This is a genomic window from Bartonella sp. AP65SXKL, from assembly GCF_042195725.1.
Lineage (GTDB): Bacteria > Pseudomonadota > Alphaproteobacteria > Rhizobiales > Rhizobiaceae > Bartonella.
Genome location: NZ_JBHIOW010000001.1, coordinates 1 through 115,343 on the forward strand (window position 1 = coordinate 1; position 115,343 = coordinate 115,343).

Consider the following 115,343-nt stretch of genomic DNA (forward strand, 5'->3'; position numbering starts at 1 on the left):
TCTTCCCATGATCAACGTGACCAATCGTACCAATATTAACATGCGGTTTTGTTCGTTCAAACTTGCTCTTCGCCATTGCTATTAATCTCTTGTTTTATTCCCTATTTTTATTAGCACCTAGGGACAGTTCTGCAAAACTTAAGTCTGACCAGACTGTAAACAGCCCAATCACCACAACTCTTAGACGGAAAACCCCACCAAATCTATAAATGGAATATCCTCCATCATACCTATTTGCCCAATCATCAACAACCATTTGGAGCGGGTAGCGGGAATCGAACCCGCATATTCAGCTTGGAAGGCTGCTGCTCTACCATTGAGCTATACCCGCATGACCCACGTACTAACTCTCCTTCGATGAATGGTGGAGGGGGTTGGATTCGAACCAACGTAGCATACGCAACGGATTTACAGTCCGCCCCCTTTAACCACTCGGGCACCCCTCCATTACACCGATAAAGTCGCGCAATGAGACATCACGACAACCATCTTGAATACCCATTCAATTCAATCTGATTGCGAAGTGGTTATGACGATTACTATTGTATCTGTCAACAGAATAAATACAATTCTGTACAAATTTCCTGCTCATAATTTTAAATCATAGATTTTTTCTCTCTATTTTTCTTATTAACACGTTATAAAGAAGCTATGAAAGAAAAAACATCACAAAATTCTCATTATGCTCGTTTGCGTCGCCGATATCGCGATACAAAAGGCTCTCCTTCTCGATCTTTTACACACCCAAAGAAGAAAGCTGCTTCTTTACAGCAAGAGATCATCCATCTTTATGGCATTCATTCTGTTCAGGCTGCTTTAGAAAACCCAAAAAGAATTTTAAAATGTCTTTACGTTACACAAAATGCCTTAAAACGATTAAATATATCCGAATCAGATTATCCTTGCTCTGTTACATTATGCACCCCCAAATATCTTGATTCGCTTGTTGGAAGTGAGGCTGTTCATCAAGGTATTGTTTTGGAAACTCTCCCCCTCAAACCATGCAAACTGTCGGAACTAACCAATACTGATCTGGTCATTGTCATGGATCAAATTACCGATCCACATAATGTTGGCGCTATTATGCGCTCTGCAGTTGCATTGAAAGCTAAAGCACTTATTACAACTTGCCGTCACTCTCCCCACGAAAGCGGTGTTCTTGCGAAAGCGGCATCTGGAGCTCTGGAAATGATTCATTATATTACCGTACGAAACCTTGCTGAAGCTCTTCAAGAACTTCATCAAACAGGTTTTACAAGCTTTGGTCTCGATTCAGAAGGTGACCAACCTCTAGAAACAGCATTAACAGGGAATAAAATTGCTCTTGTTTTAGGAGCAGAAGGTAAAGGTTTACGTAAAAAAACACGCGAAACCGTTTGCGCTTTAACACGCCTTGACATGCCTGGAAATATTAAATCATTAAATGTTTCAAATGCAGCAACAATAGCTCTTTATGTGGCACATCAATATCTTAGATTCTAGTTTTTAATTTTTTGTGAAACATCAAAAAAACCAACCAACAAAAAACCCGCAAAAAACCCGCCAATATGAGCTTCCCATGCTATTGAGATGCCATTTTCTTCAAACAAAATAGAAGAAATACCTATGATCAAATCAGTCGTCAGCCATACACTCATATAAACAAGAACCCCCTTAGAACACAGAGCTTTTTTGACAGATAATAAAGGTCCTAAAAGTTTTTCGTTCTGCGCATTGACAGCTAGATTACCACTAGGAAAACCATAACGTGCAATAGCACCCATCATTCCAGATACGGCACCTGACGCCCCAATAAGTGATATGGTACTTTCTTGATGAAATGTAAAATAAGTCAAAACAGAAATAACTGCCGTTAACACCCAAAAAATTAAAAAACGTAAAACACCAAAATGCCTTGCTAAAGGAGAGCCGAAAACCAAAAGCCAAACCATATTAAGAGCAACATGTTTAAAACTACTATGCATAAATGAATAACTCACCATGGTATAACAAAATGCTACAGGATCCCTCTTAAACAATGCTGGTATAAATGAAAAAAGCTCAAGGCTTTCAACATAAACCTGATGAGAAAAAAAATACTGAGAAATGCAATAAAGACAAAAACAAAATGCTATCAAAACAACTATAATAAATGGAACATTCAATAAGGGTTCTTTAGGTTGTTTTGGCAATCGGGAAACATCATTATGTTGGTGACTAGAAACTTTCATTGTATAAAATCTCGTATTTTTTAGAAAATGGGTTATACTTTATACAAAATAAATATACCATTCCCAGTGATGCAGAATCTTCTCAACGCCTCTTCGAAACCCCTTTTTAAATTTTCAATAGCTCTATATGAAAACACGTGTATTTTATACAAAAGATTTTAAAAAGCATGGATATCAAGAATATGATTTACAAACTTAGTGGTATCCTACTTACTTAAATGTGAAGTTACCATGCAATATACAAGAACTTACGAATAGACAAACTCACTTATGAGGTGGTGTATAATAAAAATATATAAACATTATTTTCTTACTAGAAATATATTGATTATTGCATTTTTTAACCAAGCTATACTTCGATTGATAAACTTTAAAGAATCTTAAATCTCAATTTTTCCATTAATATGGCCTGCATTGCTTCTACGCTTTGAACGAAAAACGACATCTCTATGAGAAAAAATACCAATACAGCGTTCTCTAGATATAATAATTAGTGTTTCATGATAAATTACTTACTTGATAATCTGTTTCCCTCATACATGCAAAAGCGTCAGTTCATCTCTTTAACAAATATAAACAAGCCTTTCATTTCAACCTTTAACAGATATAATTCAAGAACTGTCTCTTATGAAACACTTAAAAAATATGTTGATTCTAATGATGCATCTTTGAATTTAAACAGTTCATGACGGAATTTTTTATTCCTTTTTTAGACAGTGTTATTGACACATCCGCCACTTGTAACGCGCAAGAGAATAGTTTGGATTATTCAATATAAAAAAATTAAATGAGGTAATCATAGGAATTTGCTATTAAGTTGTAAAATGATAAAGGACCATTATAAATCAATGTATTATAAATAGATAACACACTAATTATTGAAGAGGAAGATCTTGAGCATTCTGCTTGCAATCCTTTAACCACACATCATAAATAGGATGCTCAACAGCGTTCAAACCAGGACTATCTGCAAACATCCATCCTGTAAAAATACGCCGTACTTTTTTATCTAATGTTACTTCATTGACTTCAACAAAACCAGTTGTACGCGTGGGTTCATCTTTAGAGCTCGTATAACACGCACGTGGTGTTACCTGTAATGCGCCGTACTGATAAATTTTACCAAGAGTAACTTCAAAACGTGTTGTCCGTCCCGTGATTTTGTCAAGACCTGCAAAAACAGCAATTCCATTGCTAATACGCTCAGCCCGCACCCCATTATTTAAGGATAAAAACACTAAAATTTCCATAAAAAAAATATAAAAAAAATGCCTCGCCCCTAACAATAAAAAAAATCTCATCATATCAAAATCAATCGCACCTTAAAAAATAATTCTTTTCATAACATAGAGTCAAATAAGACAAAAATACACACGCACATTAAAACATGTTATTTTTTAGGTGACCACGCATCATAATCTTCATGCACACAAGAACGCTCTCCATTGGAGGTGATAGCCCCCTTTGGTCGATAGTTCTCATTTGTTCCTGTCATATTGGCAACATGAGGCTTTTCCCATTCATAAGGATGATAATCCTCTTGTGTTGGTGGACACTCACAGCGATGATGAATCCAGCCATGCCAACCTGGTGGAATAGTAGAGGCCTCAGAATAGTCTTTATAGATAACCCAACGGTGCGGATAACCATCCTTATGAAGTCCTCCTTCATAATATATATTTCCAAATTGATCTTCCCCTATCCGCTTACCTTTGCGCCATGTGAAAAAACGCGTACCAATGGTATTGCCATTCCACCATGTGAAGATTTGCTTAAAAAAACGAGCCATCTGCTATTCCATTCATTTAGTGCGTTCATGAAATTAATCGTTGGAATAAAATTATTAACGATTGAAATTATCGAAAAAGTTACTAGTAAATTCAACTACAATTCCAATTGATAGGTTAACGTGCTATCCTTTAATTTCAAGAAGATATCATATGTATGGCTTCTTCTCCACCCCATAAAATTTAATCTATGCCAAGTTTCATCTTAACCAATTCATTAACAGCTTGGGGATTTGCCTTACCACCTGTTACTTTCATTACCTGTCCAACAAACCAACCAGCTAAAGCAGGTTTGTGCTTTGCTTGCGCAACTTTATCAGAATTATTGGCAACGATCTCATCAACAGCTCTTTCAATAGCCTTTGTATCCGTTACCTGCTTCATATTTCGTTCTTCTACAATTTGGCGTGCATCTCCCCCCTCATTCCAAATAATCTCAAAAAGATCTTTGGCAATTTTTCCAGAAATAACTCCTTCTTTTATAAGATCAATAATGCTTCCCAATTGATTTGGCGATACTGGTGACTCTTCAATCTCACGATTATCTTTATTTAAAGCCCCTAAAAGGTCGTTAATCACCCAATTGGCAACTATTTTTCCATCACGCCCACGCGCTACCTCTTCAAAATAATCAGCAATAGCCTTTTCTGTCACAAGAATGGAAGCATCATACACTGTCAATCCCATTTCCTTAACAAAACGTGCTTTTATAGCGTCAGGCAACTCTGGTAAGTCTGCTGCCAAAGCATCCACAAATGCTTGATCAAATTCTAACGGTAAAAGATCAGGATCAGGAAAATAACGATAGTCATGCGCTTCTTCCTTTGAGCGCATAGAGCGCGTTTCACCTTTAGCGGCATCAAAAAGCCGAGTCTCTTGATCTATGACGCCTCCATCTTCTAAAATTGCGATCTGACGACGCGCTTCATATTCAATTGCTTGACCAATAAAGCGAATAGAATTCACATTTTTAATTTCACAGCGCGTTCCAAAATTTTCACCAGGACGACGAACAGATACATTGACATCTGCACGCATAGAACCTTCATCCATATTGCCATCGCAAGTGCCCAAATAACGAACAATCGTACGCAATTTTGTCATATAGGCTTTGGCTTCATCTGATGAGCGCATATCAGGCTTGGAAACAATTTCCATAAGAGCAACACCAGAACGATTAAGATCTACAAAAGACATCGTTGGATGTTGATCGTGCATCGATTTTCCAGCATCCTGTTCAAGATGCAACCTCTCAATTCCCACTTCAATATCCTCAAATTGGCCATTCGAATCTGGACCAACAGATATAATAATCTTTCCCTCTCCCACAATCGGATAGCGAAATTGAGAAATCTGATACCCCTGCGGTAAATCTGGATAAAAATAGTTTTTGCGATCAAAAACAGATCTTAAATTAATATGCGCCTTTAATCCTAACCCCGTTCGAACCGCTTGACGAACACATTCTTGATTAAGAACAGGTAACATACCTGGCATGGCTGCATCAATAAGTGATACATGACTGTTCGGCTCTGCACCAAATTTTGTTGATGCTCCTGAAAAAAGTTTTGAATTTGATATGATTTGCGCATGAACTTCCATGCCAATGATGACTTCCCAATCACCTGTAACTCCAGAAATAAAACGCTTAGAATCAGGAGTACGCGTATCAATGATGCTCATTGCCAATCCACTACCAATATTTTAAAATTTACTCATGGCTTATCTAAAACCATTCTCTCAGTGTAACCCCAGGACATAAATCTTACAACACAAGCCCGTTTCTATCGGGCTTGTTCTGTTTGCATAAATATTAAGCTTTTTTAGGAGCCTTTTTCTTAGCTGGTTTTTTCTCTGTAGACGTTTCTTTCACTGCAGACTTTTTCTTTGCCGGCTTTTCTTCAGGGATATCTGATTCGTCATATTCTTTCATCAACTCTTCAACCGTCACTTCTTTATCTGTGACTTTTATCTGTGCTAATAAATGATCAATGACCTTTTCTTCAAAAATCGGAGCACGTAGATTTTCAACAGCTTCCGGAGTCTTACGGAAAAAATCCATAATCTCTTTCTCTTGTCCAGGATACTGGCGAACCTGATCAAAAACTGCTGCTTTTAGCTCATCCTCACTAACTTTAACACCAACCTTCATTCCAATTTCAGAAAGCACCAAACCAAGACGAACACGACGCTGCGCAAGGACACGATATTCCTCCCGTGCCTTTTCTTCTGTAATACCTTCATCTTCAAAACTGCGCCCAGCCTTTTTCAAATCATCATTAACCTGAGCCCATATATTGTTAAACTCAACCTCTAAAAGTTCTTCAGGAATCTCAAAATTATAATCAGCATCTAAAGCATCAAGAATTTGACGCTTAACTTTTTGACGTGTCACTGAACCATATTGGCTTTCAATCTGCCCACGAACGACCTCACGTAAGCGATCTAGAGACTCTAAACCAACTTTTTGCGCTGCTTCATCATCAATTTTTAATTCATCTGGTTTAAAGACAGCTTTGACAGTAATGTCAAACTCTGCTTCCCGTCCCGCCAAATGTGCCGCACTGTAATTATCAGGAAATTTAACAAAAATCGTTTTTACATCCCCAGCTTTCACACCAACCAATTGCTCTTCAAAACCAGGAATAAATTGTTTTGCCCCAAGAATCAGTTGTGCATCACTATCTGCCCCACCTTCAAATGGAACGCCTTCAAGCTTACCTTGATAATCTATGGTAATGCGATCACCTTCTTCAGAATTCCCCTCTTTTAGAGAATAATTACGCGTAGAAGAAAGGACGCGATTGACTTGATCATCAATATCCTGTTCAGGAATAATTGCAATTTCACGGATAACCTTAATATGTTCAAAATCTTTAATGTCAATTTTTGGTAAAACTTCATACTTTAAACTAAAAGTAAAATCAGCTTTGCCATCTAGAATTTTTTCATCTTCATCTATATCAATTTTTGGCTGCATCGCTGCACGTTCATTGCGGTCCGCTAAAATAGAACGGGGTGCATCACTGAGTATCTCATTGAGAATCTCCGCCATAAAGGATTTACCATACATTTTTCGCAAATGCCCACTAGGCACTTTACCGGGACGAAAACCATTAAGCTTGATTTTTCCCTTGGTATCATCCAATCGTTCATTCAACTTTTCTTCTAAATCTTTCGCTGGAACCACGATCTTAATTTCGCGCTTCAGTCCTTCATTAAGCGTCTCGGTAACCTGCATTAAACACCTTCATTTTTCTAAGGAGAGGGATCAACCCACTCTAATAATCATTACATTCTAACACTTCGAGTGTTACATTTACCATGAAGCGGAATTTCAGACACGTAGAAATCCGTAGCACTTAAGGGATTGCTTTGGTGCGGATGGAGGGACTCGAACCCCCACGGTCTCCCGCCAGAACCTAAATCTGGTGCGTCTACCAATTTCGCCACATCCGCTCAAACTTACAAGCTAATAACCTTATACAAGCGGCGTTTCTATACCATTAATTACAGAAAAAAAGCAAACAAATATATTAAAAAAAACAAAATCTATGCTTTTCATACATAACTGCTTACGCTAAAAGTCAATTATGTTAAAGACATTTGATATCCCAATTCATATCATCGGTGGCGGTCTTGCGGGGTGTGAAGCAAGCTGGCAAATCGCTCAGTCAGGAATTTCTGTTGTTTTGCATGAAATGCGACCCGAAAAAAAATCAGATGCCCATAAAACCGATAAATTGGCAGAACTGGTTTGTTCAAATTCGTTTCGTTGCGATGATTCATTAACAAATGCCGTAGGACTTTTACATGCTGAAATGCGATTAGCAAAATCGTTAATTATGAAAGCTGCTGATGCCAACAAAGTTCCCGCAGGTAGTGCTCTTGCTGTTGACCGTGATCGATTTTCAAAAACCGTTACGACAGCACTTGAAAACCACCCTCTTATAACAATCAAACGTGAAGAAGTTCAAGAAATTCCTAAAGCTTGGAAACATGTTGTCATTGCAACAGGCCCCCTTACATCGCCTGCACTTGCTCAAAAATTACAAGCAATAACCGGTATAAAAGCTCTTTCTTTTTTTGATGCAATTGCACCTATTATCCATACCGACAGTATTGATATCAACATTTGTTGGTATCAGTCTCGCTATGATAAAATTGGTCCTGAGGGAACAGGAAAAGATTATCTTAATTGTCCCCTCAACAAAGAACAATATGAAACATTCGTTGAAGCGTTAAAAAATGCTGAAAAAACAGAGTTTCGTGACTTTGAAAAAACGCCCTATTTTGATGGATGCCTCCCCATTGAAATTATGGCTGAGCGCGGACTTGAAACGTTAAGACATGGTCCTATGAAACCTATGGGCTTAACTAATGCCCATAACCCTACAGTTAAACCCTATGCTGTCGTTCAATTACGCCAAGATAATAAACTTGGAACGCTTTATAATATGGTCGGCTTTCAGACAAAATTGAAATATGGTGAACAAATTCGCATTTTTAGAATGATTCCCGGTCTTGAAAAAGCAGAGTTTGCGCGTCTTGGTGGTCTTCACCGCAATACCTACCTCAACTCGCCAATTATTCTTGATCAAACCCTTCGTTTAAAACAAAAAAAACAACTACGCTTTGCAGGGCAAATTACCGGATGTGAAGGTTATGTAGAATCAGCGGCAATAGGGCTTCTTGCTGGACGTTTTGCTGCTGCCGAATATCATCATATTTCCCCTTGCCTACCCCCACAAACTACAGCATTCGGAGCCCTTTTGAATCATATTACAGGGGGACACATCATAGATGAAAAAGCAGAAACACAATCTTTTCAGCCAATGAATATCAATTTCGGACTCTTTCCGCCTATTGCTTCTATTAAACATTCAGGAAAACGCTTACCAAGTAAAGAAAAAAAATTAGTAAAAAAACAAGCCATAACAGCGAGAGCTCTCAATGATTGTACTCAGTGGTTAGCAAATAAAGAATCAAAGAGCTCCTGTTTATAAAAAACACACGATTCGCCTCTCTCCTACTGAATAGATCTTTATAACTCTCGTGAAAAAATCATTCTAAAGCCTTTTAAAGACTGTCTCCCCCAATCAATAAATACTACCCTACGTTTCATCATTTATTCAATTATGTAGATGCTGTAAAATAACTTTTGGCTATAAAAAAACTTTACCGCTATCAATAATTTAATATGATTTAATGACTAAAAACAAAATAATTATATAAACATATTATGAATAATCAAAATAAATAAATGGAGATACACAAGTAATACTGTACTATCTTTATTAATATTTTTTATATTACGTAATGTATATTATTTTATAAGAGTAATTTTTCTGTTTTTTAACTTCCTCCCTCAAAATTTGTGATGTTCTCTCATTTTAACTCTTGTATGATGAAGGAAAAATACTCGCTTGCATATCACAAGTGAAATAAAGATATGGAAAAAATATTTGTAGGATAGAGCTGGAGCTATCTCTCCCCTCTCAAATGCCAAGAAAAATCCCAATATTAAAAACCAAATCTGAATATCAAAAGATTTTTTTTATTTCAGGATCTTATAATAAATCAATAAAATTATCCTCTTGGTGCGTCACAAGAAAGGTTGGCGTATAAGAGTAAAAGAATAAAACTATCCCTTATGCACTCGTCTCAGATATCTGGGGCTAGTCGCAACATTATAGGAACTGAGAAAATAGATAGCAAGGTGGCACCAACATGCACTTTTATTAAGCGTAAATGGTGATATATAATAACTTTTATGGACTTTACAGAGTTTTCCGCTTCATATTATTTACGGATCTTGTTTTGAAATAAATACCGTAACACTTCAGCGTAATAAAAGTTAATATTACATTTTATAAGCCATACCCGCGCTCAATTAATACAGTACAATATTTCATTGAAAAGACTAAAAACAATATATTTCAGCAATACATGAAAATAAAAAATATCGCAAGGATCTCAAAGTTTTATGTGAAAAACAAGCATAACACATGTGTTAAAAAAACCCGTTTATAAATAAATCGGGTTTTTTTAATGTAGCTTAAATTATTTTTTATTAACTGCTTCTTTAAGGCTTTTTCCTGCAGAAAATTTGGGTACAGAACGTGCTGGAATATCGATTTCAGCACCAGTTGAAGGATTACGCCCCTTTGTTGCAGCACGATGAGAAACTTCAAAAGTGCCAAAACCTGGAAGACGAACATCTCCCCCTGAAGCCAAAGCTTCTGTTACAGAAGCCATAAAAGCATCAACAACAGCACCAGCTTGCGCTTTCGAAACACCTGCCTTTTCAGCAACGGAGCTAACGAATTCACTTTTATTCATAAAATATTTCCTTTCCCTATATTACCTGAACATGACTTAATCATGTTATTGGTCAGTTTATTGAAAAGTACAGCAAACAGAAGTCTTATTTTTATCCAAAACATTGTTTTTTTAGCAATAATCACAGTTATTCACGGAATTTTTCACTTTTTCCAACAAAAAACAGAATAATAACCTCAACAACACCTTCTACCACCTAAAAAATGCCGTTATAAATGAGATAAGTGAATCAGTGCGCAATCTGTATCCCTTCACTATCACTGCTCTCTGACCGGATTGGCACAGCCCCTGTAGAGGGTTCTTTCCATTCAATAGTGTCTGGAAAACGAACCAAAGCGTGTTTCAAAACTTCACTCACATGATTTACCGGAATAATTTCCATATTATTTTTGACATCATCAGGAATATCAACCAAATCTTTTGCATTTTCTTCAGGAATAAGTACTTTTTTTATCCCTCCTCGAAGAGCTGCTAAGAGTTTTTCTTTTAATCCACCAATGGGTAAAACGCGTCCACGTAAAGTAATTTCACCAGTCATTGCAATATCTTTATGCACAGCTACTCCTGTAAGGACCGAAACAATTGCTGTCACCATTGCAATCCCAGCCGATGGGCCATCTTTTGGTGTCGCACCCTCTGGAACATGAACATGGATATCGCGTTTTTCAAAAAGTGGAGGTTCAATACCAAAATCAACAGCACGAGAACGTACATAAGATGCTGCCGCTGAAATGGACTCTTTCATAATATCACGTAAATTTCCAGTTACAGTCATCTTCCCTTTGCCGGGCATCATAACTCCTTCAATAGTCAATAACTCTCCACCGACTTCTGTCCACGCAAGACCTGTTACAACACCAACTTGATTTTCTCCTTCAATCTGATTGTAATGATAACGTTTAACACCCAAGAAATCATGAATATTACTTTCTGTAACTTTTACAGATTTTTGATGTGTTTTGAGAATTTTTGTAACGGATTTGCGGGAAATTTTCATGAGTTCACGTTCAAGGTTACGAACGCCTGCCTCACGTGTATAAAACTGAATAATTGACCTTAGTGCTCCATCAGAAATACTGAGTTCTTTTTTAGACAAACAGTGATCTTTTAGTGCCTTTGGTAAAAGATGCTGTTTAACAATTTCCATTTTCTCACATTCAGTATAACCAGCGATACGAATAATTTCCATACGATCCATTAACGGACCTGGAATATTAAGCGTATTGGCAGTTGTGATAAACATGACATCAGAAAGATCATATTCAACTTCCAAATAGTGATCAATGAATGTACCATTTTGTTCAGGATCAAGAACTTCTAATAAAGCGGATGAAGGATCGCCACGAAAATCTTGGCCCATTTTATCAATTTCATCAAGCAAGAAAAGCGGATTAGATTTTTTTGCTTTTTTCATAGACTGGATAATTTTTCCAGGCATCGATCCAATATATGTTCGGCGATGTCCACGAATTTCTGCTTCATCTCGGACACCTCCCAATGAGATACGAACATACTCACGTCCCGTTGCCTTTGCAATAGAGCGCGCTAATGATGTTTTCCCTACACCTGGAGGACCTAATAAACAAATAATGGGACCTTTTATCTTTGACGCGCGACTTTGTACGGCCAAATATTCAATAATTCGCTCCTTAACTTTTTCAAGACCAAAATGTTCATTATTCATGACCTTTTCAGCAAAATCTAAATTGTTTTTAATCTTAGATTTTTTACCCCAAGGCATTGCTAATAACCAATCAAGATAGTTACGTACAACTGTCGCTTCTGCAGACATCGGAGACATATTCCGTAATTTTCTCAATTCTGCTCCAGCTTTTTCCTGCGCTTCCTTGGATAGTTTTGTATTTTTGATACGTTCTTCTAATTCAGAGAGTTCATCTCGGCTATCATCACCTGCTCCTAACTCTTTTTGAATAGCCTTCATCTGCTCATTGAGATAATATTCTCGTTGGTTTTTTTCCATTTGCCGTTTAACATGCGAACGAATACGTTTTTCAACCTGCAAAACAGAAATTTCTCCTTCCATGAAGGACAAAACACGTTCAAGACGGGCCCGCACAGGTAAGAGCTCTAATATTTCCTGTTTTTCTGCCAGTTTAATCATCAAATGAGAAGCAATCGTATCGGCAAGCTTAGAAGGATTATCAAGCTGGCCAATCGCATTCACAACTTCAGGAGAGATTTTTTTATTAAGCTTTACATAGTTTTCAAAATAAGTAATCACTGACCTTGAAAGAGCTTCAATCTCAACATCACTCTCTCTAGGTTCTTCTGTAACAGTTGCAAAAGCCTGATGATAACCTTCACTTAAAGCAAATTGACTAATTTTTGCACGTGCAGTTCCTTCAACCAAAACCTTTACAGTACCATCAGGAAGCTTTAAAAGTTGAAGAATATTAGCAAATGTACCAATATGATAAATATCCTCTGATTTTGGATCGTCATCAGAAGCATTTTTTTGTGTCACCAATAGTATTTGCTTATCAACCGCCATCGTTTCTTCAAGAGCACGAATTGATTTTTCGCGGCCCACAAAAAGTGGAACAATCATATGGGGGAAGACAACAATATCACGAAGAGGTAAAACAGCATAAACCCCATCTCTTACTTCATCTGTCTTTTCATCAATATATTGCATAACTCTCCTTTCTGGAGCCTATGAGCTATCTACAACAATTAGCCCACCTTTAGAAAATCTCAGCTCTTCACTGTACATGAAGTGGTAATTACTCATACATAAATCAAGCATTATAATGATATTATTAGAAACACCTATCAAATACCGTTCACTACCACCTTTTATATTGTGCATCGCACAGTGTCATGCTGATACATTTTCTTTATCTTCTGCACGTTCTGAGTAAATATAAAGAGGACGCGCTTTACCATCAACGACATCACTCGAAATAACCACTTTTTGAACGCCTTCAAGAGCCGGTAGCTCAAACATCGTCTCAAGAAGGATCTTCTCCATAATAGAACGTAAACCACGAGCACCAGTTTTACGTTCAATTGCTTTCTTTGCAATAACACGTAAAGCATCTTCATGAAATGCTAACTCAACATTCTCCATTTCAAAAAGACGCTGATATTGCTTTACTAACGCATTTTTAGGTTGGGATAAAATTTGCATGAGGGCGTTAACATCTAAATCCTCTAAGGTAGCGACTATAGGAAGCCGCCCAATAAATTCTGGTATTAAACCAAATTTAATAAGATCTTCAGGCTCTAAATCACGAAAAATTTCACCGACACAACGCTCATCCGGAGCCTTAACAGTCGCAGAAAAACCAATAGAAGTTTTTTCACCACGCCCTGAAATGATCCGTTCTAAACCTGCAAAAGCTCCCCCACAAATGAATAAGATGTTTGTGGTGTCAACCTGAAGAAACTCTTGTTGCGGATGCTTACGTCCACCTTGAGGAGGAACAGAAGCAATCGTTCCTTCCATAATTTTTAATAATGCTTGCTGAACTCCTTCCCCCGAAACATCTCTTGTAATAGAAGGATTGTCTGCTTTACGAGAAATCTTATCAACCTCATCAATATAAACAATACCACGCTGCGCACGTTCAACATTATAATCTGCTGCTTGAAGAAGCTTCAAAATAATATTTTCAACATCTTCTCCCACATAACCCGCTTCAGTCAAAGTGGTCGCATCCGCCATCGTAAAAGGCACATCAATAATACGTGCTAATGTTTGTGCAAGATAAGTTTTACCACAACCCGTTGGACCAACAAGAAGAATATTTGATTTAGCCAACTCAATATCATTGCTTTTAGACTGATGCGCCAACCGTTTATAATGATTATGAACAGCAACAGAAAGAACACGCTTTGCATGCTGCTGACCAATAACATAGTCATCAAGAACTGTTATAATTTCCTGTGGCGTAGGAACACCATCACGCACCTTAACCCCAGAAGACTTATTTTCTTCCCGAATAATATCCATGCAAAGCTCTACACATTCATCACAGATAAATACAGTAGGCCCCGCAATGAGCTTACGCACCTCATGCTGACTCTTGCCGCAGAACGAGCAATAGAGAGTATTTTTTGATTCGTTCCCGCTATTGCTAATTTTGCTCATTTTTCTTTCCTTTCACCACAATATATGAACACTTTGCCTTTTCAAAGGAAGCCTTTCATCATGAAAACTAAAAGACATATAGAAAACCATGCATGTCTCAATACTTTTAGGTGTTTCTCTTATTTTGCGATATTTTTTATAAAACTCTTGATTTAAAGTAGCTGTTTTTTCTATAAAAATTCTTAATCTTTTTCTTCTTTTTCAGTTTCTGCACGGTATTGTATAACATCATCAACTAAGCCAAACGCTTTGGCTTCTTCTGCTGTCATAAAATGATCGCGATCGAGAGTTCTCTCTATAACCTCATAATCTTGACTCGTATGTTGAACATAAATTTCATTTAAACGCCGTTTCATCTTTATAATATCTTGCGCATGTCGCTCAATATCTGAAGCTTGACCTTGAAAACCACCAGATGGTTGATGCACCATAATACGTGCGTTTGGCAATGTAAAACGATGACCTTTTGCTCCAGCCGTTAATAATAAAGACCCCATAGATGCCGCTTGCCCCATGCAAAGCGTAGAAACAGGAGGGCGAATAAACTGCATAGTATCATAAATAGCCATACCAGATGTTACGACACCACCTGGAGAATTAATATAAAGACTAATTTCTTTTTTAGGATTTTCCGCTTCCAAAAAAAGCAATTGTGCACAAACAAGCATTGCCATACCATCTTCAACAGGTCCATTAATAAAAATAATCCGTTCCTTTAAAAGACGGGAAAAAATATCATAGGCCCGTTCACCACGATTTGTTTGTTCAATAACCATAGGAACAAGGCTTAATGCTGTTTTCATTGGATCACTCATATTTTTACTTTCCGTTCATATAACAACCGCTCTTTACACATTCAATGTTTTTGTCCATATGTTAACATTACTCTCTTGTGCAAGCTACAATCAAGAGATTGTATAAGATAGATTAAAATCTCAATAGTTAAAATAGCAATAATAACTCTACCTAAACAAATGATGAACATCCGGAATGCGAGATACCGCCCAATGGTAAAAACTTCCTTCCTGAGGTCTTTTCGTGGTCTTTGTCTTTCTGTGAATATGAAAGCCTATCAAGCGTGAATCTGTAAGCGGCTTTACGCCAAAAGCTGGTTCAAAAATACGTTCAGTTTTTCGCCCAGTCCAATAATAAAAAGTTTCCTTTTCCTTTGCTTCATGAAAAAAACCATATCGTTTTGCTAATCGTGAAATACCATCATTGCCAAATATTGTAACGCCAAGATTTCCCGGTAAAATCGGCATTTTTTTCCTCTTTAACCAGAACGGTCTCCAAACACGACGCTTAAACCCAAGCCAATGAGGAATAATTTCTGTGCCAGCCCAATAATCCTCAAATATTTTTATAATAGGGTTATTGGGCGGAAAATAAAGTGCAGAAACGCCTACTCTTGTATTATTTTCTCTTGCCAACCAAACCTTATCCGCATCTGGATGAAATTGTTTAACAAGGTAAACATCTGTATCTAACCAAACACCTTGTTGATATTTCATCAGCATAACACGAAAAAAATCCGAGAACTGAACAATTGTACACCCTAATTTATCATCAGAAAAATCGGGATCAAGGCGATAAATTGCTGAGCGTGGTAAAATTGATTCGGCTTCATGCAGCTCAACACCAGCAGGGAGATTATCTATTTTTTATCATAACTAAAAAGCTTAACGCGCTGTCCAGTTTTAACCATTGAAGACAAACAAAGCCTATCCACCAATCTTAATTGTCCACTATACCAAAAAGTACAAATATCCATAGATAATATATCAAAAATATTCTAAACTTACGCGAAAGAGTTGTTCAACATCACGAACCCTATCAGCAAGAGCAAAAATCACTATTCTATCACCAGACAAAATACGCGTATCTGCCGAAAGCTGTATTATTGTCTTATTGCGATAAATTGCACCAATTCTCAAACCATCTGATAAATTGAGCTCTGATAATGACTTACCAACCAATGAAGATGTTTGCATCACTTCAGCTTCAATAATTTCTGCTCGGCCATTAAAAACTGAATGAACAGAACGAATACGCCCACGGCGCATTTGTTGCAAAATTCTCGATATTGTAACACTATGGGGATTAAGATATGCATCCACACCAACAGCACGACTAAATTCTTGATAGGCAACATTATTAATCAATACCATATTGGCTTTGCAGCCCAATCTTTTAGCAATAATAGCGCTTAAGAGATTAACCTGATCTTGATTGGTCAATGTAATCATTAAATCGGACTGATCAATTCCCGCATCTTGAAGAATCACTGGATCTAACACGTTACCGTATAAAACTGTTGTTTTTTCAAGCTGATCAGCAATTGTGAGGGCTCTTTCTCTATGCGCTTCTATGATCTTCAATTTTAATTTATGGAAACGCTTTTCAATAGCCTGTGCAACATAAAGGCCAATGTGGCCACCCCCTGCAATAATCATGCGGTGGGCATCTTGTTCTTTATGACCAAAAAGCCCAACAGCACGACGCATCTGTTCACGAGAAACAACAAGATAGGTTATATCACCAACGCGTAGTTGCGTTTCTGAATGTGCAACCAATAATTCCGCGCCACGTTTAATAGCAGTAACCGTCGTATGAAGATCTGGAAAAAGCTCTGTTAATTGACGCAAAGGTGTATTAATAACGGGACAATCTTCCATGCATTCCAAAGCTAGTGCCACAATATCATCATTACAAAAATAAAGAACATCTATTGCACCAGGTAAAGCAATACGGCGCAAAACCATTTCCCCAACTTCAACTTCTGGCGAAATAACCACATCAATGGGAATATTCTCTCTGGAAAAAAGCGTCTTATAACGTGGTTCTAAATAAGATTGTGAGCGAATACGAGCAATTTTTGTGGGCACATTAAATAATGAATGTGCTACTTGGCAAGCTACCATATTAACTTCATCAAACAAAGTGACAGCAATCAACATATCAGCTTTGTCTGCATCTGCAGCCAAAAGAACTTCAGGCCGTGAACCGTGACCAACAAAACCTCTCACATCCAATGTATCGCGAATCTTTTCAATTAATCTCGTTTCAATATCAATAACAGTAACATCGTGATTTTCAGCAGCAAGACGCTCTGCTATCCCATAACCAACCTGTCCTGCTCCACAAATAATAATACGCATCGCTTTAAGAAACTCCAAGCGCTTTAAGTTTACGGTGCAAAGCTGAACGCTCCATGCCTATAAATTCAGCAGTACGTGATATATTTCCACCCAAACGCCCAATCTGCGCCACTAAATATCTCTTTTCAAATAATTCTCGAGCTTCACGTAACGGCAAATCCATTATACTTTCATCTGAATCCATTTGAAGACGTGGCAAAGAATCACTTACTTCACTGGGAAGAAAGTCCGCTGTTATAGGACCATCACCATCCCGCACAAGAATAAGAAGACGCTCAATATTATTACGTAATTGCCGCACATTACCCGGCCAAGCGTGCGTTTGCAAAATAGCAATCACATCATCACTGATTGCACGCGGTTTAATCCCAACCTGCTGTGATATTGTTTTTACAAAATGATGTACAAGTTCTGGAATATCTTCACGACGCGCTGAAAGGGGCGGAACAACAATAGGAACAACGGAAAGACGGTGAAAAAGATCCTCCCTAAAGCGCCCATCAGAAATGAGGTTTTCAAGATTTTGCGCTGTCGAAGAAATGATACGGACATCCACCTTAACACGTTTTGTGCCGCCAATTCTCTCAAATGTTTGCCCCGTTAAAACCCGAAGAATCTTCCCTTGAGTCTCACGCGGCATATCAGCAATTTCATCAAGATATAAGATACCGCCATGAGCTTCCTCTAAGGCACCAATTTTACGCTCTCTTCCCTCCATTTCGCTGCCAAACAGCTCTATTTCCATTCTTTCCGGAGTAATCGTTGCAGCATTTATTGTAACAAATGGCCCATTCGAACGCGTTGAGAGCGCATGAATAGCTCGTGCAACAGTCTCTTTTCCTGCCCCTGAAGGACCTGTTATCATGATGCGACTATTGGTTGGTGCTACTTTTTCTATGATTTGACGCAAATTTTTTATAACTGTCGATTTTCCGAGCAACTCTAATGTCTCGTTCGAACGCTTTCGCAATTCTAAAAGCTCACGTTTTAAATTTGAATTTTCAAGTGTTCTCTCTGCAACCAATACAAGTCTATCAGCTTTAAAAGGTTTTTCAATGAAATCATATGCCCCTCGCTTTATAGCGGAAACAGCCGTCTCAATATTACCATGACCAGAGATCATAACGACCGGAAGAGCCGGATATTGTGTTTTAATTTCATCAAGCAGTGCTAAACCATCGAGACGACTACCCTGTAGCCAAATATCCAAAAAAATGAGCTTTGGAATACGCTCACTAATTTGAGCCAATGCTTCATCAGAGTTACAAGCAACACGCGTTTCATAACCTTCATCATCTAAAATACCAGCAACAAGCTCACGAATATCTGCTTCATCATCAACAATCAAGATATCTGATACCATACTATTCCCCTATCTTATGATTTATGGCTTGTATAATATTACCCTGCTTACCCCCATCCGCTGGAAATATCAAACGGATCATCGCACCACGACCTTCATAAAAACTCTCCGGTGCATCATGAAGCTCCATGAAACCACCGTGATCTTCAATAACTTTGCGCACAATAGCTAACCCCAGCCCTGTTCCTTTTTCCCGCGTTGTTATATAGGGTTCTAATAACTTTTGTCTTTGCTCTTTAGGAAGTCCTTTCCCGTTATCAACAACATCCACAACCACCCATTCTTCCTGACGATAAGAACGGATAAGAATATGACCGTGAATATTTTCCTCTCGCATAACTGAATCTATGGATTCGCTCGCGTTTTTGATAACATTGCAAAAAGCCTGTACAATGAGACGGTTATCAAATGCACCCATAAGTGGTAGAGTTCCTAAATCTTGCTCAAAATGAATATCATGTCGCGTCACCTCTATCAAGAAACATGCTTCGCGCAACAATTCTCGTATATCTAAAATATGCATTTTGGGTTTGGGCATACGTGCAAAAGAGGAAAACTCATCAACCATACGCCCAATATCTCCAACCTGCCGAATAATTGTGTCAATACACCGCTCAAAGACCTCTCTATCTTGTGTAATAGCTTTGTTATAACGTTTACGAATGCGTTCAGCGGATAACTGAATAGGTGTAAGAGGATTTTTAATTTCGTGTGCAATACGCCGCGCAATATCCGCCCACGCCGCTGTACGTTGCGCTGCAACAAGGTCTGTAATATCATCAATTGTTAGAACCCAAGATTGCCCTTGTCCATCATCCTCCTCCATCGTAACTTGGACATTACAGACACGCTCTTTTCCTGCAACGTTTAAAGTGACCTGCTCACGATGGTTTTTACGATCCAATGAACGCACAAACTGAAAAACCTGCCAAATTTCAGCGCTTAAAGATAAAAGACTTTTTCCAACAACGCGCTCTGAGCGAATATCAAACATCGCTTCAATAGACCGATTGATAATGGTGATATCACCATTATCATCTATACCTGCTACTCCCGCTGTTACACCCGATAACACAGCTTCAGAAAAACGCCGTCTTTCATCAATTTGATCACGCACTGCAATCAATTCATTACGCCGACTTTTCAATTCACTGACCATGTAATTAAAAGTTTTGGATAATTGCCCAATATCTCCATCTTTTGCTCGTACTGGCACGAAAATTTCCATATTTCCAGAAGCAACATCATCGGCAGCACTAATGAGAAGACGAATAGGACGTACTAAGCGATCAGCAACAGCAATAGCAGCCCAAATGGCTGATAAGAATAAACTAAAAAAAAGACACAAATAAAGCATACCAAATGCAATCTGTGTCAGCAGGCGATTCTCATTTAAATCACGATAACGATCTGTATTAACTTCTGTCAAACGCAAAGCAGATAAAACACCTTTATCAACGTCACGCACCAAATATAAAAATGTGTTTGGAATATTGGTAAATTTTAAAATAATACCAAAATAATCATGAACGCCTGGTTGAAAAGAAAAAGGTCTCGCACTGGTTGCACGTTCAATAAGATGAGAAGGAGGAATTGGCAGTTTATCTTCATCACCAAGAGCACTCGATACAAAAATAGCTCCACTAGAACTTAACAAAAATGCACCACGCAAATTGCGTCCTAGAGCATGACGCGTCAATTGCATCCTATATTCAGCTGGATTACGTTCTAAGAGTTTTTTGTTATCAAGTGCAAATGCCATCGCGTAGGATAAATTTTTTAAATTTTGGAGCATTTCATCTGCATAAGCATTTGCTAAATCAATAGAAGAGCCCACAATTTGCCGCGTTGTTGTATCAAACCATCGATCAAGTCCCAAATTTAGTGCTGGACCCGATACAAGAGCTACAGCAACAGCTGGCATTGTCGCAACAAGTGCAAACAATGAAATAAGGCGCACATGAAGACGCGATCCTGCACGCCTTGAACGCCAAGCACGAATGATCGGTATCATCTCATAAAAAACGATGACAATAAGCCCTAAAACCCAAAAACTATTAATTCCTATAAGAATAAGGGTTACTGTTCTACTGGGAACAACAGGAGTTAATCCAATAAGAATAATAAATGAAACAGAGGCCGTAAGTAAAGCCAATACAATAATTGTAATCCCTAAAAAAATATATACCTTACTTAAACGATACAACTCATCGTTATAAGTATTTTTATCTATGTCTTGAAGATTCGTCACAGATGTTATATTCGTCATGAGCTTACATACCCTTATCCCATTATTCTCATATAACCTTTTGTAGCAAAAATTGACAATACTAATACTACATTTAAAATAGGCAAATATAGTCAACGAGAAAAAACTTCTACATTTTGCAAAATATCTTTAAAATAGACTGTGTTCGACGATACTTTACGAAGGAAATGAGATGCGATTAACAAAACAAACAAATTATGCTCTTCGAATGCTTATGTATTGTGCAGATAATCAGGGAACTCTCAGTCGTGTTCCAGAAATTGCTAAAGCATATGCCGTTTCAGAGCTTTTTTTATTTAAAATCCTTCAGCTGCTTGTTCAAGCAGGTTTTATACAAACAGTGCGTGGACGCAATGGTGGAGTTAGATTGGCTAAACCCGCAGCAGAAATTTCAGTCGCGGATGTTGTGAAAGTAACAGAAGACAACTTTTCCCTCGCAGAATGTTTCGATACTGCAGAACCAACTTGCCCCTTGTTTGATTTTTGTGGTTTAAATACCGCACTTCAAAAAGCATTAAATGCTTTTTTTGAGGTGTTATCCGTGATATCCCTTGCTGATCTACAACAACCATCCTTTCAAAATCATTTTAAAATTAATGACAAAAAAGCAAACTAAGATTATAATACAAGGAGATTAAGTATTTCTATTGCAGCAATAATATTAGCCGCTGGACGGGGTGAAAGAGCAGGATCTCCCCATAAAATTCCAAAACAATATCGGCTTCTAGGACAAAAGCCAATTATTTATCATACCGTGCATTGTTTTTTGCGGCATCCAGCTATCACAACAATTATTCTTGTTATTCATCCAGAAGATCGTCAAATCTGTGAACAAGCTATTGACGATTTTAAAGAGCGCCTTATTATCGTTGAAGGAGGCAATACACGTCAAATCTCTACCTTATATGGACTTCAGGCACTCAAAAAATTTGCCCCCCAATATGTGCATATTCATGATGGTGCACGCCCTTTTATCGAAAACAAGCTTCTTAATAACATTCACAACACTATCACGCCTCAAGAAGGTGTTCTTCCTGTTCTGCCCATCTCTGATACCCTTAAACGTATAAATAATCAGCATGTTTTAGAAACAATTCCCCGTACCCATCTTTATAGTGCACAAACTCCACAGTGTTTTCCCTTTGAACATATCTTAGCGGCCCATAAACAAGCAAAACAAGCTTGCAAACAAGAATTCACTGACGATTGCGCAATTGCCGAATGGTTTGGAATTCCTATGCGTACCGTTCCTGGAGATCCTAACAACATAAAAATTACATGGCATGAAGATTTTAATACTGCACATTTATATCTCCAAAAGAAAATGCAAATATTTCCTGATATTCGTACCGGCAATGGTTATGATGTTCACTCTTTTGAGGATGGTGATTTTCTTATATTATGTGGTATAAAAATCCCTTTTCATAAAAAATTAAATGGACACTCCGATGCGGATGTTGCTCTTCATGCATTAACAGATGCCCTTCTTGCAACTCAAGGTGCTGGAGATATCGGTACACATTTTCCTCCCTCTGATCCTCAATGGAAAAATGTATCATCAGAAATTTTTCTCCGTCATGCTCTTGATATTATAAAACAAGCAGGTGGTCGTATCGCCAATGTTGATATCACAATTATCGCTGAAAATCCTAAAATTAGTCCATATCGTCATGCCATGACAGAAAATCTTATAACAATACTTGCAATAACACCTGATCGTATCTCTATCAAAGCAACAACAAATGAAAGGCTTGGATTTATTGGTCGTGGTGAGGGAATTGCTGCTCTTGCAACAGTGAGCGTCCTTTATTCAGGAGAAATTCCCCAATGACATATCTTTGTGAAAAACAAGCACATGAAGTTCTTAATACCTTTCGCCAAAAAGGTTTGCTGTTAACAACTGTAGAGTCTTGTACAGGGGGACTCATTGCTGCATGCCTCACAAATATAGCAGGATCGTCAGATGTTCTCGATTGTGGATTTGTTGTTTATTCAAATGAATCTAAAACACGCCTTGTTGGCGTTTGTGCTGAACTTATAAAAACCTATGGTGCCGTTTCAAAAGAAGTTGCTCTTGCAATGGCTGAGGGTGGATTAAAACATTCACAAGCTGACATTGCAGTTTCTGTAACAGGAATTGCTGGTCCAGGAGGTGCAAGTCTTGATAAACCTGTAGGACTTGTGCATTGCGCAGTAGCTTATAAAAACCACCCCCCCCTGCACAAAGAAATGCACTTTGCTCATCTTAATCGCAATGCTATCCGCCATGCAACTGTTGAAAATGCTTTTAAAATGATTCTGGAATTGCTTCACTGAATTCCCCATACTAATTTCAAAATTCTTTATTCCCCATCGAGTCTATAATCGTCAACATCTTGAAAAAATTTTATTGTATCACAACTTGAAAATGAACGATCTGACTAGCGTAAAATTATCTCACTTTAGTCCTGTGTAGGTTGAATTAATCAAATTTATTCACTTACACGCCACAAGAGAAAAAACTGTATAAATAAAATGATTAATGAAAGGGAAACTTGTACCTCTCTCTCAAGTGCTAAGAGCTGGTACAACATCTTGAGAGATGGCAAATAAATGATACAGGAGAACTTCTTCATAAGTGTACAGATGTAGATTTTATATACTTTTACGAGAATCTATACTATTTATTATGAGCACTATTATGAAATGGGTATGACGCAAGCATGTTCTATTTGGGCGTTTTGTTTAACGAGTGTGCATCCATTAAAAAAGAGAGAAACAAAAGCATGAAACTGTGCATCATCTTCATCATTTAAAATGATATTCCCTCAATATGCTTTTGAAAGCTGAATTAAAAACAAATAGTAAAGATGGAAACCGGTTTTCACCTTCACGCTGTTTAAGCAATACGTATTGTTAAAAAATAACAGAATAGACTATGTTACCGTAGAGCCATAAATCTGATGCGCACGCTTCTCAAAAGCCTCGGTAAATTTACGAAACGCAATATCAAACATTGAGCCCATCACTAATCCAAGCGTTTTACTTTTAAATTCATAATCAATAAAAAACTCTACATTACATGCATTGGTATTTTCAATATCATGAAAGGCCCAACGATTTTCAAGATATTTGAATGGACCATCAATATATTTAACTTCTATAAGACTTTTTTCCGGCTGAAGAAATACTTGAGTCGTAAAAGTTTCACGAATAATCTTATAGCCAACGGTCATATCCGCAAGAAGCAATATTTTTTTTCCATATTCTTTTCGAGAACGTATTATTAAAGACTCACACATTGGTAAAAATTCAGGATAACGCTCAATATCTGAAACCAGATCAAACATTTCACTGGCACTATGGGTGATCTGCCGATGTATTGTAAAAATCGGCATAATTATCTCTGTAAGGAAAATTTTTCATCACGCGCTTTTTGCAAAATGGCAAAATCATCTCCAGCATGATGAGATGAACGCGTTAGAGGATTGGAGGCCATATGTAAAAATCCTTTTACTTTACCAATCTTGGCAAAAGACTCAAATTCTTCAGGAGGCACAAAACGAACAACTGGATGATGTTTTCGTGTAGGCTGCAAATATTGTCCAATTGTCATAAAGTCAACATCAGCAGCGCGCAAATCATCCATCAATTGCAAAACTTCATTTCGCTCCTCCCCAAGGCCAACCATAATTCCCGATTTTGTAAAAATTGTTGGATCAAGTTCTTTAACACGTTGTAATAAACGAATTGAATGAAAATAACGTGCCCCTGGACGGACCTTCAAATATTTAGAAGGAACTGTTTCTAAGTTATGATTAAAAACATCAGGCTTAGCAGCAACAACAACTTCTAAAGCGCCATCCTTATGACGAAAATCAGGTGTAAGAACTTCAATTGTTGTTTTAGGAGTTTTTTGACGAATCGCATAAATAACTTTTGCAAAATGCTCAGCACCACCATCAGCAAGATCATCACGATCAACAGATGTAATGACAACATGTTTTAATTCCATCCGTGCAACAGCATCAGCGACACGTTCTGGCTCATTATCATCAACGGCAAGTGGAATACCTGTTGCAACGTTACAAAAAGCACAAGCACGCGTACATATTTCACCTAAAATCATAAAGCTAGCATGCCTCTGGCTCCAACATTCGCCAATATTAGGACAACCAGCTTCTTCACATACAGTCACTAACTTATGCGTACGTACAATACTATGTGTTTCCTTATAAATTGGTGATGTTGGCGCTTTTACACGAATCCAATCTGGCTTTTTTTGAACGCTTGTATCAGGACGATGTGCCTTTTCAGGATGACGCAATCGTCTATTTGCAACTCTATCAACAACCGTAACCATTTAAGCCTTTGCCTTATAAATACGAAGTAACAATCAAAAATATAAAATTTTTCATACAATCCAGTCATCAAGCGTTTAAAACTTGACCATAAGCATCTAATACACTTTCTTTCATCATTTCCGATAAGGTCGGATGTGGAAAGACAGTATGCATTAATTCTTCTTCTGTTGTTTCAAGATTCATAGCAATAACAAAACCCTGTATCAATTCTGTTACCTCAGCCCCTACCATATGGGCCCCGAGAAGCTGTCCTGTTTTTTTATCAAAAATCGTTTTTACTAACCCCTGATCTTCACCCAAAGCAATCGCCTTACCATTCGCAGCAAAAGAATAACGACCAATACGTATATCATAACCTGCTTCTTTTGCTGCCGCTTCTGAAAGCCCTACAGAGGCAACCTGTGGTGTACAATATGTACACCCTGGAATTTTTCTTTTATCAAGTGGATGAGCGCTTTTCAAACCTGCAAGATGCTCAATACATATCACACCTTCTTCTTCTGCTTTATGGGCCAACATAGGAGGACCTGCTACATCACCAATAGCATAAATGCCTTCCACCCCCGTCCAACTCCATTCATCAGTTACAATGCAGCCGCGATCGTTTTTTATTCCCAAAGCTTCTAAACCAAGATTCTCAATATTACCTTGCACCCCAACAGCGGAAATCAACCGGTCAACAGTCATTGACTCTATTTTACCTTGAACATCAATATGTACACTTACAGAATCGGAAGATTTTTCAACCTTTGTTACTTTTGCTTGACGAAGAATGCGTAAACCTTTTTTCTCTAACTGTTTACGAGCAAACGTTGAAATTTCAATATCTTCAGCAGGCATGATATGGGGCATCATTTCAACAACAGTTACTGTCGCCCCCATATCATGATAAAAAGAAGCAAATTCAATGCCAATAGCCCCAGACCCTATAACCAAAAGCGATTTTGGCATTGCTGGCGGTATCATAGCTTCAAAATAAGTCCAAATGAGTTTTCCATCTGGCTCAATACCAGGAAGGACACGAGGACGTGCGCCCGTTGCAATAATGATATGCTTTGCTTGATAAGTTCCCTCCCCTAACGTCCCTTTAGGGACTGGATTTTGCGGTTGCATAATCGGTTTGGAGGATGAAGAAACCATAATTTCCGCAGGAAGGCTTCCCTTTGCTTCTTTAGTAAGCTTTGCTTCACCCCAGATAATATCAATTTTGTTTTTTTTCATTAAAAAACCAACACCAGCATTTAAACGTGCTGAAACACCCCGTGAACGTGCCACAACATCTTTGATGTTTGCCTCAATTGAACCATTAATTTTTAGTCCATAATTTATCGCATGTTCAGCAAAATGTTTCATTTCCGCTGAACGTAGAAGGGCCTTTGTGGGAATACATCCCCAATTTAAACAGATCCCTCCCAAATGTTCACGTTCAACAATCGCAGTCTTAAAGCCACATTGTGCTGCACGAATTGCGGTTACATATCCGCCTGGACCTGATCCAATCACAATTACATCATAAAGATTTGCCACAGTAATTCCTCCATGGATATATAAAAAACGGATATGCATTTTTTGAACTTAAGACTGTAAAATAACATGAGAGAATTATCTTATGTCTTTGCTTTAAGCTTCATGTAAATGCTTTACCCAAACCAGAAATAGCAATAACATTGCTCTTTAAACTCTTTAAATTTGTTTCTATTCTCTTAACACGCTTTCTCACAATTTACGTGAAGAACTGTTAAACAGTTCAAACCAACATTGCTAATGGATTTTCAATCATCTTCTTAAAAGTCCGCGCGAGCTCTGCTGCTAAAGCACCATCGACAGCACGATGATCCGCAGAAAGCGTAACTGACATAACTGTCGCAACAACTAATGCACCATTTTTAACAACGGCGCGTTGCTCCCCTGCACCAATCGCAAAAATCGTCGCATGCGGTGGATTAAGAATAGCCGAAAAACTTTTTATACCATACATCCCCATATTTGATACAGCTGTTGTTCCACCCTGATATTCTTCCATTTTTAACTTGCCCTCGCGCGCACGCTTTGCAAAATCCTTCATCTCTTTGGAAATAAGTGATAACGGCTTTTCCTCTGCATGGCGAATAATCGGTGTAATTAATCCATTGGGAATAGAAACAGCAACCCCAACATCACAATGTTTATGATGAAGCATCCCGCCTTCAAGCCAAGAAACATTCGCATCAGGAACCGCTTTCAAAGAAAGTGCAACAGCTTTGATCACCATATCATTAACAGAAAGCTTATAAGTAGGCTGAGTTTCTTCCTGCCCCTTAACCATTGGAGCAGCAGCATTTAGTTGTGTACGCAGTGCTAATAGCGCATCAAGTTCACAATCTACCGTTACATAGAAATGTGGGACTCTCTGTTTTGATTCCACCAAACGTGTCGCGATTGTTTTACGCATATTATTATGGGGAGCGAAGCTATATTCATCCTCTTTGAAGAGTTTCAATATCTGTTTGTCCGAAGCACCTGTAGCTATTAGCTCCCCTATCGGTGATGAATAAGACACTTTAGACATATCGCTGCTCACAGCTTTTTCTACATCGCGCTTAATAATACGCCCATGCGGACCACTTCCAGAAATAAGGGATAAATCAAGACCTGCCTGAGATGCTAATCGCCGCGCTAAGGGAGAGGCAAAAAGACGAGCTTCCTTTTTATCTTGCTGTATTAATTGCCCAGTTGATGATTCATGAGACATTTTTATTCCCTTTGAGTCCGTCTGTTTCAGAGAATCTGTCTGTTTGATGCCCCCTGGTTTTTGTCTTGTAGAAGAAGAGATTTCTTCTGTAACTTTTGCAGCTTCAGCTAAATCTTCACCTTCTTCTGCTAAAACAACAATTAAAGCATTTACTTTAACGCCTTGTGTTCCAGCAGGAACAACAATTTTAGCAACCCTACCTTCATCAACGGCTTCGACTTCCATTGTCGCTTTATCCGTCTCAATCTCAGCAATAACATCACCAGAGGAAACCTTATCTCCCTCCTTAATATTCCATTTTGTTAAATTTCCCTCTTCCATCGTAGGGGAAAGCGCTGGCATTGTAATTTTAATGGGCATTATGCTTTCCTCCGTTATGCTCTGTATGTCACAGCCTTAACGGCCTCAATAATTTCAGCAGTATTAGGCAAAGCCAACTTCTCAAGATTAGCGGCATAAGGCATCGGAACATCTTTGCCAGAAATCGTAGCAATTGGCGCATCAAGATAGTCAAAAGCCCGCTGCATAACACGCGTTGCTATTTCAGTTCCCACAGATGACTGAGGAAATCCCTCTTCAATTGTAACCAAACGACCTGTTTTTTTAACTGACGAAAGAATTGTTGGAAGATCCATCGGGCGAATGGTTCGTAAATCAATCAATTCAACATCAATACCAAGTTTTTCAATTTCTGGTAACGCTTGAACAGCATAATGCATCCCAATTCCACATGCAACAATCGTCACATCTTGTCCAGACTTATGAATACGCGCCTTACCAATAGGCAAAAGAAAATCATCCAGTTGAGGAACATCAAATTGATACCCATACAAAATCTCATTTTCAAGGAAAATAACAGGATTATCATCACGAATAGCAGCTTTCAGCAAACCTTTTGCATCTGCAGCACTATAAGGCATGACAACTTTCAGACCTGGTACATGACTATACCATGCAGCATAGCATTGAGAATGTTGAGCACCAACACGGGCAGCCGCACCATTGGGACCTCGGAAAACCATAGGAGCGGTCATTTGTCCACCAGACATATAACGTGTTTTGGCTGCTGAGTTAATAATTTGGTCCATCGCCTGCATCGCAAAATTAAAGGTCATAAACTCGACAATAGGACGTAACCCACCAAAAGCAGCCCCAACAGCCAGCCCAGCAAAGCCGTGCTCTGTAATTGGGGTATCAATAACTCGGCGTTCCCCGAACTCTTCCAACAAACCCTGACTAACCTTATAGGCACCTTGATATTGCGCGACTTCTTCCCCCATAAGAAAAACTGTTTCATCACGCCGCATTTCTTCAGCCAAAGCCTGATTAAGCGCTTCACGAACTGTCATTGTAACCATTTGTGTTCCCGCTGGAATATCAAAATTAAGAGATGTATCAAAAGTAGGAGCAGCCTGCGGAACTGACAAAGGTAGAGAAAGAGCAGATTCCTTAGGTTTTTGTGCTGTATCCGTAGGCTGCGAAATATCCTCAGCACGCTCACCTTCTTCTAACAAAATTGCAATAACAGTGTTAACCCTTACGCCTTCTGAACCTTCAGGCACAAAAATTTTACCAAGAGTACCTTCATCAACGGCCTCTACTTCCATTGTAGCCTTATCCGTTTCAATTTCAGCAATAACATCGCCAGAGCTAACCTTATCACCTTCTTTCTTGAGCCATTTAGACAGTTTACCTTCTTCCATAGTTGGTGAAAGCGCCGGCATCAAAATATCAATAGACATACTTGCTTCCCTCGCATCAAACTAAAATATCAGTATAGAGCTCAGAAGCATCTGGCTCTTGATCACTTTGTGCAAAATCTACCGCATCAGCAACAATTGCACGGACCTCTTTCTCAATAGATTTTAAATCGTCTTCGCTCGCCCAATTTTTTTTAAGAATCCGACTTTTTACTTGATCAATCGGATCGTGCTCCTCTTTTATTTTTTGGACTTCTTCCTTTGAACGATATTTTGCTGGGTCAGACATGGAATGACCACGATAGCGATAGGTCTGCATATCAAGAATGATCGGTCCTTTACCTGAGCGTGCCCAAGAAATTGCTTCATCAGCAGCTCCTTTTACTGATCGAACATCCATACCGTCAACAACAATACCTGGAATTTCAAAAGAAAGACCACGTCGGGAAAAATCAGTTTCTGCAGATGCACGTGAAACTGACGTTCCCATAGCATACTGATTGTTTTCAATAATATAAACAACGGGAAGCTTCCAAAGTGAAGCCATATTAAAACTCTCGTAAACCTGCCCCTGATTTGCAGCACCATCACCAAAATAAACCAATGTCACATTATCTTTACCAAGGTACTGATTCGAAAATGCCAAACCTGAACCAATTGGAACCTGCGCACCAACAATACCATGTCCTCCATAAAAGTTCTTTTCTTTAGAGAACATATGCATCGAGCCACCTTTCCCTTTGGAAAAGCCACCTTGGCGCCCCGTTAATTCTGCCATGACACCACGCGGACTCATCCCAACCGCTAACATATGACCATGATCACGGTAAGACGTAATAACCTGATCACCTTCTTTTGCCGCTTTCAATGTTCCTATAACAACGGCTTCCTGACCAATATAAAGGTGACAAAATCCCCCAATAAGCCCCATACCATAAAGTTGTCCTGCTTTTTCTTCAAAACGGCGAATTAAAAGCATTTCACGATAAGCATCAATTTCTTCTTCTTTTGTAAAATCTGCTATTGGTGCTTTCTTTGTGGTGCTTGATAATGCAGTGCGCGCCGCCGACGCAGAATTTTTTTTAAGTCGTTCTGCCATATTAAACTCCCTTTTATGATTATTTAGGAATAACCTTTACGAACAAAAGTTACAAGCCTTATCAATCGGCTTAAACAATATCATTGCTGATTGTTGTTTAAATTAAGCGATTTTTCATTTACCTTTGGTATCATTTCAAGGTATTAAGATTGTCAATTCATTTGGCTTAGAAAAGTTCAAATTCTTTCGGACATACTCATCCAACATATCTTTTTCTATATGCCCATTGCGTAAAAGAGAAATACGCTTTTCCATGAATATCCGCTCAGCTTCTATTTTATGAAGCTCCTTTTCTAATTCGCTAATATGCTGATTAACTTCACTGCGTGAATACAATCCATACTCACCATGATAAATGTGATAACTGAAATAGCTTAAGACTCCCACCGTCATAAGAGGTAGTACAAAGCGTACTTTGATTGATCGACGTTTCTGCTTTGTCCACATAAAATAGCACAGTCTTTACAGCACAAATTTCTTGATATTTTGCCCAACTATGCATGATTTTGATTAATACCTCATTACCAAATCTACACCAAAATAATTTGTTATCATCAAAGTCCCCCCCCTTAATACAATTAAAGTAAGCTGAATAACCCACTTTTTATATTATAAATATTGGATATCCTCTAAGTTGTGATTTTACACCCATCTTTGTCCTTAAAACTTCCTGTTAAAATGACTATAAAATCAATCAATACCCAAGGTGTAATTATCAAAAAAATTCCTATAAGCCCTACCGGCATAAGTATTACACTTATTATAAGTATTACACTTATTATATTTATAAGAAGCATTGCAATGCCCGTTCCAACTTTACCAACCATAAAACGATGAAGTCCTAGTCCACCTAGAAAAAAACAAACGACCGCTAACGTCACTTTTGATTGCTGTGACTGACCTTCAGTCAAGATAGGGAAAATAGATTTAATGGTATCCCCTTCACACACAAAATCAACGACGTCACCAACTTTCGGCGGCGTTTTTCCTGACCAATCCCAATTCGCAAACTGATAGCGCTTACCATCAGCCCCTGAAATGAAATAATCTCCTTGATCATGACCAATAATCTTACCTTTCATCTTCACCACCTATAAAATTGTTATTCATAAAGAAGCTTTTCTTCTAATATGATAATATGTTGAATAAACCTCACAGCATGAATACAGTCTGTATTCACCGTGATATATGACAATTTAAAAAGCTAAAAATTCCCCAACAACTTAAAATTCCCGCAATTACAAGTGGTAATACAAAGCACGCTGTTCGATTTGCACCTTTGCTTTTTTCATATGAAATAGTACAGTCTTTTTCAATAGTTTTATTTAAATATTCATAATTTTCTTTAATATTTCACATTTAAAGACATATATTAAAATAATTTACATTATTAAATTAATATATTGACAACATTAAAAGTAAAGAAAGTGCCTCACTCTTTACTTTTTATATTATTCTAAAATTTCTACCAATTTATAATTTTATCCCCATTTTCATCCCTAAAATATCCGGATAAAATAACTATAAAATCAATGAATGACCACGGTATAGTAACTAACAGCCCTATACCTGTTATCGTTATAAGAAGCATTACAATACCCGTTCCAACTTTACCAGCCATAAAGCGATGAATTCCCAATAAACCAAAAAACCAACAAACAAGTGCTATCGCCAATCTTGATTTTTCTGACTGAGTTTTACTCAAAAGAGGGAGAACAGATTTAACAACATTATCTTCATATACAAAGTCAACGGTATCACCCACTTTTGGTAATTTTTTTCCTAACCAATCGAAACTTGAAAATTGATAACGCTTACCATCAGCCCCTGAAACAAAATAATCTCCTTGATCCTGACCAATAATCTTACCTTTCATTCTTGCCCACCTATAAAGCTGCTTCTCATGTGTTATTCATAAAGAGATTATTTCTAATTCGATAATATGCGGATTAACCTCACGGTGTAAATACAATTCGTACTCACCATGATAAACATGAAATTAAAATAGTTCGTAACTCCCCAATAATCTAATATTTCCCCCTGCTATAAGCAGTAACAAAAAACATGCTTTAGTTGATTTATATCTTTGCTTTACCCATATAAAATAGCATTGTCTTTTTCAATACGTTTACTTAGCTGTACATGTTTTTTAATATCTCATATTAAATAAATGTAGTACAATAATTTTGCATGATGCAACTTAATATATTTATAAAAATAAAAAGCGAGCTAAATCACCTTTTTTTATTATAAGATTTTCACAAATCTGTAATCTGATTTCCATCTTTATCCGTAAATCTTCCACCAAGAATGACTATAAAATCAACAATTGCCCAAATGCCGGTAATTATCAATCCAAACAATGATAAAGATAGAACTAGCATTAAAGCACCAGTCCTAACTTTACCAACCATAAAGCGATGGACACCAAAGATACCTGCAACCCAACAAAGCAGTGCGAACATTATCTTTGTGTTCTCTGTACCTGATCTCAACAATGGAAAAACAGAACTGACAACCCCCCCTTCACAGACAAAATCAACAGCATTACCAATCCTTGGTGGATTCTTTCCCAACCAATCCCAAGTCGCAAACTGATAACGTTTACCATCATCACCAGCAACGAGATAAGTTCCTTGATCTTGACTAATAATTATACCTCTCATCTTAATCCCTATAAATTTAAACACTTAAAAATTATTGCGTATATGCCTTTGATAAGAAATCTCAATTTCATAATCTAAATGATCTTATACTTTCATATTTTGTGCTCAGAACTATACACTAAATCACCAGCATAACGCGCTTGGGCTCCTAGCATTTCTTCAATACGAATAAGTTGATTGTATTTGGCTAATCTATCCGAACGTGCAAGAGAACCTGTTTTAATTTGTCCACAATTCGTTGCAACCGCAAGATCTGCAATGAAAGAATCCTCTGTTTCGCCTGAACGATGAGATATAATGGCACGATAACCTGCTTTATGTGCTACTTCTACAGCATCAAGTGTTTCACTCAATGTACCAATTTGATTAACTTTTATGAGAATAGAATTGCCTACCCCCATTTTGATACCATCACGCAAACGTGCTGAATTCGTTACAAACAAATCATCGCCAACAAGCTGACATTTTTCTCCAATTGTGTCAGTAAGTAGCTTCCAACCTTCCCAATCATCCTCTGCCATTCCATCTTCAATTGTAATAATAGGATAATTTTTCACAAGATGTGCTAAATAATCTACCTGCTCTTGGATGTCACGGCATTTCCCCTCACCTTTATAAAAATACGAACCATTTTTATAAAATTCGGTTGAAGCACAGTCTAAACCAATGGCAATTTGTTCACCTGGTTTATAGCCACATATCATGATAGATTCCATAATAAAATCAATTGCTTGATCAGCACTTTTAAATTGAGGTGCAAAACCACCTTCATCACCAACATTGGTATTATAACCCGCATCTTTTAAACGCTTTTTCAATGCATGGAAAATCTCAGCGCCATAACGGATAGCTTCTCTTACAGTAGGAGCTCCTATAGGGATAATCATAAACTCTTGAAAATCAATCAAATTATCAGCATGAACGCCACCATTAATAATATTCATCATGGGGGTTGGAAGAATATGCGCTTGTGTACCACCAATATAACGATACAAAGGTAAATTTAATGAATCCGCAGCTGCTTTTGCAACAGCTAATGAAACACCAAGAAGTGCATTGGCACCAAGACGGGCTTTGTTTGGCGTTCCATCCAAAGCAATCATTGCTTGATCAATAGCAATTTGATTTGTTGCATCCCGCCCACCAAGTTCTTCAAGAATTTCGCCATTAACTGCAGCAACCGCTTTTTCAACACCTTTCCCTTGATAGCGCAAACCACCATCACGAAGCTCTATAGCCTCGTGTGCTCCTGTTGAAGCTCCCGAAGGAACCAGAGCGCGACCAAAAGCTCCATTCTCCAAATGAACATCAACTTCTACCGTTGGATTACCACGGCTATCAAGAACTTCACGCCCAATGATATCGACAATTATAGTCATATGTGTTTCCTTATCCAATAAAAGTCTCGATTCATTTATAATGCCCTATTAATGAAATATTTTTTCTCTTCTCAACTCAACTTTTTTGACAGATAATCAAATTCCATTAAAGTCTCAAGCAATCTTTGTAAATCATCAACTTTAACCATATTGGGTCCATCAGAAGGTGCATTATCTGGATCTTGATGTGTTTCTAAAAAAATACCAGCTACCCCAACAGAGACAGCTGCACGCGCTAAAATTTCAACAAATTGACGCTGCCCACCAGATGAAGCCCCCTGCCCCCCAGGTTCTTGAACAGAATGCGTTGCATCAAAAATAACAGGAGCACCAAATGAACGTAAAATAGGCAACGAACGCATATCAGAAATAAGTCGGTTGTAACCAAATGACGTGCCTCGCTCACAAAGCATAACATTCGGATTACCACTGTAAACAACCTTTTTTAAAACATTCTCCATGTCCCACGGCGCTAAAAACTGACCTTTTTTAATGTTAATAACACATTCTGTTTTGGCGGCTGCTACCAAAAGATCTGTTTGACGACATAAAAAAGCCGGTATTTGTAAAATATCAACTGTAGAAGAAACAATTGTACATTGCTCTTCTGTATGCACATCAGTTAATATGGGACAATTAAACTCTTTTTTTAAATCAGAAAAAATGGACATTGCTTTTTCAAGACCAATACCACGTGCCGCCCCCAAAGAGGTTCTGTTGGCTTTATCGTAACTTGATTTATAAACAAACCCGATACCAAGCTGATCGGTAATTGTTTTAATACGACCAGCCATTTCAAAAGCATGATCACGACTTTCCATCTGACACGGCCCTGCAATTAATGAAAGAGGCATTTCATTTGAAAAAATCATATTTCCAACTTTCACACGGGCATTTGGTTTAGTCATTTTATCCCTCAAAAGCAAAGTAATCCAATTTACGCATTAAACCAATCGACTTTGTTCTACAGCGGCTTCAATAAAAGAAGAAAAAAGAGGATGTGGATCAAAAGGACGTGATTTTAATTCTGGATGATATTGAACAGCAATAAACCATGGATGATCTACATATTCTATCGTTTCTGGTAAAATACCATCAGGAGACATCCCTGAAAAAATCAAACCACACTGTTCTAACTTATCCTTATAATCAATATTGACCTCATAACGATGACGATGTCGCTCGACAATCTTGGTCATCCCATAAATTTGAGCAATATGACTCTCTTCTTTTAATTCAGCAGCAAAAGCACCAAGGCGCATTGAACCGCCGAGATCACCATTTCTTGTACGTTTTTCAAGAACATCTCCTTTAAGCCATTCTGTCATTAAACCTACAATTGGATTGTCTGTTTCGCAAAACTCACTTGATGAAGCATTCTCAATCTGTGCAATATTGCGCGCAGCTTCTATACAAGCTAATTGCATCCCAAAACAAATCCCTAAAAATGGAACTTTACGCTCTCGCGCAAATTGAATTGCTCGAATCTTCCCTTCTGCCCCTCGTGCCCCAAAAGCACCTGGAACTAAAATTCCATGGGCTTTTTGTAAAGCTGAAACAGAATCTTCTTTTTCAAAAAGCTCCGAATCAATCCACTCAATATTAACTTTCACTCTATTCGCTAAACCACCATGCGCAATCGCTTCAATAAGAGATTTATAAGCATCCTTTAAGCCCGTATATTTTCCCACAACAGCAATCGTAACTTCTCCTTCAGGATGATGAATACGATGCGTAATATCTTCCCAACGATCCATCTTGGGGGAAGGTGCCGAATCGATTCCAAAAGCGCAAAGAACTTCAGAGTCCAAACCCTCCTTATGGTATGCCATAGGAACATCATAAATTGTTGGCATATCTAATGCCTGAATGACTGCATTGGAGCGAACATTGCAAAAAAGTGATAATTTGCACCGTTCTGTTTCTGGAATAGATCGATCTGCACGTACAAGCAAAATATCAGGAGAAATACCAACTGCTTGCAATTCTTTGACAGAATGTTGTGTTGGTTTCGTTTTTAATTCACCTGCTGAAGGAATATAAGGCATTAATGTGAGATGGACATAAACGACATTTTGTCTCGGTAGCTCATTGCGAAGCTGACGAATCGCTTCTAGAAAAGGCATTGCTTCAATATCACCAACCGTTCCACCTATCTCACACAAAACAAAATCAAATTCTTCATTTCCCATCGTAATGAATCTCTTAATTTCATCTGTAACATGAGGAATAACTTGGACTGTTGCCCCCAAATAATCACCACGCCGCTCTCGTTCAATGATATTGCGATAAATACGCCCTGTTGTAATATTATCTTGGCTATTTGCAGAACGCCCAGTAAAACGCTCATAATGACCAAGATCAAGATCCGTTTCTGCACCATCATCGGTCACAAATACTTCACCATGTTGATAAGGCGACATCGTACCTGGATCAACATTTAAATAAGGATCAAGTTTGCGAAGACGTACGCGATAGCCACGAGCCTGTAATAACGCTGCTAACGCCGCCGCTGCGATGCCTTTTCCAAGGGAAGAAACCACACCACCAGTAATAAAAACATAACGTGCCATGGGCTTATGGTGATAAGCAATTTATAATGATTTTTCCAGCAAAAAATGCAAAAAGAAACAATTTTTCTTCTAAAATAAAAAAGGCGAAAAAAATCACCTTTTTTAAAAAGTCTATGTTTTCTTAAAAAACTATTTTGTACTGTTATCGGGAACTGTATTTTCAAGAACCTGAGGAACTGGACTTTCTGCTTCAGGATTTGTGGACTGTTTCTGTTCCTGCGAAGAATTCGAAGTGCCTCCTAGCTGTTCAAGAATAGAAGGGGAAGACTCACCATCTGACGATGGGACTGATCCTGAGTCTTTATTGGTAGAATTCTGTTCTGAATTAACCGGTATACGCTTTAAGATATCAGAACTAGAATTTGATATATTACTCACCACGGTAAGTCCAATAGACACAACAAAAAAACAACAGGCTAAAATAGCAGTCAAACGTGTTAAAGGGTTTCGAGATCCACGAGTTTTCATCAACCCTGAGCTATTACTCACACCTAGCCCACCACCTTCTGAAGGTTGAATTAATATAACACCAACCAAAGTAATCACAATCAAAAAATGAATAACTATAAGTACTGTTTGCATAAACCCTGCTCTTCAAATAACTCTTTAATAGCTATTTACACATAAATAACGCACAATCCAAGGGGAAACTCAAATTTCTCTGCTATAGTTTACGACAAACATCGCAAATAGTTAAAAAATCAATCGCTTTTAAGCTTGCTCCACCTATCAAAGCACCATTAACATGAGCAATGCTTAAAAGCTCAAATGCATTGGATGGTTTTACGGATCCACCATAAAGCAAACGTATCTTATTGCCTTCATCACCAAAACGAGAGCGCACCCTATCACGAATGAAATGATGTACTTTTGCAATATCTTCTGGAGTCGCTGTATTGCCGGTGCCTATCGCCCAAACTGGTTCATAAGCGATAATGGTATTCTCTGCTGTTGCATCATCTGGGAGAGATTCTTCAAGCTGCTGCGTGAGAATATCCAGTACTTTATTATTATTACGCTCCTCCAATGTTTCACCAATACATACAAGAGCCACAAGACCTGCTCGCCACGCAGCTTGCACTTTGGCACAGACAATCGCATCATTTTCCTGGTACACTGTACGACGTTCTGAATGCCCAATAATAACATGACTTGCTCCCGCTTCTTTAAGCATAAAAGCTGAAATATCTCCAGTATAAGGACCATGATCATCAAAGTGACAATTTTGTCCTCCTAAAAGGAGATTTTCACCATTCAGCGTATTAGAAGCACGCGATAAAAGCGTTGCTGGAACACAAATTAGGGCTTCAAATAGATGACCTAGATCAGAGCTAACGCCTGTAGCAATAGCACGCAACTCTCCAAGCGATTCACTCGTTCCATTCATTTTCCAATTTCCAGCAAGAAAAGGCCGAATATTTTGAGACATATTTTCACCTCAAGAGCTTTTACAATACATTGTTTATCTGTAGTTACCAAATTATAAAATGAAAGCAAGTCTTTAAAGCTTGCATCTTTCATCTCTTTATTGCAAATTCCATTACAGCTTTGATAATAACTCACATTAAAAATGGACTTGAACAATGCTTGACATCATAAGAAATGCTACAAATTCTTGGATTTTTAGAATTTTCCTTGCTATTTTACTCTTATGCTTCATTCTTTTATGGGGGGTACCGCAGTTACACAAAAAAAGTGAAAGAGATCTTATTACTTCTGGAAAGTCCACAGTAACTGTCGATGATTATCGTCTTGCACTCGCCGATCAAAGCGCACGTTTAGCATATGCTGCTCATCTTGGACGAATGTTTACAACAAATGAAATGCAGCAATACCAAATTCCTGCTTTTGTATTTAATCAATTACAACAAAATGTACTGCTTGATGAACAAGCACGTAAAATGAAAATAAGTCTTTCAAAAGATACAATAGCTCATACGATTGGTTCTGATAAGATGTTCCAGGTAAATGGCACTTTTGATAAAAACTTGTTTTATAACTATCTTCAGCATTTACGTATTAGTGAAAGTGCTTTTCTTAATTATTACACCAAACAAGAAAAGCGTAATCAGCTTATTGCTGCTTTACTTTCTGATATGAAGGCACCAAATCTCTTTTATAAAGCACTTGCTCTTTATCAAGGAGAAATGCGTATTGCTGATTATCTCGTTATTGATCTAAAAGAAAAGAAAACAATTGCTGATCCTGATTACGAAACATTACAAAAATGGTTTGAAACACATCAAAGTCAATTTCGTGCTCCAGAATACCGTACTGTCTCTTTGCTATCTATGGAACTTAATGATTTTGTAAAACCTAAAGATATCTCAACAGATGAGGCGAAAGCCTATTATACACAAAATGCTTCACGTTTTGTAACGCCTGAAAAGCGTACATTCGAAGAACTGCGATTCCCCTCACGCGAAGAAGCCGATAATGCAGCAAAAAAAATAGCTGATGGATTGAGTTTTGATGAACTGGTAAAAGCTGAAAAAAAGACTCTTAATGACATAAAAAAAGGTCCTCTCGCAGAAAACGAACTTCCTAATCATCTGACATCTGAAATTTTTGAACTTCAACAAGGCCAAGTCAGTCCTGTGATAAATGACTTACAGGGACCTGTTCTCATTCGCGTTACGCATATTGAACCTTCAAGCTCTCTTCCTTTTGAAAGTGTAGAAGAAAATATTCGCCAAATACTTGCCAAAAATCGTGCTACTGATGATATCCGTAACAATTATGCTGCCATTGAAAATGCTCGTTTTGAGGGTGCTTCTCTCAAAGAGTTAGCTGACCAATACAAGTTATCTTTGCGCACAATTACTATTGATAAAACGGGAAAAACGCTTGAAGGTGCAATACTCACGGATTTACCTCAAAAAGATATTTTACTGAATGCCATCTATCAATCAAACGAAGGAGTCGATCTTGATCCTCTCTCTTTTCAAAATGGTGGATATCTCTGGTACAAGGTCGATAAAATTATTCCTTCCCGTGATAAGACACTTGAAGAGGCTAAGCTAGATGTTCTTTCTCAATGGAAAGATGAGGAAATCCAACGTCTTCTTGATGAAAAAGCCCAAAATGCTCTCAAACAGCTCACGGAAGGAAAAAGTCTTGTTGCTCTTGCTCATACCCTTGGTGTTACAAAACAAACAACACCAACCCTCCGGCGTCAAGACTCATCTGAAACCCTTGGCGTTGAAGGCATTAAAGCATTATTTTCCGCTCCCAAAGGTCATTATGGCATCATAAAAGGTCCGGTTGCAACAAACCGTATCATTTATCAAATAAAGACTGTAACCATGCCTAAAGATATCACGTCTCATAATCTTTCAACTGAGGTCCGCGCCAATATAGATATGATGATAAGAGAAGATCTCAAGCTAGAAATGCTACAAGTTGCCAATAAAGAACATCCTTTGGAAATTAATAGCACAAATTATAATCAGATCTTTAACGCTCTCCAATAAAAAGATTGTGCATAATTTTAAGAACTTATTGATAAAGTTTTCATCAGCTCTTCGTCTATAGTTGAAGAGGTAAGACGGGTTTCTTGTCTGCATATCTTAGGATCAGCGTTTGTATAATGATTCATTTTCTCGCAAAACAGTGCATGTATGGATTTGCGAGAAAATAGTCAATGGAATGTAGAATCGTTTTTGCAATGCATTAAAAAACATTATCCATCCAAAGGTCGTAAAGGTTGCCGCCCATTAAGCTATAAACATCATCCCTATCGTCATTCATTCATAGCTCATTATATTGCTACTCTTAATATTCATTCATAGGGAGCGTATTGCTTCTTCCTTAAATGATTTCATTTACACATCCAACTTATAATAGATAAAAAAACTATTTTTAAAATTCATTATAAAAATGGAGAAATCTTTTTCTATTCAAGACTCTCATTCAATATAAGAAAAAACGTATTATCATTATAAATCAATATATTCATCAATCATAACAGTCATCAATTATGATGTTATAATTTCTCAAAAATAAGAGTTTTTTATAGACTTATAGACTGCTAAGATAACTTCTCTCATAAAATAGAAATTTTATTTCATTTGCAAATGAGCTACAATCAATACATTCAGAGTACTTAAAAGTTCTTCATCAAACAAACCAATGTATTAAGATTTATCTTATGTTTTTCTTTCTCTGCATCTCACCCATCCAATACACTGAATAAAACATATTACTGATGAAGAAATACAGCGTATTTTCAAGATCATAAAATTTCTTATTCTTCTGTGTTCATAACAACCAAAACATCAACATTTTTTATAACAAAAAAATGGTTTGGAATCACAATAGCTCCTTTTATCTTCATATGAAAAAATCAGTCTACATGTTACGCATTCCAACGTAGTAATATTTTTTTACAATATCTTTGGAAAATTGCCGCTTATTGCTGCCCTTGTTATCAACCAATAGCGATACATCAATGGCAAAGTTGCGCTCTCTTGAAAAATTGCTGCCCCCAGCTGTATAGCTTTTTGAAGAGAAGCCGGTACAATGACCAATGGAAGAAAAGCTGGCTTAAGAACTCTCGGTAAAATACAAGAATACTCGTAAAATTGGGTATAATGATCGCGCGATAATGCTACCATAGCTTCAACAATACAACCCTTTTGTTGATCACTGAGACGATGAGATTCCAAATCTTCCCTATTCACTCCTACAGCCTTTAATATATCAGTGGGTAAATAATATTGATATCGTGATTGCATGAATGATAAAAGACGCAATACACCGCTTAATCCTTGAGAAATCCCTCCGTGTTCATAGATATCTGTAAACTCTTGTGCAGTTTCAGGATCTAATATCTGACAAGAAAGCTGTAAAATTATGCCTGCTGTCTCACCACAATAATGCTCTAGATCATGAAGTGTTTCTATTGGATTGTGATAAAGATCTAAAATTTGCGCATCACAATAACGTAAAAAAGCTGCCTTAGGTAAATTAAAAAGAGTGATTGCTTTTAATAAATCATTCAAAATCGGATTGTTTCCACTCGTTTGCATTTCACCATGAGCAATAGCATCATACCACCAACGTAACCGTATTTCTCCTATGAGTGGATCATGTACACTTTCGCGGATACGAGAAACTTCAGCATTAAATACATAAAGAGCAGCCAATGCTTGGCGCTTTTTTTTAGGTGCAAATAAAACCGATATATAGCGATCACGATCTATGGTACGTAAAATATCAAGACAATAAGGAAGAGAGCCTATCATTCTATGAACCTATTAACGTCCCTTTTTTAGCAATTAAATTAATACCCTCTTTTTATTCATATTAAAAAATGAAGGATAAGCAAATACAGTTCAGAAAATAAGATTTTTAAATGTGTCTCTTAACTGTATTATGAATTAAAATTTCTTTTCTAGTCCCTTTTCGTTTTAGAAAGAAAAAAATTAAATAAATAATTTTTCTGATAAAACTTATCTTATCGGACTTCAAGTTTTCATTTGCAATAAAAAAGCTAAAAACCAATCGTAACATGCATAGTAAAACTTGAACAACAAACAATGCAAGACACTTTTTCAGTGGATAGATGACAATGTTATTTTATAAAAAATGCACTGATCACAAAAACTTCATCAAATCATTGACCTCCTCCCCATCCTAAAAGACAAAGGTTCTTACCAACACCAATTTCTAAAAAATCCAATTGCTCTCGGTACGTTTCTGTTACTATAAACGCATTGATTTATAATGATAATTTTGTGTTTTGTATGTTAAATTAGAATCCCAAATATCGTAGATATGCTTTCATTTCAAACCAATTCCATGTTACATCAATAAAAACTATTCCCTTGCACGTCACAAGCGGAACTGGCTTGTAGGTAAAACTGTATAAGAAAGAATTAAAATGCCTCTTATGAACCGTCTTAAGTGCCAAGAGCTGATCACTCATGTGATTCATTAGGAACTATGAGCAAACTTTGTCCTGAATACTTGCTGCTGTATTTAAAAACACTTAATGTGTTAAGTTATGTATATTCTATACCCTTATATCACCGCCTTAAACGACAGTATTTTACAGCGCAGAAAATAATCACACAAGTCTTTCATGCTAGACCAGAGCCTTTGTTTTATTAAACAATACTCTATTCTACCGCAAATAATAACGCTGCAACAGCGCGATCTTCAGCCAATAAAACATTAAATGTACGCACCGCCGCTCCCGTACTCATTGTATCTGATGAAATACGTTTTTCCCATAAAAGCACCCGTAACTCTTCAGGTAATCGTAATAATTCAATTCCAGTACCTATTAATAAAACTTCGATTTCAGAAGCTTCTTCTAAAATACGAGATATATCCCCTTGAGTGGGAACAGGCCCTGCCATCTCAATGCCATAAATACCTGATGGTACACAAATAATAGAACCTCTATGAGACATATCAGCAAAACGAAACCCACCATTTCCATAAGCATCAATAGGTGCGCGACTTGGAAAATGTGCTTCACGAATTTGAATTGCATCGAACATGAATATGCACCTTTTATTTTTGAATAATCCAATTGTCTTTGCTTCTTCTCACCATAAAAATTAAAGTAAGGCTGATATAAACATTGATATGTTAAACATAGCCTAGTATTGAAGTGAAAATTTTTATATAATGCCCTAATCTTCTCATACAACAAATATATGAAAATTTGGGAATAAACCGCTGTAAAATGCTATACCTGCTTAAATAAATCTATCTTTTAAAAAGTTTCCTCAGCTTATTTACTCACAAATTGCTTTTTATAAAAACAATGATCTTGTTTAAAAAACAGAAAAAAATTGCGTAATATTCTATAAATAAAACAACTATTTTAATAATCTAAAGAAAACAAAAACTCCATTTTCTGTAGCCACTATAAAAGCCTCTTTTTCAATGAAATTGTCTTGATCTTGCCAAGCTTTTTATAAAAATGCTTAAAAAATGTAATAAACTGCCATTACACCTTAAGATGCATTTTCCTTTGATATAGCTTTTTTCTCTTTAGAGATACTCATATCTTCTTTCGTTGTCGTTTTAGATTTAGACTTTTGTGGTCTTTTTGCTTTAGCATTAAGTTTTGATTTTTTTTCTGCAACCGGCTCACCTTTAACGCGCACATCAGCTAATGTTGAGCGAATAACACGAATATTCATACTCTCACCAATTTCAACCTCTAATTCACCACTCTCGTCGTGAACCTTCGTAACCTTGCCGATAATACCACCACCCGTTATAACTGTATCACCACGACGTACTGCATTAAGCATTTCTTGGCGTTTTTTCATTTGGGCACGCTGTGGACGAATGATAAAAAAATACATAATTGCAAAAATTAAAATGAATGGGACAGCGCTAGCAAATGAAATTCCACCGGAAACATCGCCTGCAACTTGAGCATAAGCGTTCGTAATAAACATTTTTATCTCCTATAGTTAAACCTCAGGTATTTCCCACTCTATTAAAATGAAATTCCGATACAGAAAAAATTCCTAAAGAATTTATCATAAAAAGCAATAACGACATAATCTAATCACAGCTTTACAAAAATACAATAAATCCTTAAGAGGCAGAATACCAAAATACAATGAGAAAAATCTTAAAAAATAGATTCACTTTCCCCTATTGTATATCCTACAATACAAATCTTTTCACTAACTCAATAAATTATACAAGATAATTTTTCTAATGAACAAACTTAATTTATATAGATAATTTATCGTTTTTGATATCAAATGACAGATCTAAATACAATAAAACGCTCTCATTTCAAACCTTCTGAATTAATCAAAACGATTTTCTTGCACGTCACACATATTAAATGAGCCTGTAGATAAAAACTTTTTAAGAAAGGCGTGAAAATATCTTTTTCATGCTTCTCTCAAATGCAAGAGCAATTGGAACACTCAAAGCTGACAAATAGTATGATACTATTGTCTTACACTTTCATAAATACAAAAATGGTAATATTTACCGACCCCAACGAACTACTTTTCTAAAACCAATGATTTTTTGCTGTAATGTCATTGATTTAAGAAAATCAATTATTTTTCATGAATTTTCTATAAACTGTAAGACTATTCAAATGTAAAAGTCATCAATAAATTAGTTTTCTAAATATTTAAGGGGATCAACAGGTAATGAATTCTTACGCATCTCAAAATAGACACGTGGCGTTTTAACATTTCCTGAAACACCAGATTTAGCAATCTCATCACCGCGCCTTATCCTTTGTCCTTTGTTAACAACAAGCTTACTATTACATCCATAAATAGTGATAATATCATTTTCATGTCGAATCATCACAACATTACCAAGCTCTTTTAATCCATCTCCCGCGTAAATAACCACACCATTTTCTGCCGCCTTTACCGAAGACCCTTCAGGCACTGCAATATCTATTCCTCGATTCATTACTGTTCCCTTTTTTTGACCGAACTGGCTTAATAAACGCCCTCGTACTGGCCAACGCATCTTAGAAATTCCTGTGGCTTGCGGAGTCGTCATATTATCTGTATTCGTAACAGTACTTGACAAACCAGTCTCATGTTTCAATTGCGTCATCTGTTTAGAAAAATTTTTCTCAGAACTTGATTTGTTCATCTTTGCAGAGGGTGGCGTTGTTACAGGAGCTTTATATATAGGAGAGGACTTCTTGTTTTTTATAGAGGACATCACTTGAGATTGGGATGCAGATTCTGTTGTTGACACTGCCCAATCGTTATTATTGTGTGCATTTGAAGCTGCTAATGTACGCCTGCTTGGAACAACAAGGACCTGACCGATATAAATGGAATTGCTGTTTATACCATTTGCTAATTTTAATGCCTCAACACTAACCCCTACTTGTCGTGCAATACTGAGCAGTGTATCTCCACTCTGGACAATATAAGAATTCCGCCGAAAAATAGGAGATTTATCCATTTGTGAACGAGAAAGTGTTCCAAGATTACGTGGAGGGGAGCCCATAACGCGACCATCAGAAGAAGTTATCCTATCTTGATGTGGAAAATTATAGGGGGAATTATCATCTCCCCACGAATCATCGCTTGATTCCACAGGTGGCAATTCAGTGCTTTGTATCATACCACTACCGTATGATAGCATTCGCGGGTCTGTATACATAGTGCTTGATATATTTGATTGAGATGATACCGTACGATGAGAGAACGTATTGGAAAAACGCTGTGTACCAGAACTACAACCAGCAACAATAGTTACCACCGCTAACAAAGTTATTCTCTGAAAATTATGCTGGAAAATATTATCCAAAGCTTTTAGACACATCGTTTTGCTCACTCATCAATAATCAACTCACTCCATTAAAGCTTTTTTAAATTACCGAAGAGTTAAAATGAGATGTTTTATTCATAAATATCTTTATATAAGATCAAAATGAATTTAACGTAGACAATTCGCAGAAACTTCTTAGCTTTTAAAAATTAAAGTATCTCCGCAATGCCTTTAATAAAAGGTTGGTAACGCACTTGGAACAGTTCTAAACACTCAAATCGACTACCAATTTTTGTATAGCGCGTCACCGTTTGTACCCCTTCGTCAGGTCCTATCGCCTGAATGAGAATTCCATTTTCAGCTAAAAGTTCTAAAAATTCCTTTGGTTCATCAAAACGTGATGGCCAAATAAGAATGCGATCAAATGATCCTAAGCCTGTCACGCTATGACTTCCATCAATCTGCCTTATAACAATATTTTCAATTCCTAAAGTTTGAAATTTTTGGCGTGCTAAATCAACAAGCGTTTTATAACGATCAATCGTTGTCACACGGTCACTCAGACATGCCATAAGAGCAGTACAAAAACCAGATCCTGTACCAATTTCTAAGACACGATGCCTTTTTTTCAACGATAATGCCGAAAGAATTAAGAGTTGTTCTTCCAAACGTTCCATATATTCACCACACTCAAGGGGAATAACTTTATTATCATAAGCACTATTGAACCAAGGAGCAGCAACAAACTGTTGACGCGGAATTTTCTCTAATGCCGAAAAAAATCGCACGTCATCAATGCCTTTGCTACGCATTTTCAGTACAAGAGCGGCTAACTCCTCACGAAATTGTAAAATACCCTTTTGCCCCATAGTATCATTCAATCTCCAATGGAGGTGCACTTTTATCATACTGACAAACTGCTTCTTTTAAAATGGCAAAAACTTGCGTCTGTGTATCATCACCTCTTGGCAATAAACGCATATTGTCTCTCCTTTCGTAAAATTAAGCAGTAATACAGCGCATGCCTCCCATATAAGGTTGTAAAACATCTGGAATAATAATTGATCCATCAGCCTGTTGATAATTTTCAAGTACGGCAATAAGACAACGTCCAACAGCCGTACCAGAACCATTAAGGCTATGAACAAAATGCAATTTTTTATCGCCTTCTTTACGATAGCGCGCATTCATACGGCGACCTTGAAAATCTCCACAAACTGAACAGCTAGAAATTTCACGATAACATTCTTGACCAGGAAGCCAAACCTCGATGTCATAGGTTTTACGCGCTGCAAACCCCATATCACCCGTAGAAAGAACCACTGTGCGAAAAGGCAAACCAAGCCGCTTTAATATATCTTCTGCACATTCCGTCATACGTTCTAATTCAATTAAAGACTGCTCTTCACTGGTAATCGAGACCATTTCAACTTTCCAAAATTGATGCTGACGCAACATACCGCGCGTATCACGACCGGCTGCTCCCGCCTCTGAACGAAAACAGGGAGATAAAGAAGAAAATCGTAGTGGTAAATCTGATATTTCAAGAATTTCATCGTTGACCAAATTGGTTAATGGCACTTCTGCTGTGGAAATAAGCCATCGACCATCTGTTGTACGAAAAAGGTCTTCAGCAAATTTCGGTAATTGTGCTGCTCCGTAAACAATCTCATCACGAACAAGAAGAGGTATTGAGACTTCTGTGTAACCATTCTCATTGACATGCACATCAAGCATAAACTGGCCTAATGCTCGTTCTAGCCGTGCTAATGCCCCTGAAAGTACTGTAAAACGTGTTCCAGACAAACGACTAGCTCGTTCAAAATTCATCTGTTTGAGATCTTGACCAAGATCAAAATGTTCCTTTGGTGTAAAATTAAATGTTGGAGGTGTACCAAAATGTCGAATGACGACATTATCACTTTCATCTTTACCTTCTGGAACATCATCTAATGGAATATTTGGAAGTGCTGAAAGAAGTTTCTCAAGACTCTCCGTCAGCTGTTTTTCTTCCACTGTTGCAGAGGAAAGAAAAGCTTTAATCTCTTCAACTTCAGCCCTAAGACGTTCAGCCATTTGCTGATCCGATACCGCTAAAGCCTGTCCTATTTCCTTTGAAACAGCATTGCGACGTTCCTGCGCCAATTGCACCTTAGCAATATACGACCGACGTGCAAGATCAAGTTGTATTAACCTTTCAGCTTGTGGCTCAAGACCTCTACTTACGAGTGCTTTATCTAATTTCTCAGGATTGTCACGAATCCACTTAATATCAAGCATAAAAATTCCTCATTTATATTGTTTTTATTCATTCCTTATCGCATAAGATTATACACTTTTCTTAAGCGGATTTTCTTCTCTTTTCTATACTGTAAGCAATTAAAATTGAAATCTCGTAAAGTGCTATCGTTGGTAAAGCCACTGCAAACATCGTAAAAAAATCCGACGGCGTTATGATTGCCGCTATGATAAAAGAGAGCAAAATAGCCCATTTTCGTTTAGACGCCAAGTCATGAGATGTTACAAATCCAATTTTTGTTAAAAGACTGATGACAAGAGGTAATTGAAAAATCAAACCAAAAATTAGGATAAACGATGTCATAAAGCCCAAATAATCAGAAATACGCACTATAAACTCTATTTTTAAATGAACATCTGGAAGAAATTGTTGAGAAAGGCTAAACCATAGTATTATTGGCGCTAATAGACCATAAACAAACGCTCCCCCAATACAAAATAAAATAGGCCCCCCAATGAGAAATGGTAAAAAAGCCATACGCTCATTTTTATAAAGCCCTGGTGCAATAAAACTATAAAACTGAAAAGCCGTATAGGGAAAAGATAAAATAATTCCCCCAAAAACAGAAAGCTTCATCTTCGTTAAAAAAGTTTCCCATACTTGCGTTGATTGTAAACGAATCCCCTCAGGATTACCCTCTGCTATTTTCATTGCCCACTGATATGGCCATAGTAAAAAATTTAAAATATAATCTTTAACAAGAAAACACATCATAAAAGCGATCATAAATGCAACCAAGGCAGAAATAATTCGCTGACGAAGTTCAATTAAATGTTCTAAAAGTGGAGCCATATTAGCATCAACTTCATCTTTCTTAACATTCATGACATATCTTCTTTATCTTTAGAAGCAATAGATACTGTCGTATCTTTATTGGTTACGTTTTGATCGCATTCCAAAATTTCTTTATCTTTTTTTGATTTATGGTGTGTTGCCTTAACATCCAAATTATCGTGGATATCTTCTAATGTATTTTGAATGGGATCAAAAGTCTCTGTCAACTTCTTGCTTGAATCGCTAATATCCGAACATACTTTTTGCAAATTATCGCGCTCGATTTGTTTTATTACATCATCAAACTGATGACGAAGTTCATTTGCTGTTGAATACACATACGCTCTTATCTTTGCTACTGTCTTTAATATTTTAGGTAAATCTTTTGGTCCAACGACAATGATGAGAACAAGTAAGATTACGATAAACTCTGGTCCGTCAATCCCAAACATCTCTTAATTCGACTTTCTCATCAAAAAATATTGCACAATGATGATTGCGTTTTTGTTACTGTTTTTTAGCAACAGATGTTTTGCTTTTTTTAGAAGCAGAAGAAACCTTTCTGCGCGCTGTTGCATGTTTTACCGATAACGGCTGAGATTGTTGAGATTCTACATCAATCATTTGGGAAGTAGGAGCCATTTCAACTTTATCCTCAATGCTATCATCTTCTTCTTTCATATTTTTTTTGAAGGCTTTAATTCCTTTAGCAACATCGCCCATTAATTCAGAAATTTTACCGCGACCGAAAAGCACAAAGATAATCAATAAAATTATAATTAAATGCGTTGGTGAAAAAATATTACCCATTATTCTCTCTAACTTTATGCTTTTAAATTTGATTTCATTTATTCATGCTTCCTCTGAAGGAGGTATCAAATATAATATCTTACTTATATATTTTCTTCTTAACTTAAAAGCAATTACACGCTTTTATTGCAAAAAGAACTTTTTATCCTCTCATCCTTTTTTAGCGTATTATAACACAAACCATTCAAAAATGATAAACCACTTCATACAAAGTTCAAAACACTTAAAAACTTTTCTAAAATAACTTCATCTGATCTCTTAGGTTACTCATCTTCCTGTAAATACTATAGCCAATGTCTTTCCTTTTAAACAATGTTGTACGTATCATTACAAACATTTCCGCCAAATTATCCTTTACTGATAAAAATCATAACATGCTGTAAAACATTTTACGTATTCAATTAAAAAAATCAGAAAGAAAAATCTCTAAAAAACTTTCTTAACACATCATCAGTCTCTTCAAAAACGATCATCTTACGCACAACATTTACTCTTTGCGTTGGGGTGGGAATTTTATCATCCATTATTCCATATACAATACGAAATATGAGCCATCATCGTATTCAATTAAATATCTGTCGTGTAAATAAAACTATTAGCGGAAAGAGTAAAAATGTACTTTATGAACCAACTCAAGTGCCAAGAGGTATGGCAATACTGCTAAAAAATAAAAAAGGTACCAGCTTGTGCCTTTATTCAGTAAAATACCTCCATATAACCAGCTCTCTAAGCCACTGTATGCTCTAACTATTACAAGTCTCCGGATTCTGGGCATGCGTTCTCATAATATCATGTGTTTAACCTATCTCAGTATTGAAAACAGAATGGGCATGAATAGAAAATTACATTCAATCAAAAGCATGGTATAGAAGCATAATCCATATAAAAAGAATTTCTTATCCTAGCCTTTTTTATAAGATTACCTCATAAAGCCGCTCGATAATACAGTGTTAGAGATAGATAAACCTATTTACTTTAGTTTAAAATTCCTCATTTTGATTGAGATAGCTTGCAGAGCACATATCAATTTTCAAAAGTTTTATTTTAGCATCATACACAATAACCTAGCTATTTAGCGTGTATAATGTAAAGCTTCGGCTCCGCTTAAAACAATGAAATTCATTCACACTTTTACAAAAATCTATCACTATAACACCAGCACTTTATTGCTCTATCCATAATTTTACGCTTGCTAAAAAACTTATAAATGTAACAATGTTTTTATCAAGCATTTGAAATTCTTTAATCTTTAAACAAAATGAATTTGAAAGATACCCTTCAATTTTTCAACAAACTTCACTAATATTCTCGTTAATTGAGTTTTTTTATAGTTTTCCTGAAAGAGTCCGCGGTCATAAAAAAATTCTCTTACAACATAAATATCTCTATTGAAATGTTTGATCTCTTCTTGTCTATCTTTCATATAAAAAAATTAAAATTTTAACGATTAATCTCATTATATAAAAATAGCTCTGTGAATAAATGCTCTGATGACATTAATATTTTTTCTGTAGTGTATAATGTGGGAGTGAGGGTATTGTTTGATTTCTACAAGAGTATTTTTATGGATATCAATTCTATTATTCTATGCTAATAATCCGGTACAGTTATACATATGATAGAGTTTACTCCATGAATTATCGGCATATTTATCATGCTGGCAATTTTGCTGATGTTTTTAAACACATTATTGTCACTCGCATTGTAGAATATCTCAAACGCAAAGAAAAAGCTTTTCGCGTTATAGATACGCATGCTGGAATCGGTATTTATGACCTTTCTTCTTTAGAAGCACATAAAACAGGAGAGTGTCGCGAAGGTGTCCAACGACTTTTTTCAACTCCTATCCCAGAAGATTTAAGAACACTCCTTTGTCCATGGTGTGATATCATTGATGCCCTCAATAAAGGGGAAAAAGAAATTGTATTTTATCCTGGATCTCCTGTTCTTATTCGTCAATTATTACGGAAACAAGATCGCCTCACCGCAATAGAATTGCACAATGAAGATTATCATATTTTAGCAAAAAACTTTGCAGGAGATTATCAAACAAAAGTTCTGCATTTAGATGGTTGGCTTTCCTTAAATGCTCATGTACCACCAAAAGAAAAACGTGGGTTTATCCTTGTTGACCCTCCCTTTGAAAAAACTGGAGAGTTTTCCCGCCTTATTGATGGATTAACGAAAGCCTATCGTCGCTTTTCTGGAGGAATCTACGCTTTATGGTATCCTGTTAAATATGACAAAGAAATTGAAAGTTTTCTTCACGCGCTTTATCAAACCGGAATTCCTAAGATTCTACAGCTTGAAATGCGTATCCGAAAAAGTTCAAGTCCACCGACAATGAATGGAAGTGGTATGATTATTATTAACCCTCCCTACCTTTTGGAAGAAGAAATGAAAAAACTCAGCCCCTTTCTTATCAACCGTCTGGGACAAGATGAAAATGCCCAAATAACGCATAAGTGGCTTCAAAAAGAACATCTGTTATGTTAGATCTTTCTCTGATATTTTTTCTAAATCAAATATCATGTTGTAAAATACAAAGGCATTAAATGATAAAGTTCTTTGATTCTTTGGATAATACCAACATATTATAATGGTAAGCTAATAACGATCAGCGTGAATTAATTTTTTTCCTTTTAGAAAGTCTATCCTCTTAATCATCATGGATTTCTTATTTCAATCATTTTAATGGATAAATTGGGCAAATTCATAAAGCTGTCTTAGAATAACAACTCTCATATTTTTTTATGAAAGATCGGCTCTCTAAAATCATACTCTTATGTTATAAGATATTATTTATAGAAAAAAATTATAAAGACATAAATAATCATTATTTAATAAAAAAGAATATTTCATATATTAAACAAACAACATATTCGTAACAAACGGAATGGTCCTGAAAAATAATACAAATTGTCCGCAAAATGAACGGGAAAAACTTTCTTTTCTCTCTAATGTTACATGGCATAATGCCAATCAAAGCAATGAGAAAAATCAGTTCCAAGGTATCAAATTCATACAAGAGTTTGTTAGACACCTTCCGCATAAGCCAGGGGTTTACCGGATGATTGATGAAAATGGTGATATTCTTTATGTTGGCAAAGCCCGTAATCTCAAAAAACGTGTTTCAAACTATACACGTGAACAAGGACACAATAATCGTATTACCCGCATGATTCGTGCAACATATCATATGGAATTTATCGTCACCCATACAGAAACAGAAGCACTCCTTTTAGAAGCCAATCTCATCAAAAGATTGCATCCACATTTTAATGTACTCCTGCGTGATGATAAAAGTTTCCCTTATATTATGATTACAGATGATCATCGAGTGCCTGCACTTTACAAACATCGTGGTGCTCGAACACGAAAAGCTCACTATTTTGGTCCTTTTGCTTCTGCTGGTGCAGTGACACAAACAGTTCATGTTTTACAACGCGCCTTTTTATTACGAACCTGTACTGATTCAGTTTTTGAAAACCGTACACGCCCCTGTTTGCTTTATCAAATTAAGCGATGTTCTGCACCTTGTACTCATGAAATTAGTGACAGTGATTATAAAGAACTGGTGAAAGGAGCAAAAGCGTTCCTTTCGGGAAAAGATCAATCTATTAAAAGCGATATGGTTCAAGCTATGCATAAAGCCGCAGAAAATCTTGATTTTGAACAAGCAGCTTCCTATCGTGACCGCTTATCAGCCCTTTCTCACATACAAAGCCATCAAGGTATTAATCCTCAAACGATAAAAGAAGCGGATGTATTTGCAATTGCGCAAAAAGAAGGAATGACCTGTATTCAAGTGTTCTTTTTTCGCATGGGGCAAAATTGGGGAAACCGTGCCTATTTTCCTAAAGCAGATCCCTCTTTTTCCCGTACTGAAATTTTAGCGAGTTTTCTTGCCCAATTTTACGATGATAAACCACTTCCCAAAAGCATCCTTTTATCTGAAGAAATTGAAGAAAAGGCACTTCTTACAGAAGCATTTAGTCTCAAAGCAAACCACAAAGTATCCCTCTCTTTACCTAAACAAGGTGAACGAAAAACTCTTGTTAATCGTGCCTATCTCAATGCTCATGAAGCACTTGAACATAAGCTTTCTGAAACAGCCACCCATACAAAATTGCTTCAAGGTCTTGCTAAAACATTCCAACTACCTTTTCCTCCACACCGGATAGAAGTCTATGACAATTCTCATATCATGGGAACAAATGCTGTAGGGGCTATGATTGTTGCTGGTCAAATGGGATTTATTAAAAATCAATATCGAAAATTCAACATTCGCTCAACAGATATCACGCCTGGCGATGATTTTGGCATGATGAAAGAAGTGATTAAACGAAGATTTTCACGCCTTATCAAAGAGCATGATCTGCCAAATAGAAGTCATAACATAAAAGATGATGATCTTTTTCCCATTTGGCCTGACCTTATCTTAATCGATGGTGGTGAAGGACAAATCAACAGCGTACATGCAATACTTGCTGAATTACAATTAAATGATCTCTTCACAGTTGTTGGAATCGCCAAAGGTGTTGACCGTCATGCGGGACGTGAACGATTTTTTATAAAAGGTATTCCCCCCTTTACACTTCCTCCACGTGATCCTATCCTCTATTTTTTGCAACGTCTGCGTGATGAAGCACACCGTTTTGCGATTGGAACTCATAGGATAAAACGAAAAAAAGCAACATTCAAAAACCCACTTGATGAAATCGAAAATATCGGTCCGACAAGAAAGCGTGCATTGCTTCATCATTTTGGAAGTGCCAAAGCTGTTGCTAGTGCCTCATTTGAAGATTTAAAAAAAGTTACGGGAATCTCTATGACAATTGCACAAAAAATTTATAACCATTTTCATGAAAAATAGGCTTGTTTCATAACCTTCGCCTTGTTACGTTTAGGAAATATATTCTCTTTCACAAGAATTAAAAATGGCTCCATGAAAAATCATACTTTTTCTTTTCCAAATATTTTAACTTATGCACGAATTGTTGCAGTCCCAATGGTTGTTGCATGCTTTTTTTTAGAAGGGCGACTACAATCAAGTGATATCACTCGCTGGATTGCTGTTTCTATTTTTATCGTTGCATCCATTACTGACTTTCTTGACGGTTACCTTGCTCGTATTTGGGAACAAACATCCAATATTGGTCGCATGTTAGATCCAATCGCCGATAAACTTCTCGTCTCTGCTTGTTTGCTCTTGCTTGCCGCAGACAGTACCATCGCTGGGTGGACTCTATGGGCAGCTATTATCATTCTTTGCAGAGAAATTCTTGTATCAGGATTACGTGAATATTTGGCGGAGTTAAAAGTTAGTGTTCCTGTCTCTCGTCTTGCAAAATGGAAAACTTTTGTACAGATGATCGCTATTGTATTTCTTTTAGCTGGACCAGCCGGTAATAAAATTTTCCCTTACACAGTAGAGTTTGGCATTACTATGCTGTGGATTTCTGCCCTCCTTACATTGTGGACAGGGTGGGATTATTTTCGTGCAGGTTTAAAACACGTTATCCTATGAATAGTATGGAATTTTATAATGATGATTTATCTTTTTGTACTTAAATAAGAGATGAGAATAGCATAAGATTGATTTATTTTAAATCTATTAATGATAGATCAATAAAATGCTTTTTTGCACATTACAAGTAAGGGTAGCGTGTAGATAAAAACTCTTCAGAAAAGAGTAAATAGCCTTTATATTTTCGTAAAAGCAGCTGCAATATTAAAAGCTAAAAAAACGATTAATGCTCCATATGCTTTCAAAAAAATCTATAATCTCATAAGCAAAAAACCGAAATATAGTGTTTCGGATTTTTGCTTCTTATATACGCTTTATTATTATAAACGCTTTATTAACCAACAATTTCTACCTCAGGAAACCAAAAGGCGATTTCTGTTTTTGCCGTTTCAGCACTATCGGATCCATGGACAGAATTTTCGCCAATCGATAAAGCATGAACCTTACGAATTGTCCCTTCTTCTGCATCACTAGGATTCGTAGCCCCCATTACTTCACGGTTTTTAGCTATTGCATTTTCACCTTCCAAAACTTGTACAACGGTTGGACCAGAAGACATGAATTCAACTAATTCACTAAAAAAAGGACGTTCTTTATGAACAGCATAAAATTTTTCAGCCTCACGTTTGCTCATCCAGACACGTTTAGACGCAATAACACGTAGCTCCGCATCCTCAAGCATTTTAGTAATTGCGCCAGTCAAATTACGACGGGTTGCGTCTGGTTTAATCATCGAAAAAGTACGCTCTAAAGCCATTTAACCACCTTTATTTCATTTATAATATTCTCTAGCCATTTCTATAGCGAGCAAGGAACCCTTTGCCAAGTGACTCTGCAAAAATCTACACAAATTCTCAAAAACATAGAATAAATTATAAAGAAAACTTTAATAAAAATACCTGCAATTGCTCATCCCATCATAAAGATACGCTACAGAATCTCAATAAATATTGAATCTTCTTTCATAATCTTAAATGCTTCCTATCAAAATTATCATTGAGATCAATTAAAAAATAACCATATCGTTAGAAACGATAGCGTACACCTAAAATACCCTGAAAGGACTGTTTTGTTTTACGCCCTTTAATATAATGGGCCTCACCATATAACTTTAACTTCTCACTCACTAAACTGCTTAAACCTATTCCTAATTTACCTGCATTCCCCGATAAGTCAGTGGTAAATGGATGGCGTTGATTAATTAACGTTTGATTGTCATCTTTATTCTCACGCAACCATGCTGCTGTAATATACGCAAGCGATGAGGAATCCATGTGAGAACCAAATTCATATCCTAAAGATAAGCCAACCTCACTGCGTAATGAAGTGAATGGACACATGTCACCTGTCATGTCATTCGATAACTTGATTTCTTTACCCTCAACTTGTAACCATGTAAATTGTCCATAAGGCTGTAACCAACTGTTCTTTGACGTCTTAAGTCGATAACCAGCTTCAAAGGAAGTTCCCAATGCCCTTTGAGTATATGTTCCTTCAATCCCTAAACCATTCGTTGAAACGGCTTTTAGAGTATTTTGATAATGATTGTATTTTAAAATACCATCGAGATACCATCCACTATGATCAAAATAAGTGACATAAGCACCAATACCATAAGTATTGATTCCACTGTTACCCCCCCGTGCATGCGCAACACGGGCACGATCATAACTGCCAAAACCACCTATATAAAATTCTCCATTTTCCCACTCGCTTAAACCATTGATCCCCAAAACGATACCGGTCTGATCCAGTTTAAAATCTATATGCTCTGTAACAACACTCTCTTTAGATTTAACCGCATAGGTCCATAAAGCCGTATTCTTTTTACTTTTATCTAGAATTCCTCTTCCCGCACGTACGGTTTGCATTTCATTGTGAAAAACCATCGCTGGAGCCACAGACATAGACAATACCGCATCTGTAGAGGGAGTGGTCAAAAAGTGAGAAACTGAAAGTTTCTCACTCAATTGTGGAAAAGGTTGTTCTTTATGAACTGGACGCACAATCATTTGATCGGCTAAAGATTGAGAAGAGGTTGAAACAGCAGTTTGTTGTTTTTCATCAGAAAAAGGATGAAGACCTGATGGAGGTAACGCTACAAGAGTCTGATTTTCTTGAGAGAGAGATACAGAAACACTAGAGACATTCTGTGCCCCTCTTAAATGACGTGGAGGACGTTGCTTGGGCATCTCTTTTTTAGTAGGTGAACGAAGACTGGTGTTTTTCTCTCCAGAAGAGGCGGCTTGATCAGACTGTGTACCACTCCTTGCAGATAATGGAAGAGGAGTCTTCGCTTTCTTATTCATACACTGTACCTCAGTATCCGAACGTCCCATATCTTCAGAAGCTCTAGATAAATACCAAATTGTAGAATGACCACTAGAATCAGCACATCTTTCTCTCTTCAGCAAGCGATACTGATAGGTTCCACCATCAACAGCTGTAATGTCCGTCCCCGAAAGGTCTGCCAGAGTAAAATTAGCACCTCCCTCTTGGCTTTTATCGGTAATTAAATTGACTCCGCTAACTAAACCATTCCTTTGTAGGAGAGAATCTGTAATTTCCCGACCAGAATCTGTAACACTTACTTTGTGGTTACCGGCACCATTATCGATCAACAAATAATCGCTATTATAATCTCCCATAGCATTTATATTAAAACGAAAATGTAAATCCCCTGAAAGTTTCTCAACATGAAGCGAAATATGTCGTGGATCATACGGAATAGAAGTAAAAGTAACAGTCCCTCCATTACCACCTAAATCTTTAATTTTAATCTGAGGTTTATGCTGGGTATCCCGTTCACCAATCTCAAATATTATTTCATCAGGTTTTATTATTTCATCAGTTTTTCTTTCTATAGGAATGCTTTTCTTGGTGATATGGTTTGTTGAATCACCTGCAAACAAATAAAGTTCTCCATGATGATTAACCCTTACTTCCCCAACGACTTCTTTTACACCAACATGTAGCCACGATTTGGCAAAATCCGTAATTGTTAAAGTATCTACAAATCCTATAGGATATACAACTTGAGTAGCTCGATCCTTCAAAGTAGTTTTCACCGATTCTCCTAACGCTAAGACATGCTGTCTCCCATTCCCAGAGACCTCAGCATACATTGATTTTCCCCCCTCTTTTCTTTGTCCTGCATAAAGATTTTGTTCTCCGTTATCTCCCACTTTCGTATACCAAGTCTCTGCCCCATCATACACATTCTGCTGCCCTATTGCTCCATCTCCACCAGTAACTGTGGAATTATATGCACTACTTCGTCTAACCACGAGTGTAAGATCAATATTTGGCTCTTCATGAATAAACTGCTGACCTCCCAAAATTTTGGCGCTCATTGCAATTCCTGCTCGTGTAACTATTTGCATCCCTCCTTTTTTAATAGTGGACCCCACGGAAGTTTTTCCATTCTCAACAAGCTCTACATCACCATATTCAATCGTAATATTATTTTTGAAAAAACTAGCAATCAGTTCTAAATTTTTTTCTTCCTCTTCTCTATTTCCCACATCTGTTGCTCTTGTTAGCACTCTATTCCTACTCTCAACTACACTTGCAGATTGCAAAAGACAACTACTGATCATCAATACTGAAAAACTTAATTTGTATTTATACCGCATTATCCACACTCCACTCTCAATTATTTAGAAAAATACCCCGCGACTACATAGATAGCTCATTTTAGATTGTATCATAATGTGTTTTATTTATGTCTAAATACAATTTTTTAGTGTATTTTTTTAATTTAAACAACTTAAAGTTGTTTATCTATAAACCACTAAAAAACTCTAACTTAAGGCAGAAAAATTGAATAAAATTCAAAATGTTCACTTAAGTTAAAGGAATAATTTGCATATCTGGAATTATAGATGAAAAAAATGCTCGTGCCCTTTAATGGGGCCCCCTCTTCACGTAAAACAAAACGCCATTGGGTTGTACATTCACTCACTTGTTTTAAAGAGACATCTCTCAATGCACTCAAGCCCATTTCGCCACGTCATCCATGAATGATATACCGGTAAAGCCATTGCCCCCCCAATCTTTACGCTTATGAAGAAGCGGGCCGATATCATCATACACTTTGCCATCCCAATGTTGTGACAGCCCTTGACACTAGAGACGATTCATCAGAGACATTTTTACTTCTTTTTTGTATAGTTTTTATACACACCTTCATCCCGCTTGCGATGTGCCAAGCGAATAATTTTGATTGATTCAACATAAACAGATTTGGAATGAGAGAATCCTATGATTTTCGCGACTCTCATTCAACATGCATAGAAATGAATTATTATTATAAATTCAGTATGTTGCCTTTAAAAGAGAGAGTATAAAGACATTTCTACTATTTGAGAAAGTCCTTACACTCTCGAGAAGACATAGCCGAACGTTATCTGTTTAAGTTTGCAAAACAATTACATTTGTAAAGTTAATCAGCCATGCACACATATTTAGAAACTATAGCGTAATCCTAAAATACCTTGAAGAGCATTCTTAATCTTATGTCCTTTTAGATAATGTGCTTCCGCATAAAGTGTTAGTTTATCATTGACCGAACCGTTTAAACCAATTCCCAATTTACCCGCACTGCCTGATAAATCTGTAATAAATTTATACTGGTTATTAATTGTCGTATAATTATTATTTATATTCTCACGCAACCAAGCTGCCATAATGTAAGCTGTTAATGAAGTTTCTGAACTCACAAAAAATTCATGTCCTGCAGTCAATCCAACTTCACTGCGGAATGAAGTTAATGGGCTTAGATCACCTATCATTCCATTGGAAAGTTTTATTCTTTTACCTTCAACCTGCAAACCTGTTAGCTTGATATAAGGCTGCATCCAAGTATTCTGTGCCGGTTCAAAATAACAACCAATCTCAAATGATCCACCTATCGCCCACTGATTGTAATGACTTTGAATGGCTAAACCATTCGTTGATATGGCTTTCAAATTATCTCGGTAATAATTATATTTCAAAACACCATCCATATACCATCCACGATGATCAAAATAAGTTGCGTAAGTTCCAATACTATAAGAGCTCAAATCGCTGTCACCACCTCGTGCATGAGAAATACGTGCTTGATCATAACTCCCGAAACCACCAACATACAACTCTCCATGCCTTAATTCACTCAACTGATCAGCACCAAAGACTAAACCTGTCTGCCCAAGCTTAAAGTGTGTATGGCCTGTCGCAACACGTTCTCTGCTCTTAATCCCATAAGTCCATAGTTCGATATCTTTCTTATTTCTGTCCCAAATTTTTCTACCATTCCGTATAATTTGCAACTCATTATTAAAAATAAGCCCAGGAACTACGGACAACGTTAACACTGCATCTGTAGAGGGGGTTGTTGATGTTTCTCCAGGAAAAAAAGGATTTGTCGGATCTGGTATAGAAGGTTCTGGTCCACTGAGGCGGTCTGCCGATAAAAACCAAACTTTTCCATTTTCATCCTTTCTTTCTTTCAAATCATACATATAAGTTCCACCATCAATGGCGTTAATTTTTTCACCCTTAAGATCTGTCAGCGTAAAATGCGCTCCACCACTTTGATCCGTAATTAAATCACGCTTATTTGAAAAAGGATCCGTGATTTCAACTCCAGAATCAGCAACACTTATTGTATGTTTCCCAGCGCCTTTCTCAACCAAGAGATAATCACCACGGTTATGGGCAATCGTAGTATTGAACGCGAAATGTAAATTTCCTGAAAGATTATTCACATGAAGCTGAGAATAATATGGATCAGAACCTGTAAACGAAAAAATAACACTCCCTTCACCACTTAATTTTTGTATCAAAGAACTTTTTCCATCAAACTCATCAGTAATAGAGTATAGTTTTGTATCTTTTCCATTTAAAATAATATCTTCTACTGTGGTGCGTTGTTGATCATTTCCAGCATAAAGATGGATCTGCCCAGAATGGTTTACCTGTGTCTTGCCTTCTAATGTTGCTCCAGCATACACCCATGATTTTGTTTGATCATTCATTGTTAGATTTTTTACAGATCCATCAGTATATATTTCCTGAATAGCACTCTCATTTAAAGTGACTCCAATAGCCTGACCGCCTTTTAAGATATGTTGTTTACCACCACCAAAAACTTCTGTGTCAAATGCAAAACCACCATTTTTTGCACTTTGAGACTTTTGTCCAACCTCTTGGACACCCCCTTGCATAACTTTTGTATTCCAAACTTTTCCGCCATCATATACTTTTTGTTGGCCTAGTGTTTCATCTTGACCATAAATGATAGTATGAGAAGCACTACTGCCTTTAATCTCTCCTCCAATATCCCCCTCGCCGAAAACAAGCTGCTCACCGCCATAAATTTTAGTCCCCTCTACTTTCCCTCCATTTCCAACACTTTGGTGCCCGCCTTCTTTAACAACAGCATTTTTCGAAAAACCTTGTTTTCCCTTTAAAGCCTGAACATTTTCAATTCCACCATGTTCAATTTTACTATTCTCACTGAGTCCTCCTGCATACACATAAAGCTCTGCACCATTCCTTACAGTGTTATTAATGGATCGCCCTGGACTATCAATCTCACCATCATTTGAAATGTATGCTTTACCTTCATTATCAAGGATATAATTTTCTAACATTGCCCCATCTTTAATGGAAATAAGTTCAGGCTTTTTAAGGAATGCAGTATTTTGTTCTTGTGCATTATATCCAGCATTGTCACGATGACTGCTGTCAAGCTCCTGTTGACTCGCAAACACTCTAGCACCCTTATCCATGATAAAATCGCTAGGCTTTTTCAAAAAGTCTAATTCATTGCGCGTTCTTACCATGACATCATTAGAGGCTCCAAGTATGCATCTGCCTGTTTTCATATCCTCATTGTATTGATCTTGAAATACTTTATCATTTTCATAACTTGAAGATTGACAAAAAAGTGCTGTTCTCCCCTCATTTGCAGCAGCAGCTTGCACAAAACAGCTGCTCAACATGAGTATCCAACAATGTCGTTTCCATTTATATTGTAGAGCCATATCCTCCCCCCTTCACGCCTGCATAGACACTAAACGTAATTAGCTCTACAAAACATATTTTCAACCTTAGATTGCAATAATCCTTCTTAAAAATCCCCCTTATCTCATAAAAAACCGTTCTTTATAGTTTTTAAATACTTTTTTGATCAAGAATATAAGAGCGCTTTTATAGTGCTTCTTTAGCATTTTCTCGGAGTTTTCTTATCAAAGATAAAAAGTAATGCATAATCAAGTATATAAGGGTATACAGTTTATCATGAAAAACGAAGCTGCGTACTCTGAAAAATTGTTCTCTGATGCTGCATTAAAAACTTAAAAAAACTAATCATACATTTAAAGATAACTAAAAAATAACCATATCGTTAGAAACGATAGCGTACACCTAAAATACCCTGAAAGGACTGTTTTGTTTTACGCCCTTTAATATAATGGGCCTCACCATATAACTTTAACTTCTCACTCACTAAACTGCTTAAACCTATTCCTAATTTACCTGCATTCCCCGATAAGTCAGTGGTAAATGGATGGCGTTGATTAATTAACGTTTGATTGTCATCTTTATTCTCACGCAACCATGCTGCTGTAATATACGCAAGCGATGAGGAATCCATGTGAGAACCAAATTCATATCCTAAAGATAAGCCAACCTCACTGCGTAATGAAGTGAATGGACACATGTCACCTGTCATGTCATTCGATAACTTGATTTCTTTACCCTCAACTTGTAACCATGTAAATTGTCCATAAGGCTGTAACCAACTGTTCTTTGACGTCTTAAGTCGATAACCAGCTTCAAAGGAAGTTCCCAATGCCCTTTGAGTATATGTTCCTTCAATCCCTAAACCATTCGTTGAAACGGCTTTTAGAGTATTTTGATAATGATTGTATTTTAAAATACCATCGAGATACCATCCACTATGATCAAAATAAGTGACATAAGCACCAATACCATAAGTATTGATTCCACTGTTACCCCCCCGTGCATGCGCAACACGGGCACGATCATAACTGCCAAAACCACCTATATAAAATTCTCCATTTTCCCACTCGCTTAAACCATTGATCCCCAAAACGATACCGGTCTGATCCAGTTTAAAATCTATATGCTCTGTAACAACACTCTCTTTAGATTTAACCGCATAGGTCCATAAAGCCGTATTCTTTTTACTTTTATCTAGAATTCCTCTTCCCGCACGTACGGTTTGCATTTCATTGTGAAAAACCATCGCTGGAGCCACAGACATAGACAATACCGCATCTGTAGAGGGAGTGGTCAAAAAGTGAGAAACTGAAAGTTTCTCACTCAATTGTGGAAAAGGTTGTTCTTTATGAACTGGACGCACAATCATTTGATCGGCTAAAGATTGAGAAGAGGTTGAAACAGCAGTTTGTTGTTTTTCATCAGAAAGAGGATGAGAACTTCCTGAACCTAAGACTTCAATAACATGACTTCCAAGAGAGGAAACAGTTGGAGATACAGAAACCTGAGATTTTTGCCTTAAGTTTTGGCGGTTTTTTCTTCGACGTGGCAATTTAATAGCATGCGCTTGTGGTGCTGCAATAGTTGAAAGAGAAAAAACTGATTGATTTTGATTTAAATGCCGCATAGATCTGCTTCTGTGTGACGCACTATCCATGTAAACTGCAGTCAAATACCAAATTTTTCCCTCTTCATTCTCAATATTTTTGTGTTTTAAGCCATAGGTATAAGTTCCCCCATCAATAATTGGAATTTTTGCACCAGAAAAACTTTGTAGAGTAAAAGATGCGCCACCACTTTGATCAACAATTAAATCAAGTTCTGTTGAAGAAGGATCAACAATTTCAATACCGGAATCTAAAATACTTATTGTGTGAGAACCACGGCCATTTTTGATAAAGAGATAATCACCTTTTTCTTCTGCAAGGCTAACATTAAAGTTAAAATGTAGACTCCCTGCTAGATTATCAATGTAAAGCTGAGAGTAATATAAATCATCTTCAAAAGAGGTAAAAATGACTTTTCCTACACCGCTTAACTGCTGAATGCGTGTACTTTTGTCGTCAAACCCACGAGCAACGGAGTATAATTGAGCGTCTTCTCCATTTAATTCAATGTTTTCTACTATAGTTTGTTGACCATCGTCTCCAGCATCAAGATGGAGCCCACCAAAATCCTGAACTTTTATTTCTCCTCCTAATATTGCACCAGGAGAAATCCATGAATTAGCATTACCTTCAATCGTTAGATTCTTTACAATTCCACCTGCATAGACTTCTTGAACACCACCAGTGCGTAAAATGACTGTATTTGCTTCACCTCCTGCTAAAACACGCTGCACACCCTCTGAAAAGATTTCAGCATTTACAGCTAAACCGCCGGCTTTTTCTGCAAAGTTATCATCATTAGGAAACCACTTAGCAAGAGTTTGTACTCCTCCACTCATCACTTTTGTTCCCACAGCCATCCCATCATCATATACATTCTGCTGTCCCGGCGTATCACCTTGACCATAAAGTGTCGTATCATAAGCACTGCTCCCAACAATTCCACCGTCCACATACCCATCTCCAAAAACAAGCTGCTCCCCACCATAAATTTCAGCTCTCAATGCAGAGCCTCCCCCCTCCACTTTTTGTTTTCCACCCTCGTAAATAATCGTAGATTCTGAGACCCCCTGTTCCCCTACAATCTCAGTACCACCATTTTCAATGGTTGTATTTTTACTGAAACCACCAGCTTCAACATAAAGTCTTCCTGATCCCTGAATTGTATTATTAATAGACTTCTTAAGAACACCTTGCTCTCCATCATCAGAGACATAAACTACGTTATCATCACCGAGCAAAGAGCTTTGTAGAATTCCTCCTCCTTCCCCAATGCTGTAATGAATTACATCAGAGATACTAAAATCTTTTGCCGATGTCATATTTTCTTCTTTTTCAGGAAGCTTATCTATAGGCGACTCCACATGAGGTGAAGGAATTACAGGAGCAGAAGTTATTTGTGATGTAGCCAAAGACCAAGTCTTTCCCCCATTATCATCTTTTGTCTTTAAGCCATACATGTAGGCTCCACCATCAATCGTACTCGTCTCTTCACCAGAAAAATCTGTCAGAGTAAAATGCGCATTTCCGCTTTGAACATGAATTAAATCAAGCTCCAAAACTAAATTCTGATCTTGTAGAGGAGAATTGGTAATTTCAACACCAGAATCGATAACGCTTATGGTGTGATTACCTGATCCTTTTTTGATCAGAAGATAATCACCGCGCTGTTCTGCAAAATTAGTATGCAACCTAAAATGTAAACTCCCTGAAAGATCATTGATCTCAAGTTTAGAGTAATGTGGATTAAACACGGTAGAAGTAAAAATAACACGACCATTCCCACTCAGATTCTCAATCAAAGAACTTTCACCATCTATATTAGAGGCAATCGCGTACAATTTTGTATCTCTGCCATTTAAGACAATTTTTTCTACTTCAGTACGAGATTGCTCTGCACCAGCATAAAGATAAATCCGTCCAGAATCATTAACCGTTGTCTTTCCTTCCAATGTTGCGCCACCATGTAACCACGATTGTGCTTGATCCTTAACGGTTAAATCTTTTACATAACCTCCTAAATCTATTGCCTGAAAAGCAGTCCCTTCTAAAAGAACGCCAATCGCGATTCCTCCCGCTAAAACATGTTGCTGTCCACCAGAAAAGACCTTCGTATCAAAGGCAAAACTGCTATAATGGTCTAAATCTTCTTCCACATAAAGATTTTGTACCCCTCCTTCCATGATCTTTGAGCTAAAAACCTCTCCATCATCATACACATTCTGATATCCTCGCACTCCATTCTCACCAGAAACGATAGTGTCATGAGCGCTACTCCTTACCATCTCCCCTTTGATATCAGACTTTCCTGAAACAAACTGCTCACCACCGTAAATTTTAGCCCCTTCAACTTTTCCCCCATCTTTAACCTTTTGTTTTCCCTCTCTCTTAACTGTACTATCCTGTGAAAGACCCTGTGTTCTAACAAGCTCAGTGCCGCCTCTTTGAATTGTTGTATACAAGCTAAAACCACCGTGATAAACGGAGATCTTTCCACCGTCTTTAACTGTATTACTAATCGAAGTTTCTCCAGTGCTTTCAACTTTCTCAACGTTACTATCAAAGCTAGGATCAGCAATCGTAACAATCATCCCCTTTTCAATTGTGCGTTCTGTGAGATCCTTCGATAATGAAGCTATAGCAAATGGTTGCAAGCTAAAATCAGAAAATAAAGAGGTATTTGTCTCATCAAGAGCATAATTCGCATCTAAATACCAAATTTTACCAGCCCCCTTATTGTTTCTATGTTTCAAACTATACCGATAGGTTCCGGCATCAATAGCTTTGATTTTTTCACCAAAAGTGTTTGCCAGAATAAAATGAGCATTTCCACTGCGATCAGAAATTAATTTAAGCTTTTTGTGGGAAGGGATTGTAATTTCACGCCCAGAATCAGCCACACTTATTGTGTGATAACCTGAACCACTTTCTTTAATGACAAGATAATCACTAAGATGCTTGGCAAAGTTGACATTAAAATCAAAATGTAAAGAACCTGAAAGATCATCAATATTAAGCTTAGAGTAATGCTTATTAGTCCCTAAGTACGTAAAAATAACTCTGCCACTTCCAGTTAAATTCTGGATATTAACGTGAGGTTTTTTGCTGTTATCTTCAGGAGCAATAATGTATAGTTTGCTATCTTCTCCATTTAAATTAAGATTTTCTACTTCCGTAACAGCTTCACCATTCCCAGCATAAAGATAGAGACTACCAAAATCATGAACATTTGTATCCTTATCTAATATTGCACCAGCAAAAGCCCATGACCTTGCTTGATGATTAATGGTTAGATTATCCACGTATCCAGAATCATATATATTCTGAATAGCTCTATCGTATAAAGCGACTTCACTCGCATTCCCTCCTGCAAAGATATTCTGTATACCATTTTTAAAAAGTTCGGTACTCAGTGCAAAAGCCCCCTCATTAATTGTAAAATCTTCATCTTCTATATCGGCTGTATCAGTATCTTCTGAGAAACCGTTATGAAAATTCTCTTTACCATCAAGATTCTGGACACCATCTTTCATAATCTTTGTGTCAACAGCCATCCCCCCACTATAGACACTTTGTATTCCTAGCATTCCATCTGCAGCATGAATTTCAGTGCCATAAGCACTACTTTCCTTATCTTTACGCGACAAACCATCCCCAAGAAACCCCTTACCAAAAATAATCTGCTCACCGCCATGGATTTGAGCCCCTTCTGCATTTGCACCACTCTCAACAATTTGTTTCCCCCCTTTTTTAACAGCGGCATATTCCGAACTGCTCAAGTTTTGGACAAACTCAATCCCACCATGCTCAATTGTCGTATCCCTGCTAACACTTGCTGCATCAATGTAGAGTTTTCCCCCTTCTCTAACCGTATTATTAATGGAATAAGCTGCATCTTTATAGTTAAAGCTATTTATTTCAGAACCTTCAGAGTCACGGTTAGTAATATAGATCGTAGCACCATCGCTTATTATTGAATTTGTGAGTACTTCAAAGAATAGCTTTTCTAATCTCTTCCTTTCCTCTTCTGAAAGATCACTTCCTTCTACTGTCTGTTTATTCTCTATCTTTTTTGATCCCCCCTTTTTTTCTTTTAGTCCCCTCACTTCCGATAACAACTTTCTTGTCTCTTCTAGGTGTTCACTGATACTTACTGGTGTTAATAACTTTTCTCTTGGTGTAGCTACTCCATATGCACTCGCAATCTTGACAAAAAAACCACTGGCCATTACCGCACAAAAACTTAATTTCAATTTGCGTTGCATTATTTACACTCCATAATTTTAAATTTAAATTCTCCCATTTAGAAAAAAGTGCATAGATCAAAACAACACAACGTAATTGCTCAACCTCATGTCTTTTAAGATAGCAAAGCATTCGATGGATTAAGCTCTGACAGATCAAATATACACCATGTGTTTTAAAATGCATGCACAACTAAAAGATTTAATTTGTTTTAGATACACTTTAAAAGTGTTATAATTGCATCCATGAAAAATATTTTTAATATTTTGAGACACTAAACACTGATCTACGAATAAGATTGATTCCTTAATAGATAAAAATGGCATTAAACTTTAAAGGAAACAGCAATGTGAATGAGAGCTGCGTTTATGGCCACCTATTGCCATCTTCTACAGCATTTAAAGCAGTGTCTTTATTTTATTCAATATGGATAATATATAGACCACTTATTCATACCCATCAGTCCATAATCATTGTTCTAATATATAACGAAGTGTCATAATATTGACTCGACACCGATTTGAAATTTCTATAGTTATAGTCAGTTAACTCGTCATTTGATTTGTCATATACTAAAAGGGACATTCTATTCATGTCTATAAACTCAGAAATGAAAGCTACAAGCAACAGAAACTCCCCTCGTCGGATTTTATTTGCAAGCCTTATTGGCCCAACAATTGAATTCTTTGATTTTTATGTCTTTGGCACTGCCGCAGCTCTTATATTTCCTCATGTGTTTTTTCCAACACAAAATGATCAAATTGCTATTTTACAATCTTTCCTAATATTTGGAGCAGCCTTTTTTGCCCGCCCTTTTGGATCAGTTGTTTTTGGACATTTTGGAGATAAGATTGGAAGAAAAGCAACACTTATCGCTTCTCTTCTCACAATGGGTCTTTCAACAGTCATTATTGGTTTTCTTCCTACTTATGAAATAGCTGGGTGGTTTGCCCCTTTCCTCTTAACCTTGTGCCGTATTGGACAGGGAATTGGATTAGGAGGAGAATGGGGAGGAGCTGTTTTGCTCGCTACAGAAAATGCCCCTCCAGAAAAGCGCGGCTGGTATGCAATGTTTCCCCAATTAGGCGTTTCAATAGGTTTGTTTTTATCTATTGCTGTTTATTTGGGTCTGCTGCATTTCCTTGATCGTGAAGAACTTTTAGCTTGGGGATGGCGTATTCCTTTTATTGCTTCAGTTGTTTTTATGATTATAGGATTATGGGTCCGTCTTTCAATCAATGAAACTGTTCAATTCAAAAAAACTCTTGAAAGTAAAAAACATGTCAAAGTTCCTATCATAGATGTCTTTTTAAAATGTCCACGAATCCTATTTCTTGGAATATTTTCTGGTATGGCAACTTTTGTTTTGTTTTACTTGGTTACTACATATTTGTTAAGCTATTCAACAAACCATTTGCAATTGCCATTTCATCAAGCTCTTCAAATCGAAATTGTCGGTGCTATTTTTTGTGGGATTTTTACTGTCATCACGGGAAGACTCGCTGACCGTATTAGACGTAGAACTTTGATGATTTGGATTACAATCATCACCGGTATTTATTCTTTCGCAATTCCTTATTTCTTAAATTCTGGAGTTATAGGAGTCCTTGCAATGTCTGTCATTGGCTTATCTCTCATGGGAATGATATACAGTCCTCTTGGTGCTGTTTTGGCTTCACCATACCCAACAGCAATTCGATATACCGGTTCTTCTATTACTTTCAATTTATCTGCTATTGTAGGAGCATCTCTCGCGCCTTATATTGCAGAATATCTGGTGCAACATTTCGATACATCTTATATCGGTTATTATTTGCTTCTTGCTTCTTTTATTTCACTGATTTGCTTCGTCGGATTTACAGATGATGAAATATCCAACTAAAATATAATAACGAAGAATAAAATAAGGACTGGCGGCAAAAATGCTGCCAGTTTCGTTTTTAAAGATAGGGGTTGAGGTATTTTCCACCACAATATTCCTGCAAACAAGGCACTCAAAAAGAAAAATAAAAAATCTGCAATATTGCTTATATAAGAAACAGCAAACATTTCTGATAAGATATGCGTTATCCCCAACCATGAAACGCAAAAGAAGGCCAACATCACAGCCCATAAAACAAGCAAAATTCGATCAATGATCATCATTATGGCGTTTCGTTTTTTTAATTATAGTCCATATATTTAACATGCCTAAAAGAAAAATCACAATAAAAACCCAACGCCCTCCCCCTGAGCCTTCCGTAATAAAAAGTGCAGGATTTACTATTCCCAGTAATCCTATAAAAATCAGAACAATAGATACAAGACGCATTAAACCTGTTTTTCCCAGCGATAATCTTCAGTCTGTTGCCAATACGTTAAATTATGATTTTCCATTTTATATTTTTTCCACTGTGCACGAACGAGATTCAACTGCTCTTCACTTCTACCATCAAATATCACGACAAGCCGTTGATAAGCATCAATATCCGAACAAACAGCTCCCTCTATGAGAAAACGAATTTTTGAATCATTCGGATTTTCTTGTCCTGTCGTAAGAAATACAGGCTGAAAGTTTGGATATTGATCACACTCCGTTCCATGTCCAATAAATGATTCATCAGTATAAACCCATAAATGTATATCTATAGAATCGCGTTGTTCTTTACTCACACACTGTATTGTTACTTTACCAAAACGAGCCAATGCACGCTCCACAAGCGTCGGCAAAATATCCTTCAGCGTTGACTGCGTCAAATGATAGAATAAAATATCCAATCTCTTAAGCCTTCATCATTCTTTATAAAAAGCTAACATCTTTTTAAAAAAAATTCTATATCCCTAATACAAAGGAAACGGTTCAAGATATAAACCCTCTTTTTTGATTGAGATGCATTATCTTTTTGCACGTGTCTTTAAAAGACAAAAATTTTTATCTTCAACGTTAATAAAAAAGTTTTTTAAGTTATTTTCTAGATTCTTTGTAGACTATAGTTGAAAATAAAATATAATGTACGGAAAATTTAAAGAGGACCTCATAGGCAATTTTATATTATTTATTTGGTAAAAATATCCAATTCATGAAAGGATATTTTTTCAAACTTTATTACATTTTAACCGAAAGCAGTAAGAATATTTGCTATCGAATTAAAAACTGAGGATTTTCCCCAATTTATGCGTATTATTGAGTTCTACATCCTGAAACGTGTCCTTGTTTTGTTTAGTTCTGTCATGATTGCAGCAGTGGGCGTTAGTTGGACTATACAAATTCTTGCACGGATAAACTTTCTCACAACAAGTAAACAAACACTCCTCACAGTCTTACAATTTTCACTCTCATTGGTTCCTTCTGTTATTTTTGTTGTCATTCCGTTTGCATTAGTCATCGCAATTACAACCATCCTCTCAGCAATGCATCAAGACTCAGAACTTGCTGTCATCAATGCCTCTGGTTTTCCTAAAAGTACTGTTTGGAAACCTATCCTTCTTCTTGCTATTGTTGCATCCTGTATCTCCTTTTCTATAGCTAATTTTGTTGTTCCTCAAGCGCGTCTTCATATGCGACAAATGCTAGCAAGCGCTCATTTTGATCTTATTAATCTATTCATTAGTGAAGGGAGCTTCCAAAAACTCGCCAATAACCTTTACATAGAAATTGGCGAACGAAATCCAAATGGAACACTTGAACGCCTTTTCATTGCCGACCAGCGTGATCCTAAGACTGATCTTTTTTATTATGCAACAGACGCATCCATTGTGAGCAATAAAAACGGCAGTTTTCTGGTTCTCAATAACGGTGAAATAGAAAGAGTCAATCATCAAAATAACAGTGTTTCAATCGTGCAATTTAGCTCATATACTTTTAGCCTAGGAGAGTTTATCCCCAGTGATAAAACACCTACTCTTTATCCAAAAGATCGGTCTCTTTCTTATTTACAAAACCCTGACCCAAAAGATCCCTACTATCAACGAAAACCACTCCAATATAAAGCTGAATTTCACCGCAGATTAACACAATGGCTCTACCCTATTGTTTTTTCACTTATTGCATTAGCAGCGGCAGGGGATGTACGCTCCCATCGACAAGCTCATCATTCCGCAAATCTCTCGGCAATTGCCCTCTCTTTTCTGGTGTATTGGATAGGATATTTTTTCGCAGAAAAATCAAAAAGCGATCTTGCATACGTTCCTCTCCTTTATATTATCCCCATAGGAACAAGTGCATTTGTCTTTTTTATGCTTTTAACGAATCATAAAATTGGGCTTCCCACAAAAGTTAATGAGATACTTCAAATCGCTTTTCAAAAAATAATGAACAAATTTGAACATCGAAAATCTCAAGATTCCTCGGATGAAATATCATGATTGGGTGGACACTTGGACGATATTTTTTTATACGGTATCTTAAAATAACTTGTTATTTCTGGGGAAGCATTTTTGTTCTTGCTCTTTTAATCGATTTCACAGAGAATTCTGGTAAGCTATCTTCCCTTCCGCATTATACAGCAAAAGATGCATTTTTCCTCTCTGCTTTACGCATCCCTTTTATCATGCAACAACTTATCCCTTTCATTGCACTCTTTTCTGCAATGGCAACGCTTATCTCGCTCAACAAAAAACTTGAACTTGTAGTAACTCGTTCAATCGGTGTTTCTGCATGGCAATTTCTTATGCCAGCTTGTTTTGGAGCTTTTCTTTTGGGATTATTTTCAATTCTTCTCATTAATCCACTTGCTGCATGGGGATTTTCTCAAGCAGAAAAAAAGATGACTGAATGGCGCAATCACAATGTACTAACACCTCTTCACAATACAAGTATCCACTGGTTAACACAACGTACAAATTTAGGCAGAACAACCATTGGTGCCAAATCTATCACCGATCAAGGACTTTCTCTTCTCGATGCAACCTTTGTACAATACAATGACAATGCAACCGTTAAAAATTGGATTAACGCCCCAAAAGCAACCTTGACTAATGGATTTTGGCTATTAACAAATGGAACAATCTATAAAATAGGGCATCCTCCTGAAAAATTTACCGTGTTGCAAATAAAAACCAATCTAAAACCTGAATTTTTAACGGAACGTTTAGTGAATCCCGCAACTATTCCATTTTACCAATTGCCAAAAAAAATTATGATTGCACGTTCATTTGGCTATTCTGCTAATAATTTTGATATGTATTTCCAATCTTTGATTGCATTACCGGCATTGCTTGTGGCAATGACCCTCATTGCAGCAACTGTATCTTTAAATTTTACACGTTTTGGGCAATCTAGAATGTTGATTCTTGGTGGCGTAATAGCTGGGTTTATGCTTTATGTTATTTCCGTACTTGTTCAAGCTTTCGGTAATGCTGGATATATTCCACCAATTATTGCAGCTTGGACACCCGTTGTTATTGCGTTATTCTTAGGAATCTCTTTTTTACTTCATAAAGAGGATGGCTAAGTGAAAGCATTAACACTTAAAAAAACTATTTTAACAAAATTAAGTGCTCTCGCTTTTAAAAGTGTTGTGGGGGTTATTTTAGGAAGTGCTTTGTCTTATTGTGCGCACGCTCAAAGCCTTCAATCTCCTTCTCAAAGTCGCATTCAAAATCTGGAACCTCCTCTTTTGCTCTCTGCGGATGAACTCATCTACAATCGTGATGAAAACACTGTTTCTGCACACGGTAATGTCCAAATCAAATATGATGGCAATAAAGTTGTCGCTCAAAAAATTATTTACAATCAAAAAACAGGACGGCTTATAGCACAAGGGAACGTTGAAATTACTCAAAAGGATGGTAATAAAATTTATTCCAACCAAATTGATATGACCAAAGATCTTGGCGAGGGTTTTGTAAACGCCCTACGTATTGATACAGCCAACAATGTTCACTTTTCAGCCCAAAATGCTACACGCAAACACAATCACATAACAGTCTTTGAAAATGCAACCTATACAGCCTGTGAACCTTGCTCTTATAAACCAGATAGAGACGTCCTATGGAAAATTAAAGCAAGAAAGATCATATGGAATAATAGCGTCAAAAAAATTCGGTTTGAAAATAGCAGTTTTGAAGTTTTTGGTGTACCGATTATAAAATTTCCAAATTTTGAGATCTATGATCCAACTGTCAGGCGTGCTAGCGGTCTGCTTACTCCTCATTTTTTTTATACTGATTATCTCGGTATGGGGATAAAGAATTCTTATTTCTGGAATCTCGCCCCCCATTATGATTTTACCCTTTCTTCTACGGTTTATACCCAACAAGGGCTTTTAACCGAAGGGGAATGGCGTCAGCGTTTAAAAACAGGACGTTATAACATTCGCTTTGCTCATATATATCAAATGAAACCGCATAGATTTGATAATGATACGATTGATGCCCAACATAAAAACCGTTATATGCTGGCGACAAAGGGGGATTTTCGTATTAATTCACACTGGACTTATGGATGGGATATTCTTGCACAATCAGATCGGCATTTTAGTCGTGCCTATAAACTTGAAAACTATAACAATCCTACACAACTTTCTCAGATCTATCTGAATGGTCTTGCAGGAAAAAATTATTTTGATATGCGTTTTTATCATTTTAAAGTTCAAGATTCAATATTGAATGATCCTCATTATGAACGTCACTCTCGGCAAGCGTGGGTCTTACCACGCATCGATTATTTTTTCACACCAGATGAACCCATTTATAATGGAGAGCTTACCTTCCATAGTAATATGCAATCAGTTTATCGTCGCCATGCTGACTTCAGTTCACCCGACCAGAACGGAAACCCTCTCAACACAGTAAAACTTTCTGGTATGGCTGGAAATAGTTTGCGTTTAACAAACGAGCTTCAGTGGAAAAAGCGCTTCAACACGCACAACGGACTCATCTTAACCCCTCTTCTCTCTCTACGAGCTGATATCATTACAACCAATGCAAGCGAAAATCACACAGATTCTATAGAAAACAATGCCTTATCCGCAATTCATGGTTCAGCAATTCGTGGCATGGCAACAGCAGGATTGGAACTACGCTATCCCTTCCTCATTACAGCTGATCATTCTACACATATTATAGAACCAACTGCACAAATTTTTATACGCAATAATGAACAATATATTGGACAAATTCCTAATGAAGATGCTCAAAGCTTTGTCTTTGATGCAACCACTCTCTTTCAACGAGACAAATTTTCTGGTTATGATCGTGTAGAAGGTGGTACAAGAGCCAATATAGGTATAAGATATTCTGGAAGCCTTAATGATAATTGGTCTCTTTATGGTCTCATTGGACAATCCTTCCATCTAGCAGGAAAGAATTCTTTTGCAGAAAAGGACTTTATCAATGTCGGTACTCATTCTAGCTTAGAGGCAAAACGTTCAGACTATGTTGCAATGTTTGGTACAACCCATAAAAGTGGTTTTTCCTTAGAAACGCGTGGACGCTTTGACAAAAAAACAGGAAAAATCCGCCGTAGTGAAATCGAAGCATCACAAAAATGGCAAAATTTTTGGGCGGCTCTACAATATGCCTATATCGCAAAGCAACCAGACTATGAATATTCTCAAGAGCGCCAAGAAATTTCTTTTCAAACAGGACTTAAATTAGCAGATTATTGGTCCATTAATAGCAACGCCGGTTATGATTTAGTATCTGGTACATTTATAAAGCGAGGAATTAGCTTGAGTTATATGGATGAATGTTTCGGGTTAACATTCGGTTATCAACAGGTAACGAATCCAGGCAGGAAAGCACCCTTGCAAAACTTTAATTTCTCTCTTTCATTGCGTACGATTGCAGATATCGGAAAAAAGATAGATTAATTTATAAAGGGAATGTATCAGTCATTTAACTTATCATTGTTTTTATGAAAGAAAGCGTGTATTTTAAGTTGTTGATGAGAATTAATAAACAATGCGAAAGCCTATTTACATGAATAAATTGAAAAAGCGTTTTCTTGCTTTATTTTATATTGCATCTTTGAGCGTAAGTAGCCTGCTAATAAATGGATTTTTGATTCCGACAGTCTTTGCGCAGACTTCTATTGTTGTTACAGTTAATGGCAACCCCATCACAAATTATGATATACAAAGACGCCTTGCTTTTCTCAGGCTACAACAAAAGCAAGGCAATTTGGTGGCACAGGCTAAAAAAGAGCTTATTGACGAAAAGCTAAAAAATATTGAAATAAAACGTCTTAATATTGAAGTAAGCAATGATGAAGTTGATAGAGCTTTTGAGAATTTTGCGACACAAAATAATATGACGATTGATCAGCTCAACCAGATTCTGATCCAAACTGAGATCACAGTGCAACACTTTAAAGATTACATCCGTGGACAAATAGGATGGGGGCGTCTTGTTAGCGCACGCTATCAAGCTGAAACAGGTATGATTAGCGAACAAGAAGCTGTACGCAGAATATTAAAAAATGGTGGTGTAAAACCTTCAACCAACGAATATACATTACAGCGAATTGTTTTTGTCATTCCTGCACATCGTCGTTCAGAGATCTTTGAAAGACGTCAAAGAGAAGCAAGTAATTTTCGCGCACATTTCCGTGGATGTGCCAATGCTCACAATCAAGCAAGAGGTATTTTAGACGTTACTATCCGCCACTTAGGAAAGTTTCTGGAGCCACAACTTCCTAATGCATGGGAACAAGCTATTCTTGAAACGCCTGCTGGAAAAATGACAAAATTACAAGAAACATCTGATGGAATCGAAGCAATTGCTGTCTGCAAAATAAAAAGAGTTTCTGATGATTATGTCGCTCGACTGATATTTTCTCTTCAAGATAGTAAAAAAAGAAGCCCGCAAAAACTTGAAGAATTAAGCGACAAATATTTAGGAGAACTGCGCCGAGTGGCACGCATTCAAAATTCATAATGGCTGCTCTTATTGTTAGCGGTGGTGATCCTGCCGGAATTGGTCCTGAAATAGTACTAAAAGCGTGGAATTTGCGTGTTACGCGCCAAATTCCACCTTTTGTACTTCTTGCTGATCCAGATGTTATTCGTTCGCGCGCTCGTTTTTTACAGATTGATGTTGAGGTGCAATCTGTTTTAATCAATAATCCTGCAAAAAATTTTCAAAAAGCTCTTCCTATCATACCGTTAAAAAACAAACAAAGTGATCAATTAGGTATACCTTCATCGAAAAATACAGCTGGAATTATTGAAGCAATTAAACACTGTGTTCAATTGATTCAAAATGGCCATGCATGTGCACTTATCACTTGTCCTATTGCAAAAAAGAGTCTTTATGATGCCGGTTTTCAATTTCCAGGTCATACAGAATTTTTAGCCGATTTAGCCCATAAAGCTTTTCATAAATGTTATCATCCAGTTATGATGTTAGCAGGACCCCGATTAAAAACAGTACCAATAACTGTTCATATTCCATTTAAAAATGTTCCTTCACAGCTTACCCGTGATTTAATTATTCAAACGGTACTTACTACTGAATATGACTTAAAAACAAGGTTTAAAATAACGTCACCCCGACTAGCTGTTGCTGGTCTTAATCCTCATGCTGGAGAAGGAGGTGCAATGGGAAAAGAAGATATTGAAGTTATCACTCCTGCTATTGAATATCTTAAAAAGAAAGGACTCAATATTGCAGGCCCGCTGCCTGCCGACACAATGTTCCATGAATGCGCAAGAAAAGCATATGACGTTGCCATTTGTATGTATCATGATCAAGCCCTTATCCCTGTTAAGACATTAGACTTTGACAGCACTGTTAATGTCACGTTAGGTCTACCTTTTATTCGCACGTCTCCAGATCACGGAACTGCTTTTGACATTGCTGATAAAGGGATAGCCTCTCCCGAAAGCTTTATTGCTGCTCTTAAACTTGCAAATCAACTTGCAAAAAATAGTTTAAACCCATGCCAATAGATAATCTCCCTCCTCTGCGTGAGGTCATTGATATATATGGATTACAAGCGCATAAATCTTTGGGGCAGAATTTTCTTTTTGATCTTAATTTAACATCTAAAATTGCTCATCAAGCAGGCAATATAGAAGGAAAACCTGTTCTTGAAATTGGTCCTGGTCCTGGAGGTCTCACACGTGCCTTGCTAGCAAAGGGTGCCATTGTAACAGCAATAGAACGCGATGAGCGCTGCATACCGGCTCTCTTAGAAATAGAAAAACACTATCCTAAAAAATTAAAAGTTATTTGTAATGATGCACTGAAGCAAGATTTCTCAAAACTCTTTGAAACAAGCCCTGTAAAACCGCGCATTATTGCAAATCTTCCCTATAATATTGGGACACAACTCTTATTAAATTGGCTTTTGACTGAACCATGGCCTCCTTTTTATGAATCAATGACATTGATGTTTCAACGTGAAGTTGCCAAACGGATTACAGCTAAACCTCAATCTACTCATTATGGACGTCTTAGTGTCTTAACTGGCTGGCGTACCACTGCTAAAATTGCTTTTGATGTCCCCCCTCAAGCCTTCATACCAATACCTAAAGTAACGTCTTCCGTTGTTCATATTATTCCGCGAATACAACCTCTTTCCTGCTCTGCACAAAAACTAAGCCTCGTCACAAAAACCGCCTTTGGGCAAAGACGAAAAATGCTTCGTCAAAATCTCAAAATACTTGGAGGTGAAGAGCTATTAGAAAAAGCTGGAATTGATGGAACGCGCCGTGCTGAAACGCTCTCGATTTCTGAATTTGTAACTTTAGCGCATCTAGTGCTCTAAAAAATGCACTTTGTGTTATAAAACCTTTTTTAATCACAACATTTATCGATTTTTTCAGCAATAAGCCCATCAACAAAAGAGCCAAGATAAGAACAACGCTCACGTTTTACGGTTTCAGCTAAATAAATTGATTTAATAAAAGATAAAGACTGATCTAAATCTTCGTTAATCACAACATAATCATAAGAAAGCCAATGCTTTAACTCCGTTCGTGCATTTTCCAATCGCAAATTGACAGTATCTTGACTATCTTCTGCTCGACGATGTAAACGCGAAACAAGCTCTTTCATTGATGGTGGAAGAATAAAAACAGATACAGTGTCTCCTAGCATCTTTTTTTGCAGTTGCTCGGTACCTTGATAATCAATATCAAATAACATATCTTGGCCAGCATTCAATGCGCTTTCAACAGTTTCACGTAAAGTGCCATAATAATTTCCGTGAACTTCTGCCCACTCAATAAATTCATCCCTATCACGCTTATATTCAAACTCTTCCTTTGAAATAAAGTAATAATGCAGCCCATCTACTTCACTAGGACGCCTTTTCCTTGTGGTCATACTTACGGAAAGCTCTAATTGTCCCTCTTTTAGAAGTAATCGAGAAATTGTTGATTTACCAGCACCTGAAGGCGAAGAAAGAATAAATAAAAAACCGCGGCGTTGATTTATTTTTATAGCACTCAATTTACTTTCAAAGACTGTCATTACATCACTCTACTTTGTTCATAAATGTTTCTCCAAAATTTGAATTATACATTATCTCAACCTCTCCCCTAATCAATGTGTTTTCTTAGCAATTCTCAATGTTATTTTGCTCTTTTTTGAGATAAGGTATTAGCAGTATATTCACTTTTTTCTTAAATATTTTTATCCATACGCCAACCCACTTGTGACAGACAAGAAAATGATTTTTTATCATTCTCATAAAAAATTTAAATAGAAAAATTTTACTATATTTGGGATTCTCATTTACGATGCAAAAAGATGTGTTATCACTATAAATTCAATGTTTTGCCTTTAATTCTCGCCACTTGCGAACATTCATATTATGTTCCTCTAAAGTTCGAGAAAAAACATGCCCTCCTGAACCATCAGCAACAAAATAAAGTGCATCACTGCTTGGTGGATGTGCCACCGCTTTTAAAGAATCTCGACCTGGATTTGCAATAGCCGTTGGGGGCAAACCATTAATTTTATAAGTATTATATGGTGTTTCCTTCTCAAGATCTGAACGATAAATTGCACGACCGGATGGTTTTCCTTTTCCTCCGAAGAGACCATAAATTACTGTTGGATCCGATTGAAGACGCATATGCTTTGTAAGGCGGTTATAAAATACCGCAGCAACCATTGGTCTTTCTGCTGCAATTCCCGTTTCTTTCTCAACAATTGAGGCTAATATAACAAATTCATCAATTGATTTAATGGGTAAATCAGGTGAACGCGTAGCCCATATAGCATGAATTAATTTTGTCTGTCCTTCACGCAACCTGTTTACAATCTCTTTACGCGTTGTTCCCCGAATAAAACGAACAGTATCCGTCATTAAATAACCTTCTGGAGGCAAAATTTTTGGAAGGTCTCCAATCAAAATTTCATTCGCAGCTAATCGATCGAAAACTTGCTGAACCGTTAAACCTTCAGGTACTGTAAATGTATACTCTATAGATTTTCCTTTCACAAGAATATCCATAATATCCTGCATCGAAGCATGAGCTGGAATTAAATATTCACCAGCCTTCAGATGCGTTGTTTTTTGGTGATAACCAACCCCATAAACAAAAATATCTGATGATCGAATGAAACCACGTTTTTCTAGCAATGAAGCAATTTCACGAATTCCGGTACCAGGATGGATAAGAACAATTTGTTCTTCCTCAATTTTTCCCTTTTCTTCAAAAATACTTTTTCCAATATAAAGAGGAATACTTATGGCAAAAAGAATAATCACAATCAGCATAAGAAAAAAATGACCGAGAATGACCAACGGATTACGGACGATAGATGATTTCTTTCGTTTTTTATGTATTAACATGTCATAACTATCTGCTAAATGATTCGAAGAGGAATCACTTACGTCCTTTAATGATTTTCCATTTTTCACATCGGACATAACCCCTCAATAGCGATTAAGGATAATATTATAATTTCTCATTCACCTTATAATAAAGTAGAAAACTCAAAAGCAAAAATTAAATAAAAATACTTATTATCCCCTAAAACGTCGCATCACCAACGATGCATTTGTCCCACCAAATCCAAAAGAATTAGAAAGAATCGTATCAATCTTTCGTTCACGCGGTTTGTGTGGTACAAGATCGATTTTCGTTTCAATCGATGGATTGTCAAGATTAAGTGTCGCTGGGGCTATATTATCCCGTATAGCTAAAATAGAAAAAATAGCCTCAGCAGCACCGGCTGCACCAAGTAAATGCCCGATAGATGATTTCGTTGATGACATAGAAACTTGTGGTGCATAACTCCCTAAAACACGCTCAACAGCCGCTAGCTCTATGGAATCAGCCATCGTAGATGTACCATGAGCATTAATATAATCAAGTTCACTCACATTCACTTGTGCACGCTTAAGAGCAGCTATCATACTACGCTGAGCCCCTTCACCACTTTCTGAAGGCGCTGTAATGTGGTAAGCGTCACCAGATAAACCATAGCCAATAACCTCAGCATAAATACGCGCTCCTCGTTTTTTGGCATGTTCCAGCTCTTCTAAAACAACAACAGCTGCTCCTTCCCCCATCACAAAACCATCACGATCAGTATCATAAGGACGTGACGCCCGTTCAGGATCATCATTGCGACAAGTGGAAAGAGCTCTACAAGCTGCAAAACCTGCAAGAGATATCCGATTTATTGGAGATTCGGTTCCCCCTGCCACCATGACATCTGCATCACCAAACATAATCAAACGTACCGCATCACCAATCGCATGCGCCCCTGTTGAACAAGCCGTTACAACAGAATGATTAGGCCCCCGTAAACCATATTGAATAGACACATAACCAGAAGCAAGATTAATCAAACGACCCGGAATAAAAAAAGGAGAAACACGACGTGGGCCCTTATCACGAAGCGTATAACCAGCTTCAACAATACCCTCAACTCCCCCAATTCCCGAACCAATTAACACGCCTGTACAAATCTGATCTTCATCACTCTTAGGAAACCATTCGGCATCTGCAAGCGCTTGGTTAGCAGCTGCCATTGCATAAACAATAAATGCATCAACTTTACGTTGCTCTTTAGGTTCCATATACAAATCAGCATTATAAGTCCCCTCTGTTCCATCCCCTAAGGGGATACGCGCAGCAATCTGGCATGGCAAATCTGACACATCAAACTCAGTGATACGTCGGACACCACTTCTTCCTTCAAGAAGTCGTTTCCAACTATATTCAGTATTACCAGCTAATGGAGATACCAACCCTAAACCAGTAACAACAACACGCCTCATAACTTCTAACCTTGAACTAAACTTCACCTCTCAAAGCTCTCTTTTCAAAAGAGCTCCGAAGAATATAGGCAAAAGCAATTTATGCCTTTGCCCTTTAGTAATCACGCAGAAGCTTTATCAATGAACTTGACTGCATCGCCAACTGTGAAAATCGTTTCAGCAGCTTCATCTGGAATTTCTACCCCAAACTCTTCTTCAAAAGCCATAACGAGTTCAACCGTATCAAGGCTATCAGCCCCTAGATCATCGATAAAGCTTGCATTTTCTACAACTTTATCAGCATTAACCCCAAGATGTTCCACGATAATTTTCTTAACGCGCTCTACTGTATCACTCATGTTGAAATCCTCGAATTTATATTTTCCTATAATTTGGTTAACTATATCGGTTCATCTAATCAAGCAATAGATGCATTACTTTAAAAGATTTTAGTAATGATTTAAAACATCCTGTGGATATCCCCTACAAAATGAACCAATCTGACATTCCGACATCAATTGATCAACGACCATATTAAAGAAATAGATGCATCTATCCATTTCAATCGTTACTATCTAAAATAATACAACTCATAAATCAATGTGGAATAAAATAAATACTCAAATCATTGCCATTCCACCATTGATATGGAGTGTTTGACCTGTCGTATAGGCTGCTTCATCGCTTGCTAAATAAACAGCAGCAGCGGCTATTTCTTGCCCACTTCCCATACGTTTCATCGGAATCGCAGCCATAATGGCTTCTTTTTGCTTTTCATTAAGCTTGTCTGTCATTGCGGATTTAATAAATCCTGGAGCAATACAATTGACAGTGATGTTTCGCGAAGCAATTTCTTGTGCCAATGCTTTAGAAAAACCTATCAAGCCTGCTTTTGCAGCACAATAATTCGTTTGTCCAGGGTTTCCCACAACACCAACAACAGATGTAATGTTAATAATCCTTCCATACCGGCGGCGCATCATAGAATGTATTAATTCACGCGTCAAAAGAGAAGCAGCTGTTAGGTTAACTTCTAAAACATCATCCCAGTCTTTATCTTGCATACGCACAAAAAGACCATCCCTAGTGATTCCCGCATTGTTAACCAAAATATCGACGCCATCCATTTCTCTTTCTGCAACTTCAGCCAATTGTTTAATCGATTGGCGTTCAGAAAGATTAGCGGGGAATACAAAAACATTCTGCCCTAATTCTGCCGCCACTTCTCTAAGCTTTTCTTCGCGTGTTCCATGAAGTCCAACAATGGCTCCTTGTGCATGAAAGCAGCGTGCAATTGCCTCACCAATTCCTCCCGAAGCCCCCGTTACAAGAGCTTTACGTCCTGTTAATCTAAACATTTTTTAACTCCTTATAGATTAAACGCCGAGCATACCTAGCGCTGATTCTATTTCATCAACTGTTCCAATGGTTACCCCCTTTATATCTTTGTTAATACGACGCGTTAAACCTGTTAATACTTTTCCAGAACCAACTTCAAAAAGCGTATCAACTCCATTAGCAGCGATCCATTCTATTGTTTCACGCCATCGCACCCTCCCAGTCACTTGTTGGACAAGAAGAGTAGTAATACGCTCTGGATTGCTCTCAGGTGCAACAGAAACATTGGCAATCAAAGGAACAATAGGGGACATTTTGTTAACAGTCAAAAGTGCTTTCTTCATGGCATCAGCAGCAGGTTGCATTAAAGATGAATGAAAAGGTGCAGAAACAGGAAGAAGAAGTGCACGTTTTGCACCTTTTGTTGATGCAATCTCTACCGCTGCCTCAACTGCTTTTGCTTTACCGGAAATAACAATTTGCCCACCACCATTATCATTAGCAATCTGACATAGTCCTTCTCCAGAAACAGTTTCACAAATTTCTTCCACAATGTGCTCTTCTAAACCAATTAATGCAGCCATAGAACCTTCACCAACCGCGACAGCAGCCTGCATAGCATTGCCACGAATACGCAAAAGTCTTGCCGTATCTGTGAGAGTAAATGTACCAGCAGCACAAAGAGCCGAATATTCGCCTAAAGAATGACCAGCAACAAACCTTACCTTTTCTTCTATACGAAGCCCTAATTGTTTCATCACACGAATGACAGCCATAGATACAGCCATTAATGCCGGTTGTGCATTTGCTGTTAACGTTAAAACATCTGCTGGTCCTTCAAAAATGATCTTTGATAATTTCTCACCCAAAGCATCATCAACTTCCTCGAAAACCATCCGTGCGACAATAAATTGCTCTGCAAGCGCTTTCCCCATACCAACAAGTTGACTCCCCTGCCCTGGAAAAATAAAAGCTGCACCCATTTATCAACTCCTAAAACTGTACAATTAAATTATTTTCTTTTGACCTTATTCATCCGCACAAATCAATATAAAGCCCTTTATTTAAAACGAATACCACACCTAAAATTATATTTTAAGGGCGGAATTTGATATAAAAACTTAGGAAAATAGGGTGCTATAAACTGAATAACACCCAAACTTATGAGACTTCCTAAAAGTGCACCTGCTAAAATATCAAAGGGATAATGTACACCCACAAAGATGCGCGCCCAACAGATCAAACACAAAAATACGGTGGCAAATTTAAAAGTAACTTTGTATCGGTAAAAATAAAAGTTAGCTGCATAAGATGCAATGGTCAAGGCATGATTACTAGGAAAAGAAGCTGTTGCACGATGTTGAATAAGCGGTGTCGTCAGCCCTACCACGAATGGGCGAGGATGAAAATAAAAAAGAGAAATGAGATAACCTATGAAAAGAGATGCACAAATACTCATGCAAATGCTTAGCACAACACACCGTTCCCTCTCCCCACCACAAAACCACAACGCACAAAGATGGAGAGGAATAATATAAATTAAAAACTTTGCACAAAAAATACTAAACAAAACTACAATCGACCAAGCTTGATGATTGCCGACAAACATTTCAAAGAGTGTAACATCAATCTGGTTTAAAAAGTCCATTTTTCCCTCCTTTGCCTTTATATTACAGTATTATCTTTTTGTAGAAGAAGGAAATATATCAAGATTTAACAAATCAATTTTTTTGTGTGCATAAACTTGCTATTTTAAAAGATAACCTGTAGATATGAAATATTCGTTGCCGGCACTTTAGCTGGAGGTTGAACGGAGGGCTGTAAAATATCAGTAGGAAATACAATGTTTCCGGCCTCCCGTATCTCCGCTCTGAGATGTCTCGAATTGTAAACGCGTCCTTTCTTCTTTGGATTTCCAAAAAAGACAAGTCGCAGAGGCTTTGCGCTAAAACCGGTGAAATTTAATTGAAGAAAGGCAAAACAATGGCTCTTTATGAACATATGTTCCTTGCCCGACAAGACATTGCACCGCAGCAAGTTGATGAACTTTTGAGTCTCTACAAAGGTGTCATTGAAGCGCATGGTGGAAAAGTTGGGCGTATAGAAAATTGGGGACTTCGTCCTCTTGCTTACCGTATTCGTAAAAACCGTAAAGCTTATTATGTCTTAGTCAATATTGATGCACCAGCTTCAGCAATTGCTGAAGTGGAGCGTCAGATGCGCATCAATGAAGATATTTTGCGTTATATGACCATTCGCGTAGAAAAACACGAAAAAGAAAAATCTGCTATGCTCTCACACCTTGATCGCAATAGTCACATTGGACATGATGAAGAGCGTCCTCGTTTTCCACGTCGTCAACGTGAAAATACTATAGAAGGGGTAGAATGATGACTGATACTAATCAAAACTCTGCACGTCGCCCCTTTCATCGTCGTCGTAAAACATGTCCTTTTTCAGGGACCAATGCTCCCAAAATTGATTATAAAGACATCAAGTTGTTACAACGTTATATTTCCGAACGTGGGAAAATTGTTCCTTCACGGATTACTGCTGTTAGTCAGAAAAAACAGCGTGAATTAGCTAATGCTATCAAACGTGCTCGCTTTTTAGGCTTACTTCCGTACGTTATAAAGTAAGCAATCAATACGCTATGCAACTGGAGAGTTTCTCCAGTTGCTTTTCTTATATGGTTAAAAAATAGCTTGTTGTATCCTATGTTAAGCTATTAAATGTCAAAGTTGGGGTATTGACACGCCTCTAACTGCAGAAAGCAGGACAGCAATAAATGAAAAAAAATCGTACTTATGAGATATTAACCGGTATTTTGGCAGGATTATTTGCTGTTGTGATAGGACTGGCAATCATCAGTGTTGCAAATATCGCGCCCTTTTTTTCTCTTCTTCTTGGCTGCTTTCTTTCATTGCCAATTTTTATTGTTGCGTTCGGTCAAGGAACATTAGCCAGTCTCATCGCCCTCATAAGTGCCACTGTTGTTCTTATCATAACCACTAATACCTATATTGCTCTTGGCTTTATGTTCTTATTTTTCCTTCCTGCTGTCTATGCTTCTTGGCTTCTTGGGCTTGCACGACCAGCGCAAAAAGAAAACGAACTGATATGGTATCCATTATCATCGGTTATTTTTCATTTAACTAATTTTATCGCTCTTATAGCAACTTTCATTGGGCTCTATGTTCAAACACGTCCTTCCACACCCATCGTTGCAAAAAAAATCACCGAAAACATAGCACAAACTCTGCAACAAACACAGTCAATAAAAGAAGCCGATATACGCGCTTTTAATGAGCTTTTAATGACGCATACAGCAACTTTTACTGCTTTTTCTTTGACTATTTATAGTTTGGTTTTTCTCATTGGTAACCTTTACTTTTCCATGATAGCAGCACAACATATGAAATGGCTGAAAAGACCCCGTGATGATTGGAGCCAAACTCTCCGCCTTCCAATTTCTGGAATTATTATTTTTATTATTGTTTGCATAGCATCGATGATTGAGTTGAGCGCTTCTCTTAACTTGAGTACCCTTGCCTTTAGTACTGCATACACTGTCATCATATTAATTAGCGGTCTAGCATATCTTCACAATATTACAAAAGGGGTAAACGGTCGGATTATTATACTTTCTCTTGTTTATATTGCTATTTTTACAGTCGTTTTTACTCCACCTATTGTTTTCATGATGCTTTTGATGGGAATTTGGGCTGCTATTCAATACAATTTTCAATCACGCAAAAAACTCCACTAAATTTATTTGTTCGAAAGGAAAAACTATGGATATTATTTTACTTGAGCGCATTCCTCGTCTTGGTCAGATGGGTGATATTGTCTCAGTTAAAGATGGTTATGCGCGTAATTTTCTCTTGCCTCAAGGTAAAGCTTTACGCGCAAATGAAGCTAATAAAAAACATTTTGAGGTACAACGTGCACAACTTGAAGCACGTAATCTTGAACGCAAAAGCGAAGCGCAAAAAATTGCTGAAAAACTTGATGGACAATCATTCATTGTTGTTCGTTCTGCTGGTGAAACGGGACAACTTTATGGTTCTGTGTCAACACGTGATATTGCTGAAATCATAACAGATGAAGGCTTTTCTATTGGAAGAAATCAAATCGAACTTAATCATCCAATAAAAATGATCGGTCTTCACACTATCACTCTTAGCTTACATCCAGAGGTTCAAATTTCTGTGATTATTAATGTTGCGCGTTCTACCAGTGAAGCACAACGCCAAGCAGAAGGTGAAACCCTCACTTCGGCTAAAGAAATATATAATATTCAAGAAGAATTATTAGAAGAAAGTCAGGAGGAATTATTGGCAGAAGAAATTAATGACAACGATATAAACAGTTCTCATCAAGAAGCTTAATTGCTATTTTTGCTTTCTGTTTTATATTTTTTATTCCATTTTAAATATCGCTCATAAAATACTCACACTTTAAAAGTGAGTATTTTATGGCTATCGTACATAAAGAACCTAATTTTTATGAAAGAATTAGAAATATATTATTTAAAGGCATTACATGCCGAGAATGATAATATCACTAAGAGTGAAATGTCTTTTTTTTTCCAGCATATAAAGCAAAAATAATTTAAAGTTCTACCCTTAAGGCTAAAGTTTGTATGAGCGTTAAGTTGATTATATCCTCACATGATCTGAAATAATTTCAGTTATAAAAAAATAATTCTACTTACACAGATATTGGAATTTTAAGGTTAAGTAACTTAAAAATACTTAAATTTAGAGTAGCAAAACTTCCACTTTAAAATCACATATTATAAAATAAAATAGATAGACGTTATATAAATAATACACAAATGATAAATGAGGAACGAAAAGAGAGTTTTAAAAAATTATATAATTTTAACTTAAAATGAAGATTTGTAGCTCTATTCTTTTAATTATACGATTTTCAATTTATCGCCTAAAGTAGCTAGACTTAGAATTTTAGTGGAAAAATATTATGGAAGAAACTAACGTTGTTAATGTCAGCTCTTCAAAGAAAGAGGATTCTCCTTCTTTTCGGCAACTTCCGCATAATATTGAAGCTGAACAGGCATTGCTTGGTGCCATCTTTATCAACAATGATTCTCTTGACCGCGTTTCAGATTTTCTAAAACCAGAACATTTTTTTGAACCATTGCATCAAAAAATTTATCATGTTTTATCTCACCTTATTAAAATAGGAAAACGTGTAGATCCAGTTACAATCAAGCCCTATATCCAAATGGAAGAAAAAATTGGAGATATTACTGTATACCAATATGTTGTTCGCTTAGCCACAGAGGCAGTCACTATTATTAACGCTGAAGATTATGGACGCGTCATTTACGATCTCTTTATCCGACGGTCTTTGATTAACCTTGGAACTCAAGTTGTCAATACAGCCTTTGATGCTCCTGTAGAACTCACACCTACCCAACAAATTGAAACTGTTGAAAATCAGTTATTTGAGCTAGCAGAAAAAGGGAAATATGGAGGTGGATTTGAAAATTTTAATGAGGCTATTAAAAAAGCTATCGATATGGCAAGTGCTGCGAAAAAGCGCTCTTCACAATTATCAGGGATAGCCACCCATATTAAAACACTTGATGAAAAAATGGGAGGATTACAAGCATCTGACTTAATTATCCTTGCGGGCCGCCCTGGTATGGGTAAAACCTCACTGGCTACCAATATTGCCTTTAATATTGCTAATGCTTATAATCGTAATGCCAATATCCAAGAAAATGAAGGCGGCATTGTGGGATTCTTCTCACTTGAGATGTCATCCGAACAGCTTGCAACCCGTATTATTTCTGAACAAACAGAAGTCTCTTCTTCTGATATTCGGCGTGGCAATATTTCAGATGAACAATTTTCAAAAATTATTCGTGCGGTGAACCAACTACAAAAGGCACCACTTTATATTGATCAAACTGGGGGAATATCAATTACGCAATTAGCTGCTCGTGCGCGGCGTCTCAAGCGGCAACATGGTTTAGATATCTTGTTTATTGACTATATCCAACTCATGACAAGCAGTTCAAAGCGTTCATCAGAAAATCGTGTTCAAGAGATCACAGAAATTACCACAGGATTAAAAGCATTAGCAAAAGAATTGAATATTCCTATTATCGCTCTCTCTCAACTTTCTCGTCAAGTAGAAAATAGAACAGATAAACGTCCACAGCTCTCAGATTTACGTGAATCTGGTTCAATTGAGCAAGATGCCGATATCGTTCTGTTTGTCTATCGCGAAGAATACTATCTCAAAAATGAAGAACCAAAACTAGGTAGCTTGGAACATACGAAATGGCAAGAAATAATGGATAAAGCTTTTGGAAAAGCTGACGTTATTATTGCAAAACAGCGCCATGGGCCGACAGGAATCGTGCCCCTTGCCTTTCAATCTGATTTCACACGCTTTAGTGATCTGGCCGATAGCAATTACCTTCCAGAGCAAATTGGTTAAATCGACATGGCGCGTAATCGTATTCAATTTATCTGTCAAAATTGCGGAACCATCCATTCCCGTTGGGCAGGAAAATGTAGCGCTTGTGGGGAATGGAATTCCCTTATCGAAGAAACTATAAATAGCGGCATAGGAAGTGGTCCTAAGCAGAATGCTCGTAAAGGACGCATTGTCACACTCACATCTCTTTCTGGAAATATCGAAGATGCTCCACGTATTCATTCTGGTATTGCTGAACTTGATCGTGTTACCGGTGGGGGCTTTGTCCGTGGATCAGCACTCCTTGTTGGAGGTGATCCGGGTATTGGTAAATCAACATTGCTGACACAAACAGCTGCTGCTTTATCACGTAAAGGATATAATGTCATCTATGTTTCAGGTGAAGAGGCTATTGCGCAAATTTGTCTGCGCGCACAAAGGCTTGAAGCTAACAATACAGAAGTGAAACTTGCTGCTGAAACCAATGTTGAAGATATCCTGGCAACCTTAAGCGAACATAAAAACCTTGATATGGTGATTATCGATTCGATTCAAACCCTATGGTCAGATACAGCAGATTCAGCACCTGGCACTGTCACACAAGTACGTATCGGTGCTCAGGCAATGATCCGCTTTGCCAAGAAAACAGGAGCCGCCGTTGTTCTTGTTGGGCATGTTACAAAAGATGGACAAATTGCTGGTCCTCGAGTCGTTGAACATATGGTTGATGGCGTTCTCTATTTTGAGGGTGAAGGAGGACATCATTATCGCATTCTTAGAACTGTAAAAAATCGCTTCGGACCAACAGATGAAATTGGTGTCTTTGAAATGTCTGATAAAGGATTACGCGAAGTGATAAATCCATCTGAATTATTTTTAGGGGAACGTAATGAAAAAGCACCAGGCGCTGCTGTTTTTGCAGGAATGGAAGGGACACGCCCGATACTCGTAGAAATTCAAGCGCTTGTTGCTCCTTCTTCCCTTGGGACACCAAGACGTGCGGTTGTCGGATGGGATGGAAATCGTCTTTCTATGATTCTTGCCGTTTTAGAAGCTCATTGTGGCATTCGTTTTGGACAGCATGATGTCTATCTGAACGTGGCAGGTGGATATCGCATATCAGAACCTGCTGCTGATTTAGCTGTAGCCGCTGCTTTGGTATCTTCTCTTGCCAATATCGCATTGCCAACGGATTATGTCTATTTTGGTGAAGTCAGTCTTTCAGGAGCTACCCGCGCTGTTGCACATTCAGCACAGCGCATCAATGAAGCAAAAAAACTCGGCTTTCAAGGAGCCTTTCACCCCACAACAACAACCGAAATGATGAAGTCGCTCAACTTTCAACAAAAAACTTTCTCCGACCTTCCCGAACTCGTTGCTACTCTTACCGTAAGTAAAAAATGATCTGCACCACAGATATGATAATATAGAAAAAACTCTATAAAATACAAAAGATCCTTGCTATAAGAACAAAAAATGGCATAACAAAAAATATATTTGCACACAGACTTAAAAGAACACAACTTTATGTATAAGGAACAAACAAATGATCATAACAATCCTTGATGGAATTGTCGTAGTAATCATCCTGTTTTCCGCTTTTCTTGCTATGCTTCGAGGATTTTCACGTGAAGTGTTATCGTTGATTTCTTGGGCAGTTGCAGCTGTTACGACACTGTTTTTATTCAAACCTGTCTTACCTTTCTTTGAACAATATCTCTCTAATAAAATGATTGCATTGATCACAACATTGGTCACAATTTTTATTATTGTTCTCATTATTACTTCAATTATTACAATGAAGATCTCTGATTTTATTATTGATAGTCGAATTGGTATCCTTGACCGTGCTATTGGTTTTATTTTTGGAGCACTTCGTGGTTTACTTATCATGGTCATCGGTATGTTGCTGATTAATGCACTGATTAAACCCGAGCTTCAAGCGAATTGGTTAAAAAATGCAAAAACAAGGCCTATTTTAGATTCATTGGGACAAAAAGTTTGGGAAATACTCCCCAAAGATATTGGATCTGTTCTCGAAAAGACGGAAAATTTGTTTAAAGACAGCAATAAACTTACGTATGAGCAACACTCTCATGAAAAGATAATTTTCAAAAAATAGAGAATAGTTTTTCATGAGGAAAGAGAACTAAATGATGTAAAATGTGATATTAATGATTCCTCCATATCACAACTGAAAGAATATGATGATAAAAAGCGATGTTTTCTGTCAAGAATTTTCATTAGATGATGATACCCTTCATGAAGAATGTGGAGTTTTTGGTATTCTTGGGCATGAAGATGCCGCAACATTAACAGCTCTTGGACTCCACGCACTTCAGCATCGTGGGCAAGAAGCAGCTGGGATTGTTTCTTACCATAATAAAATATTTCATCAAGAAAAGCATTTAGGTCTTGTTGGCGATCACTATACAAACCCTGCAACACTTGCGCGCTTACCAGGAAATCGTGCTATTGGACATACCCGTTATTCAACAACTGGAGAAGTGGCATTACGCAATGTTCAACCCCTTTTTGCTGAATTGAAAGTTGGAGGTATTGCTATTGCGCATAATGGTAATCTTACCAATGGTCTCACATTACGCCGTGAACTCATCGCTTCTGGTGCTATCTGTCAATCAACGTCAGATTCAGAAGTTTTTCTCCATCTTATCGCTCGCTCACGTTATGAATCGTCCTCTGATCGTTTTGTTGATGCGATTCGGCAAGTAGAAGGTGGGTATGCTATGTTAGCGCTCACACGTACAAAGCTTATTGCGGCACGCGATCCAACAGGAATTAGACCTCTCGTGATGGGGGAACTTGATGGTAAGCCTATCTTTTGTTCTGAAACTTGTGCTCTTGATATTATTGGAGCAAAATATGTCCGTGATGTTAAAAATGGAGAAATCATCATATGTGAAATACAAAAAAATGGGGAAATTACGAAAAAAATTATAAAACCAGAAAATGAGACACCAGAAAAGCTTTGTTTATTTGAATATGTTTATTTTGCCCGCCCGGACTCAATCGTTGGAGGGCGTAGTGTTTATACAACACGTAAAAATATGGGAATTCGTTTAGCACAAGAAGCCCCCTGTAAGGGTGATGTTGTAGTTCCTGTTCCTGACGGAGGAACACCTGCCGCAATTGGCTATGCACAAGAAATTGGAATTCCCTTCGAGCTTGGTATTATTCGTAATCACTATGTTGGCCGCACTTTTATCGAACCAACACAACAAATTCGCGCTTTTGGCGTCAAGTTAAAACATTCGGCAAACCGTCCTGTGATTGAAGGAAAACGTGTTATTCTGGTTGATGACTCTATTGTGCGTGGAACAACATCCCTTAAAATTGTACGAATGCTTCGCGATGCAGGAGCAAAAGAAGTTCATATGCGCATTTCTAGCCCTATGATTTTTTATCCTGACTTTTATGGTATTGATACACCTAAAGCTGAAAACCTTTTAGCAAATCAATATCCAGATTTAAAATCTATGTGTGATTTTATTGGAGCGGATTCATTAGAATTTCTTTCAACGGATGGATTATATCTTGCTGTAGCAGGGGAAAAACGGAATAACGCCGATCCACAATTTACTGACCATTATTTTACTGGATATTATCCTACGCATCTGGTTGATCAAGAAAATCTCTCCAAAATTCATCAATCATCTGTTCTTAAAACAAGAGATTAATGATGACAAAACGTGACTTTAGTCTCCATGGGCGTGTTGCACTTGTTACTGGCGCATCAAGAGGGATTGGCTATTATTTGGCACTCGAGCTTGCTGCACGCGGTGCTCATATTATTGCTCTTGCACGAACAGTCAGTGGACTTACTGAATTAGATAATCAAATCCGAGAAAAAGGAGCTCATGCAACCCTTGTTCCCCTTGACTTGCATCATATGGAAAACATCGATACCCTTGCTATCTCAATTGCCAAACGCTGGAAAAAACTTGATATTATCGTTGCAAACGCAGGAATTCTTGGAACACTCTCACCAATAGCGCATATAGAAAACACGGTATTTGAAGATGTTTTTCAAATAAATCTTTTCAGCCAATGGCGCTTAATGAAAGCCGTTGAGCCTTTATTACGTGAATCTGATGCTGGACGAGCCATCCTGTTATCCTCAAGCGTTGCGCATGCTGCGCGCCCTTTCTGGGGAGCTTATGCAGCCTCTAAAGCGGCTTTAGAGGTGATTGCCCGCTGTTGGGCAGAAGAACTCAAACAAACCCCTATTAAGATTAATTGTGTCAACCCTGGTGCCACACGCACTGCCATGCGCGCTGAAGCTATGCCCGGTGAAGATCCACAAACTCTTCCTTCACCACAAGAGGTTGCAAAAAAGATAGTCCATTTGTTATCACCTGATTTAAAGGAAACTGGAAAACTCTTTAATGTCCATAAAAATCGGTTTGTAGATTATCATGTACCTGATTGATCATCATATGAGAAGTAAATCGTTTGACTCTCTCTTTTTCCTGTGCTTTTCGACAGAAGAATGAAGCACTTTATAATTCTTGGATAGCTTTAGCATCAGCCTTTTTCTCTTCTAAAGTAGCACGTTTATTATAAGCGATAAAACTACAAGGGAGAAAAATCATATAGCTAACAGCTGTAATCAATAAAGTTTCCCATGTGTAAGTCGCAAGAAAACCGACATAAATAACAATGACCAACATGCACGGTATAACGATATCGCGCCTTAAATTTTGATCAATTGTTTTTGCATTCCATACCGGTAAACGACTAATCAAAAGAAAAGCAATAATTACAGTATAAAGACTAAAAAATAATGCCCACCCCCAATTAGGGACCAAACCAAGAGTGCCTAAATAGGTAGGCAATAAAAGTAATAATGCTCCTGCTGGTGCTGGAACACCAACAAAATAACTTCTCTGCCACTTAGGTATATTGGGGTTATCTAACATCACATTAAAACGTGCTAATCGCAAACAACAAGCAACACAATAAACAAGGGCAGCAACCCACCCAATATGATTCGCTTGATTCAAGATAAAAGAATAAACAATGAGTGCAGGGGTAACACCAAAATTTATAACATCAGCAAGAGAATCCATCTGTGCCCCAAAAGATGAACTACCATCTATTAAACGGGCAATGCGACCATCAGCACCATCTAAAACTGCGGCCAAAAGCACCATTAAAATAGCAGCTTCATAGCGATGTTCAAAAGCCAAACGAATGCTGCTCATCCCTGCACAAATTGCTAAAATAGTAATGATATTAGGAATAACATACCGCATTGATGTAGGTGAACGCCGCCGATTTGCAACATCATCATGCTGCCCCTCAGGATTGAATGAAGAAAATGGCGAAAAATTTTTCATTGTGAGTCCTAATCGTATCTGAAGTCCGTTGTGGCACTCTTATCATCAAAAGAACCTAAAACTGTTTCTCCAGCAATTGCTGTCTGTCCAACTGCAACACGCAATTTCATTTCAGTTGGTATATAAACATCAAGGCGAGAACCAAAACGAATCAATCCAAATCGCTCACCAGTCATAACGGCATCGTTTTCTTTTGACCAGCAAACAATCCGGCGCGCAACCATTCCCGCTATTTGTACGACACCAATTTTACCATGCTTGCTATCAATTACCACCCTATTACGCTCATTAAACTGACTAGCTTTATCAAAGTCAGCATTAGTAAATCGACCTGGCTGATAAACGATAGACTCTACTGTACCACTGATAGGAATACGATTAATATGGCATGAAAAAATATCCATAAAAATGGAAATACGGATCATTTCATCTTTCCCTAATCCTAATTCTTCAGGTGGAACACATGATTCCACAAATGAAATACGCCCATCTGCAGGCGACATAACCCAATTTGAATTCAAAGGGATCACACGATCTGGATCACGGAAAAAGTATACACACCACACCGTAAGAACGAGACCAAACCAAAACAACGGACTCCATATCCAACCAAGAATGAGCGAAATAACAAAAAACGCTACAATAAAAGGATAACCTTCTTTATGAACCGGTACAAAGCTATTATGGAAAGATTGCAGAATACTCATATAATTTCCTATTCATCGTAAACTTAAACAAGCAACAAAGCTTTTTGTTCCTCTTGTGTCTTTTTATGTATTTAATCAATCACTCCATATAAAGATATAGATTACATTTTGCTCTATTTATTTTTTACGATTAACAACACTCGTCTCATCTTCTTCACGCATTTTACGTAATTTTTCTTCTGCTTGCGATGCTTCAAGCTGCTTATTCCACATTGAAGCATAGAGACCTTTCTTGCGTAAAAGCTCTGTATGCGTCCCATTTTCAATAATACGACCACTTTTAAGAACTAAAATTTCATCCGCATTGATAACAGTAGAAAGACGGTGCGCAATAATCAATGTTGTACGTCCACGGCTTACAATATCCAATGCTTGTTGAATTTCCTGTTCCGTCGCCGTATCAAGAGCCGCCGTTGCTTCATCTAGAATAAGAAGTGGAGGAGCTTTTAAAAGTGTCCGTGCAATAGCCACGCGTTGTTTTTCACCACCTGATAATTTGAGACCTCGCTCTCCTACCATAGACTGAAAACCTTCCGGTAAAATTTCAATAAATTTTGATATTTGTGCCATTTCAGCAGCTTTGCGCATCTCTTCATCTGTAGCACTTGGACGCCCATAGCAAATATTATAGGCAATTGTATCATTAAATAACACCGTATCTTGTGGGACCATGCCAATCGCTTCACGCAAACTCTTTTGTGTTACGTCACGAATATCCTGCCCATCAATTGTGATAGAGCCTGCATCAACATCATAAAACCGAAAAAGCAACCGAGAAATAGTAGATTTACCGGCACCCGATGGACCGACAATAGCGACTGTTTTTCCTCCCGGAACTTCAAAATCAATATCTCTGAGAATCTGACGTCTCGAATCGTAGGAAAACTTTACCTGATGAAAACAAATGGTCCCATCGCTTATCTCTAACGGTTTAGCATCCGATTTATCAACGATCTCCTTCTGAACATCTAAAAGATCAAACATTGCTTCAATATCCGTTAAACCTTGTCGAATATCACGATACATTGAACCAATAAAATTTAGTGGAATAGAAAGTTGCATTAAAAGCGCATTAATAAAAACAAAATCTCCTAAAGTTTGTGTCTTATAAAAAACTTCATAAGCTGATATCAGCATCATGATCGTCATTCCAATACCAAAGATAAGAGTCTGACCAAAATTAAGCCAGCTTAACGATGTCCAAATCTTTGTTGCGGCTTTTTCATAACCTACCATAGAAGCATCAAATCGATCGGCTTCTAGAGTTTCATTACCAAAATATTTGACCGTTTCAAAATTCAAAAGAGAATCAACAGCGCGAGTATTCGCCTCAGTATCCGCTGTATTCATTTTTTGTCGAATGCGAATACGCCAATCACTCGCCTTAATGGTAAATAAGATATATAATCCAACCGTTGCAACAACAATGAGAAGATAATGCCATCCATAACTTATGTAAAATACCAGTGCCGTTAATATAAATTCTAAAACTGTCGGTACTGTACTAAGAATTGAAAATCTTACAATCGCTTCAATTCCTTTTGTTCCACGCTCAATCACACGAGAAAGCCCACCTGTTCGGCGTTCCAAATGAAATCGCAAGGATAACTCATGCATATGTACAAAGGTTTTATAAGCTAATTGACGAACAGCGTATTGACCAACAGTGGCAAACAGGGAATCGCGTAATTGATTTAATCCAGCCTGCATAATACGCGCGACATTGTATGCCAAAACGAGCATGATGGGAATAATCCAACTGGATGGGAACCATTCAGGTAGCTGAAAGCTTGAATCAAGCACATTCGTAGAATATTTAAATAAATACGGTACAGATATGAGAACGAGCTTAGCCAAAACAAGATAAAATATTGCCCATAGCACACGCATTTTTAGATCACGCCGACCTACCGGCCACATATAGGGCCATAAATTGTAAAGTGTGTGCAGAGTCTTCCCTGTATCTGATGATACAGTTTTTGTCATTTCATTGCGTTTCATAAAGTCCTTACTTCTCTATCATCCGCACAAACAGGCAAAATACCCTCTGTGGTTATTTATAGATTTATCTCTTTATTATACTTCCAATAAGCTATACCTACCCGTTTTTTGAAGTTAGACTGTTTTTGAAAAAGGAACAAGAAATAATCCACTATACAATTTATTATTTTGATCTGTATTTTCATACCACTCTGCTGCGAATAAACTTTCAACTTTTACATGTCTTTTTTTCAATTCTGCCTGAAGCCACTTTTTTGTTTTACCAATCTCTTTAAGTCCATCATCAATAACTTCACCATTTTCTATTAAAATCGTCGATTTCTTTCCCTCTTCCTTTTTAATGACAGTGCAATCACCATTGGTTTCCAAACGAACAAAAGCAGCTTCATGTAAGTGACACCCTTTAAGACGTAACATCGTAATGAGATCATTAATATTGATCCCCAAGTTCTTAATCTTATCCATTTGGAAAACTCCATCTAAAACTAATGTGACATTCCGCCCTGCAATAAGACGACGAAAAAAAACTGAATAACGTGCAATAAAATTAAAAGATGTAATCAAGGTTTGCCAGATGAGTAAAACAAGCAATAATTGAATGCTACTAATATTCTGATTATAAATAACGCCTCCAATAATACCTCCCATGACAAAATTACTGACCAAATCAACTGGTGTCATTTGACTAAGACTCCCCCGCCCCGTCGTTCTTAAAATAAATAAGAAGGCAACAAGACCTACAGCCAGCTTAAGCGCGATATATCCATAATGATATAAAAATTCCATCATATTCTCCTTTTTTATGGAGCTGCTGGAATAGAGACATTAGTGTCGCTTTATTTCCCACACAGTTATGCGCTCACCACTCTGCGGATCCTTACTGTCTTTTAAAAGAACCCCCTCGGCTGCAAGCTCATCACGAATTGTATCCGCAGCTTCCCACTCTTTATTATGGATAAGTCTTAGTCTTTCGGCAATGCGCTGATCAATAAATTTTGTATCAAGGAAAGTTTTTCTCATAAATAATAGGCAATCTATTTCTTTAATCCATTCTTGTCTTAACAGTCCTAATAAATTCATCCCATTCAGAAGAGCCAAAGCATTTCCTTCTTTATAAAATTTTCGCAAAAGAGTCAGTGCTTTTGGAGTATTAAGATCATCACTAAGTGCATCTATCAAAGTATCATCAATTGCTTCATTGTTTTTCATCTCACTCTTTTTGCTGCGAAGCCATTCATACCAACGATACAGTTCGCTGCTCGATTGTATTAAACGCTGAGCTGTCCAATTTAATGGTTCACGATAATGTGTTTGCAACATCGAAAAACGCGCAGACAAACCAGCCCAATTTTGCTTCATTTCATCGGCTAAAATACCATTAAACTCCCCAAAATTATTCTCTAAAACAGAACGAATAGTTATGAAATTGCCAAAGCTTTTCGACATCTTTTTGCCTTCAACTTGTAAAAAACCATTATGCATCCAAAAATTAGCCATTCGCTCCGTCCCAAAAGCTGAACAACTTTGTGCAATCTCATTTTCATGATGAGGAAAAATTAAATCAATTCCACCACCATGGATATCAAAAACATTGGCGGTCGGATCATCACAGGTTAAACCACCGCCATAGGGCGCTAATAACTTTGCCATTGACATTGCAGAACATTCAATATGCCAACCTGGACGACCTAAAACAGGAATTCCGCCCGGTGATTTCCAACCTGGTTCTCCTTCCACAGAAGGCTTCCACAAAACAAAATCCATCTCTTCCCTTTTATAAGCAGCAACATCGATACGCGCCCCCGCCCTCATTTCATCTAAAGAACGATTTGCAAATGCCCCATAATGGGGAGGATTTTTTATGCTACTTACAGAAAATAATATATGATTTTCGGCTTCATAAGCGTGCCCCTTTTCAAGCAACCTTTCAATTAAAGAGCGCATCTCCTCTAAATGCTCAGTGGCGCGTGGCTGACTGGTTGGCAACAGACAACCAAGTGCTATGGTATCTTGTTGAAACTGAGAATATGTACGTTCTGTTAAGTGACGAATAGCCTCATTCAATGATACGTTTGGATATTCGCTAGCTGCTCGTGCATTAATTTTATCATCGACATCTGTGATATTACGTGCATATAGAACATGCTCATTGCCATAAACATGACGCAATAAGCGAAATAAAATATCAAAAACAATAATAGGACGTGCATTTCCTATATGCGCATAATCATAAATTGTCGGTCCACAAACATAAAGACGTACTCTTGTCGCATCTATTGGTGTAAATTTTTCTTTTTTACGTGTTAGCGTATTATAAAATCGCAACTCTTTCATTTATTAACTCCATGGACGATATTATGCACCGATCCTTTTAGATGTATCTTATCTCAAATCATTGTATTACGCGGTTTAAGCTAAAAACTTGTATCTTTTATAGTAAATTCTTCTTACCATTTTCCCATTGTATTTACGGCTGTATTCATCGTTTATCATAAAAACAATCTATTTTATTTGATTGGACAAAAGCGTTCTATCATTAGAGATGCTTTCTCTCCTTAAAAAAAATGAGCTTAGAAAAAAATCTATAGGCAATACAATATAAATCTATGTGAAAAATAGATAGCTTGCAGGCAGAAAATCTTAAATTTTTAACCACACAAAGCTTCGTCAGTATTTTCAATATTCCACAATGGGTTCCTTACTGCCTCTTACGCCCTATATTTTATAATCAATAATTGAGAATAATGTAGCAATTAACTTTATTTTTTTACACCGTTCTCATGACAAAATTATTTTATCTTTACAGAGTTTTATTCAAAGAAAGCAATAAAAATAATGCGGTATAGATTGATGAACATCATTATTTTAATATTTCTTGTCATTTCAATGCCAACCTTTGCACAACAATCTCCACCTTATGAAAAAAAATTACTCCGACTAGCAGAAATTTTGGGATCATTGCATTCTCTCCAAAATCTTTGCGAGCCTCCAACAAACCAATGGTATGACTATATGAATGCACTGATTGAAGCAGAACGCCCCATTCCACAAAGACGTGCTTATTTTTATGAAGCGTTTAATGAAGCGTATCGTGCTTTCTCAGAAAATTATCATCATTGTACACAAGCAGCCATTGAAGCCAACCAAAGATACATTGAGGAAGGAAGAATTTTATCTGAAAACCTCCTCATGCATTATAAATAATTAATCTATACAAAAAGTAGCTCTCTCAATCTTAGCGATATCAATGATACTCCTTTCACAAATGCGGGGAGCAATAAACCAGCTCTGAAAATAGAGAGACGTTTAAAGAATAATGTCTCGATACGCTTTTATTCATATGCGCCTTTTTCCCCATACAAAACTGTTCTTTGGCTTCCTCCCCACACTTTAACGGACAAAGATTTTTAACTAAATTTGCTCTGTAAATAATCTAGGTTCTTGTTGAACAAGGTTTCTCTTGGCTTCTAACACATGTAATTTGCTGCATAGTTTCTACAAACAAGCCTAAGAATATTCACCACGCATTAAAAAAACACTTATGTATCAAAGAGGCTGACATACCCTATATCACCACTCTAAAGGATGGTATTTTACGGCATACTTATAATTTTAATCTGTTTACACCAAAGTTTCCATAAATTTAACAGGCTCTCCTTGTGAAGGTGTGACAATTTCACCTTCCCACATAACGCGCATACCACGGATAATAGTCCCAACAGGCCAACCTTTAACTTTTTGACCATCATAAGGTGTCCAACCGGCGCGAGAACCAATTAAGCTATTCGTAATAATTTCCTCTCGCTTAAGATCAACAATGGTTAAATCAGCATCAAACCCAACAGCAATGCGCCCTTTACAACTTATACCAAAAATACGACTAGGGCCATGTGAAGTGAGATCAACAAAACGTTCAAGAGATATTTTTCCTGCATTCACATGTGTCAACATAATTGCTGCTGTTGTTTGCACGCCTGTCATACCTGAAGGTGAAGAGGGATAAGGTTGAAGTTTTTCTTCAAGAGTATGAGGCGCATGATCTGAACCTAAGACATCAATAATTCCTTGTTGAACACCGTACCAAAGAGCGTCACGGTGGCGCGGCTCACGAATAGGCGGATTCATCTGAATTAATGTACCAAACTTCTTATAATCATCAGCCGTGAGCGTCAAATGATGTTGTGTCACTTCAATTGTTGCAACATCCTTATGTTTTTTTAGAAAATCAATTTCTTCTTCTGTCGAAAGATGTAACACATGAATCCGAGCCTTCGTCTCATGAGCAATTTTTACCAAACGCTGCGTACATTTTAATGCCGCAACTTCATCACGCCAAATCGGATGTGACGATGCATCCCCTTCAATACGCAATATTTTACGCTCTTTGAGCCTCGCCTCATCTTCAGAATGAAAAGCCGCACGACGGCGTGTATTCTTCAAAATAAGGCGTACACTTTCATCATCATCAACCAAAAGATCACCGGTAGAGGACCCCATAAAGACTTTAATTCCAGCCGCACCAGGAAGTCTTTCTAATTCAGATAGTTCATGAGCATTTTCACGCGTTCCTCCAACCCAAAATGCAAAATCACAATGCATTCGATGAAATGCGCGTTGAACCTTATCGCTTAATGTTTCTTCTGATGTTGTCAATGGATTGGTATTAGGCATTTCAAAAACTGCCGTAACACCCCCTAACACAGCAGAATACGAGCCACTTTCCAAATCCTCCTTATATTCATTTCCTGGCTCACGAAAATGCACTTGGCTATCAATAATTCCTGGTAAAATATGAAGCCCCGTACAATCAATGACCTCACTAGCCGATGCACATGTAAGGTCGCCTATTTCAGCAATACGACCATTTGTAATACCAATATCACGCTTGCTTCTTCCATCATGATTCACAAGTGTTGCACCTTTAAAAATTGTATCAAATGTTTTAAACATAACCACGCTCCTTACATATTGCTCACTTATCGATTATGTAACTTTGAGCAGAAAGGCAAGAACCATGATTGAAAAACAAAATGCCATTTGCTTAAAAAACCGCGGACTTATTCAAATTACAGGCGAAGAAGCAACAGATTTTCTACAATCCCTGATCACGACAGATGTAAAAAAAATCAGTCCACAGGAACTTTTCCCTGGAGCCCTTTTATCCCCACAAGGAAAGGTTCTTGCTGATTTTCTTATCGGAAAAAAAGAAGATGGTTACCTGATTGATATCAGGATGCCTTTAGCTGATACGCTCCATAAGCGTCTGTTGCTCTATAAGCTGCGCAAAAAAGTAGAAATTACACAACCATTCCAAGAGCTTGTTACAGTTTCTTTGAATAATGAATCAGATGCTTTAAATTTTGATTCAAGTTTTGTTGATAAACGCTTCCCACAAAAAGAAAAAATAATACGAATCTATGGCAAAAAACCTTTTTTAACTTCAGAATATCATGACACATGGAATCAATTGCGTATCCGTTATGCAATTGCGGAAAGTGATCAAGACTATGAAATTGGCAAAGTCTTTCCTCATGATATTAATTACGATCAAATCAATGGACTTGCATTCAATAAAGGATGTTATATTGGACAAGAAATTGTTTCACGAATGCACCACCGCCGTGCAGCACGTCGCCGTATTTTTATTGTAAAAGGCCAGTGTAAATTAATCCCTCAATCTAGCATTGAAGCAGGAACAAAAGTGCTTGGCTACTTGGGAACATGTGTAGAAAATGAGGCTCTTGCTTTAATGCGTATTGACCACGTCAAAGATGCTATGGATCATAACATCCCCTTTACTGTAAAAAACATTCCTGTCACTATAAGCATTGCTGAAAATATGAATTTTACCTTTCCTGAAAATACTATAGAAAACACTCATGGCTAAAGCTGAATTATTAAAAAATGGAGAAGCCCGCGCTTGGCAAAGAATGCTCTCTGGAAGGCGACTTGATCTTCTCAACCCTTCTCCTTTTGATGTTGAAATTGAAGATATTGCCCATGGACTTGCTCGCGTAGCACGTTGGAACGGTCAAACACGAGGAGAGCATGCCTATTCTGTTGCACAACATTCACTTTTGGTTGAACAAATATTTCAAAAACTTTTTCCACAATCGGGAAGCAACGAATGTCTTTATGCCCTTCTTCATGATGCTCCAGAATATGTCATCGGCGATATGATTTCCCCTTTTAAAGCTGTTATAGGAAAACAATATGAACGCGTTGAAAAGCGCATCCAAGATGCTATCCACATGCGCTTTTCTCTTCCCGTTGATCTTTCTCAAAAACTTTTAAAAAAAATTAAACAAGCCGACCGTATCGCTGCCTATTATGAAGCGATTACGCTTGCTGGATTTAATACAGAAGAAGCCCTTCACTATTTTGGCTCTCCCAATAATATTTTACCCGATGATCTGAATTTATCCCCCTATTCTACCCAACACATTGAAAACGCATTTTTAACGCGCTTTAATGACTTGGATGTCCAAAGATTATAGCCCCTTCGCATTGTTGATTCCTTGTCATTACAGAATCATCACACTGACTTATAATAATAATTCATTGTTTTTTCATTTTGAATGAGAGCTCCTAATATCGTAAGCTTCACTCATTTCAAATCTGTTTATATTGAATCAATCAAAATCATTCTCTTGCACACCACAAGCGGGTCTGGCGTGTGGGTAAAATTTTTTAAAGAAAGAGTTAAAATGCTTCTTATGAACCATCTCAAGTGCTAAGCGCTGTCGCAGCATTGAAAATTGGCAAAGTGTGTGATGATGCCGGCTTGCTCTCTTATGAAGCGTAAAGACGGGAGTACTCTATAAATTTTATACACTTCATAAGGGACTTACCACTATACTATTCACGAACGCCGTCGCGAAATAGGTTGGGTACCTTAAGAAAGCTTTCTTTAAAAAAGCATGTGAATTAGCGACCCAATGGCGTTCTGTTTTGCATGAGAGGCGTGACTTCATTAAAGAAATGGAAAAAATCACAGTTCAAATTGCATACAAAATATATTAAAAATGCACATTCATTATCAAAATAACAAATGTTCTCTTGTCAAACCTTTCATCTTAAACTGAAGTTTATTTTAGTTTATAAACTTCATTATCCGCTGGGAAAGCACGAGATGTGACATCCTCTGCATAATTCTTTATTGCAGTTTCCATGGCTTGTTCAAGGTCTCCATAACGGCGTACAAATTTTGGCACATGAGAACCATAGCCCAACATATCTTCCATAACCAATACTTGCCCATCACATTGATTGGACGCCCCTATACCGATCGTAGGGATAGAAAGCTTATCTGTCAGTTTCACCGCTAAAGGTTCAACCATTGCTTCTAAAACAACAGCAAAAGCACCTGCCTCTTCAATCGCTGCTCCATCTGCTTCAATTCTTTGCCAATCATTCTCCTTGCGTCCTTGTGTTTTAAAACCACCAAAACGATTCATTGCTTGGGGTGTAAGACCGATATGCCCCATCACTGGAATGCCACGTTTACACAAAAAATCTACTGTTTCGGCTATATAAACGCCCCCTTCAAGCTTAACTGCACCACACCCCGTTTGTGCAAGAATGCGCGATGCATTTAAAAAAGCTTGCTCTGGACTTTCCTCATAAGAACCAAAAGGCATATCAATAACAACAAGAGCTTTTTGAGATCCACGCACCACGGCTTTCCCGTGTGAAATCATCATATCTAAATTAACAGGAAGCGTTGTCTCAAACCCATACACAACCATCCCAACGCTATCACCAACCAAAAGGATATCGCAATATGGATCAGCAATCCGCGCAGTATAAGCTTGATAAGCTGTTAAAGAAACAATTGGCTGTTGTCCCTTTCGTGCACGTATTTCGGAAGATGTTATACGCTTTACGGTTTTATGTACACTCATTTTCCACCCTTCTCTTGCAATATATATTGATCAATCAGCCTTATCTCACCAAAGCGGACAGTAAGAAGTAAAACTGCTGGTTTATTCAATGTTCCTTTAACCACGCATAAAGTTTCCATATCCCGTAAATCTATCGCTTCAATGATTGCACGCGTTTCTTGTTGTAAAATATCACGAACAGTTTTGCATAATTTATCAACCGACCGTTCACCTTCATGATAAAGCTTTTCAGCAGCTTTTCCACTTTCAGGAATAATTTTGGCAGCTTTACGATCTTCTAATGTTAAAAGCTGATTGCGTGAAGAACACGCTACACCATCTGACTCCCGTAGAATAGGAACTCCAACGATTTCAATAGGAAAAGCCAAATCTTCAACCATACGCCGAATAATTAAAATTTGTTGAAAATCTTTTTCCCCAAAAAAAGCCTTATCTGGTTGGACAATGTTAAAAAGTTTAGCAACAACGCTTGTTACACCACAAAAATGCCCCGGACGTAATTTTCCCATCAAAATACGTGATAATTTTTTCACTTGTACAATTGTATCATTCCCCAGTGGCCACATTTCATCGACAGAAGGAGCAAAAACACATTCAACACCTGCTTCTTTTAACAAAGCACAATCGCCCTTCAAATCTCTTGGATATTGAGAAAAATCTTCATGAGGTCCAAATTGCTTTGGATTGACAAAAATAGAAACCACTACGCGATCACACATTGCTCTTGCATACTGTACTAATGCAAGATGTCCATCATGCAATGCCCCCATTGTTGGAACAAAACCAATCGAAAAACCTAAACGTCGTTCCTCTGAAGTATATTGGCGGACTTCAGCAATTGTCTTTAAAATTCTCATTTTCCCATTCAATTATCATCAGATCAACCAATTAATGCCTGTACACCAAATTGACGCTCAAACAATTGTATCAAATTCATGCGCACTGACGGCTGCTTTATATCTCGTGGCTCCCAGACATGACGCATAAGAAAAAAACCCGTCAGTATAAAACCATTTATTATGTCACTAAAATCAGCAGGACGAGTCGTTCTTTGTACAAGAAACTGTGGTAGAATGAGAAGCTTTTTTTTCCAAGGTTCCCCTGCTTCTTCACAGACAGCCCGTCCAGATTTTGGTGATACGTAATGAAGCCTTTCCTGACGACCTGTTGCAGCACAACAAGATAAATCAAGACCAAAACCAAGTTCTTCAAGAAGCCGCATTTCAAAACGTACAAGCAATTCTGCATTTACAAATGGTTCATCAAAATTCTGCATAAAAAGGTGTAAAATATCATATAAAATGGGGTGCGGATCACGTTCGGGAAGAAGCCGCAAATGAAAAGCTATCAATTGCAAAGTATAAAGTGCTTCTGGTAGACAGATTAATCGTGCCGCATGTAAATCAAGAGCTTCAAGCCGAAAAAGTCCCAAATGTTCGTCTAAACGAGCCCACCATTCAGCCTCCACAAAATTTCCAGGTTGAAGAAGAGCTGCCATGCGACGCGAGCGCCCCCCTTTTACCACTCCCATATAACGACCATGTTCACGTGTCATAATCTCAAGAATAACACTTGTTTCACCATATTGGCGTGTACCAAGTATAACGGCTTGTTCTTTCCACTTCATTTTACTTTAATTATTTTTAAAAATCTCATTTTAAAAAATCCAATCCCATTTCACGATAACGTTCTGGATCGGTATCCCAATTATCGCGCACTTTCACAAAGAGAAAAAGATGCACCTTTTGATCCATAATTTCCATGAGTTCTTTACGTGCTGCTTGACCAATCGCTTTAATTGTATCTCCTTTTGCTCCTAAGACAATTTTTTTCTGACTCTCACGCTCGACATAAATAACTTGATTAATTTTAACGGAACCATCTGAACGCTCTTCCCAGTTTTCTGTTTCAACCGTTGAGGAATAAGGAAGTTCATCATGAAGACGAAGAAAAAGTTTTTCACGCGTAATTTCAGCAGCAAGATGACGCATAGGCATATCAGAAATTTGATCTTCCGGATAATACCATGGCCCTTCCTGCATCATGTTACTCAACGCATGAAGTAAATCCTTGCAACCAGAACCGTTTAGAGCAGAAATCATAAATGTTTGCGCAAACTTTACACGTTCATTTATTTTAGTGGTTAACGCTAGAAGAGATGATTTAACAACTGTATCAACCTTATTAAGAACAAGAACTTTTTCTTGTTTCATATTGTTTACAATATCTAACATCATATCAACTTCATCCGAAAGACCACTTTGAGCGTCAATTAAAACAAGTAGAACATCAGCGCTCTTAGCCCCTCCCCAAGCAGCAGAGACCATGGCTCGTTCTAAGCGCTTATGGGGACGAAAAACACCCGGTGTATCGACCAACACAATTTGCACATCATCATGAATGACAATACCGCGGATTAAAGTTCGTGTTGTTTGTACCTTATGTGTTACAATTGAAACCTTTGTTCCAACCAATTGATTAACCAATGTCGATTTACCGGCATTAGGCATCCCAATAAGCACAACAAACCCAGAACGCGTTTTCATAACGTCACTCATGATCATTTTTTCCTACTGTTTTCCATACACCCTCTCGTCGCAAAATTTTTTCAGCTGCCATTCTCTCAGCATATCTTTTGGAGCTTCCCTGCCCAATCTCTGAAGCAAACCCAGAAATACTGACCTCTACCATAAAAACAGGATCGTGATCTGGACCTGAACGTTTTATAACCTGATAATGTGGTTGTGCATTGCCTTGGATATGCGCCCATTCCTGTAATTCTGTCTTGGCATCACGTCGACCAGCATCCATTTTCTTTGCCCGACTTTGCCAATATTTTTGAATAAAAGGGCGAACGCTTTCCAATCCTCCATCGAGATATATTACGGCAATCAAAGCTTCCACGACATCTGCATGCATGTTGATAAGTCGACGTCCCTCAAAATTTTTCATCTCAAAACCAACACGGATCATATCAGGAAGTCTCATTTCACGCGCAATATCAGCACATGTCTGTGCATTGACCAGATGATTTAAACGGACTGATAATTCACCTTCACTTGCCTGAGGAAAAAGTTGATACAGCATCTCTGCAATCAAAAGCCCTAAAACCCGATCCCCTAGAAACTCTAGTCGTTCATAATTCCCCTGTTCCGAATCTTGTACACTCGAGTGTGTTAATGCCTTCTTTAACCTCTCTTCATCTTTAAAACGATGCCCCGTCAGCTTGAAAAGCTGATCAATCATGAGACGTTTCATCGTTGTTTCCTTGCTTGATAAGCGGCAAATCATGAACCGTATTTATGAAAGAAAACAAACGTTTCCAACGCACATCAAATGGCCAGCGCCAAATCTGCCAAGCACTTGAACCATTACTGATAGAAAAGAAAATCACGCTCGCGCGACCAATAAGATTTTCTTCTGGAACATAGCCTACATCTAAACGACTATCATCTGAATTGTCGCGGTTATCTCCCATCATAAAGTAATGTCCTTGAGGAACTTCAAAGACTTCTGTATCATCAACTTTCGGGATGAAAGCTAAATCAAGTGTATCATAACTGACACCGTTAGGCATTGTCTCGCGATAAACCTCAACAGGATAGTTAACCTCTGTTATATCAGAATTATCAATCTCCCCCATAAAGTGACGTGAAACAGCCTCATCATTAATATAAAGGACACTTTGACGAACTTGTATACGATCACCTGGTAGCCCAACAACGCGTTTTATATAATCAATCTTCGGATTACTTGGTAAGCGAAAAACGACCACATCTCCACGTTGAGGTTGAGATGCCCAAATCCGTCCAGAAAAAAGAGGAGGAGAAAAGGGGATGGAAAAACGAGAATACCCATATGCATACTTAGAAACAAACAGATAATCTCCCACCAACAAAGTAGGACGCATTGAACCGGAAGGAATACTAAACGGCTGGAAAAAAAGTGTCCGAATAAACGCTGCTAAAAGCAAAGCCTGTATTAAAACAGAAATAAATTCACGAAGCCCACCTTTTTTTTCTTTTTTATGCACTTTATCTTTTTGGATCATCACCAACTGCCTTCTCATCACAGATATAATTTTTTTCATCATAATATTCAAATAACAAAAGCACAATCTCTCACGCCATCTATCCACGTGGAAGTGCTTCGATAATAATAAATGCCTGTGCCCAAGGAAAATCATCTGTTATGCTAAGATGAATAACTGCATCATGATGAGGAGGTAATAACTTTTGAAGTTGCACTTGCGCACGATTTGTTAATTGCATTATTGGTTTACCAGATGGCAAATTAACTACCCCCATGTCTTTCCAATTGATACCACAAGCGATTCCCGTTCCTAAGGCTTTAGCACATGCTTCTTTAGCAGCAAATCTTTTTGCATAGGACGAGGAGCTTTTTTTGAGATTTTCAGATCTATTTCTTTCAATATCCGTAAAAATACGTTGGATAAAACGCTCACCATAACGAACCAACATTTTCTCAATACGTCGTATATCAACCAGATCATTTCCAAGACCAATAATCATAAGATATTACCCGATCTTTCTCACGATGAGCGCTTCTTTAAACGCCTTTTTTTTATAATCTTTTGATATCGCTTTTGTTTAAAACGAACCGTTGCTCTGTAAACACCTATATAAGATAAACCACCAAAAACAATACCTAAAAGAGTTCCCCCTAAAATCATAGGACTCATAATTGTGTCCCATGCGCCTTTAAAGAGGAGAGAGAGATTTGACAATGTCAAACCATTAAATAGAGCACGAATTTGCGAAAGAGAAATCTCTTTGACATCGCTAAAAAGTGATAAACAAAAATACCCTACTTTATAATCAGCCATGACAATCAATAAAAATGTGAGTGGATTAGAAAAAATTGTCCCAATGATTGCGGCAGCAAAGTTTGCACGCAAAAGCCAAGAAAAAAATATTGCCAAAATAATATGCAGCCCAAAGAAAGGGGAACAAGCTAAAAAAACGCCAACAGCAACCCCTAATGCTACTTCATGCGGTGTTGCTGATATACGCAAAATACGTTTATGTATGTAGCAAAATGAGCGAGAAAATGAACGACGTGGCCATAACCAAAGTCGAATACGCGTTACAAAATCTATTGGTTCTCGACGACGAAAAAGCATATGACTCTCAATATACATCTTTTGATGATGAAATAATCTATATCATCCAAATTAATCTTTTTAAGCTTTTGCACAAAAAAAATAGAACGACAATTAAATATTTCGACTGCCTGGTTTAATCGCGGGAAGAACAGAAAGCTCTGCAGGAAGTGCATCACTAGCATAAGAGGTTATCTCGTATTCAGCAAGCGCAATCAATGGAACTCCAACATTGACCTTACCACCAGAACGATCAAGGATACATGCACTGGCCAACACCTCTGCTCCTGCTGCAACAAGCGCTTCAACAGTCTCACGAATGGAAAGACCCGTTGTTACAATATCTTCAACAATAACAACCCGTGCACCCTTCTTGATTTCAAAACGACGCAATTCAAAGATGCCATTTATACGCTCTACCCAAAGAGAAGGAACACCAAGGTGACGTGAAGTTTCATAGGAAGGAATAAGACCGCCAATTGCGGGACCAACAACATAGTCAATTTTTCCCTCGATAGATTTTTTGATTTTTTCAGCCAATCCACGACATAACTTTTCCGTCAAGTCAGCATGCATGAATACTTTCGCTTTTTGCATATAAGTCGCACTATGGCGCCCCGATGTTAAAATAAAATGCCCTTCTAGAATAGCATCTGCTTGTTTAAAAATATCAATGACATCTTGTGTATTCATTGAAAAATCTTTCTTTTTATCCATGAACCCGCCGTACTGTACTTACTGAACCTGCCTTTTTTAACTGAGAAAAAATACGATTCAAATGTTTTAAATCCCACACTTCCAAATCAATCATAATTTCTGTAAAATCTGGTGCTGTACGGATAAAAGATAAATTTTGGATATTGGCATCGTTAGCAGAAATTATTTGTGTAATTTCAGCCAAAGAACCAGGACTATTTACAACCAAAATATTCATCCGTGCAGGAAAACGTTCATTCATTTGGGCATCAATATCCCAGCGAACATCAATCCATCGTTCTGGCTGATCATCATACGCCATCAAAGCTGAAGACTGTATTGGATAAATAACGATCCCAGCTCCTGGCTGCATAATACCAACAATCCGATCTCCAGGTACTGCTCCTTCCGGTGAAAAACGTACGGGTATATCTCCACGGGTTCCTCTAATAGGCAATGCTTTAGATTGATGATTCTCGACCTTTGCATTCTTTTCATTTTCTGGAACTTTAAAAATCATACCTTGAGCATTTTCAATATTAAACCAACCTTCTTCCCCAGGCTTAAAAGATGACTTTTGTACCACACGGTGATCTTGATAATCAGGATAAACCGCTTTAATCACATCAGCGGAAAACAGCTCTCCACGCCCAACAGCAGCCAATACATCCTCTACATCTTTACGTGCTAAACGTGGCAAAACTTTCTTCAAAAGGTCTTTTGAAAATTGCTTTCCCATATATTCAAATGAACGCTCGAGAATACGATATCCTAAACCCGAATATTGTTTACGTACCGCTGCACGACTTGCTCGTCGAATAGCTGAACGTGCTTTACCCGTGACAACAAGAAATTCCCATGCTGCTGGCGGAATTTGAGCGTGTGAGCGAATAATATCAACCTCATCACCATTTTTTAATTTGGTCATTAAAGGCATAATACGACCATTGATTTTTACACCCACACAAGAATCACCGATGTCTGTATGGACGGCATAAGCAAAATCAATAGGCGTAGCTCCTTTAGGAAAAGCAATTAATCGACCTTTCGGCGTAAAACAAAAAACTTGGTCTTGAAAAAGCTCAAGTTTTGTATGTTCTAAAAACTCTTCTGGATTATCTCCATCAGACAAAGATTGTATCGTTTGACGCAACCATGCATAGGCATTCGTTTCACTTGATAACTTCACAGTCGAATAATTGGAACCATGCTCTTTATATATGGAATGAGCAGCAACCCCATATTCAGCAACTTCATCCATAGAAGCCGTTCTAATTTGCAACTCAACACGTTGTCTTGAAGGACCAACAATTGTTGTATGAATAGAACGATAATCATTTTGCTTTGGTATAGAGATATAATCTTTAAAACGACCAGGAACCATTGGCCATGTCGTATGAATGACACCAAGAGCACGATAACAATCATTCACGGACTCAACAATCACACGAAATCCAAAAATATCCGATAATTGTTCAAAAGATAATGCTTTACTTTCCATTTTGCGAAAAACTGAATAAGATTTTTTCTGACGGCTTTTAACATCTGCTTTAATACCATGCTCCAAAAAAAGTTTTGTCAATTCATTTTCAATTGTGGAAAGCAAATCACGGTTGTGTTTCAATAATTCAGAAAGTCGATTGGTAATTGTACGATAACCTTCTGGATTTAAATAAAAGAAAGAGAGATCCTCTAATTCCTCACGCATATCCTGCATACCCATACGACCTGCAAGTGGCGCATAGATATCCATCGTCTCCTCAGCAATTCGCCGACGTTTATCATCACGCATAACACCAAGGGTACGCATATTATGAAGACGATCAGCAAGTTTGACTAAAAGAACACGAACATCATCAGAAATAGCAATAAGAAGTTTACGAAGATTTTCTGCTTGTACGGCTTTCTTTGATACAAGATCAAGCTTATTAAGCTTTGTAAGCCCTTCAACCAACTTCCCAATTTCAGAACCAAAAAGCTGATCAATTTCTGCTCGTGTAGCGCTTGTATCTTCAATTGTATCATGCAAAAGAGCAACAGCAATCGTTGCCTCGTCCAACCGCATATCTGTCAAAATAGCAGCAACTTCTAAAGGATGAGAAAAATAAAGATCACCTGACGCACGCTTTTGATGTGCATGCTTTTTCATTGCATAATCATAGGCCCTGTTTAAAAGAGCCTCATCTACGTCAGACTTGTAACGTTGAACACGTCCAACAAGCTCACACTGACGCATCATACGAGCATATCCTTTATCTTTTCACACCTCTAATCTTTATTGAACATGTCCTATCAATAAAAGACAAGAAAAATAATTGCTCCTTACATGACAAGGTATCTTTACTCCTGTAACATAAATTGCTGCA

Annotated in this window: 94 protein-coding genes, 3 tRNA genes and 2 pseudogenes; 28 read left to right on the plus strand and 71 right to left on the minus strand. The window is 37.5% G+C overall.

What is annotated here, in order from left to right; all coding sequences use genetic code 11:
• From ACFIMP_RS00005 to ACFIMP_RS00015, 3 genes and pseudogenes are all read right to left on the minus strand, one after another.
• Nucleotides 1-76, minus strand: a pseudogene (locus tag ACFIMP_RS00005) (GTP-binding protein); the annotation flags it as partial.
• Nucleotides 77-257: 181 nt separating this feature from the next.
• A tRNA-Gly gene (locus ACFIMP_RS00010) sits at nt 258-331 on the minus strand.
• A 31-nt stretch (nt 332-362) separates the two neighbouring features.
• Nucleotides 363-446, minus strand: a tRNA-Tyr gene (locus ACFIMP_RS00015).
• 205 nt (nt 447-651) lie between these two features.
• On the opposite strand from ACFIMP_RS00015, the gene ACFIMP_RS00020 reads away from it, so the two are divergent.
• Nucleotides 652-1,482, plus strand: a complete 831-nt coding sequence (locus ACFIMP_RS00020; RefSeq protein WP_375612889.1) for a TrmH family RNA methyltransferase — start codon at nt 652-654, stop codon at nt 1,480-1,482.
• Here ACFIMP_RS00020 and ACFIMP_RS00025 read toward each other — a convergent pair.
• The 6 genes from ACFIMP_RS00025 to ACFIMP_RS00050 form a co-directional block, all read right to left on the minus strand.
• Nucleotides 1,479-2,210: a rhomboid family intramembrane serine protease gene (locus ACFIMP_RS00025; protein WP_375612890.1), complete on the minus strand. Its 732-nt coding sequence runs from the start codon at nt 2,208-2,210 to the stop codon at nt 1,479-1,481. The genes ACFIMP_RS00020 and ACFIMP_RS00025 overlap by 4 nt on opposite strands.
• An 875-nt stretch (nt 2,211-3,085) precedes the next feature.
• Nucleotides 3,086-3,511, minus strand: coding sequence for a DUF2155 domain-containing protein (locus tag ACFIMP_RS00030; protein WP_375685916.1), 426 nt, complete (start codon nt 3,509-3,511; stop codon nt 3,086-3,088).
• 89 nt (nt 3,512-3,600) lie between these two features.
• Nucleotides 3,601-3,999 carry an NADH:ubiquinone oxidoreductase subunit NDUFA12 gene (locus tag ACFIMP_RS00035; protein ID WP_375671999.1) on the minus strand — a complete coding sequence of 133 codons (399 nt, stop codon included), beginning with the start codon at nt 3,997-3,999 and terminating at the stop codon, nt 3,601-3,603.
• Between the two features lie 181 nt (nt 4,000-4,180).
• Complete coding sequence (gatB, locus tag ACFIMP_RS00040; protein WP_375611286.1) at nt 4,181-5,680, minus strand: Asp-tRNA(Asn)/Glu-tRNA(Gln) amidotransferase subunit GatB; 1,500 nt, start codon at nt 5,678-5,680, stop codon at nt 4,181-4,183.
• Nucleotides 5,681-5,810: 130 nt separating this feature from the next.
• Nucleotides 5,811-7,238 carry a trigger factor gene (gene tig / locus ACFIMP_RS00045; RefSeq protein ID WP_375612892.1) on the minus strand — a complete coding sequence of 476 codons (1,428 nt, stop codon included), beginning with the start codon at nt 7,236-7,238 and terminating at the stop codon, nt 5,811-5,813.
• A gap of 135 nt (nt 7,239-7,373) precedes the next feature.
• Nucleotides 7,374-7,456: transfer RNA gene (locus ACFIMP_RS00050), tRNA-Leu, on the minus strand.
• A gap of 134 nt (nt 7,457-7,590) precedes the next feature.
• On the opposite strand from ACFIMP_RS00050, the gene trmFO reads away from it, so the two are divergent.
• Nucleotides 7,591-9,003, plus strand: coding sequence for a methylenetetrahydrofolate--tRNA-(uracil(54)-C(5))-methyltransferase (FADH(2)-oxidizing) TrmFO (trmFO, locus tag ACFIMP_RS00055; RefSeq protein WP_375685877.1), 1,413 nt, complete (start codon nt 7,591-7,593; stop codon nt 9,001-9,003).
• A 1,057-nt stretch (nt 9,004-10,060) separates the two neighbouring features.
• Here trmFO and ACFIMP_RS00060 read toward each other — a convergent pair.
• From ACFIMP_RS00060 to ACFIMP_RS00095, 8 genes and pseudogenes are all read right to left on the minus strand, one after another.
• The gene (locus ACFIMP_RS00060; RefSeq protein WP_375611283.1) at nt 10,061-10,339 is read right to left on the minus strand and encodes an HU family DNA-binding protein; all 279 of its coding nucleotides are present in this window, start codon (nt 10,337-10,339) and stop codon (nt 10,061-10,063) included.
• 229 nt (nt 10,340-10,568) lie between these two features.
• A complete protein-coding gene (lon, locus tag ACFIMP_RS00065; protein WP_375612894.1) occupies nt 10,569-12,995 on the minus strand; it encodes an endopeptidase La in 2,427 nt (808 codons plus the stop codon).
• Between the two features lie 183 nt (nt 12,996-13,178).
• Nucleotides 13,179-14,453 (minus strand): ATP-dependent Clp protease ATP-binding subunit ClpX, encoded by a 1,275-nt coding sequence (clpX, locus tag ACFIMP_RS00070; protein WP_273723371.1) that lies wholly within the window; start codon nt 14,451-14,453, stop codon nt 13,179-13,181.
• Between the two features lie 182 nt (nt 14,454-14,635).
• Nucleotides 14,636-15,268, minus strand: coding sequence for an ATP-dependent Clp endopeptidase proteolytic subunit ClpP (gene clpP / locus ACFIMP_RS00075; RefSeq protein ID WP_375611281.1), 633 nt, complete (start codon nt 15,266-15,268; stop codon nt 14,636-14,638).
• Nucleotides 15,269-15,415: 147 nt separating this feature from the next.
• Nucleotides 15,416-16,224: pseudogene (locus ACFIMP_RS00080) on the minus strand (glycosyltransferase family 32 protein).
• Nucleotides 16,225-16,234: 10 nt separating this feature from the next.
• Nucleotides 16,235-17,611 carry a Trk system potassium transporter TrkA gene (gene trkA / locus ACFIMP_RS00085; RefSeq protein ID WP_375611279.1) on the minus strand — a complete coding sequence of 459 codons (1,377 nt, stop codon included), beginning with the start codon at nt 17,609-17,611 and terminating at the stop codon, nt 16,235-16,237.
• Nucleotides 17,612-17,615: 4 nt separating this feature from the next.
• A complete protein-coding gene (gene ntrX / locus ACFIMP_RS00090; RefSeq protein WP_375611278.1) occupies nt 17,616-18,974 on the minus strand; it encodes a nitrogen assimilation response regulator NtrX in 1,359 nt (452 codons plus the stop codon).
• Between the two features lies 1 nt (nt 18,975).
• Complete coding sequence (locus ACFIMP_RS00095; protein WP_375611277.1) at nt 18,976-21,243, minus strand: sensor histidine kinase NtrY-like; 2,268 nt, start codon at nt 21,241-21,243, stop codon at nt 18,976-18,978.
• Nucleotides 21,244-21,415: 172 nt separating this feature from the next.
• Between ACFIMP_RS00095 and rirA the strand changes: the two genes are divergently transcribed.
• Genes rirA through ACFIMP_RS00110 form a run of 3 tightly spaced genes read left to right on the plus strand, consistent with a single transcriptional unit; the run spans nt 21,416 to nt 23,559 of the window.
• Nucleotides 21,416-21,859: an iron-responsive transcriptional regulator RirA gene (rirA, locus tag ACFIMP_RS00100; RefSeq protein WP_375611276.1), complete on the plus strand. Its 444-nt coding sequence runs from the start codon at nt 21,416-21,418 to the stop codon at nt 21,857-21,859.
• A 24-nt stretch (nt 21,860-21,883) separates the two neighbouring features.
• Nucleotides 21,884-23,074, plus strand: a complete 1,191-nt coding sequence (locus ACFIMP_RS00105; protein ID WP_375685917.1) for a bifunctional 2-C-methyl-D-erythritol 4-phosphate cytidylyltransferase/2-C-methyl-D-erythritol 2,4-cyclodiphosphate synthase — start codon at nt 21,884-21,886, stop codon at nt 23,072-23,074.
• Nucleotides 23,071-23,559, plus strand: coding sequence for a CinA family protein (locus ACFIMP_RS00110; RefSeq protein WP_375612896.1), 489 nt, complete (start codon nt 23,071-23,073; stop codon nt 23,557-23,559). Before ACFIMP_RS00105 ends, ACFIMP_RS00110 begins: the two co-directional genes overlap by 4 nt.
• A gap of 599 nt (nt 23,560-24,158) precedes the next feature.
• On the opposite strand, the gene ACFIMP_RS00115 is transcribed toward ACFIMP_RS00110, so the two are convergent.
• The 15 genes from ACFIMP_RS00115 to tpiA all read right to left on the minus strand — a co-directional run bounded on the left by ACFIMP_RS00115 (nt 24,159) and on the right by tpiA (nt 39,163).
• Entirely contained in the window at nt 24,159-24,620 is a 462-nt protein-coding gene (locus ACFIMP_RS00115; protein WP_273791149.1) for a type II toxin-antitoxin system RatA family toxin, read from the minus strand.
• Between the two features lie 2 nt (nt 24,621-24,622).
• Nucleotides 24,623-25,585 carry a lipoyl synthase gene (gene lipA / locus ACFIMP_RS00120; RefSeq protein ID WP_375612897.1) on the minus strand — a complete coding sequence of 321 codons (963 nt, stop codon included), beginning with the start codon at nt 25,583-25,585 and terminating at the stop codon, nt 24,623-24,625.
• A gap of 67 nt (nt 25,586-25,652) precedes the next feature.
• Nucleotides 25,653-27,113 (minus strand): dihydrolipoyl dehydrogenase, encoded by a 1,461-nt coding sequence (gene lpdA, locus ACFIMP_RS00125; RefSeq protein WP_375685878.1) that lies wholly within the window; start codon nt 27,111-27,113, stop codon nt 25,653-25,655.
• Nucleotides 27,114-27,333: 220 nt separating this feature from the next.
• A complete protein-coding gene (locus tag ACFIMP_RS00130) occupies nt 27,334-28,677 on the minus strand; it encodes a pyruvate dehydrogenase complex dihydrolipoamide acetyltransferase (protein ID WP_375685879.1) in 1,344 nt (447 codons plus the stop codon).
• A gap of 14 nt (nt 28,678-28,691) precedes the next feature.
• Nucleotides 28,692-30,059: a pyruvate dehydrogenase complex E1 component subunit beta gene (locus ACFIMP_RS00135; protein ID WP_375685880.1), complete on the minus strand. Its 1,368-nt coding sequence runs from the start codon at nt 30,057-30,059 to the stop codon at nt 28,692-28,694.
• A 16-nt stretch (nt 30,060-30,075) separates the two neighbouring features.
• Entirely contained in the window at nt 30,076-31,116 is a 1,041-nt protein-coding gene (gene pdhA / locus ACFIMP_RS00140) for a pyruvate dehydrogenase (acetyl-transferring) E1 component subunit alpha (RefSeq protein ID WP_273791144.1), read from the minus strand.
• A gap of 135 nt (nt 31,117-31,251) precedes the next feature.
• Nucleotides 31,252-31,563, minus strand: a complete 312-nt coding sequence (locus ACFIMP_RS00145) for an FtsB family cell division protein (RefSeq protein ID WP_012754998.1) — start codon at nt 31,561-31,563, stop codon at nt 31,252-31,254.
• A 182-nt stretch (nt 31,564-31,745) separates the two neighbouring features.
• On the minus strand, nt 31,746-32,198 hold the full coding sequence (locus ACFIMP_RS00150; RefSeq protein ID WP_375643076.1) for a TM2 domain-containing protein: 453 nt from the start codon (nt 32,196-32,198) through the stop codon (nt 31,746-31,748).
• Nucleotides 32,199-32,581: 383 nt separating this feature from the next.
• Nucleotides 32,582-32,992 (minus strand): TM2 domain-containing protein, encoded by a 411-nt coding sequence (locus ACFIMP_RS00155; protein ID WP_375685881.1) that lies wholly within the window; start codon nt 32,990-32,992, stop codon nt 32,582-32,584.
• A gap of 382 nt (nt 32,993-33,374) precedes the next feature.
• Nucleotides 33,375-33,782 carry a TM2 domain-containing protein gene (locus ACFIMP_RS00160; protein ID WP_375631359.1) on the minus strand — a complete coding sequence of 136 codons (408 nt, stop codon included), beginning with the start codon at nt 33,780-33,782 and terminating at the stop codon, nt 33,375-33,377.
• A gap of 92 nt (nt 33,783-33,874) precedes the next feature.
• The gene (gene eno, locus ACFIMP_RS00165; RefSeq protein ID WP_375631360.1) at nt 33,875-35,161 is read right to left on the minus strand and encodes a phosphopyruvate hydratase; all 1,287 of its coding nucleotides are present in this window, start codon (nt 35,159-35,161) and stop codon (nt 33,875-33,877) included.
• 71 nt (nt 35,162-35,232) lie between these two features.
• Nucleotides 35,233-36,069, minus strand: a complete 837-nt coding sequence (gene kdsA, locus ACFIMP_RS00170) for a 3-deoxy-8-phosphooctulonate synthase (RefSeq protein WP_273791141.1) — start codon at nt 36,067-36,069, stop codon at nt 35,233-35,235.
• A gap of 36 nt (nt 36,070-36,105) precedes the next feature.
• On the minus strand, nt 36,106-37,734 hold the full coding sequence (gene pyrG, locus ACFIMP_RS00175) for a CTP synthase (protein ID WP_375612905.1): 1,629 nt from the start codon (nt 37,732-37,734) through the stop codon (nt 36,106-36,108).
• A gap of 129 nt (nt 37,735-37,863) precedes the next feature.
• Nucleotides 37,864-38,316, minus strand: a complete 453-nt coding sequence (secG, locus tag ACFIMP_RS00180; RefSeq protein WP_375612906.1) for a preprotein translocase subunit SecG — start codon at nt 38,314-38,316, stop codon at nt 37,864-37,866.
• 82 nt (nt 38,317-38,398) lie between these two features.
• Nucleotides 38,399-39,163 carry a triose-phosphate isomerase gene (gene tpiA, locus ACFIMP_RS00185; RefSeq protein WP_375612907.1) on the minus strand — a complete coding sequence of 255 codons (765 nt, stop codon included), beginning with the start codon at nt 39,161-39,163 and terminating at the stop codon, nt 38,399-38,401.
• Between the two features lie 154 nt (nt 39,164-39,317).
• Here tpiA and ACFIMP_RS00190 point away from each other — a divergent pair, with 154 nt between their 5' ends.
• The gene (locus ACFIMP_RS00190; RefSeq protein WP_375612908.1) at nt 39,318-41,207 is read left to right on the plus strand and encodes a peptidyl-prolyl cis-trans isomerase; all 1,890 of its coding nucleotides are present in this window, start codon (nt 39,318-39,320) and stop codon (nt 41,205-41,207) included.
• A 912-nt stretch (nt 41,208-42,119) separates the two neighbouring features.
• On the opposite strand, the gene ACFIMP_RS00195 is transcribed toward ACFIMP_RS00190, so the two are convergent.
• From ACFIMP_RS00195 to ACFIMP_RS00235, 9 genes are all read right to left on the minus strand, one after another.
• Nucleotides 42,120-42,980 carry a phytoene/squalene synthase family protein gene (locus ACFIMP_RS00195; protein ID WP_375645463.1) on the minus strand — a complete coding sequence of 287 codons (861 nt, stop codon included), beginning with the start codon at nt 42,978-42,980 and terminating at the stop codon, nt 42,120-42,122.
• An 876-nt stretch (nt 42,981-43,856) separates the two neighbouring features.
• Nucleotides 43,857-44,243: an Mth938-like domain-containing protein gene (locus tag ACFIMP_RS00200; RefSeq protein ID WP_375606262.1), complete on the minus strand. Its 387-nt coding sequence runs from the start codon at nt 44,241-44,243 to the stop codon at nt 43,857-43,859.
• 462 nt (nt 44,244-44,705) lie between these two features.
• A complete protein-coding gene (gene yajC / locus ACFIMP_RS00205; RefSeq protein WP_375612910.1) occupies nt 44,706-45,158 on the minus strand; it encodes a preprotein translocase subunit YajC in 453 nt (150 codons plus the stop codon).
• 685 nt (nt 45,159-45,843) lie between these two features.
• Nucleotides 45,844-47,025: a peptidoglycan DD-metalloendopeptidase family protein gene (locus tag ACFIMP_RS00210; protein ID WP_375611257.1), complete on the minus strand. Its 1,182-nt coding sequence runs from the start codon at nt 47,023-47,025 to the stop codon at nt 45,844-45,846.
• A 155-nt stretch (nt 47,026-47,180) separates the two neighbouring features.
• Nucleotides 47,181-47,840, minus strand: a complete 660-nt coding sequence (locus ACFIMP_RS00215) for a protein-L-isoaspartate(D-aspartate) O-methyltransferase (RefSeq protein ID WP_273791164.1) — start codon at nt 47,838-47,840, stop codon at nt 47,181-47,183.
• A 133-nt stretch (nt 47,841-47,973) separates the two neighbouring features.
• Nucleotides 47,974-49,251 (minus strand): serine--tRNA ligase, encoded by a 1,278-nt coding sequence (gene serS / locus ACFIMP_RS00220; protein WP_375612912.1) that lies wholly within the window; start codon nt 49,249-49,251, stop codon nt 47,974-47,976.
• Nucleotides 49,252-49,312: 61 nt separating this feature from the next.
• On the minus strand, nt 49,313-50,095 hold the full coding sequence (tatC, locus tag ACFIMP_RS00225) for a twin-arginine translocase subunit TatC (RefSeq protein WP_375612913.1): 783 nt from the start codon (nt 50,093-50,095) through the stop codon (nt 49,313-49,315).
• The gene (locus ACFIMP_RS00230; RefSeq protein ID WP_375631753.1) at nt 50,092-50,496 is read right to left on the minus strand and encodes a twin-arginine translocase TatA/TatE family subunit; all 405 of its coding nucleotides are present in this window, start codon (nt 50,494-50,496) and stop codon (nt 50,092-50,094) included. The genes tatC and ACFIMP_RS00230 overlap by 4 nt, the downstream gene beginning before the upstream one ends.
• Nucleotides 50,497-50,551: 55 nt before the next feature.
• On the minus strand, nt 50,552-50,854 hold the full coding sequence (locus ACFIMP_RS00235; RefSeq protein WP_375612915.1) for a twin-arginine translocase TatA/TatE family subunit: 303 nt from the start codon (nt 50,852-50,854) through the stop codon (nt 50,552-50,554).
• A gap of 1,632 nt (nt 50,855-52,486) precedes the next feature.
• Between ACFIMP_RS00235 and ACFIMP_RS00240 the strand changes: the two genes are divergently transcribed.
• From ACFIMP_RS00240 to pgsA, 3 genes are all read left to right on the plus strand, one after another.
• Complete coding sequence (locus tag ACFIMP_RS00240; protein WP_375612916.1) at nt 52,487-53,350, plus strand: 23S rRNA (adenine(2030)-N(6))-methyltransferase RlmJ; 864 nt, start codon at nt 52,487-52,489, stop codon at nt 53,348-53,350.
• A 400-nt stretch (nt 53,351-53,750) separates the two neighbouring features.
• Nucleotides 53,751-55,730 (plus strand): excinuclease ABC subunit UvrC, encoded by a 1,980-nt coding sequence (uvrC, locus tag ACFIMP_RS00245; RefSeq protein ID WP_375612917.1) that lies wholly within the window; start codon nt 53,751-53,753, stop codon nt 55,728-55,730.
• 72 nt (nt 55,731-55,802) lie between these two features.
• Nucleotides 55,803-56,384 (plus strand): CDP-diacylglycerol--glycerol-3-phosphate 3-phosphatidyltransferase, encoded by a 582-nt coding sequence (gene pgsA, locus ACFIMP_RS00250; protein WP_273723320.1) that lies wholly within the window; start codon nt 55,803-55,805, stop codon nt 56,382-56,384.
• A gap of 334 nt (nt 56,385-56,718) precedes the next feature.
• Here the strand turns inward: pgsA and ndk are convergent, their stop codons facing one another.
• The 4 genes from ndk to bafA (ACFIMP_RS00270) form a co-directional block, all read right to left on the minus strand.
• Nucleotides 56,719-57,141 carry a nucleoside-diphosphate kinase gene (gene ndk / locus ACFIMP_RS00255; protein WP_375612918.1) on the minus strand — a complete coding sequence of 141 codons (423 nt, stop codon included), beginning with the start codon at nt 57,139-57,141 and terminating at the stop codon, nt 56,719-56,721.
• Nucleotides 57,142-57,409: 268 nt separating this feature from the next.
• Nucleotides 57,410-60,019 carry a BafA family autotransporter gene (gene bafA, locus ACFIMP_RS00260; protein WP_375685882.1) on the minus strand — a complete coding sequence of 870 codons (2,610 nt, stop codon included), beginning with the start codon at nt 60,017-60,019 and terminating at the stop codon, nt 57,410-57,412.
• An 831-nt stretch (nt 60,020-60,850) separates the two neighbouring features.
• Nucleotides 60,851-63,415 carry a BafA family autotransporter gene (bafA, locus tag ACFIMP_RS00265; RefSeq protein WP_375685883.1) on the minus strand — a complete coding sequence of 855 codons (2,565 nt, stop codon included), beginning with the start codon at nt 63,413-63,415 and terminating at the stop codon, nt 60,851-60,853.
• Nucleotides 63,416-63,777: 362 nt separating this feature from the next.
• Complete coding sequence (gene bafA / locus ACFIMP_RS00270; RefSeq protein ID WP_375685884.1) at nt 63,778-69,267, minus strand: BafA family autotransporter; 5,490 nt, start codon at nt 69,265-69,267, stop codon at nt 63,778-63,780.
• Nucleotides 69,268-69,839: 572 nt separating this feature from the next.
• Between bafA (ACFIMP_RS00270) and ACFIMP_RS00275 the strand changes: the two genes are divergently transcribed.
• Nucleotides 69,840-71,129, plus strand: coding sequence for an MFS transporter (locus tag ACFIMP_RS00275; protein ID WP_375611247.1), 1,290 nt, complete (start codon nt 69,840-69,842; stop codon nt 71,127-71,129).
• On the opposite strand, the gene ACFIMP_RS00280 is transcribed toward ACFIMP_RS00275, so the two are convergent.
• Genes ACFIMP_RS00280 through ACFIMP_RS00290 form a run of 3 tightly spaced genes read right to left on the minus strand, consistent with a single transcriptional unit; the run spans nt 71,126 to nt 72,004 of the window.
• Nucleotides 71,126-71,389, minus strand: a complete 264-nt coding sequence (locus tag ACFIMP_RS00280) for a hypothetical protein (RefSeq protein WP_375685918.1) — start codon at nt 71,387-71,389, stop codon at nt 71,126-71,128. The two genes, ACFIMP_RS00275 and ACFIMP_RS00280, sit on opposite strands and share 4 nt — an antisense overlap.
• Entirely contained in the window at nt 71,379-71,558 is a 180-nt protein-coding gene (locus tag ACFIMP_RS00285) for a hypothetical protein (protein WP_375629223.1), read from the minus strand. Before ACFIMP_RS00285 ends, ACFIMP_RS00280 begins: the two co-directional genes overlap by 11 nt.
• Nucleotides 71,558-72,004: a DNA polymerase III subunit chi gene (locus ACFIMP_RS00290; RefSeq protein ID WP_375652278.1), complete on the minus strand. Its 447-nt coding sequence runs from the start codon at nt 72,002-72,004 to the stop codon at nt 71,558-71,560. The genes ACFIMP_RS00285 and ACFIMP_RS00290 overlap by 1 nt, the downstream gene beginning before the upstream one ends.
• A 396-nt stretch (nt 72,005-72,400) precedes the next feature.
• Between ACFIMP_RS00290 and lptF the strand changes: the two genes are divergently transcribed.
• From lptF to rsmA, 6 genes are all read left to right on the plus strand, one after another.
• Nucleotides 72,401-73,591 (plus strand): LPS export ABC transporter permease LptF, encoded by a 1,191-nt coding sequence (gene lptF / locus ACFIMP_RS00295; RefSeq protein ID WP_375685885.1) that lies wholly within the window; start codon nt 72,401-72,403, stop codon nt 73,589-73,591.
• Entirely contained in the window at nt 73,588-74,679 is a 1,092-nt protein-coding gene (lptG, locus tag ACFIMP_RS00300) for an LPS export ABC transporter permease LptG (protein WP_375685886.1), read from the plus strand. Before lptF ends, lptG begins: the two co-directional genes overlap by 4 nt.
• Nucleotides 74,680-77,040, plus strand: a complete 2,361-nt coding sequence (lptD, locus tag ACFIMP_RS00305; RefSeq protein ID WP_375645473.1) for an LPS-assembly protein LptD — start codon at nt 74,680-74,682, stop codon at nt 77,038-77,040.
• Nucleotides 77,041-77,149: 109 nt separating this feature from the next.
• Complete coding sequence (locus tag ACFIMP_RS00310; RefSeq protein ID WP_375612927.1) at nt 77,150-78,106, plus strand: SurA N-terminal domain-containing protein; 957 nt, start codon at nt 77,150-77,152, stop codon at nt 78,104-78,106.
• A complete protein-coding gene (gene pdxA, locus ACFIMP_RS00315; RefSeq protein WP_375612928.1) occupies nt 78,106-79,119 on the plus strand; it encodes a 4-hydroxythreonine-4-phosphate dehydrogenase PdxA in 1,014 nt (337 codons plus the stop codon). The genes ACFIMP_RS00310 and pdxA overlap by 1 nt, the downstream gene beginning before the upstream one ends.
• A complete protein-coding gene (rsmA, locus tag ACFIMP_RS00320) occupies nt 79,110-79,940 on the plus strand; it encodes a 16S rRNA (adenine(1518)-N(6)/adenine(1519)-N(6))-dimethyltransferase RsmA (RefSeq protein ID WP_375611238.1) in 831 nt (276 codons plus the stop codon). Before pdxA ends, rsmA begins: the two co-directional genes overlap by 10 nt.
• Before the next feature lie 29 nt (nt 79,941-79,969).
• Here rsmA and gmk read toward each other — a convergent pair whose 3' ends face one another.
• The 7 genes from gmk to ACFIMP_RS00355 all read right to left on the minus strand — a co-directional run bounded on the left by gmk (nt 79,970) and on the right by ACFIMP_RS00355 (nt 86,379).
• On the minus strand, nt 79,970-80,647 hold the full coding sequence (gene gmk / locus ACFIMP_RS00325) for a guanylate kinase (protein ID WP_375612929.1): 678 nt from the start codon (nt 80,645-80,647) through the stop codon (nt 79,970-79,972).
• 298 nt (nt 80,648-80,945) lie between these two features.
• Nucleotides 80,946-82,055 carry an endolytic transglycosylase MltG gene (gene mltG / locus ACFIMP_RS00330; protein WP_375611236.1) on the minus strand — a complete coding sequence of 370 codons (1,110 nt, stop codon included), beginning with the start codon at nt 82,053-82,055 and terminating at the stop codon, nt 80,946-80,948.
• Nucleotides 82,056-82,151: 96 nt separating this feature from the next.
• Nucleotides 82,152-83,414 (minus strand): beta-ketoacyl-ACP synthase II, encoded by a 1,263-nt coding sequence (fabF, locus tag ACFIMP_RS00335; RefSeq protein WP_375612931.1) that lies wholly within the window; start codon nt 83,412-83,414, stop codon nt 82,152-82,154.
• 101 nt (nt 83,415-83,515) lie between these two features.
• Nucleotides 83,516-83,752 carry an acyl carrier protein gene (locus ACFIMP_RS00340; protein WP_004860281.1) on the minus strand — a complete coding sequence of 79 codons (237 nt, stop codon included), beginning with the start codon at nt 83,750-83,752 and terminating at the stop codon, nt 83,516-83,518.
• A 261-nt stretch (nt 83,753-84,013) separates the two neighbouring features.
• Nucleotides 84,014-84,751 carry a 3-oxoacyl-[acyl-carrier-protein] reductase gene (gene fabG / locus ACFIMP_RS00345; RefSeq protein WP_273791075.1) on the minus strand — a complete coding sequence of 246 codons (738 nt, stop codon included), beginning with the start codon at nt 84,749-84,751 and terminating at the stop codon, nt 84,014-84,016.
• A gap of 18 nt (nt 84,752-84,769) precedes the next feature.
• Nucleotides 84,770-85,714: an ACP S-malonyltransferase gene (fabD, locus tag ACFIMP_RS00350; RefSeq protein ID WP_375612933.1), complete on the minus strand. Its 945-nt coding sequence runs from the start codon at nt 85,712-85,714 to the stop codon at nt 84,770-84,772.
• 77 nt (nt 85,715-85,791) lie between these two features.
• Nucleotides 85,792-86,379: an undecaprenyl-diphosphatase gene (locus ACFIMP_RS00355; protein ID WP_375612934.1), complete on the minus strand. Its 588-nt coding sequence runs from the start codon at nt 86,377-86,379 to the stop codon at nt 85,792-85,794.
• 335 nt (nt 86,380-86,714) lie between these two features.
• Here ACFIMP_RS00355 and rpsF point away from each other — a divergent pair, with 335 nt between their 5' ends.
• The 9 genes from rpsF to ACFIMP_RS00400 all read left to right on the plus strand — a co-directional run bounded on the left by rpsF (nt 86,715) and on the right by ACFIMP_RS00400 (nt 95,637).
• On the plus strand, nt 86,715-87,122 hold the full coding sequence (gene rpsF / locus ACFIMP_RS00360) for a 30S ribosomal protein S6 (protein WP_375612935.1): 408 nt from the start codon (nt 86,715-86,717) through the stop codon (nt 87,120-87,122).
• The gene (gene rpsR, locus ACFIMP_RS00365) at nt 87,122-87,370 is read left to right on the plus strand and encodes a 30S ribosomal protein S18 (protein WP_012754957.1); all 249 of its coding nucleotides are present in this window, start codon (nt 87,122-87,124) and stop codon (nt 87,368-87,370) included. The genes rpsF and rpsR overlap by 1 nt, the downstream gene beginning before the upstream one ends.
• Before the next feature lie 149 nt (nt 87,371-87,519).
• Nucleotides 87,520-88,500, plus strand: a complete 981-nt coding sequence (locus tag ACFIMP_RS00370; RefSeq protein WP_375640129.1) for a hypothetical protein — start codon at nt 87,520-87,522, stop codon at nt 88,498-88,500.
• Between the two features lie 25 nt (nt 88,501-88,525).
• Nucleotides 88,526-89,122, plus strand: a complete 597-nt coding sequence (gene rplI / locus ACFIMP_RS00375; protein ID WP_273791080.1) for a 50S ribosomal protein L9 — start codon at nt 88,526-88,528, stop codon at nt 89,120-89,122.
• Nucleotides 89,123-89,717: 595 nt separating this feature from the next.
• Nucleotides 89,718-91,208: a replicative DNA helicase gene (locus ACFIMP_RS00380; RefSeq protein ID WP_375610161.1), complete on the plus strand. Its 1,491-nt coding sequence runs from the start codon at nt 89,718-89,720 to the stop codon at nt 91,206-91,208.
• 6 nt (nt 91,209-91,214) lie between these two features.
• Nucleotides 91,215-92,591, plus strand: coding sequence for a DNA repair protein RadA (radA, locus tag ACFIMP_RS00385; RefSeq protein ID WP_375612937.1), 1,377 nt, complete (start codon nt 91,215-91,217; stop codon nt 92,589-92,591).
• Between the two features lie 142 nt (nt 92,592-92,733).
• On the plus strand, nt 92,734-93,309 hold the full coding sequence (locus ACFIMP_RS00390; RefSeq protein ID WP_375612938.1) for a CvpA family protein: 576 nt from the start codon (nt 92,734-92,736) through the stop codon (nt 93,307-93,309).
• Between the two features lie 82 nt (nt 93,310-93,391).
• On the plus strand, nt 93,392-94,885 hold the full coding sequence (gene purF / locus ACFIMP_RS00395; protein WP_375631714.1) for an amidophosphoribosyltransferase: 1,494 nt from the start codon (nt 93,392-93,394) through the stop codon (nt 94,883-94,885).
• Between the two features lie 2 nt (nt 94,886-94,887).
• The gene (locus ACFIMP_RS00400; RefSeq protein WP_375620812.1) at nt 94,888-95,637 is read left to right on the plus strand and encodes an SDR family NAD(P)-dependent oxidoreductase; all 750 of its coding nucleotides are present in this window, start codon (nt 94,888-94,890) and stop codon (nt 95,635-95,637) included.
• 70 nt (nt 95,638-95,707) lie between these two features.
• Here ACFIMP_RS00400 and pssA read toward each other — a convergent pair whose 3' ends face one another.
• From pssA to cysS, 5 genes are all read right to left on the minus strand, one after another.
• Nucleotides 95,708-96,547 (minus strand): CDP-diacylglycerol--serine O-phosphatidyltransferase, encoded by an 840-nt coding sequence (gene pssA, locus ACFIMP_RS00405; RefSeq protein ID WP_375611225.1) that lies wholly within the window; start codon nt 96,545-96,547, stop codon nt 95,708-95,710.
• 8 nt (nt 96,548-96,555) lie between these two features.
• A complete protein-coding gene (locus ACFIMP_RS00410; protein ID WP_375685887.1) occupies nt 96,556-97,254 on the minus strand; it encodes a phosphatidylserine decarboxylase in 699 nt (232 codons plus the stop codon).
• Nucleotides 97,255-97,371: 117 nt separating this feature from the next.
• A complete protein-coding gene (locus tag ACFIMP_RS00415; protein ID WP_375685888.1) occupies nt 97,372-99,255 on the minus strand; it encodes an ABCB family ABC transporter ATP-binding protein/permease in 1,884 nt (627 codons plus the stop codon).
• Nucleotides 99,256-99,369: 114 nt separating this feature from the next.
• Nucleotides 99,370-100,041 carry a DUF421 domain-containing protein gene (locus ACFIMP_RS00420; RefSeq protein ID WP_375685919.1) on the minus strand — a complete coding sequence of 224 codons (672 nt, stop codon included), beginning with the start codon at nt 100,039-100,041 and terminating at the stop codon, nt 99,370-99,372.
• A gap of 39 nt (nt 100,042-100,080) precedes the next feature.
• Nucleotides 100,081-101,589, minus strand: a complete 1,509-nt coding sequence (cysS, locus tag ACFIMP_RS00425) for a cysteine--tRNA ligase (protein ID WP_375685889.1) — start codon at nt 101,587-101,589, stop codon at nt 100,081-100,083.
• Nucleotides 101,590-102,090: 501 nt separating this feature from the next.
• Here cysS and ACFIMP_RS00430 point away from each other — a divergent pair.
• A complete protein-coding gene (locus tag ACFIMP_RS00430) occupies nt 102,091-102,459 on the plus strand; it encodes a TIGR02301 family protein (protein ID WP_375612942.1) in 369 nt (122 codons plus the stop codon).
• A 417-nt stretch (nt 102,460-102,876) separates the two neighbouring features.
• On the opposite strand, the gene ACFIMP_RS00435 is transcribed toward ACFIMP_RS00430, so the two are convergent.
• The gene (locus tag ACFIMP_RS00435) at nt 102,877-104,205 is read right to left on the minus strand and encodes a dihydroorotase (protein WP_375612943.1); all 1,329 of its coding nucleotides are present in this window, start codon (nt 104,203-104,205) and stop codon (nt 102,877-102,879) included.
• A 64-nt stretch (nt 104,206-104,269) separates the two neighbouring features.
• On the opposite strand from ACFIMP_RS00435, the gene ygfZ reads away from it, so the two are divergent.
• Nucleotides 104,270-105,142, plus strand: a complete 873-nt coding sequence (gene ygfZ / locus ACFIMP_RS00440; RefSeq protein ID WP_375612944.1) for a CAF17-like 4Fe-4S cluster assembly/insertion protein YgfZ — start codon at nt 104,270-104,272, stop codon at nt 105,140-105,142.
• Nucleotides 105,135-105,752: a YfbR-like 5'-deoxynucleotidase gene (locus ACFIMP_RS00445; RefSeq protein ID WP_375610152.1), complete on the plus strand. Its 618-nt coding sequence runs from the start codon at nt 105,135-105,137 to the stop codon at nt 105,750-105,752. The genes ygfZ and ACFIMP_RS00445 overlap by 8 nt, the downstream gene beginning before the upstream one ends.
• A gap of 591 nt (nt 105,753-106,343) precedes the next feature.
• On the opposite strand, the gene panB is transcribed toward ACFIMP_RS00445, so the two are convergent.
• From panB to ACFIMP_RS00495, 10 genes are all read right to left on the minus strand, one after another.
• A complete protein-coding gene (gene panB, locus ACFIMP_RS00450) occupies nt 106,344-107,159 on the minus strand; it encodes a 3-methyl-2-oxobutanoate hydroxymethyltransferase (RefSeq protein ID WP_375612945.1) in 816 nt (271 codons plus the stop codon).
• Nucleotides 107,156-108,016, minus strand: a complete 861-nt coding sequence (gene panC / locus ACFIMP_RS00455) for a pantoate--beta-alanine ligase (protein WP_375612946.1) — start codon at nt 108,014-108,016, stop codon at nt 107,156-107,158. Before panC ends, panB begins: the two co-directional genes overlap by 4 nt.
• A gap of 23 nt (nt 108,017-108,039) precedes the next feature.
• On the minus strand, nt 108,040-108,786 hold the full coding sequence (gene recO, locus ACFIMP_RS00460) for a DNA repair protein RecO (RefSeq protein ID WP_375612947.1): 747 nt from the start codon (nt 108,784-108,786) through the stop codon (nt 108,040-108,042).
• Nucleotides 108,787-108,811: 25 nt separating this feature from the next.
• Entirely contained in the window at nt 108,812-109,717 is a 906-nt protein-coding gene (gene era / locus ACFIMP_RS00465) for a GTPase Era (protein WP_012754937.1), read from the minus strand.
• Nucleotides 109,710-110,417: a ribonuclease III gene (gene rnc, locus ACFIMP_RS00470; protein ID WP_375612949.1), complete on the minus strand. Its 708-nt coding sequence runs from the start codon at nt 110,415-110,417 to the stop codon at nt 109,710-109,712. The genes era and rnc overlap by 8 nt, the downstream gene beginning before the upstream one ends.
• Nucleotides 110,398-111,210 (minus strand): signal peptidase I, encoded by an 813-nt coding sequence (lepB, locus tag ACFIMP_RS00475; RefSeq protein WP_375611213.1) that lies wholly within the window; start codon nt 111,208-111,210, stop codon nt 110,398-110,400. Before lepB ends, rnc begins: the two co-directional genes overlap by 20 nt.
• 79 nt (nt 111,211-111,289) lie before the next feature.
• Nucleotides 111,290-111,691: a holo-ACP synthase gene (gene acpS / locus ACFIMP_RS00480; protein ID WP_375612950.1), complete on the minus strand. Its 402-nt coding sequence runs from the start codon at nt 111,689-111,691 to the stop codon at nt 111,290-111,292.
• A gap of 20 nt (nt 111,692-111,711) precedes the next feature.
• Nucleotides 111,712-112,302: a DUF2062 domain-containing protein gene (locus tag ACFIMP_RS00485; protein WP_375606309.1), complete on the minus strand. Its 591-nt coding sequence runs from the start codon at nt 112,300-112,302 to the stop codon at nt 111,712-111,714.
• A gap of 93 nt (nt 112,303-112,395) precedes the next feature.
• The gene (gene pyrE / locus ACFIMP_RS00490) at nt 112,396-112,974 is read right to left on the minus strand and encodes an orotate phosphoribosyltransferase (protein WP_375629334.1); all 579 of its coding nucleotides are present in this window, start codon (nt 112,972-112,974) and stop codon (nt 112,396-112,398) included.
• 16 nt (nt 112,975-112,990) lie between these two features.
• Nucleotides 112,991-115,216, minus strand: coding sequence for a RelA/SpoT family protein (locus ACFIMP_RS00495; protein ID WP_375612951.1), 2,226 nt, complete (start codon nt 115,214-115,216; stop codon nt 112,991-112,993).
• Nucleotides 115,217-115,343: the final 127 nt, after the last annotated feature.

Coding starts and splice junctions, on each gene's coding strand:
- rsmA (WP_375611238.1), top strand. CDS start 79,110: ATGCCAATAGATAATCTCCCTCCTCTGCGTGAGGTCATTGATATATAT.
- ACFIMP_RS00410 (WP_375685887.1), bottom strand. CDS start 97,254: ATGAGTATTCTGCAATCTTTCCATAATAGCTTTGTACCGGTTCATAAA.
- ACFIMP_RS00195 (WP_375645463.1), bottom strand. CDS start 42,980: ATGATAGGCTCTCTTCCTTATTGTCTTGATATTTTACGTACCATAGAT.
- ACFIMP_RS00370 (WP_375640129.1), top strand. CDS start 87,520: ATGAAAAAAAATCGTACTTATGAGATATTAACCGGTATTTTGGCAGGA.
- ACFIMP_RS00285 (WP_375629223.1), bottom strand. CDS start 71,558: ATGCGTCTTGTATCTATTGTTCTGATTTTTATAGGATTACTGGGAATA.
- ACFIMP_RS00150 (WP_375643076.1), bottom strand. CDS start 32,198: ATGAAAGGTAAGATTATTGGTCATGATCAAGGAGATTATTTCATTTCA.
- ACFIMP_RS00200 (WP_375606262.1), bottom strand. CDS start 44,243: ATGTTCGATGCAATTCAAATTCGTGAAGCACATTTTCCAAGTCGCGCA.
- lepB (WP_375611213.1), bottom strand. CDS start 111,210: ATGATCCAAAAAGATAAAGTGCATAAAAAAGAAAAAAAAGGTGGGCTT.
- ACFIMP_RS00095 (WP_375611277.1), bottom strand. CDS start 21,243: ATGACGAATATAACATCTGTGACGAATCTTCAAGACATAGATAAAAAT.
- ACFIMP_RS00340 (WP_004860281.1), bottom strand. CDS start 83,752: ATGAGTGATACAGTAGAGCGCGTTAAGAAAATTATCGTGGAACATCTT.
- recO (WP_375612947.1), bottom strand. CDS start 108,786: ATGAAGTGGAAAGAACAAGCCGTTATACTTGGTACACGCCAATATGGT.
- ACFIMP_RS00485 (WP_375606309.1), bottom strand. CDS start 112,302: ATGCTTTTTCGTCGTCGAGAACCAATAGATTTTGTAACGCGTATTCGA.
- ACFIMP_RS00230 (WP_375631753.1), bottom strand. CDS start 50,496: ATGTTTGGGATTGACGGACCAGAGTTTATCGTAATCTTACTTGTTCTC.
- purF (WP_375631714.1), top strand. CDS start 93,392: ATGATGATAAAAAGCGATGTTTTCTGTCAAGAATTTTCATTAGATGAT.
- ACFIMP_RS00380 (WP_375610161.1), top strand. CDS start 89,718: ATGGAAGAAACTAACGTTGTTAATGTCAGCTCTTCAAAGAAAGAGGAT.
- radA (WP_375612937.1), top strand. CDS start 91,215: ATGGCGCGTAATCGTATTCAATTTATCTGTCAAAATTGCGGAACCATC.
- uvrC (WP_375612917.1), top strand. CDS start 53,751: ATGGTCCTGAAAAATAATACAAATTGTCCGCAAAATGAACGGGAAAAA.
- ygfZ (WP_375612944.1), top strand. CDS start 104,270: ATGATTGAAAAACAAAATGCCATTTGCTTAAAAAACCGCGGACTTATT.
- tpiA (WP_375612907.1), bottom strand. CDS start 39,163: ATGTCTCAAAATATTCGGCCTTTTCTTGCTGGAAATTGGAAAATGAAT.
- pyrE (WP_375629334.1), bottom strand. CDS start 112,974: ATGAATACACAAGATGTCATTGATATTTTTAAACAAGCAGATGCTATT.
- ACFIMP_RS00240 (WP_375612916.1), top strand. CDS start 52,487: ATGAATTATCGGCATATTTATCATGCTGGCAATTTTGCTGATGTTTTT.
- yajC (WP_375612910.1), bottom strand. CDS start 45,158: ATGTTTATTACGAACGCTTATGCTCAAGTTGCAGGCGATGTTTCCGGT.
- lipA (WP_375612897.1), bottom strand. CDS start 25,585: ATGGTTACGGTTGTTGATAGAGTTGCAAATAGACGATTGCGTCATCCT.
- ACFIMP_RS00420 (WP_375685919.1), bottom strand. CDS start 100,041: ATGGAATTTTTATATCATTATGGATATATCGCGCTTAAGCTGGCTGTA.
- pgsA (WP_273723320.1), top strand. CDS start 55,803: ATGAAAAATCATACTTTTTCTTTTCCAAATATTTTAACTTATGCACGA.
- rpsF (WP_375612935.1), top strand. CDS start 86,715: ATGGCTCTTTATGAACATATGTTCCTTGCCCGACAAGACATTGCACCG.
- rirA (WP_375611276.1), top strand. CDS start 21,416: ATGCGATTAACAAAACAAACAAATTATGCTCTTCGAATGCTTATGTAT.
- ACFIMP_RS00155 (WP_375685881.1), bottom strand. CDS start 32,992: ATGAAAGGTAAGATTATTGGTCAGGATCAAGGAGATTATTTTGTTTCA.
- clpX (WP_273723371.1), bottom strand. CDS start 14,453: ATGAGCAAAATTAGCAATAGCGGGAACGAATCAAAAAATACTCTCTAT.
- ACFIMP_RS00275 (WP_375611247.1), top strand. CDS start 69,840: ATGTCTATAAACTCAGAAATGAAAGCTACAAGCAACAGAAACTCCCCT.
- ACFIMP_RS00280 (WP_375685918.1), bottom strand. CDS start 71,389: ATGATCATTGATCGAATTTTGCTTGTTTTATGGGCTGTGATGTTGGCC.
- bafA (WP_375685882.1), bottom strand. CDS start 60,019: ATGCGGTATAAATACAAATTAAGTTTTTCAGTATTGATGATCAGTAGT.
- clpP (WP_375611281.1), bottom strand. CDS start 15,268: ATGAGTGATCCAATGAAAACAGCATTAAGCCTTGTTCCTATGGTTATT.
- pssA (WP_375611225.1), bottom strand. CDS start 96,547: ATGAAAAATTTTTCGCCATTTTCTTCATTCAATCCTGAGGGGCAGCAT.
- ACFIMP_RS00415 (WP_375685888.1), bottom strand. CDS start 99,255: ATGAAACGCAATGAAATGACAAAAACTGTATCATCAGATACAGGGAAG.
- ACFIMP_RS00310 (WP_375612927.1), top strand. CDS start 77,150: ATGAATAAATTGAAAAAGCGTTTTCTTGCTTTATTTTATATTGCATCT.
- trkA (WP_375611279.1), bottom strand. CDS start 17,611: ATGCGTATTATTATTTGTGGAGCAGGACAGGTTGGTTATGGGATAGCA.
- lon (WP_375612894.1), bottom strand. CDS start 12,995: ATGCAATATATTGATGAAAAGACAGATGAAGTAAGAGATGGGGTTTAT.
- ACFIMP_RS00235 (WP_375612915.1), bottom strand. CDS start 50,854: ATGGGTAATATTTTTTCACCAACGCATTTAATTATAATTTTATTGATT.
- rnc (WP_375612949.1), bottom strand. CDS start 110,417: ATGAAACGTCTCATGATTGATCAGCTTTTCAAGCTGACGGGGCATCGT.
- panB (WP_375612945.1), bottom strand. CDS start 107,159: ATGAGTGTACATAAAACCGTAAAGCGTATAACATCTTCCGAAATACGT.
- ACFIMP_RS00190 (WP_375612908.1), top strand. CDS start 39,318: ATGCTTGACATCATAAGAAATGCTACAAATTCTTGGATTTTTAGAATT.
- secG (WP_375612906.1), bottom strand. CDS start 38,316: ATGCAAACAGTACTTATAGTTATTCATTTTTTGATTGTGATTACTTTG.
- acpS (WP_375612950.1), bottom strand. CDS start 111,691: ATGATTATTGGTCTTGGAAATGATCTGGTTGATATACGACGTATTGAG.
- pdhA (WP_273791144.1), bottom strand. CDS start 31,116: ATGGCAGAACGACTTAAAAAAAATTCTGCGTCGGCGGCGCGCACTGCA.
- ACFIMP_RS00035 (WP_375671999.1), bottom strand. CDS start 3,999: ATGGCTCGTTTTTTTAAGCAAATCTTCACATGGTGGAATGGCAATACC.
- fabD (WP_375612933.1), bottom strand. CDS start 85,714: ATGGGTGCAGCTTTTATTTTTCCAGGGCAGGGGAGTCAACTTGTTGGT.
- pdxA (WP_375612928.1), top strand. CDS start 78,106: ATGGCTGCTCTTATTGTTAGCGGTGGTGATCCTGCCGGAATTGGTCCT.
- bafA (WP_375685883.1), bottom strand. CDS start 63,415: ATGGCTCTACAATATAAATGGAAACGACATTGTTGGATACTCATGTTG.
- panC (WP_375612946.1), bottom strand. CDS start 108,016: ATGAGAATTTTAAAGACAATTGCTGAAGTCCGCCAATATACTTCAGAG.
- trmFO (WP_375685877.1), top strand. CDS start 7,591: ATGTTAAAGACATTTGATATCCCAATTCATATCATCGGTGGCGGTCTT.
- ACFIMP_RS00030 (WP_375685916.1), bottom strand. CDS start 3,511: ATGAGATTTTTTTTATTGTTAGGGGCGAGGCATTTTTTTTATATTTTT.
- fabF (WP_375612931.1), bottom strand. CDS start 83,414: ATGAGGCGTGTTGTTGTTACTGGTTTAGGGTTGGTATCTCCATTAGCT.
- ACFIMP_RS00060 (WP_375611283.1), bottom strand. CDS start 10,339: ATGAATAAAAGTGAATTCGTTAGCTCCGTTGCTGAAAAGGCAGGTGTT.
- ntrX (WP_375611278.1), bottom strand. CDS start 18,974: ATGGTATCAGATATCTTGATTGTTGATGATGAAGCAGATATTCGTGAG.
- pyrG (WP_375612905.1), bottom strand. CDS start 37,734: ATGGCACGTTATGTTTTTATTACTGGTGGTGTGGTTTCTTCCCTTGGA.
- ACFIMP_RS00020 (WP_375612889.1), top strand. CDS start 652: ATGAAAGAAAAAACATCACAAAATTCTCATTATGCTCGTTTGCGTCGC.
- ACFIMP_RS00445 (WP_375610152.1), top strand. CDS start 105,135: ATGGCTAAAGCTGAATTATTAAAAAATGGAGAAGCCCGCGCTTGGCAA.
- ACFIMP_RS00210 (WP_375611257.1), bottom strand. CDS start 47,025: ATGTGTCTAAAAGCTTTGGATAATATTTTCCAGCATAATTTTCAGAGA.
- rplI (WP_273791080.1), top strand. CDS start 88,526: ATGGATATTATTTTACTTGAGCGCATTCCTCGTCTTGGTCAGATGGGT.
- ACFIMP_RS00390 (WP_375612938.1), top strand. CDS start 92,734: ATGATCATAACAATCCTTGATGGAATTGTCGTAGTAATCATCCTGTTT.
- ACFIMP_RS00135 (WP_375685880.1), bottom strand. CDS start 30,059: ATGTCTATTGATATTTTGATGCCGGCGCTTTCACCAACTATGGAAGAA.
- kdsA (WP_273791141.1), bottom strand. CDS start 36,069: ATGACTAAACCAAATGCCCGTGTGAAAGTTGGAAATATGATTTTTTCA.
- ACFIMP_RS00130 (WP_375685879.1), bottom strand. CDS start 28,677: ATGCCCATTAAAATTACAATGCCAGCGCTTTCCCCTACGATGGAAGAG.
- serS (WP_375612912.1), bottom strand. CDS start 49,251: ATGCTTGATATTAAGTGGATTCGTGACAATCCTGAGAAATTAGATAAA.
- ACFIMP_RS00430 (WP_375612942.1), top strand. CDS start 102,091: ATGCGGTATAGATTGATGAACATCATTATTTTAATATTTCTTGTCATT.
- lptG (WP_375685886.1), top strand. CDS start 73,588: ATGATTGGGTGGACACTTGGACGATATTTTTTTATACGGTATCTTAAA.
- ACFIMP_RS00115 (WP_273791149.1), bottom strand. CDS start 24,620: ATGCCGATTTTTACAATACATCGGCAGATCACCCATAGTGCCAGTGAA.
- ACFIMP_RS00160 (WP_375631359.1), bottom strand. CDS start 33,782: ATGAGAGGTATAATTATTAGTCAAGATCAAGGAACTTATCTCGTTGCT.
- cysS (WP_375685889.1), bottom strand. CDS start 101,589: ATGAAAGAGTTGCGATTTTATAATACGCTAACACGTAAAAAAGAAAAA.
- ACFIMP_RS00495 (WP_375612951.1), bottom strand. CDS start 115,216: ATGATGCGTCAGTGTGAGCTTGTTGGACGTGTTCAACGTTACAAGTCT.
- tig (WP_375612892.1), bottom strand. CDS start 7,238: ATGCAGGTTACCGAGACGCTTAATGAAGGACTGAAGCGCGAAATTAAG.
- bafA (WP_375685884.1), bottom strand. CDS start 69,267: ATGCAACGCAAATTGAAATTAAGTTTTTGTGCGGTAATGGCCAGTGGT.
- mltG (WP_375611236.1), bottom strand. CDS start 82,055: ATGTCCGATGTGAAAAATGGAAAATCATTAAAGGACGTAAGTGATTCC.
- ACFIMP_RS00110 (WP_375612896.1), top strand. CDS start 23,071: ATGACATATCTTTGTGAAAAACAAGCACATGAAGTTCTTAATACCTTT.
- tatC (WP_375612913.1), bottom strand. CDS start 50,095: ATGAATGTTAAGAAAGATGAAGTTGATGCTAATATGGCTCCACTTTTA.
- ndk (WP_375612918.1), bottom strand. CDS start 57,141: ATGGCTTTAGAGCGTACTTTTTCGATGATTAAACCAGACGCAACCCGT.
- gatB (WP_375611286.1), bottom strand. CDS start 5,680: ATGAGCATCATTGATACGCGTACTCCTGATTCTAAGCGTTTTATTTCT.
- ACFIMP_RS00145 (WP_012754998.1), bottom strand. CDS start 31,563: ATGTGGACAAAGCAGAAACGTCGATCAATCAAAGTACGCTTTGTACTA.
- ACFIMP_RS00355 (WP_375612934.1), bottom strand. CDS start 86,379: ATGGACTTTTTAAACCAGATTGATGTTACACTCTTTGAAATGTTTGTC.
- eno (WP_375631360.1), bottom strand. CDS start 35,161: ATGACTATAATTGTCGATATCATTGGGCGTGAAGTTCTTGATAGCCGT.
- lptF (WP_375685885.1), top strand. CDS start 72,401: ATGCGTATTATTGAGTTCTACATCCTGAAACGTGTCCTTGTTTTGTTT.
- ACFIMP_RS00215 (WP_273791164.1), bottom strand. CDS start 47,840: ATGGGGCAAAAGGGTATTTTACAATTTCGTGAGGAGTTAGCCGCTCTT.
- fabG (WP_273791075.1), bottom strand. CDS start 84,751: ATGTTTAGATTAACAGGACGTAAAGCTCTTGTAACGGGGGCTTCGGGA.
- ACFIMP_RS00025 (WP_375612890.1), bottom strand. CDS start 2,210: ATGAAAGTTTCTAGTCACCAACATAATGATGTTTCCCGATTGCCAAAA.
- era (WP_012754937.1), bottom strand. CDS start 109,717: ATGAGTGACGTTATGAAAACGCGTTCTGGGTTTGTTGTGCTTATTGGG.
- rpsR (WP_012754957.1), top strand. CDS start 87,122: ATGACTGATACTAATCAAAACTCTGCACGTCGCCCCTTTCATCGTCGT.
- ACFIMP_RS00435 (WP_375612943.1), bottom strand. CDS start 104,205: ATGTTTAAAACATTTGATACAATTTTTAAAGGTGCAACACTTGTGAAT.
- gmk (WP_375612929.1), bottom strand. CDS start 80,647: ATGACAGTCTTTGAAAGTAAATTGAGTGCTATAAAAATAAATCAACGC.
- ACFIMP_RS00400 (WP_375620812.1), top strand. CDS start 94,888: ATGACAAAACGTGACTTTAGTCTCCATGGGCGTGTTGCACTTGTTACT.